This is a genomic window from Pontibacter sp. GD7, assembly GCF_058216375.1.
Window position 1 is genome coordinate 57672 of record NZ_JBYZMP010000005.1, and the last position, 114866, is coordinate 172537.

General features: G+C 46.8%; 107 protein-coding genes (1 of these 107 only partly in view). 46 read left to right on the forward strand and 61 right to left on the reverse strand.

The window, feature by feature from the left end:
- From nuoC to AC4BAP_RS09370, 4 genes are all read right to left on the reverse strand, one after another.
- A protein-coding gene (nuoC, locus tag AC4BAP_RS09355; protein WP_490582373.1) for an NADH-quinone oxidoreductase subunit C/D crosses the window boundary here: on the reverse strand, positions 1-988 show its 5' portion. Its footprint begins 761 nt before the window's first position; the window shows 988 of its 1749 coding nt (coding positions 1-988); it begins with the start codon at positions 986-988; its stop codon lies beyond the left edge, outside the window.
- 175 nt (positions 989-1163) lie between these two features.
- Complete coding sequence (locus tag AC4BAP_RS09360) at positions 1164-1802, reverse strand: NADH-quinone oxidoreductase subunit B (protein WP_490582374.1); 639 nt, start codon at positions 1800-1802, stop codon at positions 1164-1166.
- Positions 1803-2011: 209 nt separating this feature from the next.
- Positions 2012-2443, reverse strand: a complete 432-nt coding sequence (locus AC4BAP_RS09365) for an NADH-quinone oxidoreductase subunit A (RefSeq protein ID WP_490582375.1) — start codon at positions 2441-2443, stop codon at positions 2012-2014.
- 86 nt (positions 2444-2529) lie between these two features.
- Positions 2530-2964 carry a CBS domain-containing protein gene (locus AC4BAP_RS09370; protein ID WP_490582376.1) on the reverse strand — a complete coding sequence of 145 codons (435 nt, stop codon included), beginning with the start codon at positions 2962-2964 and terminating at the stop codon, positions 2530-2532.
- 237 nt (positions 2965-3201) lie between these two features.
- Here AC4BAP_RS09370 and AC4BAP_RS09375 point away from each other — a divergent pair, with 237 nt between their 5' ends.
- Positions 3202-4482: a hypothetical protein gene (locus AC4BAP_RS09375; RefSeq protein WP_490582377.1), complete on the forward strand. Its 1281-nt coding sequence runs from the start codon at positions 3202-3204 to the stop codon at positions 4480-4482.
- A 70-nt stretch (positions 4483-4552) separates the two neighbouring features.
- Here AC4BAP_RS09375 and AC4BAP_RS09380 read toward each other — a convergent pair whose 3' ends face one another.
- Positions 4553-9988, reverse strand: coding sequence for a PA14 domain-containing protein (locus tag AC4BAP_RS09380; protein ID WP_490582378.1), 5436 nt, complete (start codon positions 9986-9988; stop codon positions 4553-4555).
- A gap of 487 nt (positions 9989-10475) precedes the next feature.
- On the opposite strand from AC4BAP_RS09380, the gene AC4BAP_RS09385 reads away from it, so the two are divergent.
- The 5 genes from AC4BAP_RS09385 (at position 10476) to AC4BAP_RS09405 (ending at position 14496) form a co-directional block, all read left to right on the forward strand.
- Positions 10476-11399 carry a mechanosensitive ion channel family protein gene (locus AC4BAP_RS09385; protein ID WP_490582379.1) on the forward strand — a complete coding sequence of 308 codons (924 nt, stop codon included), beginning with the start codon at positions 10476-10478 and terminating at the stop codon, positions 11397-11399.
- 206 nt (positions 11400-11605) lie between these two features.
- A complete protein-coding gene (locus AC4BAP_RS09390) occupies positions 11606-12838 on the forward strand; it encodes a PAS domain-containing protein (protein WP_490582380.1) in 1233 nt (410 codons plus the stop codon).
- 94 nt (positions 12839-12932) lie between these two features.
- Positions 12933-13232, forward strand: a complete 300-nt coding sequence (locus AC4BAP_RS09395) for a histidine kinase (protein ID WP_490582381.1) — start codon at positions 12933-12935, stop codon at positions 13230-13232.
- 77 nt (positions 13233-13309) lie between these two features.
- Complete coding sequence (locus AC4BAP_RS09400; RefSeq protein WP_490582382.1) at positions 13310-14002, forward strand: CPBP family intramembrane glutamic endopeptidase; 693 nt, start codon at positions 13310-13312, stop codon at positions 14000-14002.
- Positions 14003-14058: 56 nt separating this feature from the next.
- Positions 14059-14496, forward strand: coding sequence for a nucleoside deaminase (locus AC4BAP_RS09405; protein WP_490582383.1), 438 nt, complete (start codon positions 14059-14061; stop codon positions 14494-14496).
- Positions 14497-14568: 72 nt separating this feature from the next.
- On the opposite strand, the gene AC4BAP_RS09410 is transcribed toward AC4BAP_RS09405, so the two are convergent.
- The 3 genes from AC4BAP_RS09410 to AC4BAP_RS09420 all read right to left on the reverse strand — a co-directional run bounded on the left by AC4BAP_RS09410 (position 14569) and on the right by AC4BAP_RS09420 (position 18757).
- Positions 14569-16002, reverse strand: coding sequence for a M48 family metalloprotease (locus AC4BAP_RS09410; protein WP_490582384.1), 1434 nt, complete (start codon positions 16000-16002; stop codon positions 14569-14571).
- Positions 16003-16179: 177 nt separating this feature from the next.
- On the reverse strand, positions 16180-16578 hold the full coding sequence (locus AC4BAP_RS09415; RefSeq protein ID WP_490582385.1) for a response regulator: 399 nt from the start codon (positions 16576-16578) through the stop codon (positions 16180-16182).
- The gene (locus tag AC4BAP_RS09420; protein WP_490582386.1) at positions 16571-18757 is read right to left on the reverse strand and encodes a PAS domain-containing sensor histidine kinase; all 2187 of its coding nucleotides are present in this window, start codon (positions 18755-18757) and stop codon (positions 16571-16573) included. Before AC4BAP_RS09420 ends, AC4BAP_RS09415 begins: the two co-directional genes overlap by 8 nt.
- A 368-nt stretch (positions 18758-19125) precedes the next feature.
- Here AC4BAP_RS09420 and AC4BAP_RS09425 point away from each other — a divergent pair, with 368 nt between their 5' ends.
- Together AC4BAP_RS09425 and AC4BAP_RS09430 are read left to right on the forward strand one after the other, a co-directional pair.
- The gene (locus AC4BAP_RS09425) at positions 19126-19701 is read left to right on the forward strand and encodes an AraC family transcriptional regulator (protein WP_490582387.1); all 576 of its coding nucleotides are present in this window, start codon (positions 19126-19128) and stop codon (positions 19699-19701) included.
- A 61-nt stretch (positions 19702-19762) separates the two neighbouring features.
- Positions 19763-20227, forward strand: a complete 465-nt coding sequence (locus AC4BAP_RS09430) for a DUF4268 domain-containing protein (RefSeq protein WP_490582388.1) — start codon at positions 19763-19765, stop codon at positions 20225-20227.
- 290 nt (positions 20228-20517) lie between these two features.
- Here AC4BAP_RS09430 and AC4BAP_RS09435 read toward each other — a convergent pair whose 3' ends face one another.
- The 7 genes from AC4BAP_RS09435 to AC4BAP_RS09465 form a co-directional block, all read right to left on the reverse strand.
- Complete coding sequence (locus tag AC4BAP_RS09435) at positions 20518-21708, reverse strand: NRAMP family divalent metal transporter (protein ID WP_490582389.1); 1191 nt, start codon at positions 21706-21708, stop codon at positions 20518-20520.
- A 2-nt stretch (positions 21709-21710) separates the two neighbouring features.
- Positions 21711-22472 (reverse strand): LamB/YcsF family protein, encoded by a 762-nt coding sequence (locus tag AC4BAP_RS09440; protein ID WP_490582390.1) that lies wholly within the window; start codon positions 22470-22472, stop codon positions 21711-21713.
- On the reverse strand, positions 22469-23482 hold the full coding sequence (locus AC4BAP_RS09445) for a 5-oxoprolinase subunit C family protein (protein WP_490582391.1): 1014 nt from the start codon (positions 23480-23482) through the stop codon (positions 22469-22471). The genes AC4BAP_RS09440 and AC4BAP_RS09445 overlap by 4 nt, the downstream gene beginning before the upstream one ends.
- Entirely contained in the window at positions 23472-24200 is a 729-nt protein-coding gene (gene pxpB / locus AC4BAP_RS09450; protein WP_490582392.1) for a 5-oxoprolinase subunit PxpB, read from the reverse strand. The genes AC4BAP_RS09445 and pxpB overlap by 11 nt, the downstream gene beginning before the upstream one ends.
- A 90-nt stretch (positions 24201-24290) precedes the next feature.
- Positions 24291-24917, reverse strand: a complete 627-nt coding sequence (locus tag AC4BAP_RS09455; RefSeq protein ID WP_490582393.1) for an HD domain-containing protein — start codon at positions 24915-24917, stop codon at positions 24291-24293.
- On the reverse strand, positions 24918-26270 hold the full coding sequence (locus tag AC4BAP_RS09460) for an energy transducer TonB (protein ID WP_490582394.1): 1353 nt from the start codon (positions 26268-26270) through the stop codon (positions 24918-24920).
- Positions 26257-26856: an RNA polymerase sigma factor gene (locus tag AC4BAP_RS09465; RefSeq protein WP_490582395.1), complete on the reverse strand. Its 600-nt coding sequence runs from the start codon at positions 26854-26856 to the stop codon at positions 26257-26259. Before AC4BAP_RS09465 ends, AC4BAP_RS09460 begins: the two co-directional genes overlap by 14 nt.
- 135 nt (positions 26857-26991) lie before the next feature.
- On the opposite strand from AC4BAP_RS09465, the gene AC4BAP_RS09470 reads away from it, so the two are divergent.
- Positions 26992-28854: a vWA domain-containing protein gene (locus AC4BAP_RS09470; RefSeq protein WP_490582396.1), complete on the forward strand. Its 1863-nt coding sequence runs from the start codon at positions 26992-26994 to the stop codon at positions 28852-28854.
- A gap of 186 nt (positions 28855-29040) precedes the next feature.
- Here the strand turns inward: AC4BAP_RS09470 and AC4BAP_RS09475 are convergent, their stop codons facing one another.
- On the reverse strand, positions 29041-30036 hold the full coding sequence (locus tag AC4BAP_RS09475) for an endonuclease/exonuclease/phosphatase family protein (protein WP_490582397.1): 996 nt from the start codon (positions 30034-30036) through the stop codon (positions 29041-29043).
- A gap of 217 nt (positions 30037-30253) precedes the next feature.
- Here AC4BAP_RS09475 and AC4BAP_RS09480 point away from each other — a divergent pair, with 217 nt between their 5' ends.
- Positions 30254-30535, forward strand: a complete 282-nt coding sequence (locus tag AC4BAP_RS09480) for a hypothetical protein (protein WP_490582398.1) — start codon at positions 30254-30256, stop codon at positions 30533-30535.
- A 2-nt stretch (positions 30536-30537) separates the two neighbouring features.
- On the opposite strand, the gene AC4BAP_RS09485 is transcribed toward AC4BAP_RS09480, so the two are convergent.
- Positions 30538-31086 (reverse strand): DinB family protein, encoded by a 549-nt coding sequence (locus AC4BAP_RS09485; protein ID WP_490582399.1) that lies wholly within the window; start codon positions 31084-31086, stop codon positions 30538-30540.
- Positions 31087-31328: 242 nt separating this feature from the next.
- Here AC4BAP_RS09485 and AC4BAP_RS09490 point away from each other — a divergent pair, with 242 nt between their 5' ends.
- Positions 31329-31751 carry a hypothetical protein gene (locus AC4BAP_RS09490; RefSeq protein ID WP_490582400.1) on the forward strand — a complete coding sequence of 141 codons (423 nt, stop codon included), beginning with the start codon at positions 31329-31331 and terminating at the stop codon, positions 31749-31751.
- A 46-nt stretch (positions 31752-31797) separates the two neighbouring features.
- On the opposite strand, the gene AC4BAP_RS09495 is transcribed toward AC4BAP_RS09490, so the two are convergent.
- From AC4BAP_RS09495 to AC4BAP_RS09505, 3 genes are all read right to left on the reverse strand, one after another.
- Positions 31798-32091 (reverse strand): hypothetical protein, encoded by a 294-nt coding sequence (locus AC4BAP_RS09495; protein ID WP_490582401.1) that lies wholly within the window; start codon positions 32089-32091, stop codon positions 31798-31800.
- Positions 32092-32240: 149 nt separating this feature from the next.
- Entirely contained in the window at positions 32241-32432 is a 192-nt protein-coding gene (locus tag AC4BAP_RS09500; protein ID WP_490582402.1) for a cold-shock protein, read from the reverse strand.
- Positions 32433-32826: 394 nt separating this feature from the next.
- Positions 32827-33003: a hypothetical protein gene (locus tag AC4BAP_RS09505; RefSeq protein WP_490582403.1), complete on the reverse strand. Its 177-nt coding sequence runs from the start codon at positions 33001-33003 to the stop codon at positions 32827-32829.
- Between the two features lie 300 nt (positions 33004-33303).
- On the opposite strand from AC4BAP_RS09505, the gene AC4BAP_RS09510 reads away from it, so the two are divergent.
- On the forward strand, positions 33304-33681 hold the full coding sequence (locus tag AC4BAP_RS09510) for a hypothetical protein (RefSeq protein WP_490582404.1): 378 nt from the start codon (positions 33304-33306) through the stop codon (positions 33679-33681).
- Positions 33682-34077: 396 nt separating this feature from the next.
- Here the strand turns inward: AC4BAP_RS09510 and AC4BAP_RS09515 are convergent, their stop codons facing one another.
- Together AC4BAP_RS09515 and AC4BAP_RS09520 are read right to left on the reverse strand one after the other, a co-directional pair.
- Positions 34078-34848, reverse strand: a complete 771-nt coding sequence (locus AC4BAP_RS09515) for a DoxX family membrane protein (protein ID WP_490582405.1) — start codon at positions 34846-34848, stop codon at positions 34078-34080.
- Positions 34849-35129: 281 nt separating this feature from the next.
- A complete protein-coding gene (locus tag AC4BAP_RS09520) occupies positions 35130-35552 on the reverse strand; it encodes an EamA family transporter (RefSeq protein WP_490582406.1) in 423 nt (140 codons plus the stop codon).
- 163 nt (positions 35553-35715) lie between these two features.
- Here AC4BAP_RS09520 and AC4BAP_RS09525 point away from each other — a divergent pair, with 163 nt between their 5' ends.
- The 3 genes from AC4BAP_RS09525 (at position 35716) to AC4BAP_RS09535 (ending at position 38782) form a co-directional block, all read left to right on the forward strand.
- Positions 35716-36465 carry a Mut7-C RNAse domain-containing protein gene (locus AC4BAP_RS09525; RefSeq protein WP_490582407.1) on the forward strand — a complete coding sequence of 250 codons (750 nt, stop codon included), beginning with the start codon at positions 35716-35718 and terminating at the stop codon, positions 36463-36465.
- 228 nt (positions 36466-36693) lie between these two features.
- Entirely contained in the window at positions 36694-37365 is a 672-nt protein-coding gene (locus tag AC4BAP_RS09530) for a response regulator transcription factor (RefSeq protein ID WP_490582408.1), read from the forward strand.
- 523 nt (positions 37366-37888) lie between these two features.
- The gene (locus AC4BAP_RS09535) at positions 37889-38782 is read left to right on the forward strand and encodes a cyanophycinase (protein WP_490582409.1); all 894 of its coding nucleotides are present in this window, start codon (positions 37889-37891) and stop codon (positions 38780-38782) included.
- On the opposite strand, the gene AC4BAP_RS09540 is transcribed toward AC4BAP_RS09535, so the two are convergent.
- On the reverse strand, positions 38783-39826 hold the full coding sequence (locus AC4BAP_RS09540; RefSeq protein WP_490582410.1) for an LLM class flavin-dependent oxidoreductase: 1044 nt from the start codon (positions 39824-39826) through the stop codon (positions 38783-38785).
- A 19-nt stretch (positions 39827-39845) separates the two neighbouring features.
- Between AC4BAP_RS09540 and AC4BAP_RS09545 the strand changes: the two genes are divergently transcribed.
- The gene (locus tag AC4BAP_RS09545; protein WP_490582411.1) at positions 39846-39971 is read left to right on the forward strand and encodes a hypothetical protein; all 126 of its coding nucleotides are present in this window, start codon (positions 39846-39848) and stop codon (positions 39969-39971) included.
- Here the strand turns inward: AC4BAP_RS09545 and AC4BAP_RS09550 are convergent.
- From AC4BAP_RS09550 to AC4BAP_RS09560, 3 genes are all read right to left on the reverse strand, one after another.
- Positions 39968-40540 carry a pseudouridine synthase gene (locus AC4BAP_RS09550; protein WP_490582412.1) on the reverse strand — a complete coding sequence of 191 codons (573 nt, stop codon included), beginning with the start codon at positions 40538-40540 and terminating at the stop codon, positions 39968-39970. The two genes, AC4BAP_RS09545 and AC4BAP_RS09550, sit on opposite strands and share 4 nt — an antisense overlap.
- Before the next feature lie 192 nt (positions 40541-40732).
- The gene (locus AC4BAP_RS09555) at positions 40733-41167 is read right to left on the reverse strand and encodes a hypothetical protein (protein WP_490582413.1); all 435 of its coding nucleotides are present in this window, start codon (positions 41165-41167) and stop codon (positions 40733-40735) included.
- Between the two features lie 105 nt (positions 41168-41272).
- Entirely contained in the window at positions 41273-41725 is a 453-nt protein-coding gene (locus AC4BAP_RS09560) for a hypothetical protein (RefSeq protein WP_490582414.1), read from the reverse strand.
- A 297-nt stretch (positions 41726-42022) separates the two neighbouring features.
- Between AC4BAP_RS09560 and AC4BAP_RS09565 the strand changes: the two genes are divergently transcribed.
- Positions 42023-42259, forward strand: coding sequence for a hypothetical protein (locus AC4BAP_RS09565; RefSeq protein ID WP_490582415.1), 237 nt, complete (start codon positions 42023-42025; stop codon positions 42257-42259).
- Positions 42260-42344: 85 nt separating this feature from the next.
- On the opposite strand, the gene AC4BAP_RS09570 is transcribed toward AC4BAP_RS09565, so the two are convergent.
- The 4 genes from AC4BAP_RS09570 to AC4BAP_RS09585 are packed head-to-tail and all read right to left on the reverse strand — an operon-like array spanning position 42345 to position 45876.
- Positions 42345-43850 (reverse strand): aminoacyl-histidine dipeptidase, encoded by a 1506-nt coding sequence (locus AC4BAP_RS09570; RefSeq protein WP_490582416.1) that lies wholly within the window; start codon positions 43848-43850, stop codon positions 42345-42347.
- Positions 43847-44383: a GNAT family N-acetyltransferase gene (locus AC4BAP_RS09575; RefSeq protein WP_490582417.1), complete on the reverse strand. Its 537-nt coding sequence runs from the start codon at positions 44381-44383 to the stop codon at positions 43847-43849. The genes AC4BAP_RS09570 and AC4BAP_RS09575 overlap by 4 nt, the downstream gene beginning before the upstream one ends.
- A 27-nt stretch (positions 44384-44410) precedes the next feature.
- Entirely contained in the window at positions 44411-44818 is a 408-nt protein-coding gene (locus tag AC4BAP_RS09580) for a hypothetical protein (protein ID WP_490582418.1), read from the reverse strand.
- A gap of 8 nt (positions 44819-44826) precedes the next feature.
- Entirely contained in the window at positions 44827-45876 is a 1050-nt protein-coding gene (locus tag AC4BAP_RS09585; protein ID WP_490582419.1) for a phosphatase PAP2 family protein, read from the reverse strand.
- A 202-nt stretch (positions 45877-46078) separates the two neighbouring features.
- Between AC4BAP_RS09585 and AC4BAP_RS09590 the strand changes: the two genes are divergently transcribed.
- Positions 46079-46684 carry a hypothetical protein gene (locus AC4BAP_RS09590; RefSeq protein WP_490582420.1) on the forward strand — a complete coding sequence of 202 codons (606 nt, stop codon included), beginning with the start codon at positions 46079-46081 and terminating at the stop codon, positions 46682-46684.
- A gap of 10 nt (positions 46685-46694) precedes the next feature.
- On the opposite strand, the gene AC4BAP_RS09595 is transcribed toward AC4BAP_RS09590, so the two are convergent.
- From AC4BAP_RS09595 to AC4BAP_RS09605, 3 genes are all read right to left on the reverse strand, one after another.
- A complete protein-coding gene (locus AC4BAP_RS09595; RefSeq protein ID WP_490582421.1) occupies positions 46695-47444 on the reverse strand; it encodes a DUF72 domain-containing protein in 750 nt (249 codons plus the stop codon).
- A gap of 34 nt (positions 47445-47478) precedes the next feature.
- Positions 47479-48111, reverse strand: coding sequence for a haloacid dehalogenase-like hydrolase (locus AC4BAP_RS09600; RefSeq protein WP_490582422.1), 633 nt, complete (start codon positions 48109-48111; stop codon positions 47479-47481).
- Positions 48112-48506: 395 nt separating this feature from the next.
- The gene (locus tag AC4BAP_RS09605) at positions 48507-50075 is read right to left on the reverse strand and encodes a protein adenylyltransferase SelO (RefSeq protein WP_490582423.1); all 1569 of its coding nucleotides are present in this window, start codon (positions 50073-50075) and stop codon (positions 48507-48509) included.
- A 155-nt stretch (positions 50076-50230) separates the two neighbouring features.
- On the opposite strand from AC4BAP_RS09605, the gene AC4BAP_RS09610 reads away from it, so the two are divergent.
- From AC4BAP_RS09610 to AC4BAP_RS09620, 3 genes are all read left to right on the forward strand, one after another.
- Positions 50231-51160, forward strand: coding sequence for a 2-hydroxyacid dehydrogenase (locus AC4BAP_RS09610; protein WP_490582424.1), 930 nt, complete (start codon positions 50231-50233; stop codon positions 51158-51160).
- 1 nt (position 51161) lies between these two features.
- Entirely contained in the window at positions 51162-51575 is a 414-nt protein-coding gene (locus tag AC4BAP_RS09615; protein WP_490582425.1) for a VOC family protein, read from the forward strand.
- A gap of 118 nt (positions 51576-51693) precedes the next feature.
- On the forward strand, positions 51694-51915 hold the full coding sequence (locus AC4BAP_RS09620; RefSeq protein ID WP_490582426.1) for a hypothetical protein: 222 nt from the start codon (positions 51694-51696) through the stop codon (positions 51913-51915).
- Between the two features lie 197 nt (positions 51916-52112).
- Here AC4BAP_RS09620 and AC4BAP_RS09625 read toward each other — a convergent pair whose 3' ends face one another.
- The gene (locus AC4BAP_RS09625) at positions 52113-52538 is read right to left on the reverse strand and encodes a hypothetical protein (RefSeq protein WP_490582427.1); all 426 of its coding nucleotides are present in this window, start codon (positions 52536-52538) and stop codon (positions 52113-52115) included.
- A gap of 110 nt (positions 52539-52648) precedes the next feature.
- On the opposite strand from AC4BAP_RS09625, the gene AC4BAP_RS09630 reads away from it, so the two are divergent.
- Together AC4BAP_RS09630 and tcmP are read left to right on the forward strand one after the other, a co-directional pair.
- On the forward strand, positions 52649-53218 hold the full coding sequence (locus AC4BAP_RS09630; RefSeq protein WP_490582428.1) for a DUF1543 domain-containing protein: 570 nt from the start codon (positions 52649-52651) through the stop codon (positions 53216-53218).
- 232 nt (positions 53219-53450) lie between these two features.
- Positions 53451-54578, forward strand: a complete 1128-nt coding sequence (tcmP, locus tag AC4BAP_RS09635; protein WP_490582429.1) for a three-Cys-motif partner protein TcmP — start codon at positions 53451-53453, stop codon at positions 54576-54578.
- 271 nt (positions 54579-54849) lie between these two features.
- On the opposite strand, the gene AC4BAP_RS09640 is transcribed toward tcmP, so the two are convergent.
- Positions 54850-55344, reverse strand: coding sequence for a VOC family protein (locus tag AC4BAP_RS09640; RefSeq protein WP_490582430.1), 495 nt, complete (start codon positions 55342-55344; stop codon positions 54850-54852).
- 23 nt (positions 55345-55367) lie between these two features.
- Entirely contained in the window at positions 55368-55751 is a 384-nt protein-coding gene (locus AC4BAP_RS09645; protein WP_490582431.1) for a spore germination protein GerW family protein, read from the reverse strand.
- A 320-nt stretch (positions 55752-56071) separates the two neighbouring features.
- On the opposite strand from AC4BAP_RS09645, the gene AC4BAP_RS09650 reads away from it, so the two are divergent.
- The gene (locus tag AC4BAP_RS09650) at positions 56072-56803 is read left to right on the forward strand and encodes a hypothetical protein (RefSeq protein ID WP_490582432.1); all 732 of its coding nucleotides are present in this window, start codon (positions 56072-56074) and stop codon (positions 56801-56803) included.
- 78 nt (positions 56804-56881) lie between these two features.
- Here the strand turns inward: AC4BAP_RS09650 and msrB are convergent, their stop codons facing one another.
- The 4 genes from msrB to AC4BAP_RS09670 form a co-directional block, all read right to left on the reverse strand.
- Positions 56882-57340, reverse strand: a complete 459-nt coding sequence (gene msrB / locus AC4BAP_RS09655) for a peptide-methionine (R)-S-oxide reductase MsrB (protein ID WP_490582433.1) — start codon at positions 57338-57340, stop codon at positions 56882-56884.
- A 96-nt stretch (positions 57341-57436) separates the two neighbouring features.
- Positions 57437-57688, reverse strand: a complete 252-nt coding sequence (locus AC4BAP_RS09660) for a hypothetical protein (RefSeq protein WP_490582434.1) — start codon at positions 57686-57688, stop codon at positions 57437-57439.
- A 497-nt stretch (positions 57689-58185) separates the two neighbouring features.
- Positions 58186-58941, reverse strand: coding sequence for an alpha/beta hydrolase (locus AC4BAP_RS09665; protein WP_490582435.1), 756 nt, complete (start codon positions 58939-58941; stop codon positions 58186-58188).
- A gap of 192 nt (positions 58942-59133) precedes the next feature.
- Positions 59134-60282: an MFS transporter gene (locus AC4BAP_RS09670; protein ID WP_490582436.1), complete on the reverse strand. Its 1149-nt coding sequence runs from the start codon at positions 60280-60282 to the stop codon at positions 59134-59136.
- A 279-nt stretch (positions 60283-60561) separates the two neighbouring features.
- On the opposite strand from AC4BAP_RS09670, the gene AC4BAP_RS09675 reads away from it, so the two are divergent.
- Together AC4BAP_RS09675 and AC4BAP_RS09680 are read left to right on the forward strand one after the other, a co-directional pair.
- Complete coding sequence (locus AC4BAP_RS09675; protein ID WP_490582437.1) at positions 60562-60822, forward strand: hypothetical protein; 261 nt, start codon at positions 60562-60564, stop codon at positions 60820-60822.
- Positions 60823-60919: 97 nt separating this feature from the next.
- Positions 60920-61132 (forward strand): DUF1059 domain-containing protein, encoded by a 213-nt coding sequence (locus AC4BAP_RS09680; protein WP_490582438.1) that lies wholly within the window; start codon positions 60920-60922, stop codon positions 61130-61132.
- Here AC4BAP_RS09680 and AC4BAP_RS09685 read toward each other — a convergent pair.
- The 4 genes from AC4BAP_RS09685 to AC4BAP_RS09700 form a co-directional block, all read right to left on the reverse strand.
- The gene (locus AC4BAP_RS09685; RefSeq protein WP_490582439.1) at positions 61110-61754 is read right to left on the reverse strand and encodes a c-type cytochrome; all 645 of its coding nucleotides are present in this window, start codon (positions 61752-61754) and stop codon (positions 61110-61112) included. The two genes, AC4BAP_RS09680 and AC4BAP_RS09685, sit on opposite strands and share 23 nt — an antisense overlap.
- A gap of 205 nt (positions 61755-61959) precedes the next feature.
- Entirely contained in the window at positions 61960-62694 is a 735-nt protein-coding gene (locus tag AC4BAP_RS09690; RefSeq protein ID WP_490582440.1) for a hypothetical protein, read from the reverse strand.
- 59 nt (positions 62695-62753) lie between these two features.
- Positions 62754-65360: a PAS domain-containing protein gene (locus AC4BAP_RS09695; protein WP_490582441.1), complete on the reverse strand. Its 2607-nt coding sequence runs from the start codon at positions 65358-65360 to the stop codon at positions 62754-62756.
- Positions 65361-65578: 218 nt separating this feature from the next.
- Entirely contained in the window at positions 65579-66364 is a 786-nt protein-coding gene (locus AC4BAP_RS09700; RefSeq protein ID WP_490582442.1) for a bestrophin-like domain, read from the reverse strand.
- 248 nt (positions 66365-66612) lie between these two features.
- Between AC4BAP_RS09700 and AC4BAP_RS09705 the strand changes: the two genes are divergently transcribed.
- Both AC4BAP_RS09705 and AC4BAP_RS09710 read left to right on the forward strand, forming a co-directional pair.
- A complete protein-coding gene (locus AC4BAP_RS09705) occupies positions 66613-67161 on the forward strand; it encodes a hypothetical protein (RefSeq protein ID WP_490582443.1) in 549 nt (182 codons plus the stop codon).
- A gap of 164 nt (positions 67162-67325) precedes the next feature.
- A complete protein-coding gene (locus AC4BAP_RS09710; RefSeq protein WP_490582444.1) occupies positions 67326-67865 on the forward strand; it encodes a hypothetical protein in 540 nt (179 codons plus the stop codon).
- Positions 67866-67961: 96 nt separating this feature from the next.
- On the opposite strand, the gene AC4BAP_RS09715 is transcribed toward AC4BAP_RS09710, so the two are convergent.
- The gene (locus tag AC4BAP_RS09715; protein ID WP_490582445.1) at positions 67962-68618 is read right to left on the reverse strand and encodes an EF-hand domain-containing protein; all 657 of its coding nucleotides are present in this window, start codon (positions 68616-68618) and stop codon (positions 67962-67964) included.
- A 161-nt stretch (positions 68619-68779) separates the two neighbouring features.
- The gene (locus tag AC4BAP_RS09720; RefSeq protein WP_490582446.1) at positions 68780-69184 is read right to left on the reverse strand and encodes a hypothetical protein; all 405 of its coding nucleotides are present in this window, start codon (positions 69182-69184) and stop codon (positions 68780-68782) included.
- 96 nt (positions 69185-69280) lie between these two features.
- Between AC4BAP_RS09720 and AC4BAP_RS09725 the strand changes: the two genes are divergently transcribed.
- Positions 69281-69667, forward strand: a complete 387-nt coding sequence (locus AC4BAP_RS09725) for a hypothetical protein (protein ID WP_490582447.1) — start codon at positions 69281-69283, stop codon at positions 69665-69667.
- A gap of 61 nt (positions 69668-69728) precedes the next feature.
- Here the strand turns inward: AC4BAP_RS09725 and AC4BAP_RS09730 are convergent, their stop codons facing one another.
- From AC4BAP_RS09730 to AC4BAP_RS09740, 3 genes are all read right to left on the reverse strand, one after another.
- A complete protein-coding gene (locus AC4BAP_RS09730; protein ID WP_490582448.1) occupies positions 69729-70211 on the reverse strand; it encodes a hypothetical protein in 483 nt (160 codons plus the stop codon).
- A gap of 461 nt (positions 70212-70672) precedes the next feature.
- On the reverse strand, positions 70673-71263 hold the full coding sequence (locus tag AC4BAP_RS09735; protein WP_490582449.1) for a hypothetical protein: 591 nt from the start codon (positions 71261-71263) through the stop codon (positions 70673-70675).
- On the reverse strand, positions 71260-72069 hold the full coding sequence (locus AC4BAP_RS09740) for a helix-turn-helix domain-containing protein (RefSeq protein ID WP_490582450.1): 810 nt from the start codon (positions 72067-72069) through the stop codon (positions 71260-71262). The genes AC4BAP_RS09735 and AC4BAP_RS09740 overlap by 4 nt, the downstream gene beginning before the upstream one ends.
- Positions 72070-72161: 92 nt before the next feature.
- On the opposite strand from AC4BAP_RS09740, the gene AC4BAP_RS09745 reads away from it, so the two are divergent.
- The 3 genes from AC4BAP_RS09745 (at position 72162) to AC4BAP_RS09755 (ending at position 79879) form a co-directional block, all read left to right on the forward strand.
- Positions 72162-73910 (forward strand): ABC transporter ATP-binding protein, encoded by a 1749-nt coding sequence (locus AC4BAP_RS09745; RefSeq protein ID WP_490582451.1) that lies wholly within the window; start codon positions 72162-72164, stop codon positions 73908-73910.
- 813 nt (positions 73911-74723) lie between these two features.
- Positions 74724-76538, forward strand: coding sequence for an ATP-binding protein (locus AC4BAP_RS09750; protein WP_490582452.1), 1815 nt, complete (start codon positions 74724-74726; stop codon positions 76536-76538).
- A gap of 1052 nt (positions 76539-77590) precedes the next feature.
- Entirely contained in the window at positions 77591-79879 is a 2289-nt protein-coding gene (locus AC4BAP_RS09755; RefSeq protein ID WP_490582453.1) for a pectate lyase family protein, read from the forward strand.
- 222 nt (positions 79880-80101) lie between these two features.
- Here the strand turns inward: AC4BAP_RS09755 and AC4BAP_RS09760 are convergent, their stop codons facing one another.
- Complete coding sequence (locus AC4BAP_RS09760) at positions 80102-81127, reverse strand: pentapeptide repeat-containing protein (RefSeq protein WP_490582454.1); 1026 nt, start codon at positions 81125-81127, stop codon at positions 80102-80104.
- A 243-nt stretch (positions 81128-81370) separates the two neighbouring features.
- Between AC4BAP_RS09760 and AC4BAP_RS09765 the strand changes: the two genes are divergently transcribed.
- Positions 81371-81724, forward strand: a complete 354-nt coding sequence (locus AC4BAP_RS09765; RefSeq protein ID WP_490582455.1) for a DUF3140 domain-containing protein — start codon at positions 81371-81373, stop codon at positions 81722-81724.
- A gap of 276 nt (positions 81725-82000) precedes the next feature.
- Here the strand turns inward: AC4BAP_RS09765 and AC4BAP_RS09770 are convergent, their stop codons facing one another.
- From AC4BAP_RS09770 to AC4BAP_RS09790, 5 genes are all read right to left on the reverse strand, one after another.
- Positions 82001-83062 (reverse strand): hypothetical protein, encoded by a 1062-nt coding sequence (locus tag AC4BAP_RS09770; RefSeq protein WP_490582456.1) that lies wholly within the window; start codon positions 83060-83062, stop codon positions 82001-82003.
- 421 nt (positions 83063-83483) lie between these two features.
- Positions 83484-84353, reverse strand: coding sequence for a DUF5694 domain-containing protein (locus tag AC4BAP_RS09775; protein WP_490582457.1), 870 nt, complete (start codon positions 84351-84353; stop codon positions 83484-83486).
- Positions 84354-84531: 178 nt separating this feature from the next.
- Positions 84532-85077 (reverse strand): REP-associated tyrosine transposase, encoded by a 546-nt coding sequence (locus AC4BAP_RS09780; RefSeq protein WP_490582458.1) that lies wholly within the window; start codon positions 85075-85077, stop codon positions 84532-84534.
- 197 nt (positions 85078-85274) lie between these two features.
- Positions 85275-86528, reverse strand: coding sequence for a hypothetical protein (locus AC4BAP_RS09785; protein WP_490582459.1), 1254 nt, complete (start codon positions 86526-86528; stop codon positions 85275-85277).
- Between the two features lie 715 nt (positions 86529-87243).
- Complete coding sequence (locus AC4BAP_RS09790) at positions 87244-90348, reverse strand: HD domain-containing protein (protein WP_490582460.1); 3105 nt, start codon at positions 90346-90348, stop codon at positions 87244-87246.
- 195 nt (positions 90349-90543) lie between these two features.
- Between AC4BAP_RS09790 and hrpB the strand changes: the two genes are divergently transcribed.
- Positions 90544-92985: an ATP-dependent helicase HrpB gene (gene hrpB / locus AC4BAP_RS09795; protein ID WP_490582461.1), complete on the forward strand. Its 2442-nt coding sequence runs from the start codon at positions 90544-90546 to the stop codon at positions 92983-92985.
- Between the two features lie 376 nt (positions 92986-93361).
- On the opposite strand, the gene AC4BAP_RS09800 is transcribed toward hrpB, so the two are convergent.
- The 4 genes from AC4BAP_RS09800 to AC4BAP_RS09815 form a co-directional block, all read right to left on the reverse strand.
- A complete protein-coding gene (locus tag AC4BAP_RS09800) occupies positions 93362-94804 on the reverse strand; it encodes an alanine/glycine:cation symporter family protein (protein ID WP_490582462.1) in 1443 nt (480 codons plus the stop codon).
- Between the two features lie 275 nt (positions 94805-95079).
- Entirely contained in the window at positions 95080-95592 is a 513-nt protein-coding gene (locus AC4BAP_RS09805) for an ExbD/TolR family protein (protein WP_490582463.1), read from the reverse strand.
- 768 nt (positions 95593-96360) lie between these two features.
- Positions 96361-97713 (reverse strand): sensor histidine kinase, encoded by a 1353-nt coding sequence (locus AC4BAP_RS09810; protein WP_490582464.1) that lies wholly within the window; start codon positions 97711-97713, stop codon positions 96361-96363.
- Positions 97703-99061 carry a sigma-54-dependent transcriptional regulator gene (locus AC4BAP_RS09815; RefSeq protein ID WP_490582465.1) on the reverse strand — a complete coding sequence of 453 codons (1359 nt, stop codon included), beginning with the start codon at positions 99059-99061 and terminating at the stop codon, positions 97703-97705. The genes AC4BAP_RS09810 and AC4BAP_RS09815 overlap by 11 nt, the downstream gene beginning before the upstream one ends.
- Before the next feature lie 275 nt (positions 99062-99336).
- On the opposite strand from AC4BAP_RS09815, the gene AC4BAP_RS09820 reads away from it, so the two are divergent.
- A complete protein-coding gene (locus tag AC4BAP_RS09820; protein ID WP_490582466.1) occupies positions 99337-101763 on the forward strand; it encodes an FtsX-like permease family protein in 2427 nt (808 codons plus the stop codon).
- Between the two features lie 176 nt (positions 101764-101939).
- On the opposite strand, the gene AC4BAP_RS09825 is transcribed toward AC4BAP_RS09820, so the two are convergent.
- Positions 101940-103796 carry a family 10 glycosylhydrolase gene (locus tag AC4BAP_RS09825; protein WP_490582467.1) on the reverse strand — a complete coding sequence of 619 codons (1857 nt, stop codon included), beginning with the start codon at positions 103794-103796 and terminating at the stop codon, positions 101940-101942.
- A gap of 155 nt (positions 103797-103951) precedes the next feature.
- Between AC4BAP_RS09825 and AC4BAP_RS09830 the strand changes: the two genes are divergently transcribed.
- From AC4BAP_RS09830 to AC4BAP_RS09870, 9 genes are all read left to right on the forward strand, one after another.
- Positions 103952-104623, forward strand: coding sequence for a YceI family protein (locus AC4BAP_RS09830; RefSeq protein WP_490582468.1), 672 nt, complete (start codon positions 103952-103954; stop codon positions 104621-104623).
- A gap of 132 nt (positions 104624-104755) precedes the next feature.
- Positions 104756-105565, forward strand: a complete 810-nt coding sequence (locus AC4BAP_RS09835) for a PepSY domain-containing protein (RefSeq protein WP_490582469.1) — start codon at positions 104756-104758, stop codon at positions 105563-105565.
- A gap of 166 nt (positions 105566-105731) precedes the next feature.
- A complete protein-coding gene (locus AC4BAP_RS09840) occupies positions 105732-106220 on the forward strand; it encodes a CsgE family curli-type amyloid fiber assembly protein (protein WP_490582470.1) in 489 nt (162 codons plus the stop codon).
- Between the two features lie 23 nt (positions 106221-106243).
- Positions 106244-106675, forward strand: a complete 432-nt coding sequence (locus tag AC4BAP_RS09845) for a curli production assembly/transport component CsgF (RefSeq protein ID WP_490582471.1) — start codon at positions 106244-106246, stop codon at positions 106673-106675.
- Between the two features lie 137 nt (positions 106676-106812).
- Positions 106813-108156: a CsgG/HfaB family protein gene (locus tag AC4BAP_RS09850; RefSeq protein WP_490582472.1), complete on the forward strand. Its 1344-nt coding sequence runs from the start codon at positions 106813-106815 to the stop codon at positions 108154-108156.
- A 307-nt stretch (positions 108157-108463) separates the two neighbouring features.
- Positions 108464-109378 (forward strand): hypothetical protein, encoded by a 915-nt coding sequence (locus tag AC4BAP_RS09855; protein ID WP_490582473.1) that lies wholly within the window; start codon positions 108464-108466, stop codon positions 109376-109378.
- 60 nt (positions 109379-109438) lie between these two features.
- Complete coding sequence (locus AC4BAP_RS09860; protein ID WP_490582474.1) at positions 109439-109999, forward strand: hypothetical protein; 561 nt, start codon at positions 109439-109441, stop codon at positions 109997-109999.
- 137 nt (positions 110000-110136) lie between these two features.
- A complete protein-coding gene (locus AC4BAP_RS09865; protein WP_490582475.1) occupies positions 110137-111633 on the forward strand; it encodes a carboxypeptidase-like regulatory domain-containing protein in 1497 nt (498 codons plus the stop codon).
- A 175-nt stretch (positions 111634-111808) separates the two neighbouring features.
- On the forward strand, positions 111809-112279 hold the full coding sequence (locus tag AC4BAP_RS09870; protein WP_490582476.1) for a DUF2911 domain-containing protein: 471 nt from the start codon (positions 111809-111811) through the stop codon (positions 112277-112279).
- A gap of 80 nt (positions 112280-112359) precedes the next feature.
- Here the strand turns inward: AC4BAP_RS09870 and AC4BAP_RS09875 are convergent, their stop codons facing one another.
- On the reverse strand, positions 112360-113373 hold the full coding sequence (locus AC4BAP_RS09875; RefSeq protein ID WP_490582477.1) for a potassium channel family protein: 1014 nt from the start codon (positions 113371-113373) through the stop codon (positions 112360-112362).
- Between the two features lie 682 nt (positions 113374-114055).
- Between AC4BAP_RS09875 and AC4BAP_RS09880 the strand changes: the two genes are divergently transcribed.
- Together AC4BAP_RS09880 and AC4BAP_RS09885 are read left to right on the forward strand one after the other, a co-directional pair.
- A complete protein-coding gene (locus tag AC4BAP_RS09880; protein ID WP_490582478.1) occupies positions 114056-114400 on the forward strand; it encodes a nuclear transport factor 2 family protein in 345 nt (114 codons plus the stop codon).
- Positions 114401-114473: 73 nt separating this feature from the next.
- Positions 114474-114857 (forward strand): heavy-metal-associated domain-containing protein, encoded by a 384-nt coding sequence (locus tag AC4BAP_RS09885; RefSeq protein WP_490582479.1) that lies wholly within the window; start codon positions 114474-114476, stop codon positions 114855-114857.
- Positions 114858-114866 lie beyond the last annotated feature (9 nt).

The following is a 114866-nucleotide window of genomic DNA, read 5'->3' on the forward strand; positions in this document are numbered from 1 at the left end:
AGATCTTTTCCCTGTCAGAGAACATGTAGAATACCGGGGAGAGCTGGCCAAGGTCCTGTGCAAAAGTGCCATACCACACCAGGTGACTGGCTATCCGGAAGAGTTCGCAAAGCATTACCCGGATCACTTTTACCCGGTCAGGTACCTCAATGCCAGCCAGTTTCTCTACTGACAGCAGGTAGGCCAGGTTGTTCATCACGCCGCCCAGGTAATCTACCCTGTCGGTGTAGGGTATGTAAGTATGCCAGGTCTGGCGTTCCCCCATTTTCTCAGCGCCCCTGTGGTGGAAACCAATGTCGGGTATGGCATCCACGATGTCTTCGCCGTCCAACTGAAGTATGATGCGCAAAACGCCGTGCGTGCCCGGGTGCTGTGGGCCAATATTCAGAAACATAAAGTCACTGTCGGCGCTTTGCTGCTCCAGGCCCCATTCTTCGGGCTTAAATTGTAGTGCAGCCTGTTCCAGGTCAACTTTTTCGTCATAAAGCTGGAAAGGTCCCATTTCTGTGGCCCTGGCCGGATGCTCTTTGCGGAGCGGGTGACCAACCCAGGTGCGGGGCATTAGTATGCGCGACAGGTGCGGGTGCCCGTCGAACTTGATGCCGAACATATCATAGATCTCACGCTCGTACCAGTTGGCATTGGCCCACAGTTCGGCTATACTTGGCGCTTTCGGAAATTCATCGGTAAGGGCCACCTTCAGCCTGATAAAGCGGTTGAGCTCGAACGAGAAGAGGTGGTAAACGAGTGTGAAGGTAGCGGCGGGGCTTCCGTTGCGCTTTTGGTGGGTGCGTTCATCAATAGCAGTCAGGTCGTAGAGCATTTTAAAAGGCTGCTGTATGCCTGTCTTCAGAAAACGCAGGGTTTCCTTCAGCTTGTCGCCGGGCAACCAGAGGGTGAGAATCTCGTCCCGTGTGTCCTGGTTCGTAAATATGTCTTCGCCGAACCGGGTTTGCAGTTCAGCTAAAATACTGCTATTATTTTCCATAAGGAGGAATGAAAAATGAACGCCTGTTTATCTTATATCATTTTATGCTACTTTTTATTCGTATCTCGTTATTCGTATCTCGAATCACGTATCAAGTATCACGATTAGCGAGTATAGAAATTGTAAACTATTTAAAGTGAGTTTGTTATACTTAACTTTTAAATCTTAACTATATTTAAACTTCATCCGGCGACCTGAAGTGCGTCATGGAATCTCGTCTTTCTTTCATGCGTTCTTTCACGTCAACTTTTTCCGGCTTTACTACACCCTGCTCACCAATTACCCAGCTTAGCGGCCTTCTTTCTTTGCCCACACTTTCGGCCAGCAGCGTCAGGCCGTGCATAAAGGCATCGGGTCGGGGAGGACAGCCTGGCACATATACATCCACTGGCAAGAACTTGTCAACGCCCTGCACCACACTGTAGATATCATACATGCCACCACTGTTGGCACAAGAGCCCATCGAGATAACCCACTTTGGCTCCATCATTTGCTCATGAAGCCTTTTTATGATTGGGGCCATTTTGATGAATACCGTTCCGGCAATGATCATCACGTCGGCCTCGCGGGGTGTGCCCCGTATTACTTCTGCACCAAAGCGGGCCACATCATACTTGGGCGTCATGCTGGTGGCCATCTCTACGAAGCAACACGACAAGCCAAAATGGAAAGGCCACATGGAGTTCTTGCGGCCCCAGGCCAGCAGGTCCTGCACCGTGGTGAGCATGATGCTTTGCTGCACAGCTTCCTCGTAAGATCCTGTCCCTTTCACCGTGTTTGCGGGTGCATCGGGTTTACTTAGCCACCATTTCATATTGTCGTAGTTAGTTATTCGTTGTTCGTTATTAGTTATTCGAAGTATAATTTATTGCCCCTCCTCGTAGGGTTAGGTTTACACTCTCTACTATTTTCAAATCGTTACTTCGACTATCTACTAATTCTTCTATTTATCTAAAGCAGTCTATCGTCAAACAGTACTTTGTCAATCAGTCCTTTAAAGTCGTGCTACGAACTACAGCCCACTCACTCAATAGGCTTATTAATCAACTTCCTGTATGCTTTTAAGATCTTTTTGCCGTCAGGTCCGAAGTCGAGTGCCCCGTTTCTCCATTCGTAGATAAGCACGACGATCAGGAGAGCAATGAAGACCACAACGCCCACATAGCCATACCAGCCCAGATCTCTGAATGCGATGGCCCAGGCAAGAATAAATACCGTTTCCACATCAAAAATGACGAATAGCATGGCTACCAGGTAAAATTGGGATGAGAAGCGTAGCCTGGCAGAACCTGCGCTCAGGATACCGCCTTCATAGGGTTGTCCGGTGGCACGTTCGTTATGGTGCTGCCCTAGCATGTATGACAGCCCCATGATTAGGACGACCAGGCTCAGCACTATAGCGCCATACACCAGCAAAGGCCACAAGACCACAGTGTTTTCTTCAGAAGCAAGCATACGCAACCACTCCACCTTTCGGCGGCATTTAAGTGATACAAACGTTTAGGTAAGTCACCCCCGGATCTGCAAAGCCCTTTTAGCCATCAGGTGCCGGAAATGTAATGCTCTAGGTTCTCTATGATGAACTTTTGTTCATTTATGATATACTTCACAATGTCACCGATCGAGATCAGGCCTACAAGCTTATCTTTTTCGAAGACAGGTAAATGACGTATGTACTTGTGAGTAACCAAACCCATGCATTCTTCCAGCGTTGTATCCGGTGTTACCGAAACCGGGTGTTCTGTCATTACCTCTTTAATGCGGGTTTCTTTGGATGCCTTTCCTTTCAGGATCACTTTGCGTGCGTAGTCACGCTCTGTAAAAATGCCGACAAACTGGTCATTCTCGTCTAACACAATCAATGCACCGACGTTTTTTTCAACCATTTCCTCCAGCGCACTGAAAACAGTATCCTCCGGATGAACAGCAAAAATGGCGTTTCCTTTAGCTTGTAAGATACTTCTGACTGTTCCCATGCTGACCTCCTGAAATTTTAAGGGTAAGAGATTGGATTTTTGCCTTTATACGGATGGTTTTTAAAAAAGGACAATAAAATCATAAAAATATACTTTTTTTATGCCTGGTGCTCCAGATTTATAAGTGAGAGAGCCTCAGGGGGATACCTTTTAAAATATAGCTGAAAGTAAAGCTTGTGTACCAAAACTGTTCTGAAGCAGCACAGTAAAATAAAATTATACTTTAATGTTTTTTATATGGATAAAAATAGTTTACCCCCTGGTTTTACCGATATGCTGGACTTTGGCCTGGTAGAAGCCTTGTTAGGAAGGCGTTCAAGACGATTTTTTATGGGTGCAGAGATACCGGACGGTGTGTTTGCTTATACTTCCAGGCATGAACCCGTGCCCCTGAGTGAGCTTGAAAAACTGTTGGTGGTAACAGCCTGTGCCGGCAACACAGGCTGGCACAACATGATATACAGGGCGCAGCGTTATGCACCGCATCTCTCAAACTATGCGGCAGCTGCAGGCGGACGCACCTTTCCGTCGGCGGCGGGTTTCCATACCAGTAAAACGTTTTTCACGGATGATGTTGGGGTTTACGTGCTGGATAACCGGGATGCGCCGGCCTCGGCAGAGCGTGCCCCTGACGGAAGTATGGACCTGGGCAGCGTGGTAGATGCACTGAAGCAACAAGTGCGAAAGTTACAGGATGGGAGGTTGCGTTTACCGTCTGAGGTGCCCTATGTGGAGGCGCACAATACCTGGGTGGCCAATAAGCCCGGTACATTGCTGGTAATTCCGGTGGCTGATCTGGCACAGCACGTGTTACTGGCTATTTGCTACATGCTCCAGAACGGGATGGTGCTAACCGACGACATAAACAAGCGGCCAATACCAGGTATAGACAAGTATAAAGATAAAGTGGACAACAGCAGCACCTGGCCCATTACGTTCGTGGACCAGCTGTCATTGGCCGAAGTAACCGTAGAGCTTGCCACCAGTTGCTATGCCGGTGCTTTGATGCTGCAGGCCATGGGGCTGGGTGGCTGGATGTACGATGGGCTTGATCTTTTTAGTGTGCTGGGTGCAAGCGGCAACCCCGAAGTTTCCGGACTCGGCTTCAGGTTTGATTCGAGTGCAAACTGGCCATACCCTAATCCCACCGGTTTGAAAGGCGTAATGGAAGGCTTTTGTCCACCGCATTACCCGGATATGCGTGCCGCCGTGGAGGCAGTTTATGAACGCAAGTTCGGCAAAGGAGGTCCATTTAACCCGGAAACGCCGGGCCCCTGGAGAGATTCTGGAAGAGTGAGAGGCTCCGCACAGGTGCACGAAGAATGGTTTAGAGAATGTGTGGCCCTGCAGGCACAGTATGTGTTCGATACGTTTGGAAAGTTTCCGGCAACCGTTCCGTCTATTTTCACGCTCATGTATCTGCAGGCACATCATCTGGACCTTGAATTTTACGATAAATTCTACAAAGACGGCGCCTATCTGCATACTCATGCCAACCACATGAAAAAGTGGCACTGATGCTTGCTGCTAAATAAGTATAATCAGCGCAGCTCATGCCTTGGCATAAGCTGCGCTACAGAGTTTTTGCCTAATCTTTCAAAATCTTGAAGTTATGCAGCCTGTTCTGTTCATCGGTAATCCTCAAAATGTATATCCCTTTTTTGAGTAATCTATCTATAGCCAAAGTATGGATTTTGCGGTCCTGGTCTGGGACAGAAGTTTTTACATAGATTTGTCTTCCAGTAAGATCATACAGTTCAAGCAGTTTAATACCTGACCCAACTACATTGCTCACAACGTTAATTTCCTGCCCAAACGGATTTGGATAAACCGAAAACGCATCTGTTAAAGTATTCGTGGCTGATGTTATACTTTGTGTCTGAGAGGCACTTAAGTACGGCGATAGCCTGCTTCCGGGTATGGGCCTCTCGAAGGTTCCGTCGGGCAGCTGCCAGCCCACGGCCAAGTTGTCGCCGCCGGCCTCCTCCTTGTGCAGGGCCTCGATGTAGTAGCGCTGGCCTGCCTGCAGGCTCACCTTCACCGACTGCTGGCTGGTGTACTTTGTCCACTCGCGGGGGTTGGTCCAGCCGTTGACCTGGGCGATCATGCGCTTGGCGGCCGGGTCCTGGGAGGTGCTCAGCAACAGGTCCGAGCCGTTGTCCCCCGCTATCCAGAAGGTGTACTCGCCCGTGGCCGGCGCCGTCACGTAGCCGCGGTAGCGGGCCCCGTAGTTGTCTGCCACGTTGCTGGGCCCCTCGAAGATGGTGGGCTCGCTCACGCTGGTTGGGGCGGTGCCCACGGGGATAGCGCCCGTGCCGTAGCCCGATACGTTGGCCCAAAACTCCCTGGTGATCCTGCCGGTGGTGGTAGGAGGGGGTGGTGTGCCATTTATTATACTTTGTATGCCACCCAACCATTTTATAGCCATTTTCTCTTCACCACTGGCATTAGGATGTACACCATCATATGTGTCAACTCCTGTCGTAGGATCGAACCCAACCGTATGGTCTACAAGTATAACCGGAGACTGTGAGGTGTTTAACTCCTGCACAAGACTGGGGATCGCATTATTCAGAGCATTTATATTGGCATGTGCCGTTGGCCCTACCACCTGGAGATATGCGGGTATCGCTTTAGCCATCAGTACCGCCACGTTCGGATTATCAAGCCTTAACAATCTTACAACCTCTCGCATTTCCGCAATGGTTTCTGTTACAGATTGGTTCTGAAACATATCATTGGTACCGAGGTGCATCAGCACAATATCAGGTGTATAACTTCCCAGCCATTGTGAGAGCTTACCAGCACTGGCTTGCCCGGATGCTCCATTAATGATCTCATCTGTTCTCCAGCCCCAATGTCCTTCATGGTCTCTGTCAAACGTTTTTCCATTATAAGCAGGCCAGGTCGGATTGCCATTATAGTTGCTATTTAAGCTTCCGATCAGGTCAAAGTTGTAGTTGGCATCTATCAATTTTTTCCAGAGCGGGTACCTGTAACTCTGTGTGGTACTGGAGGCCTGGGTTATAGAGTTTCCGAGCGGTAGGATACTGTATACTTTTGTGTTGGAGCTGGTAACAGTGATAGTTATAGAAGCGGATGTTGTAGCGCTTCCTGCATTATCAGTTGCCCTAGCGGTTAAAGAATAGGAAGCTGCCGTGCCGGGTGTCCAGTTTATACTATAAGGACTTGTTATATCTTCGCCAACTTTTGTCCCGTTTGCCAGAAACTCTACTTTGGTAATGCTACCGTCTGCATCAGAGGCAGAGGCACTGTAAGTTATGGTTTGGCCCAAAGTATAGCTGGAGCCATTGGATGGACTGCTAATAACCACTGTTGGTGGTTGATTAGTAGGCGGAGGTGTGGTTCCCCCCGAGAAGGGCGACAGCCTGCTTCCAGGTATGGGCCTCTCGAAGGTTCCGTCGGGCAGCTGCCAGCCCACGGCCAGGTTGTCGCCGCCGGCCTCCTCCTTGTGCAGGGCCTCGATGTAGTAGCGCTGCCCGGCCTGCAGGCTCACCTTCACCGACTGCTGAGTGGTGTACTTTGTCCACTCGCGGGGGTTGGTCCAGCCGTTGACCTGGGCGATCATGCGCTTGGCGGCCGGGTCCTGGGAGGTGCTCAGCAACAGGTCCGAGCCGTTGTCGCCGGCGATCCAGAAAGTGTACTCGCCCGTGGCCGGCGCCGTCACGTAGCCGCGGTAGCGGGCCCCGTAGTTGTCTGCCACGTTGCTGGGCCCCTCGAAGATGGCCGGCTCGCTCACGCTTGTCGGGGCGGTGCCCACGGGGATGGCGCCCGTGCCGTAGCCCGACACGTTGGCCCAGAACTCCCTGGTGATCTTGCCGGTGGTGGTAGGAGGGGGTGTGCTAGATAGTGTAAAAGTTGCCGTTACGCTCTTGTTGCTGTTCATGGTAAGGGAAAGCGGGTTTGTGCTGCCTGTCGCGTCGCCGGACCAGCCTGAAAAGACATAGCCTAATGCCGGTGTAGCGGTTAACTGCACTACTGTGCCGCTGGTATACGTTCCACTGTTGGGCGAAACTGTGCCAGACCCATTAACATTTACTGTTAAAGTATAGTTTACAGTAGGCGGAGGTGTGGTTCCCCCCGAGAAGGGCGACAGCCTGCTTCCGGGTATGGGCCTCTCGAAGGTTCCGTCGGGCAGCTGCCAGCCCACGGCCAGGTTGTCGCCGCCGGCCTCCTCCTTGTGCAGGGCCTCGATGTAGTAGCGCTGGCCTGCCTGCAGGCTCACCTTCACCGACTGCTGGGTGGTGTACTTTGTCCACTCGCGGGGGTTGGTCCAGCCGTTGACCTGGGCGATCATGCGCTTGGAGGCCGGGTCCTGGGAGGTGCTCAGCAACAGGTCCGAGCCGTTGTCCCCCGCTATCCAGAAGGTGTACTCGCCCGTGGCCGGCGCCGTCACGTAGCCGCGGTAGCGGGCCCCGTAGTTGTCTGCCACGTTGCTGGGCCCCTCGAAGATGGCCGGCTCGCTCACGCTGGTCGGGGCGGTGCCCACGGGGATGGCGCCCGTGCCGTAGCCGGTCACGTTGGCCCAGAACTCCCTGGTGATCTTGCCGGTGGTGGTACCACCTCCGCTTCCGGTCACTGTAATCGCTACAGGTGCCGATTCAACTGTATGATTATCTGTGTCAGTGCCAATAGCCTTGATTGAATAACTGCCTCCCGGCACATTAAACCAGGTGGCAGAGAATGGTGCAGCCGTTGCCTCCGCAATTTTTATAGTGCCCTGATAGTATGCTACTTTACTCCATGTGCGGGCCACCTCGGCAAAACTCACACTTAGATTAATATTAGAACCTGCTGTAAAAGTTTGGCCTGAAGTAGGGGAAGTCAGCGTGATAGGCTTTATCACACCACCGCTGCAATCCGGGTAAATGTCAACAAAGTCTGAACCTGACAGTCCTTCCGGATCTGTTACTTTCAGTGATATGCGGTAAAAGTATGTCTCCCCGTCGCAGCCAATCGGGGTTATGGTTGTAGAGGTTGTTGGGTTTGTGTCAATCGGCTCCGGGTGGGTATGTGTGTTATGGTGCAGCACTGTCTGCCACTCATACTTTAACAGGGAATTGGAACTTTCAGCATCAGATACGTTTGCCTGAAGTGGGTAAACCGTGTTTTGGGTCATGGGGTATTTCGTGCCATCAGCCGGACTGGTAATAGCGACAGTAGGCGGTGTGCCGTTAAGGGCAATGTTAAGGGTGGTAGTAGCTGAGGCTCCGCCGGAATCCGTTACTTTCAAAGTTACTTTATAAACCACCCTGCCGGAGGCTGTAAAAGTATGGCTCGGGTTTGCAGTTGTAGCATGTGCCGAACCATCGCCAAAGTCCCAATCATAAGTGAGCGGCTTGCCCTCCGGGTCAGAAGAGCCGCTTCCATTAAACTGTACAGTTAAAGGGCTTATTCCGAATAATTTATCTGCAGTTGCTACTGCAATTGGAGGACTATTGGTGGCATTATAGCTTACCTTGCGTAACTGGTAGGCATAATTTATATAGTATAACCCGCCGTATACCGGGTTTGTGGCCATGGCAACCACATGTGCGTTCTGGTTTATAAAATTAGAAACAGACTGTGGGGCATCGGTAGAACTAAATTTTGAATTTTTGATCCAGCCGTCCACGTAATCGCCGAAAAAGTAAGTGTTTTTATATTCTGCCGGAAAATCGTCTCCGGTATACCAGATACCACCTGTAACTGAACTCCCTGTAAACTGCGGACCTGTTACCGGTGAGTTTGACGAGCCAATTAAAGCCACATCCGGGTTTTCGCCATTAAAAATACCTGTTCTGGCTGCCGTTCCCTTTTCTTTGTGCCACCAGTCAAATACAGGTCGTTGGTGCACAAACAGTTTATAAGTTGTACCGGAGATTGGAACGTTGTAGTCGCAGGGGTTCCCAAAGTATGGTGTTGTGGATTTTAAGGGTTGTTTTATCAAGTCTCTGTAGTAGAAGTACTGTTGCGTACAGTTGCCTTGCCCATAGAGCGGGTTTGGTGGATCGTAAGTGTTAGGCACCTGCACATGATAGTACCACTCCTGTTGCGTTAGCCCTTCGTAAATGGGCCAACCAAAGTTCTGGCCGGCTTTGGTGATGACGTTGATCTCCTCCCAATTGTACCAGCCAACATCTCCAGCATAGATCACACCCGGAAAATTGGCACCCCCGGTACCGGGTTTTATCGAAAACCTGAAGACGTTGCGGAAGCCCAGCGCCCAGACCCTGGAAGCTGGCGATCGCGGTGCTGAGGAGTTATAGTATGGATTGGAAGGCAATCCGTTGCCAGTAGCGGGGTCTACACGCAATATTTTACCGTTAATGCAATTTACCTGCTGCGCCCTGAAAGCACCTATATTTTCTTTGCTGGTAATAATGCCATCCTGAATGGCCTGCGGTATGTACGTGTCATTGGGGTTTGCCGGATCATAGCCTTTGTCAACATAGCCTGCTGAGGCTCCGTCACCGATAGAAAGAAGCAGGGACCCGTCTTCGCCGAATACTACACTGCCTACCCCGTGTCCTGTATACAGTATTGGTAGTCCAGTAGATTTAGTCTCTCCGATCAGGATTTTCCTGCTTGCAGGGTCTACTGTGCGTTTACTGTCGGAGGTCCTGGCTGTATAGCGCGTAAGTCTGCCGATAGAGGCGCTGAAGTATTCGTTAGCGGACGGGTTATAACTGCCTGTTCCAAAGTATAACAAATGATGCCTGTCTACTGCATAGAGGGCATAAACATACCCGTTGCTTTCAAAATTAGGATCCAGGGCAAAGCCTAACAGTCCGTGGTCTTTCCAGTCGCCAACTTCTTCGCTTATATTCAGGAAAGGAGTGGTAAGTTTTTGGCCGTTTTCTACGAGCCATACTTTGCCGCCTTTTTCCCAAACATACATGCGGTTGCCATCTTTCGAGAAGGTAAGGCCAACAGCAGCGTTCCAGTTATCACCAATCTGCACGTCGCTAAAGCCTGTTGGCTGAGGGTAAGTTTTAAAACAGAAGGTAAGAGCAAGTGCCATGATAAGAGCAAGCTTGCCTTGTGTTCGCTTTCTGAAAAGTAAAAGCTTGCACAAAAAGGTAAACGATAATCTCATACTAGGTAGAAATAGGGTTACAATTACTAGGCGTGGGCGGGCGAAGGATAATGCCTTTAAAAAGGAGTAAATCAGTATCAGAAAACACTTTTACCTGTACAGGCAAAATAACGTGGAGTATTTTCTAAGCAAAAACCAGTGATAAACTATACTAAAATTACGTGTCCAAACTTTGATGAGTTTATACTATTTTGTTATACTGTTGTATAATTATACTTTGTAGGGTGTAGCTACCTGTATGAAGACTCTGCTAAAGAAAAGATACAATAATTTACCTGTACAGATGCGCCCAACCCAATAATTAGCAGCAGTCAACCTTCTTTTGAAGATTCTACCATACGGTGACAGACTGAGCTTTAGTAGGCATTAAGACGGAAACATCTAACACTTCTAATTCAGCGTAAGGCAGTGTATGCGCAAAATCACACACTGGCTTGAAGGAATTACGGGAGTTTCGGCAGATTTTTACGAACACCTGCTGCTCACACTGGCAGTGGTGCTGGGGCTGTGGCTGCTGAGCACCTTGATCCTGAGCATCGTTTTTAAACGCGAAAAAGACCTGCGCAAGCGCTACAAGTGGCGTAAATTCACCAACTACATCATCACCTTTATTGGCATCATACTTCTGGTAAACGTATGGTTCGGGGGCTTGCAGAGTATTGCTACTTTCCTGGGCCTGCTATCTGCCGGACTGGTGCTGGCCCTCCGGGAGCCGGTGCTTAACATGGCCGGCTGGGTGCTCATCATCTGGAAGCGGCCTTTCCGGATAGGTGACCGGATACAGATAGGGGAGTATTTTGGCGATGTGATCGACCTCCGGCTGTTCCAGTTTTCCATTAATGAGATAAGGGGCTGGGTAGATGCGGACCAGGCGACAGGCCGTGTGGTCAATATACCCAATGGCAGGCTGTTCACAGACCCGCAGGCCAACTATAACTATGGCTTTCCTTTTATCTGGAACGAGGTTTCGGTGGTGATAACGTTCGAGAGTAACTGGCACCGTGCCAAGGCCATACTTTCAGAGATCGTGGAGCGGCACAGCGAGAAACTGACGGAGCAGGCATTGCAACAGATCAAGAAACAGTCGCAGCGGCACCTCATCTTTTATGAAGACTTCAGCCCCAGGTTGTTCACAGACGTGCGGGAGAATGGCGTCCGGATTACCATGCGCTACATGTGCAGCCTAATGCGTAGAAGGCAAAGTACCAACAACATCTGGGAAGACGTACTCACGGCTTTTGCCAGCACGGACGATGTACATTTTGCGTACCCTACCACGCGCTTTTACCAGTACCACGAAGGGCAGGATATGCAACGTCCCAATGCCCCGCTTTAACGAACGTATACTTTTAAGGTGTTTAAGATCAGTGCTTTCCATTTTGCTCATCCAAAGTATAAATGCCTGTTAAATAGGTATAGGTAACAGATACGCTGTGACGGTACTGGTGTAATTAAAACAAAATGAAACCGGAGCAGTATGTTACAAACCAAGCAGTTTTGCTATCTTGTTGTGGCAAAGCCAGTATCCAAAACAAATTTTAGATGGATTTTCAGAAGATTTTCAACCTTGTTCCTGAGCCAATTGTAGTAGTCTCACCTAAATTTGAAATACTTGCAGCTACCGACACTTACCTAAAGGTAACCATGCGCTCGCGCGAGGAGTTGATTGGGCGGCATTTCCTGCAAACTTTCCCAGATAACCCTAATGCGGAGGAATCGAAAAATGAGCGTTTGCTGAGGCAGTCGCTGGAGAATGTGCTGCGCACCAAAAAAGTGGATTACCTGGATGTGCTGCGCTACGACATACCAAGGCCTGAGGCATTGGGAGGGGGCTTCGACATCAGGTACTGGGAGGCTTCGCACACACCCTTACTGAACGAAACCGGCGAAGTGGAGGCCATAGTGCAACGTACCAGCGACGTGACCGAGCGCGAAATGGCCAAGCTTGCCCTCTCCGAAAGCCAGGAAAAGTTCAGGTTTATGGCCGAGGCCATGCCTTTGCTCTTATTTACCCTGGATGAGAAAAACAGGCTGACTTACCTGAACAGCAGGTGGGAAAGATACACAGGCCATACTATAAAGGAATTGCTGCACAGTGGCATACTGCAGACGATACACCCCGAGGATGCCCCGCTTTTCGATAACAGGCTGCAGGAAGCATTGCTGCAAAGCAAGGAGCTACAGATCGAGATAAGGGTAAGAGCAAGGGAGGGAGTGTACCGCTGGCACCTGGCCCGTATTCTGCCACAACTCGATGAAGCCGGTAAACTGATGATGTGGGTAGGGGCTATTACGGATATACACAGTGCCCGGCAAATGGTGGAGGAGCTGCTGGAAGCCAACACCCAGATGGCGCAACTATCAGAGCATGTGCAAAAAGCCTACAACAAGGCGGAGGCGGAGCGCATGAAGTTCGAGCGTCTTTTCATGGAGTCCCCGGCGTTTTTCTGCATCCTGAGGGGACCGGAACATCGTTTCGAACTTATCAATGACAATTACCAGAAGCTGATTCCCGGAAAGCAAGTGCTAGACAGAACAGTGGCAGAAGCCATACCGGAGGTCGTAGAACAGGGCTATATCGATATCCTGGATAATGTATACCGGACCGGACAGTCATTTTCCGCAAACCGAACCCTCGTTAAACTCGACAGAAACAATACCGGTGAGCTGGAAGACGTTATGTTGACCTTTCAGTATCTGCCTTTATATAATGAGCATCATCAGGTAGATGGTATACTTGTGTTCGGGTATGAAGTATCAAACCCGGAAGCCTGATTTATTTTTAACCATTGCTTAACCTCTTGACTTTTATCTGCTTTAGATGAACAGCGTGCAGTTAGATATTCAGCAATTAAGGATTAAACATATCTTGTTTAAGTCCAGGCTGCGCTCTGTGCTGTTTGGCGGCGACTTTGATGAAAGTTTTTTCTCGGAGAGAGGCCCGGTTGATACGTGGTTTGTGGAGGTGGGCATGCCAAAGTACAGCCAGTTTGATCAGATAAAGGAGTTGTACAGGATACACAGAGAGCTCATCGCGCTGGCACGTCAGTTAATATCGCTGTACCAGAACAGCAGGATCGAGGAGGCACATGATGGGTTAAGGCTGGTTGATCAGAAATCGGAAAAGTTTTTAAGGCTGCTATCGATGGTAGAGCAACTCCCGGTGTAAGTTCGGGTGCCACCTGACCCCAAAAATAGCCCGAAAGCCTGCTTGTTTTCCAACCTTTAAAATGATTTTGTGTAGCTATGCTCGGGAACGTAATCATACTTGTTATCAGTGGCTTACTGCTCCGGATTGAGCGTAAACAGCTTATACAGGTGCTGGGTTTAACAAAACCAATGTACAGGTTGCTCCAGTTCGGCATCGGTTTTCTGGCTACAGCTTTGCTTGCCATACTTATAAGCAGTCTCTTTGCTTTGGTGGCCAATTTTGACTGGATACCTGCCAGCGGGTTTACGGGTTCATTTTTCCTCGATGGTCTTTACAGGGTATTTAACTCCGTGCTTTATGAAGAGCTGATCTTCAGGGGGTATCTGTTATACAAGGCAATAGCATACCTTGGAGAGCGCAAGGCTAATTTTCTGAGTGCAGCAGCCTTTGGTGTGTACCATTGGTTTTCTTTTAACATACTGGGCAATCCAATCTTGATGGGCTGGGTACTTTTCTATACTGGTGTCTGGGGGCTGATGTTTGCCTATTCCTATTCCAAAACACGTTCCATTGCCCTGCCTGTCGGCCTTCATCTTGGCTGGAACCTCGTAGACCAGTACATCTTCTCTGATGACCAGCTTAGTTTGTTTGAGCCCCTTACCAGTATCCATACCCGTAACTTAAGCTCCCTGGAAAGTATGCTGTACATCCATTTGCCAGTGCTGGCATTTGCCGTGATGGTGGTTGTGTTGCTTTCCAAATTTAAGAAGAAGTATAGTTTCGGCTAAAGTATAACCAAATTGCCTTACCGCTTGTACTATATCAAAAACACAGCAAAACAGGTATGGATAACTTTTTAGAGGCAGCTATAGCAGAAGCCAGAAAAGGGTATGAGGAGGGTGGTATTCCCATCGGCTCCGTTCTGGTACACAAAGGCAAAATTATTGGCAGGGGGCATAACAAGCGGGTGCAACAGGGAAGCGTGGTGCTTCACGGCGAAATGGATGCCCTGGAAAATGCCGGCCGGCAACCAGCCGCTGTTTATAAGGAGTGTACCATCTATACCACTTTGTCTCCGTGCGCCATGTGCTCAGGCACAATCCTGCTTTATGGCATACCCCGCGTGGTAATAGGGGAGAACCTGACCTTTATGGGCGAAGAGGAATACCTGCGGGCCAGAGGGGTAGAGGTGGAGGTGGTTAACAACGAGGAGTGCTACCAACTGATGCAACAGTTTATTAAGGAAAAACCAGAACTGTGGAACGAAGATATTGGCGTGTAAGACTTAACTCCACGACAAACAAAAAGGGACACCGGTTTAATGGGTGTCCCTTTTTGTTTGGCAAAGTATAAATCATTTCACCACCTTGATCAGGGTGCCGCGCTCTACACGGTCCTGTAGCTGCATGCCGTTCAATACAGCAAGTTCTTCCAGGCGTTTCTGGTCTTTGGCATAAGGTTGCAGTATTTGTTGCAGTGTGGTTGTCTGCGGTACTGTTACAATGTTGATGCGCTCTGGCTTCTTGTTGAGTTTAGCTGGGTCTGTCAGAGGCCTGAAGCTTTCCATGGTGTTGGTAAACAGTCGGGCATAGGAGTCGAAAGACTGGGCAGCAGTTATACCCATCAGGCTGTAAATTCTGCCTTCGTACTGTATCAGGTATGTTAAGGTACGGATGGTGCCCTGTTCCTGCTGCTGATCGGCGACTACAGCCAGGGCCGGCAAACCATTTACCGTTGTGTTACCAGACTGCACCGGCTTAAGGTTATACTTTTGCATGATCTGCTGCGCGGCTTCCTGCAAGGAGTTGCCGGGGGCCAGGGTCAGGTTCATCATGGCTTTTCCGTCTTTCGGGGCCATCTGGAAAACCTGCGGCGAGTTCATGTAGCTCCAGTTGGCAGGTATCGGGAACTGGAACTTCAGTTCCGGATGATAAAACACCTGGTTCTCTACAAATCCCTGTTTCGGGTCTTCGCCATAGATCATGCCGTCTATCATGCGCAGGTATGACTCGCGGCCTACATCCAGCACAGTGGCATTGAGTTTCTTCTGCCATTCGCCTGCCAACTGCTGCACCGTCATGTAGCGGTTTTCAGGGTTTGGGTGTGTAGATAAAAACTCTGGGATAGCTGAGCCGCCTTCTTCCTGTTTGCGCTGCAGCGTCAGGAAAAAGTCTGCCATTTCATCGGCGTCGTAGCCTATTTTGGTGGAGTACTCTACACCAAGCCTGTCTGATTCCCGTTCATCGTCGCGCCCAAATTTCAGGAACAACAAGCCAAGGCCCTGAGAAGCCATATCGCCGAACTGCGCCAGCTCGGGTGCGATAACCATGCCGGCTATCAGGCCCACCTGTGCCAGTATGGCCTTGCTTTGTTGCTGTGCGGAGTGGCGTGCTGCAATGTGGCCTATCTCGTGGCCGAGCACACCGGCAAACTGGGCCTCGTTGTTAAAGTGCGCCATTATGCCACGGGTAAAGTATACGTAGCCCCCCGGCACGGCAAACGCGTTGATCACTGGCGAGTCCAGGATCTTAAAATTATACTTGATATTGCTACGGTGTGAGATGGCTGCCATTTTCTGGCCTTTTTCATCAATGAAACGCTTTAACGCGGGGTCATCATAAAGCCCAAACTGTGCCACGATCTGAGGGTCTGCCTGCTGGCCGAGGGCCAGTTCCTGCGCCTCCGACATGAGGATCACTTCTTTCTTTCCTGTTACGGGGTTTTTAGAACAGGAACTACATATAGCCAAAGTGCCTGCCAGCAGGCAAGCGGAAATATACTTTTTCATAGTTGTGTGTTTGTTGTCTGAGTGGCAGCCCCAGACAGTGCGCCTGCCCGGGAATTGCCTTGATCATTTACTAAAACTAAAACGATTCAGCAAAGTATAGGTTACCTTGTTAGGCCTGGGCAAGCTTTGATACTGTGCCTTTTACAGGCTAACAGAATTGCAGTATTTGGGTACGGCTTATGAACGGTGGATAATTCGGGAAATGGAATAGTCATCCAGGGGCTTCTGTAAAAAGCCAGTCACCAGCTTATAGTTGCTCGCTTTCTCCACTTCATCCTCGCTAACAGAAGAGGTGAGAATGTATATCTGGCAAACCTTTATCAGTACATCCTCATAAGGCAGCAGCTCTTCAAGCAACTCCCAGCCACTTATGAAGGGCATGTTCAGATCCAGGAAAATAATATCTGGTATGCGTTCCGTGTCATTATTCTGTAATGCGGTCAGCAGTTCTTGCAGGGCATGCCTGGCACATTGGAAACCAACATACTTTCGGGCAAATTGCATGACATCCAGTATAGCCTCGGTCAGGAACAGGCTTATTTCGTCGTCATCAATAATGTGTACTTTGTTATACATGCTTAACCCCTAAAAGTAATGTAAATGTAGTGCCTTTTCCTGGTACACTTGACACAAGTATTTTTCCGCCCAGGGTTTCTAGCTGCGTTTTCACCAGAAACAAACCAATTCCTTTGCCTTTAATGGATGGGTGGAAACGTTTATATAATTTGAACAGTTGGTTCTCAACAACCTGCATGTCCATGCCCATGCCGTTGTCGGTAATGTTTACTTCGTAGCCGCGCGCATCGCGCTTTGCATTTATAGTAAGGTGCAGCGGCCTCTCCGGCGAACGGTATTTTATGGCATTGGAAATCAGGTTCTGAAACACACTGTACAAGTAAGCTTTGTTAGAGCTTAATACAAAAGTATGATCAACGTCCAGCGTTACAGTGGCGTCACACTCCCTGAGCTCATCCTGGAACGGCATGAGCACTTCCCTGAAAATGGCTAACAGGTTTACCGGCTCTCTTGGAATCGTTTTACCAGCGTCACGAACCGACAAGATCTTACTGATATCTTTGATCACGGTGTCGAGCTGAGATACAGAAGACTGCAGTTTTTCCAGGATAGAGGTAAACTGTGCCGTGCCTGCCGGCACCACATTTATAAGCCTTGTAAGGCCAAGAGCATTGGCCACGGGTGCCCTAAGGTTATGCGAAACCATGTAGGTGAACTGTTGCAGGTTCAGGTTTTGCTTGTACAAGCTGTCTGCCAGTTTTATAAGCTCTGATTCAGCTTTTTTCTTTTCCGTGATATCGGTTTGTATGGCAATGTAGTTCAGTAGCTTTCCCCTGGCGTCTTTAACCGGGGTAACATCCACTTTCACCCAGTAAGGTTCTCCTGTTTTGCGGTAATTCAAGATCTCGGCCGTAAAGGGTACCTCTTCCTTATACTTGGCCCTCATATACTGGCCCATGGCAGGATCAGTTTCCCTGCCCTGCAGCAGGTCGCCTGGAACCAGACCGGAGGCCTCCTCTCTTGTATAGCCGGTAAGTCTCGTAAAGCCATCGTTCACCCATTCAATCTTACAATCCGCATCCATTATCACGACGCCGTTTATGGTTTTGCTCGCCACCAGCGATAGTTTTTCCAGCTCTCTTTTTAATGAAGCCTGAGCCGTGATGTCTATAAAATGGATGGCAATGCCACCATCGAAAGGAAAGATACTATAGCTTAGTATGGCCTGATTGTAGGCATTGTAAGATTCTTCGAGGTACTCTGTTTTACCAGTGGCAGCCACCTTCAGGCAACTGTTGTAAAAGCCGGTTCCTACCAGTTCGGGGTACAGTTGCCAGATATTGGCTCCCTTGATCTGCTCGGCTGGCTTTTTTAAAAGATCGCAGTAGGCCTGGTTGGCAAAAGTATAATTCCAGTTGGCATCCAAAGCAAAGAATGGCTCTGTAACGCTTTCCAGTATTTTACGAAACTGCTCAGACTGGTATTTGATCTGCCGCTGGGCCGATACGGCATCTGTAATATCTTTTGCAATTCCCTGCACACCAATTACCCGTTTCCTTAAGTATACCGGCAACAGCGTTACCTGTACTATCTTGGTCAGTTGGGTCGCATCCACCACCTCAATATCCAGGCTCTGAGGCTGCCCGCCCAGGGTTTGATAAAACAGGTTGTTGAGCAGGTCTATATAGTTTTGCTGCACAAAGTCCGTGAAATGGGTGTGCAGCATGGTGTCTTCTGAATAACCCAGTATGCGGCAAAACTGCCTGTTCACAGATTGGAAATAGCCCTCTGCGTTAAGTGAAAAAACGGCATCGGGATGCTCCTCGAACAGCGACTTGTAATAAGCCTGGTGCAGGTCTTTCTGGGTGCGTTCCTCTATCGTTTCCGTAATATCGCGTGAGTTGGTGATGTAACCCCGGATGTTCTCATTCGACGTCTGGTTGGAAGCGGTGCATTCGAGCCATCTCCAGCCATTAAACTTGGACATATACCGGAAAGGGCCCACCTGCATCTTCTCACGGACTGCGATGTGCTGAAAAGCCTCCAAAACATCTGGCAAGTCATCGGGGTGTACAAGGTCGAATGCGCTTTTGCCTACCAGTTCCTCCGGCTTGTAACCAAGCCACTGTTCCATAGACTCCCCGATATACTTATACAAGCCCTCCTCATCTATAATAGTGAGCAGGTCGGTGCTGTTTACCAACAAATGCTTGTAAAAATCAGAGACTAACAGGCTCATAACAACTAAGTTATCAGGTTAAGATAATTGTATAAGTCTGTTTTTGGATTGCGCAAATAGTATATTAACTATAAGGCAAAGTAAGTATTAAAAGCGAGGCGATGTACACTCTACAATTTTAAGAGCGCAATAATTCGTTTAATTTAAATAAAATTTATGTTATTAACCTAGCGGCTAAAAGAAATAATGTATCAGAATAAAAGCCTTAAATTGTACTAATATAATGTGGAAGTTACCTGTTGGCATGAAGCAGTGCTATGTTACCGCCTTGTCCGGATTTTGAGCTGCCATTTTATACTTTTTAAAAAATCACTAACCAGATAAGATTCGTTGCATGGGTTGGTTACCTTTGCAGGAAAGCGCACGCTATGGGAACATTAAAGCTATACATTAAAAACATGGTCTGTGCCCGCTGCAACAGGGTAGTGGCCGAAGAGCTTCAGCAGCTTGGGTACCAGGTATTAAGTGTAAGTCTGGGTGAGGCTGAGATCAGCAGCCCGGACAACACATTTGATATGGAGCAGATAAAGGAAGTGCTGACCTCCAGCGGATTTGAATTGCTCGATGACCGCAAAACACAACTGATCGAGCAGATAAAACTGGCCATTATCGAGCTGGTGCATCGACAGGGGGAAGCAGACCTGCACATCAATACATCGGATTACCTGGCCGAAAAGATAGGGATGGAGTATAGTTACCTGAGTTCTCTCTTTTCCTCTCACGAAGGCATTACCATTGAGAAGTACCTGATCCTGCAACGCATAGAGCGCGTAAAGGAATTGCTGGTATACAACGAGCTTAGTCTGAAGGAGATCGCATTTAAACTAGGCTACAGCAGTGTGGCACATCTTTCCAATCAGTTTAAGAAAGTTACGGGCCTTACGCCAAGTTATTTTAAAGAAATAAAAGACAACAAGCGTAAAACCATAGATAAGGTACAATAACCTTCAATACTTTTAACCTATACTTTTTATTTGCCGGCAAAGGCCCGTAAATCTAAATACAATGTATACCCGAGAACAGGCATCACAACTAAGGCAGGCATTCTGGACGGCTTTCGGGCAGTATATTGCGCCGCATCCCTCGGCTGACGGTTATAAGATTAACTGGGCTAACTACAGAACCGGCCTGAAGCATGTTTACTTTCGGATGCACGCCGACAAGAAAATGGCCAGCATCGCCATCGAGATCACCCACCCGGACCCGGAAATACAGGAGTTGTTTTTTGAGCAGTTTCAGGAACTGCGAAACCTGCTGCACGAGTATGTGGGGGAGGAGTGGGAGTGGGAACTGCACACCACCAACAGCGAAGGCAGAGTCATCAGCAGGATTTATAAAGAGTTGCCTGGCGTAAGCGTGTTCAACCAAAATGACTGGCCCGACCTGATCTCCTTCTTCAAACCCCGCATCATCGCCCTAGACGATTTCTGGAGCGGCGCCAAGTATAGCTTTGATGAGCTAAGGGATTAGTTGGTTATTGGTTGTTCGTTATTCGTTGTTCGATTTTGTAGAGACGTATTTTTCGTTGATGGTTGTTCGATTTTGTAGAGACGCAATATTTTGCGTCTTGTCGGCAACAGCGCAGTATCGTCCGCTTCAGCAATTACTGAAAAGTATACCTCGATAGTATAAATTGCCCACCAGACCTCACAGCGTCTTTCAGACCTGTGAGCGTCTTGACGTTAAAGCCACCAAGACGCAAAATATTGCGTCTCTACATTTCCTAATAGCGAACAACCAACAACAAATAACCAAAAATATTATTCAAACAAAGTCGGGATTTGCTGTAGCAATGTATAGCCACCCATCCAGGCCATTACCAGCACAACCAGTACCCCGAACACGGTTAGCGTTATAGGGTGGCGGTAATTGCCAACAATGCGGCTATTGTGCGCTGCCATAAGTATGGTGCCCAGGGTTATCGGAAGTATAAGTCCATTCAGGGCACCGGCAAGTATAAGCAAGTGCACCGGCCTTCCGATAGTTACAAATATTGCCGTGGAGATGACGATGAACCCGATGATGAGCCAGTTCTCATACTTCTCGAAGGCGGGGCTGAAGGATTTGATAAAGGAAACAGAAGTATAAGCGGAGCCAATAACCGAAGTAATGGCCGCCGAGAGCATCACCACGCCAAATAATTTATACCCTATGTCACCGGCAGCCAGCTGAAATACAGAGGCAGGAGGATTTGCCTCGTCCAGTAGCAGGCCTTTACTTACCACACCCAACGCAGCCAGGAACAGAAACACCCTGATAATTGAAGCGATCGTGATGCCAGACACTGCGCTTTTAGTTACCTCCGGCAGGGCATTTTGCCCTTTTATACCTGCATCCAGAAGCCTGTGTCCGCCTGCAAAGGTAATGTAACCACCCACAGTGCCACCCACCAGCGTTATGATGGCCGTAAAGCTGATATCGTCTGGAAGTATGGATTTAACTGCAGCCTCGGCCAGAGGTGGGGCAGAGGTAATGGCCACGTACACCATGAGCAGAATGAGCAGTAAACCCATGGCCTGCGCAAATCTGTCCATTACCTTTTTAGCCTCCCGTACCAGGAAAACGGCCACAGAGAATGCGGCCGCAAGTATGGCCCCCTGCTCTGCACTGATACCAAACAGTACATTAAAGCCAAGTCCGGCACCACCCACATTGCCCACGTTAAAAGCGAAGCCGCCCAACACGATCAGCAGCGAGATGAACACGCCCAGCCCCGGCAGCACCATGCTGGCGATCTCCTGTGCGCGTTTTTCCGACACGGCAATTACACGCCAGACGTTTAGCTGTGCGCCTATATCCAGGATGATGGAGGCAAGTATGACAAAGCCAAAACTTGCGCCCAGGCTTTGGGTAAACACTGTGGTTTGGGTAAGAAAGCCGGGACCAACGGCAGAGGTAGCCATCAGGAAAGCCGCACCCAGCAACACTCCCCAGTTCTTGTTTTTGAGCATACTTAAAAAGCCTTAAGGGTGATTCCTTCTTCGTTTAATTTCTGATAGAGGTACCTGGCAAACTCCAGTGCGTGCGGACCATCCCCGTGTATGCAAATGGTATCGGCATTTATGGGTACCGCTGTGCCTTGCAGTGATGTTACACTGCCCTCTTTTACCATGCGGAGCACTTGCTGCAGCGCTTTTTCCTGGTCTGTGATCAGGGCACCGGGTTGTTTACGGGAGGTTAGGGTACCATCGTTCTGGTAGGTGCGGTCTGCAAACACTTCGCTGGCAGTTTTCAGCCCAGCCTTTTTCCCTGCTTTAATCAAAGCACTGCCTGCCAGTCCGTAAAGCACCGCCTCCGGGCAAACCTTTTGCACAGCCTTTGCGATAGCCTGCGCCAGATCGGGACGTACGGCAGCCATGTTGTAGAGCGCGCCGTGGGGTTTTACGTGGTGTAGCCTGGTGCCCTCTGCCTTGGCAATGGCCGCAAAGGCACCTGTCTGGTAAAGCACCATCGCGTATACTTCCTCTGCCGTCACGGCCATTTCCCGTCTGCCAAAGCCCACCAGGTCCGGTAGGCCGGGGTGTGCGCCAACTGCTACCCCATGCTGCAGGGCAAGTTTTACAGTGCGTTGCATCACCAGCGGGTCGCCGGCATGGTAGCCGCAGGCAATGTTGGCAGAGGTGATGTAGGGAAGTATGGCTTCGTCGTTGCCCAGGGTATAGGTACCGAAGCTTTCACCCATGTCGCAGTTAAGGTCTATGGAGATTTGGTTCATGTGGTATTGAGTTTAAGGCTGAGTGCGCCTTTTAATTGCTCTAGTTCAGCCTCCTGTGCTAAATAAAGGGCCTGAGCCTCTTTTAAGCTGACTTCTTTAAATTGAATATTCTGCCCCGGCCGTACCTGTGCCAGTTTCGGCAGGTCTGCGGTAATGACCTGCGCAATGCGCGGATAACCGCCGGTTGTCTGCCTGTCGGCCATAAGTATGATGGGCATACCTTTTGGGGGCACCTGCACAGTACCAGCCGTAACCGCACCCGATAGCAGGTCTTTTGGCTCTTTCAGTTGCAATACCTGGCCCAGCAGCCTGTAACCCATCCTGTCGGACTGGGGTGTAACCTGAAACTTGGTTTTCCAGAGGCCTTCCTGGCTTACCTGGGTAAAAAGCTCATACTCCAGGCCGGGCATGGCGCGTACCACGGGCTCGCCTTCATACACCATGTACGCCTGCGGCTCCAGGGTCCAGTTGGGCTGGGCAAACCAGTCGCCGATCGCCTCTTCGGACAGGCGGGCAGCAAGTGCTTTGGCGGTTTCTGGTAAGTTATTAGCTGCACTTAGGGTGTCACCAGCCTGCAATGCCCTGCCCTTGTAACCACCGAAGCCTGCACGCAGGTAAGTGGAGGCACTGCCAAGTACAAGCGGAACATCAAAGCCACCCGCCACCGAAATATAACTTCTGCAGCCTGCACGAGCGTTTTTCAGGGTAAGTGTGCTTCCGGCTCTCACAAGCAATGGCCGCCACATGCGCACCGGCTGCTCATTTATACTTGCCCCCATGTCGGCACCGGTAAGGGCAATCAACTGATCTTTTTCAAAGTATAGAACTGGGCCCTGCAGGGTTGCTTCCAGGGTGGCGGCATTCTCGGGGTTACTCACCAGCAAATTAGCGATTCGCATAGCCATGCTGTCCATCGCACCGCTCACGATCACGCCTTCCTGCTGGTAACCATACCTGCCAAGGTCCTGCACGGTGGTCAGCAGGCCGGGTTTAATCACTTTAATGCTCATGCTGTTTAGCCTGCTTTTTAAATTCATCTTCCGATATGGGCACAAACCTGACCTTATCACCTGCCCTGAGCAAGCTGGGCTGCGCTCTGTCGGGGTTGAACAGCTCCAGTGGCGTTTGGCCAATAAGCTGCCAGCCACCCGGCGTTTCGATAGGGTAGATGCCTGTTTGCTGACCGGCTATGCCCACAGAACCTTTAGGTATGGTTTTTCGGGGTTCATGTCTGCGTGGTGTGGCTATTCGATCATTCAGTCCGCCCAAATACGGAAAGCCTGGTGCAAAGCCCATCATGTGCACCAGGTAGGTTGTGCCGCTGTGCAAGGCAATCACTTCTTCAGGCGAGAGGTTGTTATACCCTGCTACCTCTTCCAGATCAGGGCCATATTCACCGCCGTAGCAAACAGGTATCTCCACCAGCCTGCCACCGTTACGTTTATGTTTTTTAGTTTCAGAAAGCACCTGTTGCAGTTGTGCCACCATGGCATCGTAGGGGTCGGTTTTACCTTTATTGCTTGTTACCCATGGGTCGTAATAAACGGTAAGGGTGGTATAGGCCGGAACATAAGCCTGCATACCTGCCAGCGGGTGCTGTTCCAGGTAATGCGCCACTGCCTGTATCTTGGCATGTATCTCCTCCGAAACCTCCTCTCCAAACTGCAGCACAATGGCATTGTCGCTGAGTGGCAGCAGTTGAATGGGCACAAGTTCTTTGCGGTTCATAGAGATATGATACAGAGTACAGTCAAACTTCTGTTCAAGCTAAGTAAAAATTCGGGTTTAATGAAGAGATGTCAAAGAAGATATACCGGCTTAATTTAGCAGGCGCATTTCTTTTTTGATGTTTTCCCGTGCATGTTGTTCCAAACGCTCCCGAAAGTATGTCGTCTGGTAAATGTATGGCTTTGCCAGAAAGTTTGCCAAAACGTTTATCCTGCCAGAGCGATACACCGCGTCAGGGTACATGCCATATTCCAGGCGTATTGCCTTGCGGTAGGTATCGTAGGTGGCCCAGTCTGAGCCAAGTATGGCCAGATCGAGGTCCAGTAAAAGGTTTACTATCGGATTTTGATGCTGCTGATGAAGTTGTGTAGCCAGAATTATCTCTTCAATAGCTGCAATCTGTTGAGTGGGCAAACCCAATATATTTAAGGCTTGAGCCGCATGCGCAGCGCTTCGGGCCTCGTTGTCATTCCGGGTGGGCTCATACACGATGTCGTGGTAAAATATGGCAAAGGACAACAGCGTGTAAGTATGAGCTTCTGGTTTATATTTGCTGGCTAAGTCCAGCATGTAAGCCAGGTAATCCAAAGTATGGTAATGCCTGTCAGTAGCGGTATAAGCTTGTTCCAGTTCCTGCCAAAGGCTGTTAATCAGTGCTGTGTCCGAAGTATACTTCTTGCAGAGCGTTTCCCAGGTCTGTTTAAGTTCTCTGCTCATTTAATTGCCTTCCGGACGAAAACGCACCGTTATTTTTACCTGCTGCTCCACCGGCTCGCCGTTGTTGGTGGCGGGTTTCCAGGCCGGACCTTCTTTTACAAGGCGCAGTGCCTCGGCATCGCAGGCGGTGCAAAGGCTTTTCAGTACCTTTAGGTTGCGCAGTGCCCCATCTGAAGAAACAGTTGCTTGTATAACCACGCGTCCCTTTTGCATGGCGGAAGTATAACGAATATTTTCTTCGAGGTATTTTTTATACGATTGCCTTGTAGCCACAGGCTTTGCCGAAATTACCTCACGGGCCTGTGATGCTCTCGCACCATAACCTGTAACCACCACCTCGCTTAAAGAGCGTGTGTCTTCTTTCAGATTTACAGTTATTTCTTGTGTATTGGCGTCTACGGCTTTTTCCTCGCGCTGGTAGCCGATATAACTAAAGGCCAGGGTAGCTTTTTCCTGGGGCAAACTCAAGGTGAAGTTGCCTTTGGCATCTGTTACTGCCCCGTTGGTAGTGCCTTTAATGGTTACGGCTACTCCAGGCAATGGCTGCCCTTCCGGGGAAAGTACCTGTCCCTGAAGCTGCTTTTGGCTTAATGGAGCACTTCCTTTCATTTGCACACTTGCTACCGATCCGCTTAATGCCTTTGCCACAGTTGTGGTTTCGGGTACCAGTAAGGTTCTTGCCTTGGCCACTTCGGGCCTGAGCGGAGCCGCTGCGGCGGGTGCACTGGCAATCACAGGCGCGTCAGCCAGCTGGATCGTAACATCTACCGGTTCTGTTTGTGGTGTCGCAGATATGGCAGCCTCTTCAGTGAGTTGGTTTACAGGAGGGGTCTTGCTTACACCCCCGCGAACAGCCGCTATCGTTTTGGGCCTCACCGTATAAGGTTTAAGCTCGGCTATACTTTCCATACTTTCTGCTGCCGCAGGTGCTGCCCCCGGCGTTATGGGTTCTTCGGAAGGAGGGGTTATTGTATCAGAAACGGCTATGCCACGATCATTTTTGCTGAGTTCAGTATAATTGTAATAAAACACAAGCAGGGTAGAGCACAGCACTAAAAGTATGGCAGCAGCTACGCGCCAGTCGGTAAGGTAAAGGGGGAGTGGTTTCCGCTTTTTCTTCTGTGCCCTGGCCGCAATACGCTTATTTATGCGCTGTACAGTTGCAGCTGTTTTGGATGGTTCCGAAACAGCCATTCCCTCCAGCACATCCGAGCACAGCTCACAATCCAGCAGGTGCCGCTCCAACTGGTGCTGCACCGCAGGCGGCAAGGCATCCTCCTGGTACTGCCTGAGCTGTTCCAGCGACGGGTGGTCGTCGGGTTGCCAAAGTATGGAGTGTTTATCTTGACGCATGGTGTTTTTCCAGGTAAAGTTTCAGGTTGCGCTTTCCATTCTGGATATAGCTTTTCACCTTGTTTAAATCACAGCCGGTAAGTGTGCTGATCTCTTTATAGCTTTTTTGCTGCAAGTAAAACAGTTCGATGCACTGCCGCTGTTCCGGGGGCAAGGCCAGCAAAGCCTGCTGCAGCGCCTCTTCAGACTTCTCAAGCTGTTCTGCCTCTGTTAGATGCATTGGCTGTGGCGTTTCCATAATCAAAGCACCGGAATCCTGCAGGCTTATTTTTCTGATCTTTTTCCCGGCACGCAGCTGCATCAGGCAAAAGTTGCGTGTGGTGCTGTGTAACCAGCTTTTAAAGTTATTCACTTCATGCTTAAGCAAAGCCTCGGCCACATGCTCAAAAAGCTGCATGGTGGCATCTTTGCTTTCATCCTCATCTTTCAGGTACTTCAGGCAAACGAGGTACACCATTTCGGAGTGGCGCTGGTACAGTTCGCCCAAATGATCCAGATGGCCTGTTTGCTGGTACAGGCGCAGCAATTCCTCGTCGCCGGGAGGCGGCTTTCCGTTGGAAAAGAGCTTGAGGAAAAATGGCAGCATTTAAGTTTGAGTTAGCAAGTATAAAAATCTAGTGGCAATCTCAGTTATCAGATAAATTAAAGAAAAAATATCCGAAGTTTTTATGGAATGTGTTTGAAAGCTGCATCCAAGGGGTAAACCAAAACACATTAAGCCATGAAAAAACTTATCTACCTGCTTTTGTCTCTGCTGTTTGTAGGGATGCAGGCAAACGCCCAGGGCCACATGATTTCCGGAACCGTTACTGACGCCACCAGCGGGCAGGCGTTGCCGGGTGTTACTGTGCAGCTAAAAGGAACCCTGTCCGGTACCAGCACCGACCAGCTTGGCAAGTATAGCATAAGTGTGCCCGATGATAAAAGTATACTTGTGTTCCGATACATCGGCTATGTCGAGCAGCAGGTTAAAGTTGGTAAAAAGCAGCAGCTGGATATCACCTTAGCCCCATCTACGCATTCCCTTACCGAAGTGGTAGTGACGGGGTATGGGACAAGAGGCCGGGTGGCTGGTGTAAATATAACCGGCAGACAGGCAAAGCAACAGATGAGCATGGCACCAACCATGGCCCACGAAGTTGTTATCCCGCCCACTGTTCACAACACCGAGAATTATTCTTACATCCAGGAGAGTACTTTTCTGGATCCAAGGCAAAACCCACTTTCTACTTTCTCCATTGATGTAGACAATGCCTCCTATAGTAATGTGCGCCGGTTCTTAAATCAGGGCCAAAGACCACCCGTGGATGCGGTCCGGATAGAGGAGATGGTAAACTACTTTAGCTACGACTATCCGCAGCCATCCGGCGATATCCCTTTTTCGGTTACCACAGAACTGTCGGAGTGCCCCTGGAACAAGGAGAACCAGTTGTTGCACATAGGTCTGCAGGGCAAAAACATCCCAACCGATAAGCTGCCTGCGGCCAACCTGGTTTTCCTGATAGATGTATCGGGTTCAATGGCATCGCCTGACAAGCTGCCTTTGGTTAAGGCTGGCTTTAAATTGCTGGTAGACCAGTTGCGACCACAAGACAGGGTGGCTATAGTGGTATATGCCGGGGCGGCCGGTTTGGTCTTGCCATCAACCCCCGGAAAAAACAAGTCGGATATTATGCGGGCTATCGAAAAGCTGGAAGCGGGAGGTTCTACGGCTGGGGGGGCTGGCATTGCACTTGCCTATAGAGTGGCTCAGGAGAATTTTGTGAAGGAAGGAAACAACCGGGTTATACTTGCCACAGACGGAGACTTTAATGTGGGGGTTAGCAGCGACAGCGAATTACAGCGGATGATAGAGGAGAAGCGTGAATCAGGTGTGTTTCTGACCGTGCTTGGCTTTGGAACCGGCAACCTGAAAGATTCCCGAATGGAGCAACTGGCAGATAAAGGCAACGGCAACTATGCCTACGTTGACAGTATACTGGAGGCTAAAAAGGTGTTTGTGAATGAGTTTGGCGGAACCCTGTTTACCATAGCCAAGGACGTTAAACTACAACTGGAGTTTAACCCGGCAAAAGTGAAAGCGTACAGGCTGATAGGCTATGAAAACCGAGCCCTGGCTGATGAAGACTTTAATGATGACAAAAAAGATGCAGGCGACCTGGGTTCCGGCCATACGGTAACAGCACTTTATGAGATAGTGCCCGTAGGGGCTGTGGCCAAAACCGGCACCGTGGATGAACTGAAATACCAGAAATCAGAGCTAAACCAAAAGGCGACCAACACCAACGAACTGCTAACGCTTAAACTGCGCTACAAAGACCCACAAGGCAACGAAAGCAAACTGATCACGAGTACTGTTACCAACCAATCCACCGCAGCCTCAAAGACCTCCGACAATTTCAGGTTCTCGGCTGCTGTGGCTGCCTGCGGCATGTTACTTCGAGACTCAAAGTATAAAGGCAACGCCTCTTACCCAATGGTGCTGGAATTGGCCGAAGGTGCCAGGGGGAAGGATGCAGAAGGTTACCGGATAGAGTTTATTAGGCTGGTAAAGTCTATGAACCTGTTGAGTGACAGAAGATAAAACTGATTTGAGGAGCCGGGAGCATACTTTTTGGGATAGGGAGTTGCCTGCAGTCATTAGCTGGCTAAGTACCACCATCTGGAAAAATTGTTCCCGGCATCCAACACGCTGCTTTATACTTTTGAAGTATAATCTGCATTAGTTCTGCTTTTATACTTCAGCTACCATATGGCTTATACTTTAAGCTTATTCTGGTGCTGCAAGTGTAAGCTCTGCCATTATAGGGAAGTGGTCCGAGCCGAATTTTGGCAGCTTTTGCAGATCAACCACACGAAAATCTTCAGATACGAAAATATGATCCAGGGGCCAGCGCATGATAAAGGATTTCGCATCAAACGAATTGTAAAGGCCTCTGCCAACGCGTATGTCGTTCAGCCTGCTTTCTGTGCCGAAAAGGCGCGATGTCCGGGACCAGGCCACATCGTTAAAGTCACCGGCCACGATCACTGGCAACTCGCGTTCTGTAACCATCTGCCCGACCTTTATCAGTTCCAGTTCTTTTTCGCCAACATTGTCGGGGTGCTCGCTGGGCTTGGGTGGTACGGGATGCACCGCGCGCAGCATAAACTCTCTTCCGTTTGGCAATGTTACCTTGCTATGGATCGAGGGCACATCTTTATGTTTTAAATGCATGACTTTGGTGTTCTCCAGCGGGTATTTAGAGAACAGCAACATGCCATATGTATTGTCCAGTGGCCGCAGCACATGGTGCGGGTATTTGCTTTGCAGCGAAGAAAGCTGCTCTTTCCACCAGGCATTCGTTTCCATGGCAATAATGATATCGGGGTCGGCTTCGTTCACTACATCCAGAAATGCCTGTGCTTTGTCATTTTTCATCCAAACGTTGGCCACCATCAGTTTAATAGAGCTTTCAGTTGCCATATCCTTTGCTGCAGAGGCAACTTCTTTTTTGGCCAAAAAAGTATACGGAACAATGTACGTCAGTTGGATGATCACTGATATAACCAGGCCTGAAACGAAAAGTATGGAGGGGTACTTCCAGTTGCGCTTCACAAACAGGAACAGGCCAAGGCAAATCAATAGTCCGATAAGTGTCTGCATCCTGGGGAAATCCAGTACCTTCAGAAACCAGAATCTCACATCGTAAATCAGGGAGAGTAGCGTTACAAGTATAAGCAGTGTACCGGCAATTAAAGCGAAGTAGTAAATAAACTTTTTCATGTATATTTTTTACGGTGATAACTGCTTTAGGTGTTTAGTGCCATGTCCGATAAACTATTGCGGGTAGTCACTTTCTTTAAAGGGCTTTAGCTTATGATCTTAATATAGGCTGAGTTCTTTGTTCCTGTGTATGAGCGTGTTGCGTTGTTTTTTTGTGCTTGATTATCAACTATATATGTAGGTGTGCGTAAAGAGAAGAAATCAATGTTTTACTACAATGGCGACATTAAAAAAAGCATTTGCCTATACCACAATTGTACTGTTATTCGCTGGCCTTACTTCCTGCTCTACTATAACTGGAGGTAACAAATACTCTGACGATCCTGCCATCAGGGCGCAGCGAGAACAGGTTGAGAGCCTGAAACGCGATCTGAAAGAAGCGGAACGCTACTCCGAAGAAGCCAGGCAAAGAGAAAAAGCAGCCCGCGACAGGTTAAAAGCTGCCGAACATGAGTTAAAGGCGTTGGAAGAGCAAGCTAAAAGGAGAAGCGAATATTAAGTTTATACTTGATTCCAGTAGCCAAGTAACCTCCTAAGCACTACGATTTCGCCAATGTGGTAAGCATTGTGGGTAGCAACCAGCATGGCTTCGCGGAGTAAAGTTTGCCCGGTGCCGTGTGGTATGGGGGCATACAGATCATTTTTTTCATCTTTTACCAGCGCAATCATTTTATCAAGGTCTTTCCGGAATTGCTGCAGTGCAGTATCTAGTGCTTCCTGGTTTGCCGGAGCCGTTTCAGAAGGCCAATAATCGTCTGGCCAGTTAGGTTCTTTATAGTTCGGGTTGCGGCAAAAGTCCAGAATGTCGTGTTGTGTGAAACGGAGGTGCTCCAGCAGTTGCCAAATAGTATAGGGCAGCTCTGTAACCTGCCCCAATGCCTCTTCCATAGTGATGTCCTGAAGCAATTCGGTGTGGGGCCGATACACATTGCTGCCCCGCATCATTTCAATCAGTTGCTCACGTAATTTCTTTTTCTCGTCATCCATAAAAGGAGATACGATAATACCGGAAAAAGATGCTGCGCCCTGGATAGGGATTAGCTTTGGCACTTCCGTTTTAGGCAATCGAAATACAAACGGCTTGAGCAATTGAGTTAAACTAACTAACTAAGGCAGAAGCTACCAAAACAGCATGAAGCCTGGCTCATTTATTCATGTCAAAATCCTGGTTATAGAGAAGAAAGACAATTTTGTCGAAATTTTACAGCGGTAAAAATCAATATTTTATAAACACCGTACAATATATTAAGATAAAGAGGGGACAGATTTCGTGCACGGTTTCTACAATATTTATGAAGACACTTGAATTAGTAACTACCTGGGATAAGCAACATGTAAAACTCTGCTTTGATTCTGATAAAAGGCTTGTGGTTGCAGAATGGAAAGGAGCAATTCCGAGCAAGCAGTTAAGGGATGCTACTGTCCAGAGCTGCGATTTTGTGCTGGAACATGATGTGGAGTTGCTGCTAAATGATTATACTTTGCTGCTTATTCCCAACCTCGAAGACCAGGTATGGGTGGCCAACCACGCAGCCGAACTGCTGCAGCACAGCAAGATCAGGAAAATTGCTAACCTAATGGCTCAGGACCTCTTCCAACAAATACCGTTGGAGGGTGTAAATGACTCTTTCTCAAATGTGCCTCTGCACTGTGAGTCAAGAGACTTTTTATCTGCCTCCGAAGCATTGCAGTGGTTGTTATCCGAAGCTCAATAATTGGTTTTGCTTCAGAGGTCTTTAATTAAGCATCCGTTTTATACTTCTACTTTTTAAGTTCTGGCAAACCTAAAGAATCCGGGTTGTACCTTCTCAGTTTGTTGAGCATGTACCTGAAAACATGGTAATGTTCATCAGCTTTTTTATTGTCCGGCAGGCTTTGTCTAAAATCCAGCGTGTCCATAAAGCTGTCCGTGTCATGATAAAGCAGGTACCTATAAACTTTCAGCATAAACATATAAGCGGCTTTCTTACCTACACATATTCCAAACTCCTTTTTTATCGCTTTCGAAACGGCTTTTTTCAGATCCGGCATGTTTTTATACTTTAAGTCTATCATGTGCAAGGTGTTGACTTAAAGCTTTTTAAACAATGATATTTGTCACTTATTAGACAGGTATGTTACTGAATATAAATAGGGAAGCCTATAAAAAGAAAGCGCCGTGTAAACCACACGGCGCTTTCTTTTTATAGGCACGACTGAAGCACTTAGGCTTGCCTAACATTAACGGCGTTCAGGCCCTTTCTACCTTCCTTCAGTTCATAAGTTACTCTGTCGTTTTCCTTAATCTCATCCACTAAACCTGTTACATGGACAAAATACTCCTGGTTTGTTTCTTCGTCTTTAATAAAGCCAAAACCTTTTTCGGAGTTAAAAAATTTTACTGTTCCGTTGTTCATAAATTTTTGAATTGTAATGACAAGTATACACTAAATCTAGTCAATTTGTTCATTATATTTTACAAAAAAGATATGTTTTTAAAAATATATGCTTTAAAATGCTTTTTATAAGCTTTTTATAAAACCACCTGAATGACTCCTAAAACCTGATCGCAACGCTTGATTTACATCAACCGCATACTCCATAGGCCCTAAGGAACATGCATCTTAAAATGCAGTAAGTATACAAATTATCATATTTTGAAAACCGTACCTGCAAGTATAAATGAAATAGCCCCTGCGTTGCAGAGGCTAAATTTTTCATAGTTTTAGGTATAGGGTAGTAGAGCAATATTTTTATATAAAACGCTTTAAGCGGTATTATCAGGGTTTTAAAACTTACGGTGCAGAGGTATCAGCCTTTAGGTAAAGTTGAGTAAGGTGTGGCTTTGTTGTGGAGTTCCTGCTTACAGGCTTTGGCATGTTCAGTTTGTTCACAGTTAGATACACGCTTTACCGCCAGCATCGTAACTGAAAGCAAAACAAGCATCACTAAAGCCGCCATTACAGATTTCATAGTTTTGGTTTGCATAGGTCCAGAGGTTTGGTGTGATAATGCCTTTACAATATAAATGCCATAAGTGTAAAGTGTTGATATGTAGATACTTGTGATTAGATGCAAGATGGAAAACTGTTTGAAACCGGACAGTAAAACGACGAACTGTATGATATCGGACAGTTACGAAACCAAGTATGGCTACACATATTTTATAATTGTTACAGTTTACCGTACTTGATTGACGTATAGTCTTATGACGGAGCTATTTAGGAAAGACTTATGACGGAGCACTTTGTATATCGGGTATTACGACCACATAAACTCATCTTTACCATGTTTACAGAACCGGTGTCGTTTGACGTTTACAAGGAGGCGATGCTAACGGTTTATACTATCATTAAAGAAGAAGGGCTGGAAAACTGGGTGATGGATTCTACGAAGAGCACCTTTACTTTGCAGGAACAGAAATGGTCTGTTGAACACCTTGGGCTTTTGCTGCAGGATACTGGCCTGAAGAAGGTGGCCATGATTAGAGATAACGACCCTATGCTACAGATTGCCGCTGAGTCGATGCGAAATAAGATTTACAGGATCTTTGGCACCGAAAAAGAACTACAGCATTTTGGTACAACAAAAGAGGCGCTTGAATTTATACTTTCAGAGAGAGATGCGGAGGAGGCATTACGGAACATCGATGCCGTTACGCACTAATGCCCACATAAACCTGCAACACTGGTGTTTACTGCATCATTTAAGTAAAACAGGCGTTTGGCTACTCTTCCCGGCTAATCATTTTAAGAAGCATGTTTAGCAACAAATGGGACCTCAGATCAACGCTGAACATTTCCAGAAATCGTTTTATCATGGCAGGGTGATTTAACGGGTGGCTAAAAAATGGCCTCAAAATAAGAGGTATCTGGTTCATTAAATTTTACTAAAAATAATATAAATAATATTATATTCCAATACTCATTTCTGAGTATTTTTTGTATAAGTCTTACCGCATCTTCTTAAAAATTAATCCTTTAAGTCTTTTTAGAGCGATATAGTATAAAATAGCTGATCAAATGGTTCAGTTTACGCTGGGTACCTAACTTCTGGATACAACTAGTTAACTGCGATGCTACCCGAAAGGTCAGGCTGTTTTGCCGGCTGCCTCCCTCTGATAACCCTCACAATAAGCATGGTTCCTTCCAGAGCAATCAGAAGTAGGAGGAAGGGGGTAAGCAGGGTATGCAGGTTGGCAAAAGTAACCACTGCCATTGCCAAAAACGGGACTGCAAGCAGCACCAGATCCAGTACATGAAACACCCTGACCCGGAGGATGCTGATGGCAAAACAAATAAAGATTAAAAGTGCGAAGCTGTTTGTAAGTATGGTGCTATACCTGGCTGCAACCATAATTGCCAGACTAAAAGCAAGGCCCGCCCAGCTGTATGCATCCTGTCCCAACCTGTCGGTAAGTGTTGGCTTATAGCTGTGGGTTGTATTTGGCTTAAAAAGGAACATGAATTTCTGACGCTCCAGGAACAGCAGGATAATGTTAAGGGCTAAAAATATGGCGTTGATGTAAGGTGTTCCTGTCCAGTTCATCGATACAGTTACGGCGAGGATGGCCACATTCATAGGTACCAGCATAAGGGCTCCCAACACACTAAAACGCTGCGACATGAGCAGGGAACCGCAAACTACCTGGCTTACTGCAACTACCTGTGCAAACAGCCCAAGGCCATGCTTTGCCAGCGTCTCCTCTAACCAGGGCGGGCCTATCAACTGCCCGAACTGCCCCTGTGTGAGTTTGCACACGCCTGCAGAAAAGAAAATGTAACCCAAAAAGAGCCTGATGAGCACTATAAAAATGTCTTTGTTCTTTGCCATAGTTCTACTTCTAGAAAAGGAATACGTTATGCTACTTCAGCTGCCTTTTTGTGCAAATTGTGCTAGGTAACCTGCCATTTGGCTGTGGAGCACAGGCTAACTATAACCAATGTGAGCCAGCCATCAAATGGCTATACTTAGCAGCCAGTTTTTACACAGAGCGGCTATAGTTTTAAAGTAGCATAATCTATGGCTTTCGTAAAATAAATTATACGAACAGGTAAATTTCAACTACATAAAGCGCTGAAAAATAATAACATCAGATACCCGGTGCCTTTCCTTTATTTCCAGATGAGGATAAGCGTACCTGCCAGTATGGTGCCCATGCCCAGCAGCAGTCGTGGCGTAAGCGGCTCTTTTAAGATAAAGTAGGAGAGAAGCACGGTTACTACAATACCGGCTCTGTCGATGGTGGCAACCACGGAGATGTTGGCAGTCTTGATGGCTTTAAAGTATAAGATCCAGTAAACGGCGGTACAGAGCCCGGCCATTACCAGCCAGAGCATGGTTCGGTTGTCAATGGCTGATACGCCCCTTAAAGCGCCGGCATACCATGCATTTGCCACCACCATGGCCAACAGTACGCTGGTTCTGATAACCAGGGCCACATGCTCATTCGTGCTTCCCATTCCCATCTTGGCAAATACCATTGCCACGCCACCCATAAGCATTGCCATAATAGCGTAAGACAGCCACTGTTCCATTTTGAAGTATTAATGTGTAACAGACTGCAATACTAAGCAAGTTTTTGGCTATTCGTGGTTATCTGTTCCTGTTTTTTGTGAGATAGCACAGAGCGGGGGTGGAGCTGTAAATACAACAGGCAAAACATTTAGCCGTTAGGTATAACTAAAGCTGTAAAGTATAATGCCACAAGCTGCTACTTTTATTTTTCATGGTACGCTTCAGGATTTTCTTCGTCCTGCGGTCCGGCAACGGCAACAACCAATTACTTATGCGTTTAAGGGAGCACCTGCGGTAAAAGATGCGATCGAGGCGTTGGGAGTACCCCACCCGGAAGCGGCTTTTATACTGCGTAATAATAGGCATTTGCAGTTCAAGGACAGGCTTTATGCCGGCGACGAAATCCATGTTCACCCTGTGACAACAGTGACCCAAGCCCCTGCACAAAATTCTCTGATACCACCACTCCCTGAGCCTGTCAGATTTATACTTGATGTGCACCTAGGCACACTGGCGAAGGCGCTACGCATGCTGGGTTTTGACACGCTGAATGAGAAAAACCTGAACGACAACCAGATAGCCAGGCTCGCAGAGGAAGAGAGCCGCATCGTACTAACCCGTGATATTGGTTTGCTAAAACACAGGATAATTGCGCATGGCTACTGGCTGCGGTCACAGCACACCACATCGCAACTGCAGGAAGTCATCAAACGGTATGGTCTATCAGGTATGTTCAGTCCTTTTAAAAGATGCCTGGCATGTAACACAATTATAAGCAGCGTGCCTAAAGAAAGTATACTGCACCGGATTCCTGCAAATACCCGCCTGTACTTTGATGAATTTTTCTATTGTACGGCATGTGACAGGGTTTACTGGAAAGGCTCTCACTATGAACATATGCTTTCAGCTATAAAGGCCCTACAAAGCATTTGAAGCACATTTAGCCATATAATTTTTTGTGATTTGTACTTATTTAGCCGGTATTTATACTTAAATAAAGTACAATTACTGCTTTTGTTCTTTGGTAAATGCAGAAACAATGTAGTTTTGAGTTCTTTTGGACGGGAAAATCGTAAAATACAGTATACGATGTGGGATAGTTTGTGAACAAGATGATGCTATTTTTCTGTGTGGAAACAACAATTAGAACGGACAAACCAAATGTTATCAAGTAACAAGATCAGGTTAATACTAACAGACGACCACAAGATCGTAAGGGAAGGCATTAGCTCTTTGTTAGAACGTAACGATGAAATTGAAATTGTAGGTCAGGCATCAAACGGACAGGAAACCCTGGAACTTCTGACCAGAACACCTGCCGATGTAGTGCTGATGGACGTGAACATGCCTGTGATGGATGGCTATGAAGCAACTACGAAGATCAGAGAGCTTTACCCAAACGTTAAGATAATAGCACTCTCTGTCATCAGCGATGAGTCGTGTATACACAGAATGTTGGAATGCGGGGCCTTAGGCTACCTGCTTAAAAGCACTGGTAAAGAAGAACTGTTTCATGCTATACGGCTCGTTTATAATGGAACGCCCTATATCAGTTCTGATGCTTCCATGAAATTGCTGAGCAAGATATTGAGTTCTAACTCAAACTCCGCTGCTACCAAAACTGAGGCTAACGGACGGCAGTTGCTCTCCAAACGTGAACTGGAAGTCTTGTCGCTTATTGCGGATGGTTACACAAACTCTGAAATTGCAGACATGTTGTTTACCAGCAAGCGCACTATCGAAACCCACCGGCAGAACATACTCGAAAAGACCAAGGCAAAGAATACGGCCAACCTTATAAAGTATGCGTTTCAGCATAAATTAATAGAGTAAATACCTACTAATTACAGGACTATCAAGGTTCTATAATTATATCTCACCTACAATTTTGCAGTTCAGATAAGTATTTATACTTATTTGGGCTGCAAATTTTCTTTTATACTTAAGCCTAGTAAGTATAAATCTGTATTTACACTAGATAAGCCTGTATTCTGGGGCAATTTTTCATACCGTTCTGTTTTAGATTCGTTCAAATAATTAACTGTTAAGTTACATTTGACAATAAGAAATCAGGAGAGGGCCATACCTAATTGGGTGCTGAGGATGGTCCTCTTACTGTTTTATAGCCACGCGGTTTTCTAAGTCATATCTCGTTACCCTTCTTCTCTTTCAGGCTCTGGTTGCCATAATTATACTCGCTACAGCTAGCAAAACGCTAATTAAGGGAAGCCATTATCTACGCTTTGTACATTTACTTTATACTGTATTGGTAGGTTATCGTATGTGTTATTGCTTTAACCGGCGGTTATAATTTACTCCGGTTTCTGGTGTTAATTGCAATAACAGAAGTAAAAGTATGGCTACTCATAAAACAACCGGCAAGCAAAAGATAACTACGCGAGCCCCCTTCCCAAAAGGACGCATACTGGCAATAGGAGGAAAAGAAAGTAAAGACAAAGACGATAAAACAGAAGACCAGCAACGCAACGTTGATTTTGAAAGCGAACAGATCCTGAAGTTCTTTAAAGAACAACTGCATGGTACCAATCCGCTGGTGGCGCTGTTGCCTACTGGTACCAATCTGCCGGATGCTGTTGCAAAAGAATATGTAAATGTTTTCTCTGATCTCGGGATAAAAAGGGTGGAGGTGCTTGACATACGCACGCGCCAGGATGCCGACAATGAAAACTACCTGAAGATCATAAAAGAGGCTGCAGGAATATACTTTTCGGGTGGCGACCAGTTGCGCCTTACCTCAATTCTGGGAGGCACGCGGTTGCTGCAGCTTATGAAAGAGCGCTATACTTTTGATGAGATACTGGTTGCCGGAACAAGTGCGGGAGCCACGGCCCTGTCCACACCCATGATCTACGAGGTAATGTCGAAGGGTGGGTTTATTAAAGGCGATGTGCGGGTTACAACCGGGCTGGAATTTCTGAAAGATATTGCAGTAGACACACACTTTATACAGCGGGGCAGGCTGGTGCGCATGGCGCAGTGCATCGTTACAAACCCGGGTTGCATTGGCCTAGGCCTGGAAGAAGACACCGCCGCTTACATTACCCAGGGCCGTGAGCTTACTGTGGTAGGGAGCGGACTTGTAACTATTGTGGAAGGGCACCACTTGCAAAGCACCAACATCTACGATATCGATGCGGGTGAGCCTTTCTCAGTCAGGGGCCTAACCATTCATTTATTAAGCGATGGGCAGAAGTATAGTTTCCCGACCTATGACCAGTTGCATGCCTGATTATTTGGAAGGTTCCGGCTTAACCTGCGGTTGCATCAGATCTGCCAGCAAGCTGTACGATCTTAGTCTTGCCTCATGCTCATAGATGTGGCCGGCCACCATGATCTCATCCACCTGTGTGTCATCCAGAAAAGCCTGTAGCTCTTCTTGTATGGTTTTGGGGCTGCCTGTAAACGTATAGCGTAGCATTTGTTGCACGGCGTATTGCTCTGATGCATCCCATACTCCTTCCATGCTTTTTACCGGTGGTTTTTGTCTGTTGGCTGTTCCCCGTATCACATTCAGGAAGGCCTGGTATAAAGTGGTGGCCAGGTATTCGGCCTCTTTATCCGTATCTGCTGCCACTACATTCACACAAGCCATCGAGTAAGGTTTCTGCAGCGTGTCAGAAGGGGTAAAGCTGTCGCGGTATACTTTAAGGGCTGCGTGCAGGGCAGCAGGGGCAAAGTGGCTGGCAAATGCGTAAGGCAGGCCCATAAGTCCGGCCAGGTGTGCGCCAAAGGTGCTGGAACCCAATATCCAGATCGGCACATTCGTGCCTTCGCCAGGCACAGCACGCACACGTGCCTCAGACTGTATGGGTCCAAGATAGCTTCGCAGTTCCTGCACATGCTTCGGAAAGTCTTCCACCGATTCAAGCAGGTCTCTTCTCAGGGCCCTTGCCGTTAGCTGGTCGGTGCCGGGTGCACGGCCCAGGCCCAGGTCTATTCTGCCGGGATAAAGGGTCTCGAGGGTGCCGAATTGTTCAGCTACAATTAATGGGGCATGATTTGGCAACATAATGCCACCGGAACCTACGCTTATGGAGGAGGTGCCGCCGGCAATGTATCCTATCAGCACAGAGGTGGCCGAGCTGGCGATGCCCTGCATGTTGTGGTGTTCTGCGAGCCAGTAGCGAGTGTAGCCTAGTTTCTCGACATGCCGTGCCAGGTCTAGGCTGTTTTCAAACGAATTGGCTATCGTTTTGCCCTCCAGTATGGGCACCAGGTCAAGTACGGAAAACTTAACATCAGACAGCTTTTTCTGCATAGTTGTATGGCTCATGTGGGTTCGGCATTTAGGTTTGGCAAAGCAAGTTCTGCAGGAGTACCTGAGTTTATACTTAACATTGGCCCTGATGTTATACTTTAATGCAAGTCAGGAGAGGAAGATGCCCCGCTGTACTATACTTGCAGAGCAGGTCAGCTAGTCCTGGAAAAGCTTGAAGTCTTCTACTTCCTGCACGCCACACAGCGGCAGATCGCCAAGATGCACATCTCCGACGCGCACCCTGATCAGGCGCAGGGTCGGAAAACCGACGGCAGCTGTCATTTTACGCACCTGCCTGAATTTACCTTCTGTAACGATGATGGAAACCCAGCTGGTAGGCCCGTGCCTGTCGTCGCGTATTTTCTTTGTGCGTGGAGCAAAGTCCGGGGCGGGTAGTAAACGGTGGGCTTTGCAAGGCAGTGTATTATACGTTTCCTTTCCATAGCTAATTTCTACACCAGCTTCCAGTAAGGCAACGGCTTCTTCCGTTATCAACCCGTCTACCTGCGCGTAATACTCCTTTTCTACGTCTTTGCGGCGTACCCTTTCACTCATTTTTCCGTCGGTTGTAAGCAGCAAAAGCCCTTCGCTGTCTTCATCCAATCGGCCAATAGACATGGTTCCCTCCGGAAAATCGAACAGCTCGCCGAGTAGTTTATTCTGCTTATGGTTGCTTACAAACTGGCAGATGTAGCCAAAGGGTTTATGAAGTATAAAATGCCTGTGCATGGGTAATCGGGAAATAAGGGCAGGAACTAAGCGGATGTTCCTGTTTAAAAATGTTAGGATACAAAGTTCAGACATTAACACTTAAAAGCCAAAGGCATGCGCAACAGAAGGTATAAATAGCACAGGTCGAGAAATAAAAAAGGGAAAGCTTTAGTCTGAAGCCTTCCCTTTTATGCATAAATTAATTTCTGCTTAGTTGCCTGGCCACGCGTGCCAAGGTATACGGCTAAGTATAAGTACCAGTGCAATACCATAGAAAATGGCGATGCTCTTGAAACCGTTGCCGGTACCTACCTGGCGCTTCGCTTTAGAGTAGCCAATTGTAATCAGCACTACGGCAAGGATCATCATAAGGGGGTGCTCCAGTACATACAGTCTGGCAACAGCGTTTTTCATGAAACCCTCATTAGCACTCTCGATGCCCAACGGCGATACAAAGTATAAAATGATACCAATTACCCACTGCAAGTGTGCTGGAATTAAACCCAGTAAACCCATTTTTCTGTCTTTGTCGGTAAAAGGTTTGTTGCCGAACCAGCCAGCCAGCGCCACAATAACGCTGATAAGTACTCCTGCAAGCACCAGGTATGCAAGGTAAGAGTGTAAATGCTGTAAACCTGTGTCCATGTTTTAGTTTGATTAGTGTCGGGTGTAAAGGTAAAAAGAATAGCTAAATTCTTGCTAGCACAATCTTTTACAGAATAAAATTATCTGAATGTCCCTGCAGACCGGTTAATGATGCGTTTCATCTTCAAACAACCACTCCAGCGCTTCATCAACACTGAAGAATGAATCAAACTGGGTACTTACCTGAATATCTTTCAAAAGCTTGATCGAGTCATATACCCGGCTAATGTCCATCATGGCGTAACTTTCCTTGGTGGTAACCCGGGCAAATTTCTTAATGGGTGTTGTTTTAAGGTATGGGGCAATGTCCTGCAACAGCCAGTTCTGGTCCGAAAACTCAAGGTAATGGATGGCACAGGCATCGCTAAGCCAGTACTCCACCTGGTACTCAAAAGTAAGATCTACCAGCTTTTGAAACAACGGCCGGAAAACCTCGCTTTTTGGGTGTTTTAGCCATGTAATATAAACAAGCTTTCTGTGCCTGTCTACCTCTGCCCGGACAAACTCATCCTCAAAAGTCAACTGTAGGTGTAGGTTAAACCTGGAAATTATATTCATCTTCCGTACTTAAATCTGTTCAAAGGTATTACTGCAAACCTGGACTTACAAACCATCCCTGGTGCTTGACTTTACTCTATTACAGTATATTATGCTGTTTAGGTTTAGCTTTTTTAGTGATAACCTTGCTATTTGGGTGTGCTAGCCAAGTATGAAATTATACTTTTACTGCTATTTAATGTGATTTAATTATTTAGTTTAATTCTAAATTTCTTTAGGGAGCGGTTTAGCCGTAACCTGCCGGTTGTGTTTGCAAGTATAGCATAATAGATAATGTTGAACTAAATCACTTATACTATGGAAGCAACATGCAATCATTGCACCCACTGGGAGCAGGATCCAAATAAAGTACAGTTACAAAGCAAAGATTTTGGTGTTTGTGACGAATTGACCGGGCAGCATGCTATGGAGCCATCTTATGTGTTGCCACTTATACATGAAGGCCGCGAAGACAAAAAACCACGTCAGTTTGAGATGATCACTGGCGCAAGCTTTGGCTGTAACCATTTCAGTGAGAGAAAACGCTGGGTTTAGATATATTGACCATAAACAAAGTAAGCCGCAATTCTGAAGAGAGTTGCGGCTTACTTTGTTTATGAACGGTAGGCACATGGCGCTTTCATACCTGTTCTATGGCATTCGTTAAGCTTGTATCAGTTTTATCCGGATGCAAAGTATAGCGTGGCTGTGCCAGAACCGCCAACAGCAGTTGCCAGAAACGCTGCACCGAACTGATCTGCACCCGTTCTTCCGGCGAGTGGGCACTCAGGATGGTAGGCCCCAATGAAACGATCTCCATATCGGGGTACTTGCCCTTGATGATGCCGCACTCAAGCCCCGCGTGTATGGCCGTAATGGTTGGTTGCTTGTTAAATAAACTGAAGTAGGTTTCGGCCACATGGCGCACCAACGGCGAATCGGGGTTATAAATCCAGCCGCTATAGCTGCCTGTTAGTTTTACACTTGCCCCTGCGGCAGTTAAAGCCCTCTCGATGGCCTGTGCCAGCTTTTCTTTTTCCATCTCTAACGAACTCCTGGTAAGGCATTGTAACGCATACTTACCGTTGCCAAGCTCTAAGACAGCCAGGTTGTTAGATGTTTGTACCAGGCCGGGGATTTCACTGCACAGGGCATACAGTCCGTCCGGAAGCCAGTTAATGATATGCAGCAGGCTTTTCTGGCTTTGTTTATCCATTACACCGGACGGCAACGCAACAGGCAGGCAGCTAATGCTTATAGCCGGGTCTTTTTTATGAAATACCCGCTTCATGTTTTCCGCCTGCAGTTCCACAGCCTCCAGAAACTCATACACATCACTTACCACCACCGTGGCCTTTGCCTCCCGTGGTATGGCATTGTGCAGGCCGCCTCCGCTTATCGAACTTATCCATACTTCGCTTTGCCTCGAAACAGCAGTAAGCAGCTTACAGAGTAATTTGATGGCGTTACCGTGCCCCAGGTGAATGTCCAGGCCAGAGTGCCCGCCAGCCAAGCCGGTAATGGTAATCTCAAACGCCAGGCCATGTGTCGGAGATCGGGTTTCTGTATAGGAGGCCTCAGCATGTATGGCTACCCGCCCAGCACAGCCAATGGTGAGGGTACCTTCTTCTTCCGTGTCCAGGTTCAGCATGGTCGGGGCAGTTAGCAGGTCCGGCTGTAGTTTCATTGCGCCGGTCATTCCTTTCTCTTCGCCTACTGTAAACAATGCCTGCAGGGGAGGGTGGGGGAGTTCTTCAGAAGTTAGTATGGCCAGCATGGCCGCCACCCCGATGCCATTGTCAGCACCAAGGGTTGTGCCGTTTGCCTTAACCCAATCTCCGTCAACTACCATCTCAATTCCCTGCCTGTCGAAATCGAAAACGGTGGCGGCATTTTTCTGGTGCACCATGTCCAGGTGTGCCTGCAGGGCAACAGGGGCATAGCCTTCCATGCCCTCCGACGCGAGTTTCAGCACCAATACATTTCCTGCATTATCTTGTATCGTTTTCAGGCCTTTGGCGGCGGCAACCTGAAGTATAAAATTGGCTGCGTTTTTTTCTTTGCCTGTTGCTCTGGGTATGGCGTTTAGCTGGCAGAAGTATGACCAGAGTTCCTGCGGCTCCAGGTTTAGGATTGATTGCCTCATACTTGCGCTGTGTGGCTTACGTGCATGGCAGGCTGCTCTACTCCGGTTATGTTGCTTCGCCTTTCCAGCAGGATGGTGTCGCGCCAGATGCCGTTTAGCGCTGCTATTTTTTCACGGTACCCGATCTCCCGGAAGCCATACTTTTTCTGAAGCTTTATACTTGCCAGATTCTCCGGGAAGGTAGAGGAATGCAGTGTCCAGATGCCGTTGGCTTCACTTTCTGGGATAAGTGCCTGCATCAGTTTATCGCCAATTCCCTGCCCACGGAAAGCTGCTGACACATAGATACTGAACTCAGCTACGCCACGATAACAGTACCGCACCGATACCGGCGACAATGCCACCCAACCAGCCACCTTTTCTCCAACAATGGCTACAAAACGGCTGTGCTGATGATGGCCCCGATCCCACTGCTCCCACGAAGGGACCTCTGTGTTAAAGGTGGCCTGTCCTGTGTCCAGCCCTTCTTTGTAAATTTCAAGCACCGCATCGGCATGGACCGGCAGCATGGAGATCACTTTTTTCTCGAGCATAAAGTATAAGTCATCGTTTAAGGTAGTTTACTGTAAATCTTTTTGCCAGGCTACAACGGTGCAGCAAGTTTTATGTGCAATAGTTAGCTTTTCTGAGAAAATGGCAGGGCGGCGCAGGTAGGTGGTTGCAAATACCAGTGCCAGCACAACCACCGGCTGGTAAAGGTATTCTGGCGCATGCAGGTCTGTGGCAATGGCACCCCCGAAATAACTGCACAAAAGTACAAAGCCAAGCCCGAGGGTGCGGGGATGCAGGTACAGCAAAAATGCCACTAGTTCTACCAAACCAAAAAGGCGGCCGTAATCTGCAATCCCCAGTACCTCAAACTTAACTGCAATGTAGGGTATAAATAATATTTTCGTAAGCATGCTAAAAGCCAGCAGGAAATAGGTAACAGCCTTGATAGCTGTTACCCATATACTTTTAATTTGCATAGCTGTTCTTACTTAGCTAAGGTTAATTTATTTGTAGCCATTGCTGTCTTTATTTCGGCCTTCATAGCCTCCAGGTCGGCTTTAAATGCTTTGCTTTTACGAAGCTGCGCCACAAACTGCTCTGCAAACGCGCGCCCTGCCTCCGAATCGGATGGATAATGCACGCCCCTGATCTCCCTTGAAAAAGCCATGTCATAAGCATTGCTCAGAAACTGGTCTTGATACTCCGGAAACATATAGGCCAACAGGTAAGCGTGCACATGCGAGGCAGAGGAATGGCCGCTTGGGTACGAGGCGTGGCCCGGTGCCTCCTGGTTTTGCAGGCGAGGCTCCAGGTGGTAAGGGCGTGCGCGGTTAAACTGGGCCTTCAGGGAAAAGAAATAATAGGTGGCATCCTGGATCACGTTTTGCAATACGCGGCTAGTAACCGGCAACTGTTCCGGGTTAAACCAGGGTCCCAGGTTGCGGCCCACATAAAACAGGCTGCTCACGTTCCGGCTAAAGTCCGGATCATGTGGGTTATTGGTGTATGGGTCGTAGTATACCATGGCCATGGTATCTGTCAGGGCTGCGTCTATGGCAGTGCGTTTGGCCTGTAGTTCCAGCAGGAAGTCAAGTTCTTTCCGGGTCTGCTCGGAACTGTTGGAAGGGTAGGGCTTTATCTTGAATGTCTGCACCGGCACCTGCAGGTAAACGGTTCTTAGTTTCAAGTAAGCTGCCCTGCGAAAATCCTTCTCCGGAAAACTTATACTTTCCAGGTCGCCGCCCATGGCTGTTGTGTTGCTGGCAGCAATGGTTTTGTAATGATCCGTGGCAGGCGACAATGTTTTATACTTTATACTTTTCTGCTGGCTTGTTTGTGCCAAACCAGTAAAAGTAGCCAGTAAAAGCAGTGAAACTGTGCAGACAACTTTCATGGTTGCCATGGGCTGCTCCTTGGTGCATTTTGTGCAAGAGCTGGCCTGCCGACTGATTTGTTTCTGTTTTGCTTCTGCTTCCTTGGCCTCCAGTTCTTTTAAAACCTGGGCCGGCGTAGCGTAAATGTAAATGGGTTCCATAGTATATTTTGTTAAGTAGATCGGGTATTGTTTGCCTGATGACGGGGAGGTGCCATAAAAGACGCAACGTTTGTCAGAAAAAAAATCAGGGCTTTGAAAATATCAGTTTAATAACTGAATAGCCGAGTTGCCTGGCAATGTAAACACCTGTGCGCTGCTGGCACGTATACTTGTTTGTTTCGTTTATCAAACCCACACTGTTATGGCTAAAGTATTTGTTCTCCTACTGATGTTGTTTTCATTTGTTGCTGCAAAAGCACAGTCGGTAATTCCTCCTGTTGATGTACAGATAAAAGCGGCTTTGCTTGCCGCCCCTGCCGATAAACGCGATGGCGCCGCCGTGTTGGGCTATAACCAGAAAGGGGAACTGGTAACCCTGCGAAAAGGAACAAACGAAATGATCTGCCTGGCAGACGATCCAAAACAGGAAGGGTTTTCGGCGGCTTGCTACCACCGCGACCTGGAGCCCTTTATGGCACGTGGCCGTGCATTGAAAAAAGAAGGAAAAGCTAAAAAGGAGATTTTTGATACCCGTGAGCGTGAAGTGAAAAGCGGCAAGTTGAAAATGCCAAAGCAACCAACCACACTCTTCGTATTTACAGCCCCTGACGAAAACTATGACCCAATGACTGGCAAGGTGGAGAATGGTTACCTACGCTACGTGGTTTACATACCGTATGCTACGGCTACCAGCACGGGACTACCGCTAAAGCCGGATGCCCCTGCCATGCCCTGGCTGATGGACCCCGGCACCCATGCGGCTCATATCATGATCACACCTGCACCTCCTGCTAAAGTCGATAAGTAGACTGTTCCTGCTATAGGTTAAGTATAAACTGTTTCAGTCGTTGTGCATCTGTTACTGCATTGCCTAGTACCGTATTGTTGAAGAAAACCCATACTTGCTTTTCAGCTTCAAGCCAGTCTTTAATCATGTAGGCGTAGCGCTCCAGCTTTTCATCGGAATAGGAAGAAGTATACATCTTTTCGTCGCCGTGCAGACGCAGGTAAATGGTGTTGGTTGTGCTTTGTTCGGTGCCCGGGAACCGTTTCCCGGCACTGGCCATCACGGCTGTAATATCGTAGTCCCGCATTAGTTCCAGCGACTCCTCTGAGAACCACGATGCATGCCGTGCCTCCAGGGCAAAAGTCTGTCTGCTATACTTCTCCCTTAAAGTTCTGTAAAATTCTTCTGCTATGAGCCTGTCGTGCCGGAAGCTGCCAGCGATTTGTACCAGCACAGGCCCGAGCCGTTCACCCATCAAACTGTACCTTGACATAACCTTCTCCAATGGCTCATCTATGTCCTGGAACCTGCGTTTGTGTGTGATCTCCTGGTGCAGTTTTGGAGCAAATTTAAAGTATGGTGGTGAAGTGTTAAGCCATTTCTCTATAGTCTTTACCATCGTAAAATGGTAAAAGCTGCTGTTGATTTCTGTTGCATTAAACTGGCTAGCGTAGTAGGAGAGGCGGTCAGAAGATTTAAGATCCACCGGGTAAAGTACTTCCTGCCAACGATAGCTCCAGCCCGAGGTGCCAATGAATAAATCAGGGTGTAAATCTACCATACTATAAAATCAATTGGGTTGCAGCTTTTATACTTCAGGATTCCACGTTTTTCTCGTAAGGTTTTATTTCACCGTCTTTTACCAGAAAAGCCTTCTCTGCCACATCCAGTATTTCTTCTTTGCTGTCGGAGTATGCTTCTACAACGTTGTAGGAGGTGCCTTTGTAATGTTCGTCCATGCGGCAAATCTTTTCTTCGTCTTTGCAGGCTTTGCCTATTACTTTATAGGTATTATTTTGATACTCCACCCTTGTTCCGGCAAAGCCATCAATTGGGAACATTTTAAAAAGTGGCTCCACATAGAGTTCCAGGCCGCCTGTGGCACAAAAAAGGTCCATCCCATTTTCCCGGGAAGCTGTGAAATGGTTTAACAGCTCATTGTTGAAATTGGCAGGAAACTCCCGCGCCCAAAATTCCCTGGCATAAGCCTGAACGGTAGCCGGTGGCAGGTTATCGAGGTAATTGAAGAAGTTTTCTTTAAATTCTGTTTTCCGGATCTGATGTAGCAGCAGCAAAAGTTTATAGTACAACATCTGTAGGTAATACTTTGCCTGCCGTGGCTGCTTGCCCACCACAAACTTGAAAAACTCATCTTTAGAGCTCTTGTTGTAAAACGTCTTGTTCAGGTCGAATACAAGTACTTTTATCTTATTATCTTCTTTAGCCATGATATGTAAAGTATAAATATGGCAGGCGTTGGATTTCCTGCGCATCTTACATACGGAGGAAGGAGAAAAAGAATAAATGATGGAAGTGCGGTAAAAGCAAAAGCGGAAGGTATAAATTGACTCACCTACCGCTTTTATTGATTATAGTTGCATTACCGTATCCAACCACCCCTGCTGATTTACCTCACCCCGACCCTCTCCTAAACAGGAGAGGGAGTTCTGGCACTACTTTGGCAGAATTATAAGCTCTGTAGCCACTGTTTAACCTCCCTTTACACAAGATCTTTACAAGATGACAAAGAGGAAAGGATTAAATTATTGTGAATGCAGTTGAAGCAGTAAGTATTAAAGCTCCCTCTCCTGTTTTTAGGAGAGGGCTGGGGTGAGGTAAAAACTTACGAACTACACGACAACATCGAACAGCCAGCTTTTTGCGTGGCCCACTCCGGCCTGAGCGCAAAGAACTCATCGTGTTTGTCTGAGTATGGCGATTTTATGGCCTGCTGCAATTTGTTAAACAGTTCATCCTTTCCTTGCTCCAGCTCTTCAATGGCCTGGTGTAACAGGTAATTCCGGAGTATGAAACGTGGGTTGTTGCGGCGCATCAGTTCCTGCGAGGCCTCGCGGGTGCAGCTGTTTGTCTTTAGCCGTTCCGTATACTTAAGCACGAAAGTATAAAGCTTTGCACTGTCCGCCTCAGCCAGCTCTTTGTACATACTTGGCTTAAAGTGTGCTGTTGCGGCAGTGGCATCGGCAATGTCTAAAGGCAGGTCTATCAGCAGCTGGTAAAAGATGGTCATGTCAGGTTTAAGTGCTGTTAGCAGTTCTTCCAGTTCCTTTATCAGCTTGATGTCTTCCTGTGTAACCTGGTCCATGCCAAGTTTCTTGCCCATCATGCCATAGTAATTGGTCCAGTAAACATGGCGGTAAGTTTCCAGGGCTGCAATAAGTGGCTTAGTGTCCGGGAACAAAGGAGCCAGCGCACCGGCCAGGCAACCCAGGTTCCAGTAGGCGATGGACGGCTGCTTGCCAAAGGCATAGCGTCTGCCCGGCAGGTCGGTAGTGTTCGGCGTAAAATCAGGGTCGTAATCATCCACAAAAGAATAAGGGCCGTAGTCGATGGTTAGGCCAAGTATAGACATGTTATCAGTGTTCATCACACCATGCACAAAGCCCACACGAATCCATTCCACCATCAGGTTTGCGGTTCGCTCCACTACTTCCTTAAACCATTCCAGTACCTTATCTTCGCCGGTAATGTGCGGGTAATACCGGGAGATGGTCCAATCTACCAGTTGCTTCAGGTTATCGGTCTCTTTCCGGGAGGCCAGTAGCTCAAAATTGCCGAAACGCAAAAAACTTGGGGCAACACGCATAACTACAGCTCCTGGCTCATAGGCAGGATTGCCATTGTAGAACATGTCGCGCAGCACCGGCTCACCGGTTGATACAAGGCTCAAGGCACGGGTAGTAGGCACGCCGAGGGAATACATCGCCTCACTCATCAGGTACTCCCTCACCGATGATCTTAAAACTGCTCTGCCGTCGGCGCGGCGGGAATAAGGCGTCTGGCCGGCTCCTTTCAGCTGCAGCTCCCAGCTTTGCCCGGGTGCAGTTTCCCACTCTCCGAGCGTGATGGCGCGGCCATCGCCTAATTGGCCTGCCCAGTTACCAAACTGGTGCCCGGCATAACAGGCAGCGTAAGGGTACATGCTTTCAGTAACACGATTTCCGCCCAATATGTCAGTTTCTTCCCGGGTTGCTGGTTTCTGAATGCCAAGTTTTTCGGCCAATTCCTCTGACCAGGCCAATAGCGTTACATTTTCAACGGGGGTAGGGGTGGCTTTACTGTACAGCACACCGGGTGTCTGGCGCGGTGTCAGATCGCCGCTGTCGTCGCCGGCAAAGGTGTTTACAAATTCTCTTTTATATTTTTTTGAGCTTAAGCTCTCGTCTTGTTTCACTTCTATATGCTTTTAATGTCACCTCTTAACAAGGAACCGGCAAGATAAGTTAATTTTTGGCGGGATAAACTGCATCAGATGTATTAGCTTGCAGCTTATAACTAATTCGTAGATTGCTTATACTTTAAAGCAGCTATCAAAAGAGCATACAACAAATGTCTATACTTTTAATCAGCCGGGGGCGCGATGTAAAGCCCTGGCTTGACTCAATTAAATCTGAAAGGCCGGACTTGGAGGTACGTATTTACCCCGATACAGGACCGAAAGAGGAGGTTACCTTCGCCATTGCCTGGAATCATCCGCCGGGTGCGTTCCTGGAATTTCCGAACCTGAAGTGCATTGCGTCTATGGGTGCAGGTGTAGATCATATTCTGAAAGATCCGGAATTGCCGGAGGATGTGGTTATTACGCGCGTTACTGACAAACACCTGACCAACGACATGGCCACTTATACCACGGCCGTGGTATTGAACTACATGCGTGGCTTTTCGGGATATAAGGCCGCGGAAAAGGAAAGCCAGTGGCAACCAAAGCCCTACCTGCGTCAGCGTGACGTAAGGGTTGGCGTGATGGGAATGGGCGTGCTGGGTGCAGAAGCCGCCGCGCAACTCAAGAAGCTGGGCTTTGCGGTGCAGGGCTGGGCCAAATCGCATAAGAACATCGAGGGCATACCGGTCTATGCAGGCACCGAAGAGCTGGACTACTTTCTGGCCACTTCAAATGTACTTATCTGCCTGCTGCCGCTTACCCCCCAAACGTCAAATATCCTCAGCAAAGTTAACCTTCAAAAATTACCGGAGGGCGCTTATGTGATAAATGTGGCCAGAGGTGAACACCTGGTAGAGGAAGACCTACTGGAAATGCTGGATACCGGGCATCTGGCAGGTGCCACACTGGATGTGTTCCGGACCGAGCCTCTACCGAAAGAGCACCCTTTCTGGGCGCACCCCAAAGTAGACGTAACCCCGCATATTGCCAGCGTTACAAACCCAGCCTCGGCGGCAAAGCAGATACTGGCAAACTACGACAGCCTTACTAAAGGCGAGCCGCTTATCAATGTTGTTTCACGAACCAAAGGATATTAACATGTACCCATTCCACTACGCTTTTAAAGTAAAAGACATCGAATCGACGCGTAAGTTCTATGTAGAAATACTGGGCTGTCGCGAGGGCCGAAGCACCGAGCACTGGATTGACTTCGATTTTTTCGGGCATCAGCTCTCGGCACATGTAAGCGACAACATTCCTGAGCTTGATTACTGTGGCAAGGTGGATGGCGTTAGCGTGCCTGTACCGCACTTCGGTTGCATCCTGAACTATGAGCAGTTTGATCAGCTGCAGGAAAACCTTACGAAACACAACGTGAAATTTGTGGTAAAGGCTCATACCCGTTACGAAGGACAGGTAGGCGAGCAGCGCACTATGTTCGTACTGGACCTGAGCAATAACCCGCTGGAGTTTAAAGCCTTCAAAAACCCAGACGAAGTATTTGCTTCTTAAGTATGAGTCATTTGCTTTTATACTTTGGTGCAGTTTCTAAACCCTAAGCCTTCTTTAAGACGTATGGGTTTTTATAAACGCACAAGAACTTATGGAATCAAGTAGCACGAACGAAACGATGAATACAATAGAGGGTTTAATTAAGGATCCTTCACGATTAGCGGATATTTTAAAAGACCCGGGCAGTCATGGAATAGACTTTTATAATGGCTTGTCTAACCGTCAGAAACAGTATGTGTTATTGGCTGCCGGAATAGGTCTGATAGGCTATGCTATTTATGTTGGGCGCCAATCAGATTATGATAATAGCGACGCAGAAGAAAGCTCAAATGCCAGCTAACTTTCGAAAGCTTAGCTCGTAAAAGAATAGTAGATAAATTTTTTGTTATCGCACAGACAGGCTAACCACCTGAATAAAGCTCGTAGGAGTTTTCGGAATTATTCCAGGTTTGTTCGAGAAGCAAAAAACAAAGACCTGCCTTAAGCTTTACTTAGGGCAGGTCTTTGTTTTTATAAGTAGCTTATACTTCCTGCAGGTTACTTTTTGCGGCCTCTCTTTGACACGCGTTCCTTGTGGCCTTTTCTTTTCAGTTCCTTAAACTCCTCATTCGATACCACTACAGTGTAATAGACAGAAGTAAGCACCACAATTCCCGCTTCTTCCACAAAAGAAGTGGTTAAGGAAAGCTGTTTATCAGAGTTTAAGACGTATACATCGTCCACTCTCTCATACACATTAAATTCGTAATCGCCTTCCGCTGGCTTGCTGTTGCTTGTCTGCGCCAGTCGGTCCCCGGTAATAATTATCGGCTCTTCCAACTCAACCTCGTAATCAAACGGCTGAAAGTACTTCCCGTCTTTTTTGTAGGTGATGTACTCGATCTTGTTGATGTATACTTCTATGCCAGCGTTTTTACTGTCGCGCTTTTGCTTAATATCGCTTATGTTGCCTGTTAGTCTCATGCAAGTATAGGTCAGGGACTTAAATTATACTTCAAAGTTACAACTAATCTTACAGTACCGCACAGCAAATTGGCAAAGTATAAACTGGTTTTAAAGTATAACTTTGCGCCATGCAACATCCAAAACTATTTATGTTGATGCTCGGGGGCAGACCTCCGGGGCGCAACACCGAACAGCATGACATGTTTTTCGGGATAGGAGAAACTATGAAAGACCTGGTGCCAGCCATAAAAGCATTCTGGCCGGAAGCGGTTGGCAACCTGCACGTGGATGCCTGGCGCGAGGTAAATTTTGTGAACGGGTATCAGATAGAAGTGGTCCCGAAAGGGCACAGCGATAATGCCGCAGATGAGAATGCCGGCAAGCTGTTTTTCCTGAATCTGGGCGGTTACAAACCCGGCGAATTTGATGAGTTCCATTACAAAATGTTGGTAGTGGCACCCGACATGGGTAAGGCCGCTGCCCAGGGCCGCAATTCTGCCTTCTACAAGCATACCGGCTTTAAAGGCGCTGCCTCACACATCGACGATAAGTTTGGCGTGGACGTGGACGACCTGCAAGAGGTAAAAGACATGCTGCCCGAAGAGGTGAAGCAACAGTACAGCCTTAAACTTACGCCTGCTACAACTACAGTGGAAGACGACATTTACCTGGGCTACTTTCAGCTGAACAAATTATAAGGCCTCTGGTTAATTGCTGTCAACCAGTGTTTAGAAGTTTTTTTTGCTTAAATAGAACAAGTATGGACAGGCTGAAGGTGGCCTGCATACTTGTTCTTTGCTTTTAAGCGGGATACAAAGCGTAACATTTATACTTTCATACCTATACTCTGGCTCAACTTTTATACTTCAATCAAAAATCGGGGTTAACTTTGTAGTTAGAGCAAGAGGATAAAAGACCGGAACGTTTACCATGTCTACAGTTGATACAAGCGATTTTTTTACGACACAGCCAGACACCGCAGAGATCAAATCCCAGATCTTAAATGATTTTTTCAAAGACTGGTGCACTGCCAATCTGCAGGGGCAACGCTACAAGTCGAACCATGCGCTGGCATTCATAGACCTGTACTCCGGCGACGGAAAGTATGAAAAGGGAAGCCCGGCTACACCGGTTAAGATCCTGAACAGTATTTTTGGGGCAACAGACAAGTTTAACCTGAACAAGATCGTCCGCACTTTCTTCACAGACGAAAAGCCCACGGTTACCCAAAAGCTCAAGGAAAACCTGGAGGCCCTGCCATACTTTGAGAACCTGATCTATAAGCCGGTAATACTTAACGAGCAGGTAAACTTTAGCCTGTTGGCCAAACTTCTGGGCACCGATACGCCCGCCCTGATGTACACCGACCCATTTGGATATGAGTTCTCTCAGCAGATGCTGTTGCAGTCCATAAAAAGGTGGGGCCTGGATGTGTTTATGCTGTTTAGTCCGTCTAAAATGCGCCCTGCCATACTTAATGCCACGGAAGGCGACCTGATTACGGACATCTTTGGTGCGGAGCGTATTGCTAAGATCAAAGAATTCTGCGATCGCTACCAGGATGCCTCGCAGCGCGAAGACTTTATGGTGGACAGCTTTGAGGAGATCTTCAAAGAGAAGGAGTATAAAACCTTCCGGTTCAAGATAAGTTTGCCTAAAAAGAACCAGACTAGCCATTATCTCTTTTTTGTTTCGAAAACCGATACGGCCTACATGAAAATGAAAGAGCTGATGCTTGCCTACAGCGACTTCCAGGAGGATGGCGTGCCGCTGTTCGGGGCAAACATCAAGCACCAGCTATCGCTGTTTCAGGAGCAGTACCGGTTCTCGGTTAAAAACCTGACCGCAGAATTGGCAAGCAAACCAGACTTCTACCACAACCTGCCCCTCGACAGCATTTACCGCCACCACAACATCGGCACCAACTATATCAGGGGCAATTACTTAGAGGCCTTCGAGACACTGCGCAAAGAGGGCATCGTGGAATCCATCAACCCGATCAGCAGAAAGCCCATGCGAAAAGTATCCTTCTCATCCATTATAGCTTATAAGGGGTGATTGCTGATTGTTGATTGTTGATTGTTGATTGCTGATTGTTGGTTGTTAATTTGGATAATCGGGAAGTAGCAGCCTTTACAATTATCAGTAAAATAAAAATCAATCTAATCAATCATTCTCATCCATTCAAGCTTACAAGGGATAGTTAAATTGTTGGATGGTTAAATTGTTGATTGTTGAAATGGGTAATCTTGATGTAGTAGCCTTTGCAATTAGCAGCAAAACTAAAATCAATCTAATCAATCCTAATCCCCTTAATCACCGGTCTTGATCACCGGTCCAGTTCCGATAACAGATCCTGCAGGTCCAGGGGGCGGGTGTACATGTGCAGGGAGCCGTCTTCGTGTTTGGGCCAATCTTCCTGTGGCCTGTCCCAGTAAAGCTCCACGCCATTTTGGTCCGGGTCTGATAAGTATAACGCTTCGGAAACACCGTGGTCTGACGCTCCGCTTAAGGGGTAGTTGGAGTCCAGCAGGCGTTTAAGAATGGCCGCCAGGTCTTTGCGGGTGGGGTAGAGGATGGCAGTATGAAACAGGCCGGTGCTACTTACCGGAGCCGGAGAGCCACCTTTACTATACCAGGTATTCAGGCCGATATGATGATGATAGCCTCCCGCCGAAATAAAGGCTGCATCTTTGCCATAAGTGGTGGTCAGTTCAAAACCTAGCAGGTCGCAGTAAAATTTAAGAGCACGGTTAAGGTCTGCTACTTTTAAGTGCACATGGCCAATGCGGGTCTGGGAAGGTATCGAGTATGAATTGCTCATAGATCGCGAGGGTAAAGCATAGTTTATTTTTTCTTCTTGTTACGTTTCTTTGCCTTTTTAGCCGGCTGCATTGCCCTGGTTATACTTTTTACAGTAAGGTATGCAAACAGTCCTCCGATGGCAATTGCTTTTATGATCGTTTGTGGGTCTTTTATGCTCCTGAAACGGGTTTCGCCCTGCTTCAATTCAATATAACCAACAGGAGTAACCCGCATGCCGCCACCGCCTCCCTCGCCTTCGTTGCCAGACCCGCCTCCAAATCCAAAGGCGGCCTTGGCTACAGGCACAATAGTTACGTCCCCGTTTACCACGGGCTTTCCATAAACGTGTGATGCGTCTGCTGTTGTGCTTAGTTTTTCTGCCAGGCTCTGCACGAGCGTTTCTTTGTTCTCAGTATTTTTTGCCATAACAAAGTATACGTAAGCATTTAAAAACCATAGCACTAACACCCTGAAAGTATAAATGCCAGCCTTTGCGAATTCCTTTTAAACATTATTAAAACTTTAAAGTTGATGCTTTTACCGCCATTGTTGGTGCTTTTCACCAATAATTAAAAGGCACTGGCTATCATACTTGCTGGTGATAACACGCAGCATGGATTTTAACAAACTCTAAACAGGCTCATTACTAAAACTCTGAAGTTGATGCTTTACGGAGTTTGAGATTACGTTCCAACAAGCCGAAAAAACAAACGTTTAACAAAGGATACAACAATCTAAATAACACCATGAATACAAACTTAAATAATGAGAACCGCAGGCGCAGAAGCGCTTACGCAGATTTTGATGAGCACGGAAACCCCCTGACCGGGAACACCGAGAGCTTGTCGCGTTACATACCGCAAAGCAGGTTTGGGTCGTTTGGCCGAAACGTAGAAGCCCCGCACTCGCAACAGGAAGGCCAGTATAACTCCCCTGCAGGCCGGGTAACCAACGCAACCCGGGCTACCGGTAACTTTAGCGAAGGTACCCCTTACGGAGAAGGTGGCAGCTATGAAGGTGGCGGCACGGGCTATGGCCGTTCAAGGTACGGTACAAGCAGAAGAGAAGGGCCTGGTTTCTCGCACCAGGAAGGTTACAGGCCGGAAAGCCGAAGGTACAGCGATAACGACTACGACAACTTCATAAACCGAAACTATGGTTACTTTGGCCGTAGCAGCGACGCTGGCTACATTAATGAAGGGCCAAACAGAAGCAGCGAACAGCCAGCCAATGTACAAAACCGCCGTTACGGTGACAGCTTTGGCGACACAGGCCGCGAAGGCAGGGGCTACGACAGAGGCTACGGCGGTTTCGGTAATACCGGTTACGGGGCTACCGGGTATAACATGCGGGATGAAGACCGCGAGCGAAGCTCTTTTATAAACAAGGGGCAAAATTTACCAAGCAGGAGCATTAGCGAAGCCGATGAAAGGCGCTACGGCCGGCGCAACCCGTACCGAAGAGAAACTGATTGGTAAATAGTATTGAAGATTAATGTTACAGCCACCGCCTAAAAACGGTGGCTGTTAATTTTTCTGTACTGGGGCACTAACTGATCATGACTCATCCTCTGGTTCCAATAAAATAAGGCTGGCAGAGTTAATGCAGTAGCGAAGCTTTGCAGGGGGCGGCCCGTCATGGAACACATGGCCCAAATGGCTGTCGCATACGTTGCATTGCACTTCAATTCTGTGCATGTGGTAGCTGTCGTCGAAAGTATACTTGATGGCGTTTTTGGCTGCGGGCTGTGTAAAGCTTGGCCACCCGGATATGGCGTGGTACTTCTCTGTAGAACGAAACAAGACGTTGCCACAACCAACACAAGTATAAACTCCCGGGGCATATAAACGGCAGTAGGCATTGCGGTAAGGTGGTTCCGTGTCTTTCTGGCGTGTAACCCTGAACTGCTCCGGACTCAGCCTCTCCCGCCATTCTTCTTCAGTTCTTTCTACGCTGTAGGGCGGTTCCGGATTTCCATACTTAGCATACTTTATCACGTCAATCCATCGCATCATGTGTTCTCAATTGTTTGGTTAAAACCATATCAAAGGCCTTGTTCATAAAAAAAGCCCGGCGTAAACCGGGCTTAGGTGTTGGCAAATCCAAAATGCTTATTTGTTTCTTTCCTGTTTCTTCTGCACCTCTGCCTTCTGGCTTAATGAGGTAATATCGTTTGTCTGGTTGTTGCGGAACTCTTTGTCAGAACTGTCAGCGCCACGGCTGGTTGTTCTGCGGTTTGCATGCGAGCCCTGCGGACTTTTGCTTTCTGGCGGTAAGTTCTTACCAATTTTAGAGCCGCTGTCTAAATTCTTGTTTTGGTCGGCATTGCTCTTGTTCTGAAAATCTTTCTTATTCGTAGTCATGTTTGTTTTCTTTAGGTTAAAAAAATCAGAGGTACTGTTTTGGGCAGTACCTGGTATATTTTACGCAGAAAAGATGGGTTCAGGTTGGAATACCAAAAAAGGTTAGATAAGCACAATAGCCCAAAGCATGCTATGAGAACACAAATTTACATTCGCTGTTATTCCTTCCGCGAGTTTTCAACTCGTGGCTTATTATATGGCAAGCTTTCAGCTTGCGTAGGTATGTAAAAGTATAAAAAAGCGACTCACGCAAGCTGAAAGCTTGCCCTCATGTACAACCACGAGTTGGAAACTCGCGGCAGTTAGAGCATTTTATACTTGTGACCAAAGCGTACCTCCGAGGAGGAGAACTTTGCTCGTGCATTTGATTCCCCTCTTGAGAGGGGTTAGGGGTGTGTTTACACCTATCCGGTTTATCATTTATCGCAACTTTTATTTTTTAATCAAACCACTAAATAGCTTCAAAGTATAAATTTTGAAGTATGACCAGCGCTGCCTTAGTATCTATTTTTGATCCGCAAGCACGCGCGAAGCTCCCGCTGAAACTCCGGGTTTTCGTTCATTCCATTGTGGCCCTGGCCGTTCAGCAGAATAAGTTTGTCGCCGGGTTTTAACAAGGGACGCAGCTTTTCCGAGGAGCCGCTGTAGATGATCTCATCCTGTGCCCCATGGAAAATGACAACGGGGGCCTTTACTTCTTTCAGAAATTGGTACGTCTCGAATTTATACTTGATCAGGAATGAAGGGATGAACGGGTAGAGGCTTTTCGCAAGGTCTTTTAAACTGTAGTATGGTGCCTGAAGCAACAGAAGCTTTGGGTTGTTTTCGGAAGCTATTTTGGTTGCCGCCGCCGTGCCAATGGAATAACCTGCCACAATTTTGCGGTCCTCGGGGTAACGACTTTTCAGGTGTGTGTAGGCTGCCTGAACATCGTCGTAAAATTGCTCTTCTCCGCTAATCTCGCCTTCGCTTTTGCCATAGCCACGGTAGTCAAGTATAAAAAAGTCGTAGCCCAGGCTGGTGTAAGTAGGGTAGGCCCAACCCCACGAGGCAACGGAGCCTGCATTGCCGTGCAGGTAAAACACTACTCCTTTAGGGGCATCTGTTGTAAATAAAAGGGCGTGTAGCCGTTTCCCGTCATTTGCAGGTATAAATATCTCCTCCGGAGTTGTGTCAAAGTTAAACTGATAATCTGGCGGCAACCTGTCCGGGAAAAAGATAAAGCTCTCCTGCTGTAAGGAAAAAACGGTCATGAGTAGAAAGTATAAAACTGCAAGCATACCCGCTGCCTTAAGTAAACTGCTGATCAACTGTATGTGTATAAAGCCTGACTAAAGTATACGTGCAAATTTGATGAGGAAGGTAAGTATACTTTAAGCTTACAAACGGCTACCCATGGATTGTGGATTATATAATCTCTGGTCTGCGTAATACCCACAATAGCTTTACGCAGGCAAGTTTCCTTTCTCCATCTTAAAGAAAGCCCTCGATACCGGCACCAGCATGACACCTGCCAGCGCAAACGCCACAAACGAAACCTTCAGGTTAAACAAATGCGCCAGGTAACCGATAAGCGGCGGACCGATCAGCATACCAACAATACCGAAAGTGGCGATAAGTGAAATGGCGATGCCCGGCGAGTACTTTTGGGAAGACCCGGCCAGCGAATACGTCATCGGGATAACGGCGGCGCATCCAAAGCCTACCAGCGAGAAGCCTACCATGGCTGGCCAGAAACTAGGTAAAAGTATGGACAAGGCAATGCCACCGAAGATCAGACCGGCACTCATAATGTAGGTATTGGCCATGCCCAGCCGATCGATGATCTTATCTGAAACAAAACGCGACAGTGCCATAAACGACATAAAGATCAGGTAGCCTGCCGTAAAGATGTCTTCTTTTACAACCTGCTCAAAGTAAATACCGCTCCAGTCGAACATGCCGCCCTCGCACACAGCCGCAAAGAACACGAGCAGCCCTAAGTATAAAATGAACGGATCTGGCTTACCGAAAGTAAGTTTATTGCCGGTTTCGGAGCGGTCGTTGCGTAGCAAGTGCTTATAAGAAAATGCAGCCACCAGCATGGTGATAACGGATACGGTTATCAGGTGTGGTACCATGGCCACATCCAGGGCAATAAGCAATGTAGTAAAGCCGATACCAGCAATCCCGCCTGTGCTCCAGAGGGCATGGAAAGAACCATTGATCTTGCGCTCATGCTGCCTTTGCAGGGTAATGGCCTGTGTATTTACCGAGATGTTAAAAATGCGCATACTCAGTGAGAACAGGAAAAGAGCAAACACCAGCAACAATGGACTTGAGGCTAAACCAATAAGGGATAAGCAGGCCGCATTCGCCAGAAATGCGAGCGTAAGCGGAGTGCGGGTTTCCATCTTAGCTACCAGCCATCCAGACAAGGGCAAGCCGATCAGCGAGCTGACAGGCATGGTGAGCAGTATGGTGCCGAGTTCAGCCTCGTTTAGCTGCAGCGCAGATTTTATAGTTGGAATTCTGGAGGCCCAGCTGGCAAAGTTAAACCCCGACAGAAAGAAAAATATACTAAGCGAAACACGCTGATGTTTTTGTATCTGCATGAAAATATAATAAAGCTGCAAAGATGCGCATTATTTTCCCTAAAAGGTATAAACTCTGTGTAATCTTTATGTTTGCACAATGGGGTAGAGGCTGCAATTAAGATGATGTAGCGTACCGATAAATTAGGGGAGACATCAACTAGGCAAAAAATAACCGCTGCTTTTATGTGTTTTAAGCTTTTAATTAAGGTTTTTATATGTAAATTTTAATAAGTATAATACAATTGTCGATTTCCTACGTAGTAGTATAAATTCTTCAACTTTTATACTTGGTCAACTATGAAATACGCGCTAATTCTGCAGTCAGAATTCCACCATCCTAACTTCTGGGTATGCTATGCCATTGCCGAAACACCTGATAACCTGAAGAAAAATCTTTGTTACGACCCAACTGTTCAACTACTCCTTCATAAAGGCTACTATAAAGGCAAGCCGCTAGAAGATATACAATTGCCAAGCTGTGCCTCTGGTAGCTTTGCACACTTTATAGTTTGTGAGCTGGAGGTACCTAAGGGGCTGGCGCTTCGTTACGAGTTATAGATCATTTGCATAAATAGCTTTTACAATTTACTGGTATCCTCAGGAAGTACCTTTGCAGGAAAGCACCGTCTGTATTATTCGTTATTCGTGAAGATCTATGAAAAGAATAGCATGCCGCGATGCCGGATTTAACTGTGATGCGGTACTAGAAGCCAACACCGAGCATGAGGTGCTGCAACTGGCCGGCAAGCACGCACAACAAACACACGGCGTGACCCTGACGCCGCTGGTGGCAGCGCAGATCCGCTCTATCATCAGAACCGACGAGGAACCAAGCCTGGAGTGCGCTACTGCGCAGCACTGGCCGTAACCGGCGGTGCTGGCGGCGGCACTACATTTTTTATAGGCTTCGTTGATTTAAGGTAAGCAAAGATCGCCTTCAGTTCTTCGTCGGTTAGGTTTTTATACATAGGCCATGGCATTGGAGGCAGCACTGTGCGTGCCGAGGCAATGCCTTTGTGCTTGCCCTCCCGTATGGAGGTAATGAAATTCTGCTCCTGCCAGTTTCCGATGCCGGTAGGGTCGGAGGTGAGGTTTGCCGCATACGAAATACCCCATGGGCCCACCCAGGCTGTAAACTGGTCGCTTACAGTCAGTCCCTTACGTTCCATATCGGCCCGGTTTACATCAGGGGGTGGCATCTGGGCGGGGTGCCCCGACAAAGCCAGCGCCATGTCTGGTTCCGGCCCGTTTTCTGTCATCACTTTGGGGGTGTGGCAATCGTGGCAGCCGATGCTAAGCACCAGGTGTTTGCCATGCTCGATCTGGCTTGCAAAGCCACCATGAGCCAGTTGTTGGTTCTGCTGTTGCATGGTGGTTTCACCGGTTGCAGCATCTCTTCCGGCATTCAGGTCGCGGTTTGCCTCATTGCATCCGGTAAAACCAAACAAAAGGATCGCAACCAGGCAGACTGAAAGTATAGGTCTTTTCATGTTGAGAAGTATAAGTTGTTTTAAAACAGGAAATTATATTTTATACTTCTGTTTGATGAAAAGAGTAAAGCAAGGGCTGATTATTGTGTATACAGACGCAGAATTATAGTGAACCAACTGGTAAGACAGGTAGATGCAGATAAGTATAAACATAAAGAAATAACGCGCAGATAATAATCCTCCGACCCCGGCTATACTTGCTGCGCTAATCCATTTCCCAGGTATCTTCGTCCCAGTGGTCATCTGGTTCAGATGTTGTTTCAGATATGCCTGCCGCCGTAAGCAGTGCTTCCGCTGCGTGCTGCCCGGCATCTTCAAAGATCAGTTCGCCTTTCTGCAGAAAACGGTTGGTGTCCAGCAGCACTTCGTAGATCGGGGTATGTACGTGCCTGGGTATCTTGTAAAGACGCGGGTCGTTCTTATCGAAAGGCGTGGTTACCTTTGAACTGTAAAGGTAGGGGATGAGTGTTTTTGAGCAGCTTATGGCAATGCGGTTAACGTTGTAGTACTCAAAATAATCCTGAAGCCGCCCGTTTATGTTCTCAAAAAACTCCACAGTTTCGCCTAACCTCACCCTGGAGCCAGCCCTGGATTTGCCTTTCGTTTTAAGGTATTTGATCTGGCTCTTTCCTTGTTTTTTCCGGACCATGTAGGACCTGAACACTTTGTGGTCCAGGTTGTGGCCGTCTTCGAAATACCCCAGGGCGCAGTTCCCCGACTGTATCAGCAATACCACATAGTTTACCTTATCTGTTGCAGGTAAAAGGTCCTGTTTTCGGATGGCAAGCGTGATGGGCAGCCTGAAGTATACCTGTTCATTCCCGGCGGTGTCGTAAAGTATGATCCGGTGCTTTTCCGGGTCATAAGTATACTTTGTCTGCGTTTGTTGCAGGGTTTGCAGCAACTTTTCCGACTGCTCTTTGTTCAGGAACCTGTTCATAGGGTAAAAGCGCGTTTGTAAAGTATAATTTTGCTAAACGCTGTGGTGATATCTGGTAACTAATCTAATTTTTTGAAATATACGGTAAAGGTAGACCCGGCACCCAGCTCGCTTTCTACCTCTATGTGGCCGTATGCATTTTCCACGATCTTTTTCACCATGTAAAGCCCGATGCCAGAGCCCTCCACGTGGTCGTGCAGGCGCCCGAACATCGAAAACAGTTTTTGCCTGCCCTGTGGGCTCATGCCAAGTCCGTTGTCCTGCACCTTAAGCACATGGTAATCGTCATCGGTATTGCAACTTATCCATACTTCCGGGTCACGGTCCGGGGACCTGTATTTTATTGCGTTGGATATGAGATTGTACACTACAGAGCGCAGGTTCTTACGAGAGAACTGTATAGCAGGGCAGGAGGCCACGTCAATATGCATTTTAGCGCCGGACTCTTCCAGCAGCGGGTTCAGGTCTAGCAGCACATCATTTATCACTTCTTCCGGGTTGATGGCTGCGGGTGGCTGGTTGTTTTCCTTTTGCAGCTTGGTTACTTCTGTCAGGTGCTCAATTGTGTTTTTAAATCGGCGTACGGAGTCATCTATCATTTTCAGTACTCTTTCCAACTCCGTCGATTTCAGGGTGTCTTTTGGGATGGCTTCGGTAAGTATCTTTATCAGGCCTTCAATGTTGTAAATAGGGGCTTTCAGGTCGTGGGAGGCGGTGTAGATAAAATTATCCAGGTCGATGTTGGTGCGCACGAGTTGCTCGTTGGTAAGCAGCAGTTCTTCATTTGTAAGGGCCAGCTGCTGTGAAAGTTCCTTTGCCTCCTGCTCTCTCGCTTCCATCTGTTTCCGGGCTTCAACCTGTTCGGTTACATCATTCACCAAAGTATAAAATCCGGCCACTACGCCATCTTTTATGTCGGGTATGTAACTCGTCTGGATATACTTTACAAAATCCTCGCGGTAGGGCATTCTGCTTTCAAAGCTTAGGCGTTCGCCGGCCAGGGCCCTGTCTATATATTTTTTAATACCGACATATGCTTTTTCACCAACCACTTCACGAACATGTCTGCCCAGCAGGTCTTCTATTTTCAGTGGAAACCATGATTCGTAAGCCTTGTTCGCAAAGCGATACTTTTCCTCCTTGTCCAGGTACCCGATCAGCACAGGCAGGGCATCGGTGATGAGTTGTAGCTGCTTGGCGCTTTGCTCTATCACCTGCCTCGATTTAACATGCTGGGTCACATCGTTTGCGAATACCAGTATACCGTTAATCCTGCCTTCCTCATCGTGGCGCGCCTGGTAGGTAAATGTAAAGTAAAAGTCCTCGCGGGGGCCGCCTTCGCTGCGCGATAGCATCAGGTGGTATTCTTTTCCCTCAAAGGGTTCTCCGGTATTGTACACATCCAAAAGTATGGCCGGGATGGGAGTGTTCTGAAGCTCCGGGAAGGCCTCTTCCAGCGTTTTACCAACCACGTCGCGCCCCGGGAATATCTGCCTGAAAGCCGGGTTTACCAGCTCGAACACCATGTCTTTTCCAGAGAGCATCAGAAATGGAGTAGGCGCTTTCATGAAGATGGTGTGTAAGAAGTTTCGCTGCCGCTCAATTTCCAGCTTCGATTTCTCCAGTTCTTTTGTTCTGTCAGCCACCCTTTGCTCCAGTTCCTGGTTCAGCTTCTGCAATTGCTGCTTTGCCCCTGATAGTGCTTCGTTGGCGGCTTTGGCATTGCTATTAGCCTCAGTAAGCTCCTGGTTCAAGTTTTGCAAGGCCAGTTCACGCTTCTCAACCTCCTGTCGGGCCACTACCTGCGCAGTTACCTCATAAGCGAAAAGCAGCACACCGTCAATCTCTTTATCAGTGTTGTAGGTAGCCTGGTAGATAAAGTTGTAATAATTATTCCCCAGCACACCGGTATCATAGTGGTCTACCTGCACCTTCATTTCATGGGCATAGATGGTTTCACCGGTTGTGTATACCTGGTCAAGTATAAGCGCGATGGGCTGGCTCTCCAACTCAGGCATGGCTTCGGAGATGGGTTTGCCGAGCAGCGGCCTGTTGCCTGCAAGTTGCTGGTATTCTTTGTTAACGAATTTAAACTTATGCTCGGGGCCCTCAAGCACACAGATCATGGCCGGTGCCTGCATAAACAGGTGCTGAAGGTTCAGGTTTTCCAGTTCAAGGCTATCCGGCACCTTGCCATTTCCTTTACCTGAATTGGTTTGTTGCCCTTCTTCTTTTTCCCGCTGCCCCAGCATCACCTGGCTGGTTACATCGGCTACCTGGTGTATGATGTAGGCAACCTGCTTTTTCTCGTCCAACACCGGTGAGTTGATGATGCTCCAGTACTTTTCCATAAATACGCCGGGCACCTCCGGATGTGGGATGTCGTAGCGGTGCATGGGCATGGTATGCGGCTTTTTATGCTCCAGAACACGGTTTAAGGATGCCTGAAGTGCGGATGTGGCCTCGGAGCCGGTAAGGGCAGGGTTGTCCGGGAACACCTCGAACATATAGCGGCCTTTAATGGTGTTCAGGTCTTTTTGAGTGACCGCCGCATAAGGTTGGTTGGCTGCAAGTATGGTAAGTTCCGGCGAGAGAAAAAGAAACGGCTCGGGCAGTGCTTCAAAGGCATGGAGTAACTCAGGGGAAAGGGTAGAAGTTGTTGTCATGTTTTAGTTGTTGATTATCCGGCCCCCTGCTCGTAAACCAACTGCGCTTTTCGTGCAGCGGCTTTTCCCCTGTTCCTGCTCTATGTTTCAAATTATTCTTCAATATTGGTTTTTTTAGGCAATTATGCAATTAAACCTTGGCGTGTGCATACTTGTACCCTGCATCTGCTAAGCACAGTTTTGTTTCAGATCCACGGGAAGTATAGCTAAACCATACCTCAGTCGTTTTTCAGGTTTTTCATACTTTCCTGGCTTACTTTAATAATGCCCCGTTTCGGCCTGTCGAGGTCTATGATGATGAAAACGACAAGGCAGATGAGGATGGTAAGCATAACCGCAGGTACGTGACTTCTCTGTTTGCCCAGGCCACTACCGTAGCCAATAAGTGCCCCCGACATGATAAACACCACAAAAAGCAAGAATAGGATCACTTCCGGTACATGCAGTTGCAGCAGCGCATTATACTCTCCGTGGGCGTCTATCATATTGTTCAGGGCGCTTACATAATAGCCGGTGGTCACTGGTCTTGGGTCAACTCGCGAGGCGGCCACTGCCTGAAACCAAATATCGTTTTGTGCCTCGCGGGTAGCGTCATCCAATACTTCCCGCTCCTGCACCATGTTGTAATCGGTGTTGCTTACCTGCAGGCGCAGGTTAACGTAATTCTGCAGCAGGGCATGCGAGATGGAGTCATAAGGTTCGGGCAGGAGCTGGGTACGCAGCAAGGCTGTGCCGATGGCATTGGCTTCGGTTATAACAGCCTGGCTTCGGTTGTTATAGCGCTGCAGGGCCATGTTAAATGTAAAGCCAAGAATAAGGGCCAGCAAACCCAGTGTGCCGGCCTGTATGGTGTTGGTCTGATTCTTTACATCTAAGTCCGTCCTGGCCTGGCGGTGATGTCCGAGTCTGTATCCCGCCTCATGTGCCAGCAGTATCAGGCAAAACAGGACGACGACAATTAAGATGCTGTTCAGGTCATACATGAGTTCTTTTGATGTGTCCATGGTACATCCGTTTTAATCGCACAAAACCTGAAATTTTGATGCGATAAAGTGTATACGCTTCAGGGCTTGTAAAGTGCTTGCATTTGGGCACAACTCAGTAGTATGGGGCGTAAGTAACCCTGCCGCTTTTGGGAAATTTGTAGCTGAATCGGCGCATAACAGATTATTTGCGTAGTACACAAAAAGGAGTGGCAGGCCTGAAAAACAGGCAGTAGAGTGATGATACGAACTGACAATCCACTTGCGTGATGAGACTAAGACTGCTTCTTATGCTGCTGCTTTGCTCCTGTGCCACACAGCGTCAGGCTGAAAAGTATTTTGATGCGCATACAGATGAACTGGCAAAGTACGTGGACGAGAACGAAGCTTACACCCGGAAACATGGAGCTGCCTATGCCGCAAAACATTTCCCGCCACGGTTCTATGCGCCTGCCACCCACCAGGCACCGCCACTAAGGGCAGAGCGGCTTAAACTGGACCATGCCCCTGGTACAGCCACAATACATACCAGATCATCAGAAACTGCAACTAAATTTTGCCCCACCTGCAGCGATGCCCAGCCAGTCCGAACAGTGTATGTACAGAACACAGTGGTGATCGATTCGCTGGAGCGGGAACTGAGCACGGAGCGCCTGGCAAACACAGCCCTGCGTAAAAGGTTGAAAGACACCACCACAGACCGTGACTACTGGCGTGAGATGAACCGTAAAAAGCGCTGGGCACTAGTGGCCATGGCAATCTTTGCAGCCCTCTATATCCTGTTTAAAGTGCTGGAGTCGCGTGTCAGGGAAACATGATCTGGTAACCCATCACGTTATACTTCGTCGTTAACAAATGCGCTTGTGCTCAGGCTGGCTCTTGTATCCGTTGTACTTCCATCAAGAGCAAATGTAAAAACTGTGAAGCGCACAAGCCGTTTACAAGTATAAAATCAATCGTTAATCAACATAAGTATAAAACTATGGACAGACGAGACAGACATGATTACGACAGGTACCAGGATTACGACAGGGACGACAGGCACTACCACAGCGCCCGTAACCTGACAGACCAGTTTGAGCGGGAATACCAGCAGGAGCGGGGCTACAGACACGATGACCGATATCCTTACAACCGTGAGCACAGCTACCACGAAGGCGACATGGGGGATATGTATGAGCGCATGCGCCGGGAAAGAAACAGCTTCAGAGGCGACTCCGGTTCTGGCAGCATGGGTAGAGGCAGCAGGTACCCGGAGGATTACAATGATGTGCGTAACCGCTACAGTAATTACCAGGACGATTACAGAAGCTACGCTGGCACGAACAGGGGAAACCGTGATTATGACAATGGCTACAAAAACTACAGCGGGCAATGGGCCGGAGATCGACAGGACTATCATCCGGGCTCGGGTGGCGACGATAGAAGATATCGCTATGAGGGCGCTAGTCGCTACCACAGAACAGAAGACAACTGGTATGGCTCCGGGCACCGCAGCGATGAACTGAACAGGTATTACTAAGCCAGAAGCACCTGCAACAAAAGGGCCGCTGCCAATCGCAGCGGCCCTTTTGGCTTATTAAAGTTAATCAGCTCTTCCGTAAAACAACACCGGGTATTAACCTTTCTCAGGCTTATACTTTTGGCTGTTCATTTTCTTGTTTTTATAGTATTTGTTATACTTCATCTTGTACTCAGCCTCATCCAGGGTGCCATCGTCGTCGGCCTCGGTCCAAAGTACCAGTATACCGTCTGCGTACTCCTTCTCATCCAGCATGTTGTCGTTGTTTTTATCCCAGGCATTAAACATGTCCATCTGCTCCATGCCCATGCTAAACTCTTCTTTCTTTATTTTCTTGTCGCCGTTTTTGTCCCAAGCCGACCAATTCCAGCGCTGGTCTTGGTTCAGGCCGAAGTCTTTAATGCCTACAGCCCACTCATTCGCGTCCAGCATGTTGTCGCCGTTCACATCCAGGGTATTGTAAAAAGCCATCGAGAATTCTTTCTTATCCAGCATGTTGTCATTGTTCATGTCCCATTCCTCAAACATATCGGTTTCGTTCAGGTCGAGGTAAAGCATGTTTTCTCTGGCCATGGCCTCATCACCGCCAAACATACCAGTTTCTTCGGTTCTTACACTCATGTCCTCGTCCATTACGGTTACTTCCTCCGATGCTGTAGGTTTATCCCCGGCACATGATATGAGGCTGAACATTACACCGTAACACAACCCCACTGTCATCAGTTTTCCCACTTTCACTACATTCTTTTTCATGATCTTCAAGTTTGGTTAAACATAGCTTGTCTTTAAGTTTTACGGCGCATGCGCTTAAACGGACAAAGGCGGCAATGGTATTACCAACAGATTTACAGGCTTTTAACTGTGGCAGTCTCTGCTTTTTTTGGGAAAATCGCCGTGCTTGGGAAGACAGCGTGTTAAAAAATATCCTCCAGCCAAACCCTCCTGGCCACACCAATCCCGACGCGGTTGCCACGGCCGCCGCCCCGCAAAAGTATGGCTACGTTCTGGCCCTGCCGCAACTCATTATAGCTGATGGAACGCCCCTGCTGGTCTACGATCTGGGTTGTGGGCAGCACCAGCACGTAGGCGCGGTCATAGGTAGAGTTGATGGATGGGGGAATACCCTCGACTTCCAGCACCACCTGTCCGTCGCTGTAGCGGTTGGCAATTATACTACCCCGTATATCCACCCGTTCTGGCGCCAAACTCCTTCTGTTTTCTGTGGTTGCATCTGCAGGTGCCTGGCTGCCCTGGCAAGCACTTAACCAGGTGGCACTTAGACAAATCAGCAGCATAATGTAATACTTGATTTTCTTCATAGTTGTATGTTATAGTTGACAGTAAGTAAATGGTAGGTAGCCAAGTCAGGGTTTAACGCCGTAAAAATTTAAAGTATAACGCAGGAGTAAATAAGTATGGGGATGAGCTGGGCAGGAGAGAGCGACATACACAAAGGGCAGCTGAGTGATGCGAAAAAGCTTGTGCTGGTAAAGGTATTGCACACGCTTATCTGGGTGTTTTTTAACGTGGTGATTTTCTACCTGCTGTATGCGGTGCTGGTAAACAGGATTGACAAATGGGTGTGGATCTGCCTTGGTTTTATACTATTGGAGGGGCTTATACTTTTGGTGTTCAAAAACGTGTGTCCGGTTACGGTGGTGGCCCGTAAGTATTCTACTTCCCAACGCGATAACTTCGATATTTATTTGCCAAACTGGCTGGCCAGGTATAACAAGCAGATCTATACTTCCATTGTGCTGGTAGCTGTGGTAATTCTGATCTATCGGCTACTGGCAGGGTAGGCTTTTACAAAGAAAAGGCCCGGCAAAAATACCGGGCCTCTGCTAAATCAAATATTGGTTCTTACTGTTTTCCCCGAACAAACTTCCAGGTGTAAACGCCTTTTTTGGAGGTCGTTTTTTGCTGGTCCGGCACCTCTTCCGGGAAACCGGCCCATGGTCTTTCCTCCACCCAAACCATGTTAGTTTCTGAAATAGATTTTACATGGTATTTGGTGGTCACACCGTTCTGCGTCAATTCGATATAGGTCTGATCGTTCTTATCGGGGAAGCTGTAGTTCCAAACGTCTTCAGTTGAACTTCCAGGCAGTGTAATGGTCAACTTTTTACCGTTGAAATTAAAGTATGCCTGGCGCTTTACAGAGTCTTCATACATCACGGCATCCTGGTCTGAGTAATAAACTCTTTTAACATCAGTGTTGGTCCAGTCGCCTCTCATGCTGGCATCTATCTCAGATACCGCCGGGATCACCTCTTCGCTGTCATCATCGTTGCAAGCGGTAAATATAAGGGCAAAACATAAAGGTAATAATAGTAACTTTTTCATGGAAAGTACAAATTAAGGTAAGTAAAGGATTTATACTTGTAGCATTCCTGTCATAGGCTGTATATAGTATTTAATGATTTATTAGCTCCTATAGTACGTGCCGCTTATAGCCGGGTTAGCGCGATTTCGCTAAAAAAAGTTAATCAATGGTAAAAGGCCTGTTAATCAGAATAAAAGGATTTTGCAGAATGGTTTTACCTTAGAGGAGGCTTAGTCATATTGTTGGATTTGAGAAAGTATTTTCCGGAACCTGCTTGGTCTCTTTTTCGCGCCATAGCGCCGCTCCTAAATGGAGCATCGCGGACATTTAGCGTGATAGTTTCGCCAGTTTCCTAAATATCCCCGTTTCGTTTCCAACAAAGTTTAAAATAGCCTTTCAGTCTTTTAAAAGGGATAAGGTGAAAAAGTATAAAGCAGCATGGATTGCCCTAGCACGGCCGCTTTATACTTCAGGCCAACGTTTACTTTACTTTATCTAATTTCATTTCAAAAAACTTGGTCCAGGTCTGGCCGTTGTCGGTGCTCATTTCCCCAATCTCTTCCCACTGTTTTTTGTCGTTCAGCCAGATGGTGTAGCGTATTCTGCGGCTTGGATTTCCGTTCATCTGCCATATAAATTTTTTGTCTGCTACGGTAACGTCTGCGTTTGTCTGGAAGCGGCCCTCAGCTGTGTAGGAGTGGAAAGTATAGTTGCCTTTGCCTGCATCGTAGGTGATCAGGGCCAGCGCATCGTGTATGGTCTGGTCACCGCTTTTACCCTGCCCCTCGATCTGCAGCAAAGTGTTGTCAAGTTTGTATTGCACCTGCTCAGTTTGCGTGAATGTGTGCTTCTGTCCCGGACCCATACTTATCCAGCCTTGTCCCTGCCATTTTCCGGTAATCCAGTCAAAAGTTTTCATTTTTTCCTGCACCGTAGCTTTGGGGGAGGCAGGTGCCTGGGCCAGTGCCAGACTGCTGATAAACAGGCAAAGTATAAACACAACGTTTTTCATGGCGTTTTTTATTTCAAAAGTATAAAATACACTACGGCTGGTCTTGTAAAAAACCGTCATTCTGTATTCTCCCGAACAGGCTTCACATTTATGTGCTCTATCTGGCTGATATGCTTGTAAAACTCCTCCGGTGTGCGTTTGGTAGCCTGGTGCAGGTCGTGGTTATAATGCGCCTGATCGAAATAGCCGGCCTCATGCACGGCATCGGAGATTGTCTTTTGGCCAAGGTGCACTTTGGCAATGGCGTGGCGCAGACGGCAGATCTTGGCTAGCTCTTTCATAGAAAGGTAAGTGCATCGTTTAAACCGTTTCTGCAATTGCCGTTCGCTCAGGCAGGCCTGTTTCAGCACCTCATGTATCGGTATGTTTCCCCCGGAGGCTAGTATAAGGCGCACAGCACGGTGTACTTCCTCATCAAATGGCACTGGCTTTTTCGATGCAAGTAGGCGCAGCAAATAAGCATCTACCTGGCTAAAATCTTTGAATTCTGTTGATAGCTGCTGTAGCAGCGGTTGCAGGTTAAGGTCTGGTAAGAAGTACTGAACAGGTATTTTCAGGTTTTTCATGTCCTGACCCTGCGTATCGAACAGTGCGCAGAACATGCCGGGCATAAAGCGTATGCCAAGGTATACCGTGTCGGGTTCCACCACGGTTTGTACCGCATCCGTGCTGGGCCCAACCACTAAGGCCATGCTTAATTGTTGGGGTTTGTTGTAAAGCAGCACAAGCGATACACAGCCATCCGCAGGTGCCACATGCTGTATTTCATGTTTCCCCAACACCTCAAACGGCGGCATTTTAAACAGCCAGTAATCAAGTATGTAAGGCGCCAACTCGGGGTGCGGGTTAATTTCCTGGTACAGCATCGGCTTCGGTGTTTTAAAGCAATATACTCTTTTACTCTTAAAAGGTGCATAGGTTAAAATTGCCTACCTTTAGGGCCTCAAACCACATCAGCATGTCAAAGTCTAAAAAGCTCCAGAACGTAAGCATCGGAGAGGTCTTTAAAACCATCATCTGGCCACGCAAAAAATACCTGAGCATCGGGTTGTTCCTCATCATTATTAGCCGCATAGCGGGCCTGGTGCTGCCGGGTGCCAGTAAATACCTGATAGATGACGTGATCCCGAACGGCGACAGTACCATGCTGAAGTGGCTGATCGGGGCAGTAGTGGTGGCAATTACCATACAGTCGGTTACCTCGTTTGCCCTGACACAGATACTCAGCGTAGAAGCCCAGCACCTTATTTCGCAACTGCGGGCCAAAGTGCAACGGCACATCATTCAGTTGCCAGTCCGCTTTTTCGACAACACCAAGACCGGTGTGCTGGTGTCGCGCATCATGACGGATGTAGAAGGAGTGCGGAACCTGGTAGGAACAGGCTTTGCGCAGATGATAGGAGGGGTGCTAACCTCTTTGATCTGCCTGGTGCTGCTCATTATCATCTCACCCCTCATGACGCTGTATGTGCTTTTCCCGGTGGCAATCTTCGGGTTGATCTCGCTTAAGGCTTTTGGCAAGATACGGCCAATTTTCAGGGAGCGTGGCGTGATCAATGCAGAGGTAACGGGCCGTTTGACTGAAACACTCGGAGGGGTGCGCGTGATCAAGGGATTTAATGCCGAGGAGCAGGAGATCAGGACCTTTGAAGATGGGGTGAACAGACTCTTCCTGAACGTGAAAAAGAGCCTGACTACCACAAGTATGGTTACTTCGGCGGCCACTCTTTTGCTCGGGCTGGCATCGGCGGGCATTATGGGCATTGGCGGCTACCTGATCATGAAGGGCGAGCTTACCTTCGGTGACTTCCTGGCCTTTACTTTATACCTGGGTTTTATGATCGCGCCCATACTGCAGATGAGCAACATAGGCAGCCAGTTGACAGAGGCCTTCGCCGGACTGGACCGCACGCAGGAGATCCTGAACACGCCACTGGAAGATGCCACTGGTAACCGTACCCTGCAACTCGGCCATATCCACGGCGACATTGTGTTTGATAAGGTTTCGTTTGCCTATGAAACAGGGAAAGATGTAGTAAAAGAGATCAGTTTTAGTGCGCCTGCCGGTTCGGTAACGGCGCTGGTAGGCACGTCTGGCTCCGGCAAAACTACCATTGCCGGCTTAGCGGCCTCTTTCCTCAACCCCGATAGTGGCACCATTACCGTAGACGGCCACGACCTGCAAACCATTACACTGCAAAGTTACCGCAGCCAGCTTGGCGTTGTGCTCCAGGATGATTTCCTGTTTGAGGGCACTATACGGCAGAACATACTTTTCCCGAGACCTGATGCCACGGAAGAGCAACTGATGCAGGCAGTGGAGGCAGCCCATGTGGAGGAATTTACCGACAGGTTTGAAGACGGACTGGACACATTGATAGGAGAACGCGGCGTAAAGCTTTCCGGAGGACAGCGGCAGCGCATTGCCATTGCCCGAGCCATACTTGCCAACCCGCGCATACTTATACTTGATGAGGCCACCTCCAACCTGGATACAGAAAGCGAAAGCCTGATACAAGCCAGTTTAAAGACCCTGATGCAGGGCCGTACCACCTTCGTTATCGCGCACCGCCTCAGCACCATCCGGCAGGCAGACCAGATACTGGTTATTGAGCAGGGCCGCATCGCAGAGCAAGGCAGGCACGAAGAACTACTGGAAAAGCAGGGGAGGTATTACCAACTTTATACTTACCAGGCCAGGATATAAGTATTAACAGTGTGTAAAGTAGAGTGCTGTTAAGTTAAGGGAATAATCTGATCGGTAATTAGTTAACTCATGTTGCGAGATACAACAATTGCTTGATTTCTGATATATGCAACTCACCCCTAACCCCGCCGAGGCTACTATTAGGACACAAATTTACATTCGCTGTTATTCCTGCCACGAGTTGAAAACTCGCGGTAGATAGAACATTTTAGACTTGTGTCCGAAGCGTAGCCCTTCTTGATAGGCGTGGCCGTTTCATTCTTCCAAAAACTGTATTTGTGTTGCAAACTGCTTTGCTCTTATCCTGCATTTTGGCCCTCTGGGCCAGTTGGATTGCAAATCCAACGATATATTAAGTCACGGAGCACAGATCCGCGCCAGCAAAAAAATAGAATGAAACGATTCTGGGGGCTGGGGGAGTTAGAATTCCCCTCTGGGGGTAGGGGCCCTCTTCAAAGAGAGGGGCGCAGGGGTGTGTTTACACCTGCCTGGTATATCCTATATCGCAACTTGAGTTACTCAAATAGAATATCCCGGAATTGGTTCGTGGCTGAGCTTTGCCAGAACCCTGAGTGTTACCGTGTCGCTTCCAACAATAGTATAAAAACATCCTCCAAAAGAAAGCTGCCTTTTACAAAACCTGTTAGTGCTTTTCAAGTATAGATTTTCTGGTTCCGTAATGGTTCAGGATAGTTTCTGCTGGAATTAAATTATATTTTACTAATATTGCCGAAAGCAGGATATACATGTATGATGTTAGCTGCTTTATACTTTCCGGTGCAATTACTTTTTTGTATCGGATTTGCTTAACATATGACCCTTAGAACGCAAATCTTTTTATACTTCCTTACGGTTACGGTAACTGCCGTGCTGGTAGTAAGCTTTTTCCATTACCGTATTGCCAAGCAAGCCAAGTTACAGGAGGTTTACAACCACATGGAGTCGCTTTCCGAAACTAAAAAGCTCCGGATGCGCGGCATAATCAGGTTAAAGAAGGAGCAGATCATTATGCTCCAGTTGCGAGAGAAAATGATCGAGAACCTGAACGAGTACCAGGTCACTAAGTCTTCGGCAAGCTTCCAGGCACTTAAGAGCACGATCAGGCAGATAAACTCCAGGATACCCTCTTTTCAGGAGATAAGCTTTTTAGCACTCGATGGCACGGTGCTGGTTTCTACTAATGAGGCAATGGTGGGGGAAAACCTGGCGGGGCAGGAAAGCTTTGAGCATGCTTTAAAAGGGGAGCTATGCCTGCACGACATTTACTTTGATACCGATAAGGCTCTGCATATTAACATGGGTGGTATTCTGCAGAATGGAGAGGGTAAAGCAGGGGTTATCGTTATCAAGTCGAATGCGGATGATGTTGCGTCGCTCATTAACGATTACACTGGCTTGGGTGAGACCGGGGAAACAGTACTCGCCAGAGAGTTAAACGGCAGGATATTTTTCATCACCTCCACCAGGTTTCATGATACAACCACAGATTCGCTTTTACTGGGGATGAATGTTTCTGTGCCGATGAAAGTGGCTTTAACTGGCAAGGAGCAGCTAATGAAAGATGCGCTGGACTACAGGAACGAACCGGTTATTGCCTCTACAAGATACCTGGATGAGGTTGGCTGGGGCATGGTAACCAAAATTGACCAGAAAGAGGCGCTTGCCCCACTTAATTACATCCTGTATCAGACCTTTTTGCTGGGGGTACTGTTGGTGGCGGCAGTAGCGCTGGTGGCGCATTACCTGGCCCGGCGCATTACAAAGCCTATACTTATGCTGCGCGATACCAGCCACGAAATTGCCAACAACAACCTCGAAAAGCGCATAAGTTACACCAGCCGGAATGAAGTTGGGCAGCTGGCCTATACGTTTAACCTGATGGCAGACAGGCTGGCGGCCTCACATAAAAAGCTGGAGCAGAAGATCGAGGAAAAGGAACGCATAAACGACTCCCTTAACCGCTTTGCCCATGTTCTGGCCCACGACCTGAAGTCGCCCCTTTTTGCCATAAACGCCCTGCTTGCCGCCCTGAACGAGGAACTGGAAAACCACCCGAACCAGGATGTGCAGCAAATGCTGAAAATGGCAGAGGGCAAGGCCGGTCACATGCTGGACCTGATAAACGGTATTCTGCAGTACTCCATTGCCAGCCTGGCCCAGGAAGAAAGCGAGCCGGTGCAGCTATCGGGGCTGGTACAGAACGTGTTTGAGCAATTGGAAGTGCCGGACCATATTCGCATAAGAATGGAATACCTGCCCGTGGTTATGGTGGAGCGTGTGCTTATTTTGCAGGTGTTCCAAAACCTGATCTCGAACGCCATCAAGTACATGGATAAGCCGGAGGGGCTTATTACAGTAGGCAGTACTGAAGGCGAGGATGGAATAACGTTTTATGTGCAGGATAACGGCCGCGGCATAGAGCAACGCAACTTTGATAAGATCTTCGATATCTTCAACAAAACACACAACATACCGGGCATCGACAGCTCGGGCATTGGCTTGTCTATTGTTAAAAAGATAGTGGAGAGCAAAGGTGGCCGTATATGGCTTACCTCCGAAGTAGGGGCCGGCACCACGTTCTATTTCACGCTGCCTCTGCAAGATCTCCAAACGCAGGTACCTGCATAGGTTATACTTTGCGCCTACCTTTCATAATTAACTCGAGTTGCGATATATGATAAAACAGGCAGGTGTAAACACACCCCTGCGCCCCTCTCAAGAGGGGATTCTCACAAAAGTGTAATTAAATTCCCCTCCTTGTTCAAGCTACGCTTAGGACACAAGTATAAAACGCTCTTTCTACCGCGAGTTTTCAACTCGTGGTTGTCCATGTGGGCAAGCTTTCAGCTTGCGTGAGTCGCTTTTTATACTTTTGCATACCTACGCAAGCTGAAAGCTTGCCTTATCATAAGCCACGAGTTGAAAACTCGCGGCAGGAATGACAGTTTATGTAAATTTGTGTAATTAATAGTAGCCTTAGAGGGTATAAAGTGGTGGTTTGACCAGGCAGTGTAAATTCCCCTCTTGAGAGGGGTAGGAGTGTGTCAATCGTTCGCAATTTACATTTCTGTTTTGGGGCTGGAGTAAATGCCGTCAATTTAAGGATTATACAAAGCTGCTTTGTAAAGCTGATTCGGACATCCTTGTTCCCTGGCAGTTTTACTTCCGGACAAAGATGTCCGAAAGAGCTTTTTCCTTAGACTGACAGCATTGGGGGGTAGGGCTAGGTTGCCCATATCAGTTATCAAATTACTGTTGTGCTCGCAACTGAGATTTAACAGCTATTTGCTCCGGCTAATGCTGCAAGTATACCAGCCGCAATTTCAGGCGGTAAACCTCTCAAATTCTTCCCATCTTGTTCCTGCACAGAATTACATACTAACTATTGTTTACTCACTTGCTGCGAATTTTCGTTAACAAGTATAATGCCCATCTCCAGCGAATAACATCTGCCCTGCCAGGATTATACCTGATGAGCAAAGTATAGATCGACTTCCTATTTACTCCAGTGACCACTCTACGTTCTTAAACGCCTTAAAGCCAGCGGTGTAAAATATTCGGTCAAAATGGTGTAACATTAAAAAAAATAATTTATACTTACTGCGCAATCGATTGCACAGGCAGCAAAGTATGAGGGGTCGTTCCTGATCGATTGATAAACCACTAAAACCTACTTTATCATGAAGAAACTATTTACCCTTATGCTAGTGCTGTTGCCGCTGTTTACCTGGGCACAGGCTTTAACTGTTTTAGAAGCAGGCGGATGGCTGGAATCGGCGTACGTGAAGTGGCAACCTGCTGCCAACGCTGAAAGTTACAATGTCTACTACAGCGGCGAAGGATTCACGGATCGCAAAATTGATGATCAACTGATACGGAGTTATGGCTCGTATTTTCGTGCTGATGTACTGGGGCTGAAGGCCGGGACTTATACTCTTAAAATTGTGCCCGTGACCTCAGGTACCGAAGGCTCGGCCACGGTAACTGGTTCGCTTACGGTACTGCCCCATGACCGCACCGGCTTTGCTTTCAGTAACGGACGGGTACCGGGTGCCTACAACGCCGATGGCACTGTAAAGAACAATGCCGTTATCCTGTACATCACTCAAAACACCAAGAATACCATTTCGATGGACGTGACAGGGGCCAATGCAAACCCTTGTGTGGGCCTGCAGAAAATACTGGACGGGTTTAAGAAAGGCAAGGATGCGCGTCCGCTTATCGTGCGCCTGGTAGGGCAGATCACGGACCTGGACTTCATGTATAACGGAGACATCGTGATCGAGAATAATAATTTTGCCTCCAGCTACATAACCCTGGAAGGAGTAGGTGACGATGCCGTGGCGGATGGCTGGGGCATTCGCATCAAGAATGCATCGAACATAGAGGTCCGTAACATTGGAACGATGAACTGCAACAGCGATGAAGGCGATAACATAGGCTTGCAGCAGGACAACGATTACATTTGGATACACAACGTGGATTTCTTTTACGGAGATGCCGGTAGCGATGCTGACCAGATAAAAGGCGACGGAGCCCTGGACGCCAAGAAATCTACGTATGTTACGTTCTCATATAACCACTTCTGGGATTCCGGCAAAGCGAACCTGGTTGGCCTGAGTGAAGGAACTACACAGGGTTTATACATTACTTACCATCACAACTGGTACGACCATTCAGACTCACGCCACCCGCGTGTGCGCTTTTACTCGGCACATGTGTACAACAACTACTACGACGGCATTGCAAAGTATGGGGTTGGCTCTACCATGGGGTCTTCTGTTTTTGTGGAAGGCAATTATTTCCGTAACTGCAAGTATCCTATACTTACCTCTATGCAAGGCTCGGATGCATACAGCGAAAGCAAGCAGGCAAACGACTATAACAATATGGCCACCTTCTCGAAAGAGGACGGGGGTACGATCAAGGCTTTCAACAATTTCATGACGGGGCAGCAGCGTTTCGTGCCGTATGGCGCTTCGGGCTTCCCTAATGCCACAGTGGATTTTGATGCGTACGTTGCCACAAGCAGAAATGAGACAATACCTGGCACCATCGTTTCAGCCTACGGAGCAAATACTTACAACAACTTCGATACAAACCCATCCATCATGTACACCTATACTCCCGACAGCCCCGAAGCGGCCAAGGAGAAGGTGATGCAGTATGCAGGGCGCGTAAACGGAGGCGATTTTAAATGGACGTTCAACAATGCGGTAGACGATGCTTCTTATGCTGTGATCCCTGCTTTAAAGGCGGCGCTGGTAAATTACAGAACCAGCCTTGTTTCGGTTCAGGGCGAAGCTGCACCGGCAACTGGCGGAGGCGGCTCAGGTTCAGGCACGGGTGGTGGAAGCGGCACAGGTAGTGGAACCTCTGAGGAAGGCATGGTGCACAATTTCACGCTGGCAGGTAAGGCAAGCCCGTTCTACACCATAAGCGGAAACCTGTCCGACACGAAAGGAACAGTGGTCTACAATGGCCTGACCTTAACGCAGTGCTTAAAGATAGAGTCGGCAACAGTTATTTCTTTTACCACGACCAAAGAAGCCACCTTAACGCTGGTGTTTAACGACGATTATACTGGTACAATTAAAGTGAACAATGTGAACTATACGGCAGGTGCTGGAAAAGTAACGCTTACCCTACCAGCCGGTGCTCACCAGATAACCAAAGGCGGTACGGCTAACCTGTTCTACATGAGCGCCGTGTATACCGGCACCGTGCTGAGCGTGGCAGATACTGAAAAAGTAACGATAATGGCCTATCCAAACCCGGCGGACAATGCAGTGATGGTGACATGGAAGAACCAGACAGAATTCTCTCTCTACAACGCCTCGGGCATGCTGCTTAAAAAAGGCATTACCAACCAGCTACTCGACCTGAAGGATATCAGATCAGGTTTATACTTTATCGTGATACAGGGAGAAAACGGACAAAGATGGACTGGCCGTCTGGTAAAGAGATAGTATAAAAGTTATCAGTACCATAGACCTCGCTTTAAAAGAAAAGGCCTCGCAGCATGCTCAGCTACTGCGAGGCCTTTTGAGTTAGGGAGTTAGGGAGTTAGAGAGGTAAATAAGACCTTGCAGCCTGCCATGACCTCGCAGCGAGGTCATACTGCATATCTTCTCAAACTCCCAAACTCCTAAACTCCCAAACTCTCAAACTCTCAAACTCTATCCCTCTTATCACCTCAGCCGTATTCCTGTTGTGTCTGCGTCTTGCAAAGCAGTCTTGTTCAGAAAGCGGTCGTTGCGGAGGTCTGCGCCGCGCAGGCTGGCGTTTTTAAGGTTTACGTCCCGTAGGTTGGCACCTCTCAGGTCGGCACTATCCAGCACCGCGTTTTCCAGGTTCGCGTTTATCAGAATGGCGTTTTGCAGATCGGCACCGCTAAAGTTGGCACCGCTAAGGTCCGCATTCACTAAAATGGCGAAGGTGAGCACAGCGCTTGTCAGGTCGGCATCGAACAATTTTACGCCCCGCATGTCGGCCAGCGACAGGTCGGCGCCTCTTAGCCTGGCCCCGTTCAGATCAGTACTATCCATTTTGGCAAACTGAAAGGTAGCCCCGCTCAGGTCGGCACCATGGAAAAAGGCATGGCTTAACTTTGCTTCACCCAGATCGGCGTATTTTAAACTGGCACCGTTTACAAAGGCCCCCCTGAAATTGGTAAAGGTCAGGTCGGCCCTGTCAAGTATGGCATTTCGAAGCCAGGCACCCGACAGGTCGGAGTTGGCAAGTTTTGCGGCTTTTAAATTGGTGCTATCCAGCACGGCTCTGTTCAGTTCGGAATTGGTGAGGGTGGTGTGGCTCAGGTTTGCCTTTCCCAGTTTCGCGTTCGAGAGGCCTGCACCGTATAAATTTGCCCCTTCTAGGTTTATCCCCTCAAAAAAGCCATACTCCCCGTTCAGGCCCCTCAGGTCAACGCCTTCCTGGCGCAAGTATAACAAAGCCTCCATGCGGCCACCGCCTTTCTCGTAAAGTATGGCCCAGTTCTCCCGGATAGAGGCGTGGCGGCGTGCGGGTGCCTCCATAAACCAGCCGATGATGGCTACCAATATGGCCAGCTTGCCCACATACTTCAGCAGCGTAAAAACAGCCAGGTGACTCATCCAGTACGAGAGCCAGTTCATGCCCCACTCCAGCCACAGAAAGGGAGCTTTAAAAACGGAACCGGTTACCGGCCTGGAAGGCTTCTGGATCTTTTTACTCATAGGGGAGAAGCAGGCTACAAGTATGTATACTTCCTGGGTGGGGTGTAGTTGCGATAGAAAGTATAATCAAACCTATACTAGTGTTTACAACCTTGCAGGTGCAAACTCATACTTACTTATTTTTAAGATGTAGGTGAGTATAAATGAATTGCCATAAGCTGAAGTGCACGGAGGTTGCCCAGAATCGTTGAACATTTACACCTGGCAAGTGGTAAGTATAGATCTAAACTTAAAATAAATGGCATGGCAGAAACAGACTTCGACAAGGAAGAACGCGAGCAGGTCTACCACGACTTTAATGAGGCCGTGAACAGGACACCCTCTGAACTTGAAAAGTGGCTGGATACCGACAAGTCTAAGGAGGTAGGGTATAAGGAGGCGGATGGAAGCGAATCTGTCGGACACGAGTCAGGAAGAAAGATCATCAGAATCAAGCAAAAGAAGAAAGATGATCTGACGGATTCAGACTATGCCCATATGCGCAAAGTAATAGGCTATGTGCACCGCCACACCGCCCAGCGCCCGTCCGGCAACATCGACGACACGCCCTGGCGCTACTCCCTCAAAAACTGGGGTCACGACCCGAAGAAGCACTAGTGAGTATGTGTAAATGTGACGATATCAGCGCTTAATATTCCTACTAAATTTCTATTGCACAGGTATTTATACTTGAAGGGGTTGTAAATTTCGGGCTGGACCTCCATTGATCTGCGTCTGGGACAGTCCAGCCCAGTAAAGTTTTAAAGCGATTCTGATGCAATCCACAGTGAAAATTCTCGGAGTGGCATGATAAAATAGAAGTAAACGACTCTATGTTTTAGGGTAAGTACACTAATTATTTCCAACTGCTAGATGAATAGTGCAGGCTGGCTGTTATTTATTCCTGGGTGTTACAAAATCCGAAATGCCTTTGGTGAAAACACCTGAAAGGGTAGTGAGGTACACTTTGTCCTTGAATTGAGACACAGAAGTAATAGAATGCCCCTGCACACCTGTATTATCTAATTCATAAACCTTACCCTCCCTAAAATTAATATAAAAGAGCTGATCGTTTTTGTAGCCAACCAGAAGAGTGTTGTTGACGGATGCGTAGTTTATTATCCGAAAACTATCGGTTACAGTACCGGTTCTAAACCAGTTTGTACCATTTGTTGAGCTATAAAGACCATCGGAGTTAATCGCAAAAAGTTCGTTGTTTAATTTAAACATTTTTAATACTCTTGTATCAAGCACTACTTTAGGTTCACCGTTTTCTGAAATGGTCCATAATTTATATGCATCTGATAAATAAAATTTATCATCGATTACCTTAAACATTGGAATGCTATTGGCATCGAACGATGGAAGATCAAGTATCTCGGTAGAAATGATTGTTAGTTTATCCGGGTTATTCTGAACTGCATCCTTGTCGACAGCATACTTTAAGCGTAGCACCCTTTGTCCCCATTGCCCTTTGGTGGTGCGGTATGGTATTAAACACACATTATTAGCCGAGATCATGATGCTTTCGCCTAACTCAGCGGGTATAAAGGTAAAGGACTGAAATGAAGGGTCAATTTCTTTCAGATTGATGTATACAGCAGTGTTAATGTTAGGGTAATGCGTTGGATACAAAGCAACGGATGTTTCAGAGGCAGCTACGGCAAATGCATTGGAAGAAATTGGGAATTTATAAGTTGCAGCATTTTTAAGCGCATGAACATTAGCTCTGGTAAAAGTGGTTGCTGAACCGGAAATTTTATGCAAAGCATTTAAGCCAAGTAGTATTAGCTGGTTATCATCGGCGTAAGAGTTTAACTGCATGCGCTGGTCCAGTGTAAATGCCTTTTCCTCTACCCAAATGGCGGGCTCAGCGGGTTTTACCGGCTCTTTCTTATCAGCACATGCGCTTAAAAACAAAACCGAAAAAAGGGCTACTAAGTAATGCTTCTTCATGGTGGAATAAAAAGTTTGTTTGTATTGTGGTAGTGCAGCCATTATAAATTGCGGCGGGCAAATATAGTTTGAAGTTCCTGCAAATTGCATTGCCAGGTAGGAATAAATTTTGATTTACCTTTCATTCAAAAATTGGTTGCCTAGTTACCAAACGCTAGCAGGTGCGGAGACCTGTCCCGAAGTATTTCGGGGACGCTGCGAGGTCTTAGCATCCATTCTGTTTTTCCTGCTTGTGCCCGGCAATTATTAGTCCCCCTTGGGGGTAGGGGCCCTCGAATAAGAAGGGGGTAGGGGGATGACTTACACCTGCGACCAAACTACACCCACGTACAAATCACACCCACGAACAAATAGACAGCAGAGGCTTGTGCTGGAAGTATAGCTGCTATACCTCCAGCACAAGCCTAAACAACACCACTGCCTACCTCAGTAATTTATACGCTGGCACCAATTCATGCATTGGAGAACTCTCTACCGCTTGCTGCAACGGTCCCAGGTGGCCTGCACCGTAGATAACCAAAATGCGGTCATTGGGACTTTCGGTGATGCGCTGGATGTTGCGGAAGATGCGCAGGTTGCGGTTAAACCAGGAGGCGCTGTACCAATCTACGCCAGTATAATCGTAGGGCTCTGCCTCATACTGGAAAGCCTCCCGGAAATAGTTTTCCAGTCCCTTGCGGATGGCCGCTGGCTGGTTCATCTCCCATATTTTCTGGTAGAGGGTTTGGGGTTGGCTGCCTGCCAGCTTTTGCTCGGCTTGGTGGCGGGCCTTTACCGTTGTCTGCATGTACTCCCAGAACTTCTCCATCTGCGCTGCTTTGTCTTCCCGAACCTCAAATTTTTTGCTGCCGGGCTTTTGGTAGGCGTCCAGGTTGCCCCAGGTATCGATGGCGTACACACGCGGGTGCCCCAGCTGTTTGGCCAGCCTGAAACCCAGCTGGTACTCCTCGTTCTTGCCCAGCTCATGGCGGCCCTCCAGGTATGCCTGGTACAGCGAGTCCAGGCGGGCCTGCTTCTCCGGTCTTACTTCAACGGCAATTTTTGTGGGTTTGAACTTCGCCATCTGGCTGGTGATGCGCGCTATGTCGCGCTGGCCCTGCGGGGAGGTAACGTCCAGTTGGTCGGCTTTTGCTGTGGTGATAATATCGGCATTGGGATAGGCGAAATGGAAGGTACCCAGCAACATGACCTGCGCCCGGCCTTCCCGGCCGCTTGCCTTTTTAAACTGTGCCAGGGCAGGCATAAGACAACTGCTTGCCAACAGTACTACAGCGAGTAATAGTTTTTTCATAGTTCGATAGGATTTGTTTTTGCTATAGATGGAAAGGAGGGGAGTTGGGTTGCCTGGGAGGTAGGATTTTATGGAGCGTAAATACTCCTTGGGCTAGTGTGAGCTTGTAGCTCGTACTTTTGCTTCAAACCAGATCTATCTTTCGCTGGTGCGAGCTTGCAACTCGTACCTCCATTGTTCAGGCAATATCCATCTCCAGCAAACCTTTGCCACCACTAAAGTCTATCGCGCTGCTATACTTCCAATGCTCCGGCTCCGACACAAAGCCAGCTTCTACAGGGTTTTTATGGATGTAGTCGATTTTCTGATCTATTACCGCAGCGCTCCACAGTTCGATGGGTTTGTTGTGCTGCTGCCAGAATTGCCGGTGCTTCACGTTGCTGTTCTTCAGTCCGGCCCGCTCCATCAGCCACAGCATCCATTCCTTCCGGCTCTCCTGGTTATGCTCGGCAATGGCTTTTTGCAGCTGTTTGGAAGTATAAGTTTTCAGCTCCTTCAGCAGCGTGCTCGGGTTGTTGGCCTTGGCCCGGAAGATAAGGTGCACGTGGCTGGGCATAATACACCAGGCATAGATCTCCATGCCTTTGTGCTTGCGGCAGTAGTCTAAGCTGTCGGTAAGCAGGGCAAAGTACTCCTCCCGCGTAAACACGTCTATCCAGTACACCACCGCAAAACTGACAAAGTATAGCCCCTCCTGGTTATGAAATTTATACTTCCGGCTCATGTGAAGCCTAAACTTATAAGAATAGCTTTCGGGTTTTAGTAGTATTGCGCTAGAATAATATAGCGCTAGTGAGAACTAATGCTAGTGCGAACTTGTAGCTCGTACTGTTACTTTTGAGAATGTGTAGCTGCATGGCATATTAATAGCAGCATAATTTATGTTTTAATAGCAGTCCCTGTTGTTATTGTAGCTTTATATCAAAACGTTTTCTCAATCTGTCGGTACTGTTTGATTTCCATCTTAAGACGTGACTCTTTATTACCCATAAAATTAAAGTAGTCCCGATGAGTATATCCTTTGACTTTTTTTGTCTGGACAGTTTTCAGTAGAAAGGCTGACAGATCTTTGCCCATCAGCAATTTTGACTGCTGTCCTTCTAAAAAGCTTTTAGGTTTGAATGATGTCTCTTCCGGAGACAAGTGCACAGTCCAATCCGCTTTGAAACTATCTGCTGCAGCAACCCAAAAAGTATTATAGGTAGATGGCAGGTCATCTTCAAATTTAATCTCAAAGTCATTAAGTCCTGATTTAATAACAGCAAAATCAGATTTAGACGCAAATCCCATGTCTGTTGGTATGCTTGTTCCTAAATTATTATAGACGTGTCGGTATCCACCAGCATCGGTATATACTAGTGTTGCATCAAACTCTTTTATGTGAGTGGAAGGATACTGTATATCATAGGAAGGAAGACTGGAGGTTCGTGTAGCTCTGTCAAGCAGCATACGTTTACTGTAATCACCTGCAGTTGTGTAGCCATACAAGTAGCTGCTGATCTGTGTTATGCCTGAAGGTTTATTAAAAGTATGTTTCAGGGTTGGACTGGCTTCTTTGAAGTCTACCTGCGTATTGTCAGAAGTGATTTCCGTGAATATAAATTTTTCTTGTTTAGGAAGAATCAAGTATGCTAGATCGGAAGGGGATAGCCTGCTGAATTGTTGTGTGTAGGAATATGGCACTATCCAATGCAGAGAGTATAATAATGTTTGTTTTGTCTGGAAAAGATAATTACTCTCGTACGGGATGTTGATGTACTGTATAGTCGCTAACGATGTCTGCTCATAAACTAAAGGGCTCAAGTAATCATCTATATCCCAGTTATTAAGATCTACCTGCACATAGGTCTTGATGGTGTATTTGCCTGTTGCAGGATTCAGAAAAAGAGTAGTTACATTAAACCTGGCATCATTTGATTTTACCTTTAGTGCATGTGATGACCTTGTTGCAATTAGGGTATCTAGCAAAACTTTTCCATCTTTTTGCGACACGATCAATTCAAATTCTTTAACCGAACTTGATGTTGTTTCAGGATTGTATCTGAAACTAGACGTGACAACCTTTGTTACAGGTTCGGGTGTTTTGTTAGCAGGCGCTGGCTCAGTTGTTTTGTCTTTATCACAAGCCAATAATGTACCTACCATTAGAAAAGCTATAGTTGCTTTTAATCGCATAAGTTTAAGTTTGCTTCTAAATTAATTTTTAAATTTAGTAAAATATTTCAGTCAAGCTATATTTTGTTACTTATGCTGGCGCGAGCTTGCAGCTCGTGCTCCGACACAAAGCCGGCTTCTACTGGGTTGTTATGGATGTAGTCGATTTTCTGATCTATTACCGTAGCGCTCCACAGCTCGATGGGTTTGTTGTGTTGCTGCCAGAAAGCCGGTGCTTTGCCGAAAGCTGTGGCTCAAAAGACCTCGCGGCGTCTTCACGACCCGCGAGCGTCTGTGGTAAAAGCTACTGCGCCGGGCATAAACATGTATAGCCACCGCCATTACGGAAGACGCTCGCGGGTTTGTAAAACGCCGCGAGGTCGGGGCGGCAACAGCGGGAAAAGACACCAGGCACAGATCTCCATGCCTTTGTTCCTGCGGCAATAGTCCAGGCTGTCGGTAAGCATGGCAATTACTCCTCCCGCGTAAACACGTCTATCCAGTACACCACCGCAAAGCTCACAAAGTACAGCCCTTCCTGGTTATGAAATTTATACTTCCGGCTCATGTAAGGCTTAAACTTTAAATAGCAGTTTGCAGGTTTAGGTATTTGTACGCTAATGCGAGTAAATGTGCTAGTGCGAGCTTGTAGCTCGTACTGGTACTTTTGCTGAATGTATAGCTGCGTGGAAAGGTAAAGGCACGAGCTGCAAGCTCGCGCCAGCGGGTAGAAACCCTAAGATGTAGTTTCCACTACAAAATCTTTTTCAGATAAATTTAAATCTTTAGAGGGCTTCAAGCCAGTAGGTAGTAACACACGTAGTCGATCTAAAATTTGATTGACTTCTTGTAATGTCAGTTTCGGATTATAATTTCTATTTCCCGCTATATTCATCAATTGAAGTGAATAATAATAAAAGTCTTGTTTTAGAATTTTATAGCAGCTAAAGTACCACTTTATGAGGGGGTGTGATATGTTAAATATACCATCAAATACTAACGTGTTTTCTGAACCAATATACTCCATAAATACAAGTGGACTAAAGTCGTAGTAGTCTTCTGGTAAATCTGCAGTTTTTTGGGTTAAAATTAATGTTGCATACGAGTTGTGTTCGGATTCTATATAAATTTTAAGTTTTACGTTAAAATTTTCTTGAATCATATATCTTATAAATCGATTGAGAAATGACCTGTGATTGAAGATACCATATATTTCAGGCTTTATAATTTCTGCATGAGTATCTGGGTTCTCCTTCAGTATGTTTATACTAACTAATTGTCTGTGCGATATACTAGAAATAAAAGCTTCATTGTCCCAATAAGATCGGCTTCCTTCATAAAATTTTGATTTTTTAATCTCTTGAGTAGAGAAGAAAGTATTGTAATCAATTCTACTAAAGTAATTGAATTTATTCTCAAGATTTAGACTATCTCGTTTAGTATCCCTTATATAGGAATTTAATATTTTAGTACTAAAATTAAGATTAGCTATAATTTCAAAATTTAGGCTCTTAATATCATTTCGTGATACAGATAAGTTAGGTAGCAGTTCATCTTGAAAATATATCAAACCAGTATACAAAAAGCTTGGATAACTGTCCGATGGGCTTTTATTGATACTAAAGAGTCTGCTATTAAGCTGAAATAGATTTTCATTGTCATGAATTACAATGCCATTATGGCTTAGGTATAAACCATATAATACTTTTTCAATCTCTTTGTAACGTGGTAGATTGAGAAAGTCGGGAGGTAATGAAAGCAAATTGAATACTTCACCTATTTCACACTCTAGCTTCTCTTCTTTATCAGTATTCGCCTGTCTAAATTTCTTTGTACACTTTAAATAAATTTTTTTATCCCTCTCTTCAAGTGATATATACTTTCCGTAATATTCAAATTCAGTGGTTACAAGATCTGGAGCGTTTACAGAAAGAAAAACTATTTGGCCTTTTAAGTTATGATTTATAGAATTTTTAGAAATGTCAATTGTTTTAATATCAATGGAGATTCCGCTTTGTAGCTCTATCTCGAATAAATCTTGCACCTGCTTTAAAAATTCAGGACCTACAAAGTGAGTAGAGTCTATTGCCCAAGGCTTTTCTAAAAGTTGATTAAAATCCCCTCCAACAAGTTTTCCATTGTATTTTATTGGAATTGGGGAACTCAAAACATAATCATTTAAAACTTTTTCGATATCAAATCCAAGGTATTCCTTATTTGGCATTAGCCTTACCGCTATAGATGTACCGGAAGCTGTCCTATAATCATATTCATCTCCATAAGGTGAAGGCATTTCTATAGGGTCATGCTTTGCGTTCTTAGATTGTAGAACAAAAAGACCATTCCTTCCTTCAACAGATATTCTAAAAGATTCACTAGGAGTAGCACTTGATGAGGAGCCGTAGAACTTAGTATTTATTTCTATTTTGTCACTTACAATAAAGCATGACAGTAGCCCAATTCCGAACCGACTAATTGGGACAAAATCAACAGAAGAATTTTCTTTGATTAATAGTTTTTCTAGTTTGAAACGATCTGAATTATAGTACGATTCTCCTTTTCTTAAAAGGTGATTTAAGATTATTTCTTCATTCATCCCACGACCATAGTCATCTATTCGAATCCACTTATAACCATGCTTATCAGTAAAATAGGTTACAGTAATTGCCTCAGGTTTATAAGTGTGACTAACAGCCTTTTCTAGAAATTCTCTATGTCGAGTTGTATCTATTGCATTTTGTAACAACTCTCTAATAAAGACAAATTCATCGTTATATAGACCTTCCCCTGTTAAAAGATCAAGTACCTTTTCTTCAGAGAGGGTAAAGTGATAATTGCCGGATTGATAATTGTCGCTTCTAATACCAGAAGTGTTTATATTCTCGGGTAATTTGAAATCAACCCATCTAGGCGAGCACAGTTTTAGTAACTTTAAACAGCTTTTCAGTTCATTCTCAATAACTTTGATAAAATCACGAATCCCATACTCAATTTTAGGGTGTGGAGGAGCTGCTTTAAATAAAAGCGTAGTTTGGTCATCATTTCTTAAGAACGAAAATCCATCAGAACATAAGTGCTTGTTCCACTCATCTGAACTTATAGATTCAGTATGAGTTTTAGGATTATCTAATTCCAAGTATTCATACACACTAAGTGGAGTTCTCGTATTATCAAAATCAAGAATATCAGCTAATCTTAGAAGAATAGCACAAAATTTAAGATCACATTCTCCGAGGAAATTAGTTTCAAATTTATCATCATCCTTTATATAGGATACACTCTCATTGTGACTTTCACAAACATAACCGAGTTTATCCTTGAAAGGGATTTGGCCCCATACTAAAGGATTTTGTCTATGAAATTTATTAAGATACACCCAAACTCTTCTTGCATGAGACCATCTGCAATACCACTCTATTAAATCCGGTGTAGCAATTTTATGATTTTCTTCAAATTTTAGCTTTGCCTTTATATTCTCATCAAGGAATATTTTAAAATCTTCTTCGTGCTGGACATTATCTATCTCAGTAACTTTAAACACCATTCCTACATCATGGTATACAGCACTAAGAATCAGAATAGCACATTCTAAAGCAGAAAGTTGTGTAATATTATCACCCAATAATTCTCCAATTATTCTTACAATATTCTGTTGATGACGAAGGTTGTGTAAAGTATATTTAGGGAATGCTTTTTTAAAATCGTCTAGTAAAGGGACAGTATATTCAATATGTTTTTTTACTAAGGTAATATTCTGTTCTTTCTCTTTTGAGACATTAACAAAATGTTTCCACAAACTTAGGTTTTCGAATGGGTGAAGAATTTCATTTGGGTTATTCACAATAGTGTCGCTTTATTATATATTTTAAAGAAGAATAAAATTAAAATATTTATTCTTCTTCTACCAATCTATGTTCTCTAATCTTAATCTGTTTTTGTAACTAATATAACTAAACTTTAAGGTTAAATTTGCTAAATGTATTTGTCCCATACATTTAAGTAAAGCTTGTTTATCCACTATAAATTTTGAGTCTCATTGCCCTTCAACCCATTTACCATAGACTTACCCGTTCGGGAAATTATACCCGCTGTTAGAGAACATCTTTCGGCACAGAACACCTTGATCGTAAACGCCCCTCCCGGAGCCGGTAAAAGCACCTTGCTGCCGCTGGCTATACTCGATGAGCCCTGGCTGAAAGATCAGAAGATCATCATGCTGGAGCCCCGGCGCCTGGCGGCCAAAACCATTGCCGAGCGCCTGGCGCAGCTGCTGGGCGAGGAGGTAGGCCAGACCGTCGGCTACCGCATCCGTTTCGAGACGCGCATCTCCGAGCAAACCCGCATCGAGGTCGTCACCGAAGGCATCCTCACCCGCATGATCCACAGCGACCGCGCGTTGTCTGGCATAGGTATCGTGATCTTCGACGAGTTCCATGAGCGCAGCATCCACGCCGATGTGGCCATGGCCCTGAGCCGGGAGGCGCAGCACACGCTTCGCCCGGACCTGCGCATTATGGTGATGTCGGCCACCCTGGATATGCCCCAGCTGACCAAACTGCTGCAGGCCCCGGTGGCGCAAAGTATGGGGCGGCAATACCCCATCGAAACCATTTACACCGGCGACGCCGACGACCGCATGCTGCCCGAAATGACGGCCAAAGTAGTGCAGCAGGCTGCCAAAGAGCAGGAAGGCGATATCCTCGTGTTCCTGCCTGGCGAAAACGACATCCGGAAGGTAGAAGAACTGCTCCGCAGGCAGCTGCGCGATTTTAAGATACACCCGCTGTTCGGTATGCTTCCCTTCGGCAAGCAATACGCCGCCATCATGCCCGACCGCCAGGGCAAACGCAAGATAGTGCTGGCGACAAGTATAGCCGAGACCAGCTTAACCATAGAAGGCATTTCGGTGGTGGTGGATACAGGCTTCGGCAAAACCTCCCGCTTCGATCCGAAGTCCGGTTTATCGCGCCTCGAAACGGTGCGCATCTCCAAAGACGCCGCCGACCAGCGAGCCGGCAGGGCAGGGCGTTTGGGTCCGGGCACGGCCTACCGCATGTGGAGCAAGACCACGCAGGAGCGCATGGCCCCGCACCGCACCCCCGAGATCATGGAAGCCGACCTGTCCAACCTGGTGCTCGATATGGCCCAGTGGGGCATTCTGGATATCCGTGGCCTTACCTGGCTGAACCCGCCACCGCGTGCTGCCCTGCAATACGCCACCGACATGCTGCACCAGCTGCAGGCGCTGGAGAACGGCCGCATTACGGAGCACGGCAAAAAGATGCACACGCTGCCATGCCACCCGCGCATCGCGCACATGCTGCTCAAAGCCGAAGAAACGGACCAGGTGGCGCTGGCAAGTGATATTGCGGCTATCCTGGAAGAGCGCGACCCGCTGGACCGCAACGCCGGCATCGACATCAATTTAAGAGTGGAAGCCCTGCGCCGATATAGAAAAGAGCAGGGGCAGGGCAAGCGTTTCGGGAAGATAGAGAAGATTGCCCGCTCGTACCGCCAGCTGTTTAACGTGGAGCCCGAGAACGGCACTTTTGACGAGTATGAAACTGGTGTGCTACTGGCGCATTGCTACCCCGAGCGTATCGCTTACGCCCGTCCCGGCAACAACGCCCAGTTCCAGCTGGCCAGCGGGCAGTATGCGTCCGCCGGCCACAGGGATGACCTGTCGCACGAGCCCTGGCTGTCCGTGGCACATATGCACGCCGGCACCGGCGATAACCCGGGCCGCATTTTCCTGGCCTCGCCGCTTAACCCCCGCGACCTGGCCCCGCTGTTAAAGCAGCAGGAAGTATACCATTGGGACGTGAACGACGGTGAGCTGACTGCCTCACTGGATACCCGCATCGGCAGCATTGTGCTGCAAAGCAAGCCGCTGCCACCACCCGACGAGAAGCACCGCGTACCGGCCATGTCGGAAGCCATAAAAGCAGAAGGCGAGCACCTGTTGGACTTCAACCACGAGCTAACGCAATGGCAAAACCGCGTGATGAGCCTCCGCAAATGGCGCCCCTCCGAGTTCTGGCCCGACGTAAGCACCAGCACCCTGCTCATGACCAACCTAGAGTGGCTCAAACCATACCTCTACGACATTGAGCACCCGGATGAGCTGATGGAACTGGAACTGCTGCCTATACTGGAAAAGAAGTACCTGAGCGAAGAGCAACGGGCAAGGCTGGAAGTACTGGCCCCGCAAAGTATAAAACTGCCGGATGGCACAAGTATAGAACTGGAGTATAAACCAAACGGAGAGCAACCCAAGCTGGAAATCCGCCTGCAGGATGTGCTGGGCTGGGAGGAAAGCCCTAAAGTAGATGAGGGAGAGATGACCGTGGAGCTGGCTTTGCTAACTCCTGAGCTGAAGCCGATCACGACTGTTTCTGATCTGGTAAGTTTCTGGAAAGGGAATTATCGGGTGATCAAACGGCAGCTTGAGGTGGTGTTTCCGGAGGTTGATTGGTAACCCCACCCCGGCCCTCCCCTAAAAACAGGGGAGGGAGTTTTTTAGACCTCGCAGCGTGCGCAGCTCCTGCGAGCGTCTAGTTGTCTGAATCAGGATTTACAGGATTAACAGATGGACAGGATTGTTCCTAACGATTGACATCCCCCTGCCCCCTTCAAAGGGGGACTTTTTCTGCTATCCTTCTTTTAGTCTTACTGCTTTGTCGCAGCAATATAAGTTTAGGTATCAATAATTTATTATAACTCGTCTTGAAGGTTTCCCTTCGAATGGGTTAGGGGTGGTTGGACCCGGTACTGCTGAACAATCCTGTCCATCTGTTAATCCTGCAAATCCTGATTCAGAAAAAAAGCAGAACCGTTTGGCTCTGCTTTATACTTTATACTTTCTGAAGCTCCTTTTCCTGTTCCCATTCCTCAGCGTTTGCAATACCAAGTTTCTGCGGATCAAACACAGGATCCAGGCCGGCATCTTTTTGGGCTTTGTAGTCTTTTAAAGCACGGAGGGCTGGTTTTCTTAGCAAAAGTATAGCCACTACGTTTAGCCAGGCCATTATACCCACACCAATATCACCCAGCATCCAGGCTGATTCGGCGGTTTTAACGGAGCCATAGAAAGTTGTGGCAAGAAGCAGGGCGCGCAGGGCCCAAAGCATCCAGCGGTTTCCTTTTTTGTTCAGGTAGCTCAGGTTGGTTTCGGCAATATAGTAGTAGGCCATGATGGTGGTAAAGGCAAAGAACAGCAACGAAATGGCCACAAAGCCACTGCCCAGTGAAGGGAAGTAGGTGTTAATGGCCTGTTGGGTATAGGCAGGTCCGAAGGCCACGCCGGGCAGGTTTTCCACTATAAAGCCACCTTCAGGGTTTACCACATTGTATTGCCCCGTGAACAGGATCATAAATGCCGTGGCAGTGCAAACAAAAAGCGTGTCTACATAAACCGAAAAAGCCTGCACCAGGCCCTGCTTGGCCGGGTGGCTAACTTCGGCTGCGGCTGCAGCGTGTGGGGCTGTACCCTGGCCGGCTTCGTTAGAGTAAATGCCACGCTTCACACCCCACGAGATCGCCATGCCAAACACACCGGCAAAAGCAGGCTCTATATCAAAGGCAGACCGGAATATAAGGCTGATTACTGAAGGTACTTCGGTGATGTTCATGAGTATGATCACGATGGCCATCAGGATATAGGCGCCTGCCATGAATGGTACCACCAGTTCGGCCACTCTGCCAATCCGCTTTACACCACCAAAAATGATAAGGGCCAGCAAAGCAGTTACAACGCCGCCCGTAACGGCAACCGGAACATCAAATGCTGTGTGTATACCGGAGGCGATGCTGTTACTCTGCACGCCTGGCAGTAAAAAAGCCATACTTAGCACAGTGGCCACGGCAAACACCACCGCATACCATTTTATGCCTAGGCCTTTCTCGATGTAGAACGCAGGTCCGCCACGGTATTCCCCATTCTTTACTTCTTTATAGATCTGTCCCAGCGTAGCTTCAACAAACGCGGATGCACTGCCCAGAAACGCGATCACCCACATCCAGAATACCGCACCGGGTCCACCCATGGCAATGGCTGTGGCCACACCCGCGATATTGCCGGTGCCCACACGTCCTGCAATGGCCACTGTAAAGGCCTGAAAAGAACTAATGCCTTTTTTCGATGATTCTCCTTTAAAGAGCAGGCGCACCATTTCGCGGAGGTAGCGCACCTGCAGAAACCTGGTTACGACAGAAAAGTAAATGCCTGCGCCAAGGCAAAGTATGATAAGGACATTGCTCCAGACGATGTCGTTAACCGAGCTGATAATGTTTTCCATGGTTATAAAATTGGTTGGCTTGATTTGCGGAATGAAACTTTAAGATAAGCTTATTTTTCCGGATTACGGCAACCTGAGCACGAGGCGTTTGAAGCAAGTATGAATATGAGGGCTACCTTACTTGTGTACACGATATTAGGACACAGGCTTTTAAACCTAAAAATGTACTGTTCAATGGGGGTATGATCCTGGTTGAATTTTGGAAAAAGGGAAGTCAGGTAAGCAAAGAGCAGGAGGCCCTGGAAGTATACTTTGCCGGGGCCTCCTGTTTAGCATCAGCGTGTTGCTAACAAAGCTTTGTCGGTGGCGTCAATGTTTACGAGGGCATACTTTTTAGTGTCGGTTATCTTAATTTCATCAAGCAGGTCCACCAGGTTATCGTACCGTGATGTTTCCAGGGGCTTTATCAGTACCACCGCTTTGGGGTTCTGCTTTACCTGGGCTGATAGCAGCACCTTACGGATGCCTCCGGCAGCATAATCAGTTTTGTGCACCTGTGGCTTGTCGCCGGCAAATCCGAAGTAATAGTATACTTTGTCCTGCTCACCCAGAATAATGGTCAGGGCATCGCTGGCTCTTACATGTGTCGGCTCTCCGGTTTCCTTCGGATCAGCTGGCATGTTAACCTCCATCGTCTGAAACTTACTGAAGGTGGTGGTCAGCATGAAAAAGGTCAAAAGCAGAAACGCGAGGTCTACCATCGGAGTCATGTCCAGGTGAAAAGGCATTCTTTTGGCTCTTCTTTTGCCGCCTTTAGCGGGTGCGTTGTTTTCTTGTAATTGTGCCATGGTTTTTAAGTTTTAGGTGATCGTTCTGTTTTGGGGTACTCCGGTTTATACTTTCACTTCAGATTTCATCATAGGCAATTCCGGGTTTTGGTTTGTTTTGATGTAAGATGCCGGAGGTCTTAAAATTCCATAAAGCAGGCAGAAAAATATTTTGGATACACCACAGGCCCACCGGGGAGAGGCTCGTCAGATGATTTGATTGAGAATGGTTAAACTCGTGCTACCAGGCTAGCGGCATGCGTAACTTAGGATTTCCACAGCCTTCAAGCCAGCGGTTTTCCAAAGGCAACACCCGATTTATACTTTTGACCTTGAAGGGAAGAAGCCATACTTGCACAGCTTTTAGGGTTCGCAGTAAGCCGACAGTATTATTGGGATTCTTAAAAGAGCACATAACCAGTTAGTTACAACCTGGCTTTTGGTTTAAAAAGTGGAATATTCCTGAATGCTATATTAGCTACGGCCCCTGTTAAGTTGCATTGATTTTGAAAAAAATAAAAAATATTTTTTCGCTTAAAAACCTTTAAATCAGCCTGATTTGCCATAATTACTGATTGTTCTGAAAAAAAATTGCATAAATTTTCAGAACAATCGTAACCATGCCCAGCGTGGCCCCGTATAAATGAATGGCTAAAAAGTTGAAAAGTTTAATTTTGCTAATTAACCTTTCAATATAAAACCGGACTTCTTGGCGGAAGTCCGGTTTTTTTTTGTGCTTATATAATCTTGACCTTTAGTTTAAGGTATACACTGAGACTAAGTTTATACTTACCCAAACCGTAGCGTAAAAATTGTTCCTTCTCCCTCTGCTGACTGTAATTGTATACTTCCCCGATGCAGCATCACAATCTGCTTACAAAGACTTAAACCTATCCCATTGCCTTGTTTTTTGGTACTGAAAAAAGGTATAAAAACTTTTTCCTGCACCTCTTTCGACATTCCTATTCCATTATCAGTTAATTTTAATACAGTTTTACCTTGATTATCCTTATAAGCTGAAAGTATGATTTGCGCTTGTTCGACTTCTTTTACCGCATCTATAGCATTAACCAAAAGGTTTATCAGCACCTGGTCTATCAGATTAGGGTCTGCTAGCAATTGCAGTTCAGGGTCACTTACAACTATTTCGAAAAGAATGTTTTTTTGATCCAGGGTAGGTTTCATCAAACGCTGCAGGTTGGCAAAAAGCTCTCTAATAAGTATAGTTTCCTTCTTGAGGCTGTTTATTCTGCTCAGATTTCTATAGGTTTCAGCAAAACGTAAAAGGCCCTCGCTTCTGCGTTTGATCGTTTCAACGCCGACTTCCAGGTCTTCAAAATTATTGGCATCAACACCGGTTAGCTCAGTTTCCTGCAATCTGTTTCTTAGTGTTTCTGCCAGCGAGGCTATCGGCGCAACGGAATTCATTATTTCGTGTGTCATCACATTCAGCAGTTTTTGCCATGCCTGTGATTCAGTTTCATCAATGGTCTCGTTTACATTCTGGAAAGCAACCAGTTTATACTTTTTACCTTCGTTTTGGAAGGCTGTTGCTGAAAGCAAAACTTTAAAAGCATTTTTGTCGAAAAGCGCAGTATTGGCAGTTGTAATTTTGCTATGCCCTGGCGTCAGGTTCAGCACTTCTTCATACAAATCGGCGTCGCGCTTGGCGAGGTAATGTACTGTATGCATGTAGGGGAGGTGCAGTAATTTCTTTAACGATTCGTTCATGAGCACTACTTCTCCGTTGTCAATCCTGTAAGAAAGTATACCGGTGTTTACCAGCTCCATTACTTTCTGCAGATTCTGAAACTGACTCTCTCGTTCTGTGCTAAGCGCTTTAAAAGTGGCGTTAATCTCATTAAAACCTTTTCTTAATGTCTCGAGTTGAGCTGGGGCATGTTTCTCGTTAAAAAACCGTGAAAAGTCGCGGTAATGTACCGACTCCACAAATCCGTTAAACTCATCCTGGGTTTGTCTTAAAAACCGAATCAGTTCATAAACCTGGTAGGCAATAAGGGGCAGTATAAAAACCAATAGCTCAGATATGTCAAAGAATATGATCAGGGCAGGAGTGCTTAATGTGAGCAGTAGCAGCACCACCCTCAGAACCAGCTTCAATTCAAAGGAATTAAATTTCATACTTCCCCAGTCGGCGGTATAATGCAGTGCGTGTGATGCCTAACTCTTTGGCAGCTTTTGTCATGTTGCCTCCATGCTTTTCCATTACCCGATGTATGGCTGCTTTCTCCAGTTCTTCCAGGTTTGTTTCTTCCTGCAGGATCTTGGTAACAGGAGCCGATTCGATGGGCGAGAATAAAATATCCTGAGCATCCAACTCATAGCCATCTGCCATAATTATGGCACGTTCTATGGTATATTGCAGTTCTCGTACATTGCCGGGGTAATGGTAACTTTTGAGTTTATCCATCGCCTGTTTAGATAACGATGGCTTTGATTTCATATACTTTTTGGCATAAAATTTCATAAAATGTGTAGCCAGAAGTATGATGTCGTTACCGCGCTTACGTAGCGGTGGCAATGTAATTTCCACAGTATTGATACGGTAAATAAGGTCTTTTCGGAAGCGGTTTTCATTTGCAAGTTCAGATAATGGCACGTTGGTAGCGCACAGTAGCCTTACATCTATATCAACAGGTTCGTTTGCTCCCAACCTCATCACCTGCCTGTTTTGCAAAACACTAAGTAATTTCGCCTGCTGGTGCAAGGATATATTTCCGACCTCATCCAGGAAAATGGTGCCTCCATTTGCGGCCTCAAATCTGCCTGCACGGTCTTCACGGGCATCGGTAAAAGCTCCTTTTTTGTGGCCAAACAGTTCACTCTCAAACAACGACTCCGTTAAGGCGCCTACATCTACTTTTATAAACGGTTTATCTGCCCGGGAAGAATTCTGATGAATCGCTTTGGCGATAAGTTCTTTACCAGTGCCATTTTCGCCAAGTATAAGTATGTTGGCATCGGTTGGCGCTACCTTCTTTATTTTCAGAAGTATATCCTGCATTGCCTCTGATTCACCTAGCAATTCACCGCCACTTACATGTGCAGCACCAGCCTTTTTACCAGTAGTATCACTGTTGGTTTTATGACTGAGGGCATCGGCTAAGGTGCTTAATAGCTTTTCGTTGTGCCATGGCTTAACTACAAAATCAAAAGCACCCTCTTTCAATGATTTTATGGCCAGGTCAATGTCGCCGTAGGCCGTGATCATGATTACAGCTATATCAGGCTTCAGCTCCTTGATGCTCTTCAACCAGAATAAACCCTCATTGCCCGTATTCAGCGCACTTTTATAGTTCATATCCAGCAATACAACATCGAATGTTTTACCCTTTAGTAAAGCTGGAATCTGTTCCGGATATTTCTCTGCAACAATTTCCTTCACCTGTGGCCTGAGTAATAAACGCACGGCTGTAAGTACGTCGGTATCGTCGTCAATTATCAGTACGGAAGCATTTTTTAACTTCATAGGGTATGGCAAGTTCTACTGCTTAAATAACTACAATTATGCCACTATTACAACTCACTGAATCAGAGTAGTAAACATTATTTGATATTGTCAAGGGCGTGCGAATTCGCACACTTTGCGGGCGAAAATGCACAGGTTAATATTATGGTTGGTTTGTTAAGTGGTTGATTTGTAGTGTTGTATGGTGTCTGGCATTTGGTATGTTTTAATCATTTGCAAGTATAAAACTATCAACTAAAGCACATCACATCATAGAACAGCTTATCTTTAAAACTATGCTAAGAAACTACTTGGTTATTGCCTACAGAAGCCTTTATAAAAATAGGGCTTTTACGCTAATTAATATTGCTGGCCTTACACTTGGACTTACCGCCTGTTTAATTATTGGGCTGTTTGTTTACGATGAATTACAATACGACAAATTTATACCGGAAGGTGAACGCATTTACCGGGTATACAACGATAGAACAGCTTCTGAAAATGGTGGGATAGTGCTGCCCGTGCCTCCCATGTTTGGTGCCACTTTAGGGGAGAGCATTCCGGAAGTAGATAAAGTAGTCAGAATACTAATGCTTCAATTTGAGGATAAAAACCTGGTAGAAGCTGGTGGCAAAAGCATTTATGAAAAAGGCCGTACTTTCGCAGATCCAGGCTTCTTCCAGATGTTTCAACTTGATTTTAAGTATGGCTCCCCAACTAAAGCGCTGGATGATCCTACATCAATTGTAATTTCAGATACATTTTCTGAACGGGTTTTTGGTAACGCTGACCCTGTTGAAAAAAAAATAATGGTTAATAAATTTCCTTACATAGTTAAGGGTGTGTTTTACAGCAATTCAAAATTTCATTTACCTGTAAATTTTGTTATTCCGTTGGCTGCCACGCAGATACCGGAAGAGCGTATGAAAAGCTGGGGATGGCAGCAGTTTTTTACTTATGTTAAGTTAAAAGATGGTGCCGACCCTACCAATGTTCAGAAAAAATTTGCAACGATAGTTGATAAGCAGATCGATCCTGAAAATAATAAACCTTATGGCTACAAACCAATCTTGCAGCCACTACACGAAGCACACCTTTACTCTGCCAGTTTTGAGCACGATCAAAGTATAAGAGGTAACATTACCTATATAAATGCACTCAGTATAATTGCAGCATTTATCCTATTAATTGCCTGTTTTAATTTTGTGAACCTGGCTACTGCCAAATCTATGAAACGCGCGAAAGAGGTGGGTGTAAGGAAAGCTTTAGGTGCAAGTCGTGGCCAGTTGGTGCTCCAGTTTCTTATCGAAACCATGCTGCTTACAATTATCAGTGTAATTTTTGCTGCCGCACTTACTTCTCTGTTATTGCCTTTGCTCAATTCGTTTACCGGTAAAGCGCTTCAATTCAATATTTTTACCGATCCGTCGCTTGTTGTATTGCTGTTTATACTTTCGGTAATAGTGGGGGTTCTGGCAGGGGCTTATCCGGCCTTTGTACTTTCAGGTTTTCAGCCGGTAAAGGTGCTTAAAAGCACTGTTGTAGCAGACAGTAAATTTGGCCGTATTCAATGGTTGCGCCATGGTTTAATTGTTGTGCAGTTCGCTCTATCGATCTTCCTTATTATTACAGCTTCCATTGTATTTAAACAGGTATCTTACCTGCATAACAAAGACCTGGGTTTCAACAAGAATCAGATCATGTTTTTCCAGATGCGCGGTACAGAGATGTTCAGTAATTATGAAACATTTAAAAATGAGTTAGATAAGGTACAAGGTGTAAAGGGTGTAAGTATAGGGTATGGTTTTCCGGGAGATGCAACAGCCGGAGATGGTATAATTGTTGAAAGGAACGGTGAACAGCAACATCAAAGAGTAACACAGTTGATGGTTGACTATGATTACGTAAACACCCTTGATGTAAAAGTAGTTGCTGGACGGGCATTTTCTAAAGAGTATGCAACTGATGCAGATCATGCCTTTATGATAAATGAAACTGCTGTTAAAGAATTGGGCTATGGTACAGCCGAGAAAGCCATTGGTAAACCTCTAAGATGGAAAGTATGGAATGATGTAAACCCGGATTCTCTGAAAGAAGGTAAAATTATTGGTGTGGTAAGGGATTTCCACTTCAAGAGTTTATATGAAAAAGTAGACCCAACTGTGTTGCAAATCTTTCCGGGGGCTTATTGGAAAGTAGCTGTTAAACTTGATGCTTCCAATATAGCGGGTACTATAGCGGATGTAAGTGCTGTCTGGAACAAATTTGCCCCGGATTATCCTATAGAGTACATTTTTATGGATGATAATTTTGATAAGATGTACCGATCCGAAGATAAGCTCAATACATTGCTTTGGATATTTACAGGTATCGCCATCTTTATTGCCTGCCTCGGCTTGTTTGGATTAGCTGCCTTTACTGCTGAACGCAGAAAGAAAGAGATTGGAATTCGTAAGGTTCTTGGTGCTGAAAATTCTACCATTGTTGTGCTACTTTCAAAAGAGTTTCTGGCACTGATTATAGTTGCGGCCCTGATAGCGTTCCCACTGGCCTGGTATGCCATGCAGGAATGGTTGCAGAATTTTGCTTACCGTATCGATATACCTTACTGGGTATTTATAATGGCAGGTTTTGCTGCATCCCTGATTGCTTTTGTTACGATCAGTTACCAGGCACTGAAGGCAGCTAGAACAAACCCAGTGCATAACCTGAGATTTGAATAAGAATGTTTCTGTAAGTTCAAATTAAACTCAGGATGCTTAAAAGTATAACAACAGCATTGTGACTAAGAAGAAATAGCGATTCTAAAGTATAAATAGTAACTGTTTAAACCAGTAACAAACAGGGCCCGGAAGTATAAATATTCTAACCCTGTTCATACAATTTCGATTGCAATACTTTACTTCAAAATCACACGCCTGGTGATCCTTTGCTTGTCTATGGTGATGATAAGCGCATATAAGCCGGCAGGTAGTTTGTCGCGGTTTATACTTATGGTGTGGTTGCCGGCCTCGTAGCGCTTAGGGGCGGTGCGGCTGCGCATCTTGCCATCCATCGAAACCAACTCCAGCTTAACCAGTGAGCTTTTTTTCAGGTTAACGTCTGCAAATACCACCCGGGCAGCCGGATTAGGGTATACTTTCAGCATGCTTTCCCGGGCCAGACTACGAACTGCGGTTACTCCGGCCACCGTTGCCGGGTTACTCAGGTTGCTTTCCTGGTTATCGCTGCCAAGTTCTGTTACCACCCAATACGACATGTGTGATGGCATCTCAGCGGCAGGCACTGTAAATGTTTCCGAGGAGGTAAGGGCACGCACCGCGCCTTCTGGCAGGTCGGCTATACTTTCGGGCAGCACAGGGGAAGTATAAAGCACGTAGCGCTTAAAAGTACCGGTATTTGACTCGTTTCGGTTCCAGGTAAATACATGGTCGCCGGTGGCCTCGTTTACTGTAACAGCAAGCCCTTCCGGGGCAGCCGGTGCAATTCCGCTTTTCCAGTCCATCGCCGGCACTGCCGCAGGGTATTTATAGGTCTGGGCCTTCAGCAAAGTATAAATGTTCAGTGCGTTGTCCTTCAGGTTTGTGGCCCGGTAAACAACATCACCTAGTGCATGTTTCTGGCGGTTTTGCCTGGTTATACTTATCTGGTTGGGCACTTCCTGTTCAGAGTAAGTTGTTTTGTACAGGGCATGGCCTGCATAAAGGTGCCGCGACGAAGTATAGGCTTTATCGGCCCACCACTCCAACAGTTTGCGGTAATCCTGTGAGCCGCCAATAGCCCAGTATAGTTGCGGACTAAGGTAATCGACATACCTGTTTTCGAGCCAGTTTAGCGCATCCGCATAAATGGCACTGTAAGCGTCCATGCCGGTGATGCCTGTTGGTGTACCATTTTTCCAGATGCCAAAAGGGCTTACGCCAAACCTGGCTGAAGGACGTGTCGCCTTCACAGCTTCATTTACCAGCCTGATCGTTTCGTTTACATTGTGCCTTCGCCAGTCGCCGATGTTGGTGAAACCAGAGCCATACTGCGCGTAGGTCTGCGCGTCTTCGTTACTGATGCCCGTAAAAGAACCCTCCGGGTATGGGTAGAAGTAATCATCGAAGTGTATCCCATCAACTGCATAGTTAGCAGCTATTTCCGATACGATAGAAGCAACATAAGCCCGCACTTCCGGCAAGCCGGGGTTCAGGATTTTCTTGCCAGTTGAAAAGCTCAGCAGCCACTCCGGTTTAGCCTTAGACACATGGTTGTTTGCATAAGCTATGGCGGCAGAAGTAGAAGAATTTACACGGTAAGGGTTTAGCCAGGCATGCAGCTCAAGCCCTCTTTTGTGCGCCTCCTCAATAGCAAAGGCCAGTGGGTCATAGCCTGGGTTTACACCTTGCTGCCCAGTCAGGAACCGGGACCAGGGCTCTTTGCTCGAATTGTAAAAAGCATCGCATTCCGTTCTTACCTGCAGGAACACAACGTTCAGGTTTGCCTCCTTTATCTTGTCGAAAAGGGTGCGCAGAGCGGCCTTCTGGCTTTCTGCGGATGCCCCCTGTTGTGGCCAGTCCAGGTTGCTTACGGTGGCAACCCATACACCCCTGAACTCCCTGTTTGGCAGCTCCTGCGCCGTGGCCTGGGTGAGGTTAACTATAAGTATAAACGCCAGAACAACGCGCATGACTTTGCTGCTGAACGCGTTGAAACTTAAGGAAATGGTTGCCATGTATACTTGCTGCTGTAAGCCGGGTAAAAGATGTGGCAAGTTAAAGAGAAAAACAGCAGCGTGTATAGCAGTATACTAATTTAAATATCTTTGACGTTTAAAACTTAATTTATACTTTTTGTGGTATAATTCGCTGAAGTATATTGACTTAACGTGTATATTTGAAGTATAACTGACCTCTAAATTCTGATAAGATGAAAATGCCTTTACTTTTAAGCACGGTTGCCATGGCGATGCTGCTTAACCCAACAGGTGCCACCACCACGGATGCCTTTGTAGCAACTGATACAACGGTAACAGCCCTGGAAGCCGGATTACGGGTAAATACAGAAAGCAGCACCCTGAAGTGGAATGCCAAAAAGTTTGGCGGGGAGCACTACGGTTCCATCAGGCTGGCAGAGGGAACCCTCCTTGTAAATGGGAGTAAGTTAACCGGCGGTAGTTTTACCATAGACATGACAAGTATTGTGGTGGAAGATATTACCCGTGCCGACTCAAACAAAAAGCTGACCGATCACCTGAAGTCTGATGACTTTTTCTCAGTTGACAAGTTCAACACCTCTACCTTTAAGATCACGAAGGCAACTCCAATCGCGAAAGCGAAGAAAGGGGAGCCTAACTATACTATAACCGGCGATCTGACAATCAAAGGCATCACGAAACCTATTACTTTTCCGGCAATTGTGAATGTATCCGGAAAAACAGCCGAAGCAGAGGCAAACATTGAAGTGGACCGTACAAAGTATGACATTAAATATCGATCTGGCCTGATGGGCACCGCTGCAGACAAGATCATCGACGATACGTTCACCATCAGTCTGAAGCTGAATGCCGGATCAATGATACAGCCGGTTAGCGGCAAGTAATCGCTTTTGCACAAAATTCTAGGGCCTCTCCAGTACAGGAGAGGCTTTTTTGTTTGATGCTATTGGCTGGCGTTAGATGATCGTGCAAAATGTGTTGGTACATACTTTATCTAATTTTTCTATCTTAGCTACATGAAGCTAAAATCAAAGCACTACTACATCCGTAAATCGCATCGTTACCTGGGCCTTGTGTTGGGGGTGCAATTTTTCTTCTGGACCATCGGAGGTCTATACTTTGCCTGGAACGATATTGACGAAGTACACGGCGATCATCTCCGTAAGTCGAGGCCTCAGTTCCCGGCTTCCATGACCTTGGCTTCGCCGCAGCAGGTACTGGAGCAGCTAAAGGTGAAGGGGCAGGTAGACTCGGTGCAGGCAATACAGCTCGTAGACATCAATGGTGTGCCAACTTACCAGGTGCGATATTTTTCCGGTGCCATGGACCATAGCCAGCATGCTGAAGGGGAGCATATGGCAGCCCCACCTACCAACCTGAAGGTGCAGCTGGCAAATGCCGCAACCGGAGAGCTGCTTTCGCCTTTGGGCGAGGAGGATGCCGTGAATGTGGCAAGATCACACATGGCTGACCCGATCAAGGTGGAGAAGGTGGAGTACCTGACAGAGGTGGGTTCGCACCACGAATACCGTGGCAAACCGTTGCCAGCCTATGCCGTTTCTTTCAGCCAGCCAGACAAGTGCACGGTGTACGTCTCTGCCGATATGGGCACTTTCCAGGCCATCAGGCACGACCAGTGGCGTATGTTCGACTTCCTCTGGATGCTGCACACCATGGACTACCAGGGCCGCGACAATTTTGGAAATATACTGTTGAAGATCTTCTCTGTATTTGGCCTGTTTACCATTATCTCAGGTTTTGTGCTGTATTACATGTCATCGCCTTCTGTAAGAAAGGTGAAGAAAAAAGTAGCAGCCAAGGCGTAGGGTTAATGACAACAGTATTTAAAAGTTGTCTACCAGGCTTTAATAATAGATAGATACTTGCCGTGAGGTAAAATATGCTTTAACAAACTAATGTTGTAACAATTTTTATAAAATAGGGTATAAGGGCTATATAATATTTATAAAATATAATGCTAGCCTAGTAAAAATGCGAAAGCAGTTATACCCTTATTTTCTTATTCTCCCTTTATGCTTTTGTGTTGGTACTTGCTATGCACAAAGCAATAAAGGAAATGCAGCCGCACAGGATACAACCCATCAGAAGGCCTACGAAGAGGCTAACCCCACCGAAACTGCTTTAAGGAAGTCCGTTGATTTCGAGATCGACGGACTTATCGTGGATGAATCTATCACTAAAATTGGCCGTGACTTTTATGAAATATTTCATCGGGGGTGGGAGACACCGCCAATGGCCAAGAACTACACAATTCTTATCAAAGAACTCCCTGCCCGGGGAAATGGCGCATTAATTCAGGTTAAGGTAAACGAAGACCTTGTGTTTGAGCAGCAGCTTCAGCCCCGATATGAGATTGTGGAAGACATGGCTGGCTACGCTACTGACATCGTTTACCAATATCTCATCGAGGTATTAGTACAGCAGCAGCTGGATGCTGATGGCACTATTGAACAATTCTGATCTAGTAATTCAATTGATTTTCTATGAACAATTTTCGAGTGATTTTTATGCTGGTGTTTGCGTTGTGCTTTTGTGGCGCAAGTAATGCCTTTACACAGGATCTGGTATATAAACCCAAAAATCCGGCCTTTGGCGGCGACACATTTAATTACCAGTGGCTCCAGAGCTCTGCGAGTGCACAAGATAAGTTAAAAGATCCTGAAGCCAGAAGATCTTCTGACTTACTTGATCGCGACCCACTAAAGGATTTTCAGGAAAGCCTGAATCGGCAGGTTTTGAATGAGCTATCCAGAAAGCTGATCGAATCACAGTTCGGGGAAAGAAACCTGGGGCCGGGCTCGTATACAGTTGGCAATTATCAGATAGAAATAACAGAAGGCCTGAGCGGTTTAGTAATGGTGTTGCTTGATCTGACTACTGGTAATAAGACAACTGTTACCATGCCTTATTACTAGTATAGGGGCCTTTTACTGCCATAGGAGATTTTGCGAAGTTATTACCTACCCTTATGATGAATACCTTTATCAACAACAAGTTATTACGTTTCTTGTTTTTATATTTCATGTTCGGCATATATGGCTGTGCGCCTTTTATGAAACAGCCGCTTCAAAGCTCGAGGGCTGCTTTAGGTGTTGCCGCCCCGGGTAATGAAAACCTGACAAAGCTGCCCCCACCCGAGGAGAAAATCGTAGCTGCAGTATATAAATTCAGAGATCAGACAGGGCAGTACAAGCCATCTGAAACCGGGGCTAGCTGGTCTACCGCCATTACACAGGGTACCACCACCATACTTTTGAAATCATTGGAAGAGTCTGGCTGGTTTACTCCCATAGAGCGTGAAAATCTTGGTAATTTATTAAATGAACGTAAGATCATCCGATCAACGAGGGCTGAGTATGAGGCACAAACAGGTATAAAACAACCGGGTTTGCCTTCGCTGTTGTTTGCAGGCATTATACTTGAAGGTGGCATTATCTCTTACGACGCAAACGTTATAACGGGAGGTGCAGGGTTGCGATATTTTGGGGCTGGTGGCGCAGGCCAATACCGCGAAGACAAGGTAACCGTATACTTGCGGGCCATATCTACCAGTACCGGAGAGGTTTTAAAAACGGTTTATACTTCCAAAACTATACTTTCGCAGTCGGTTGATTTTGGCCTTTTCAGGTTTGTGAAGTTTAAGCGTTTACTGGAGGCTGAAACTGGCTTTACGTATAATGAGCCTTCAGAAATGGCTGTGAAGGAAGCCATTGATAAGGCAGTGCAAAGCCTTATAATCGAAGGTATACAGGATGGGTACTGGTCATTAAAGAAACAGGATGATGTTAACAGCCCGGTGATAGCAAGCTACTATAAAGAGAAGCAGGAAACAGATAACAGTACGGTGCATGGCCAGATTGTAGCGGAACGACGGGGAAGATTGAGCCTGGGGGTGGGCGCTTCCGCGCTCATATATAAAGGCGACTATGCCAATTCTGCCATTAAACCCGGTGGTGATCTTGCCCTTAAGTTTGGTACCCCTCACAGTCTGGCTGTAGAGCTTCGGGTAGCGAATGGTAAACTCGGTACCAGTCAATATTTCGAACGTTATGTTGGTTTTACAGAAGTTAACTTTAATTACCTGGTTTATCCCAAGTTTAAGATGTCGCCATACTTGCAGGCTGGGGGGGGAGTCCTTTCTTCCGGCCTTACAATGATAGATGTCTTCCGACTGAATCAGAAGTCCACCGATGAAGTTACAAGTGGTTTATTACCTTATTTGAAGGTAGGTGTAGGTGCGGAAACACTAGTACTGCCAAGGCTAGGGATTGATTTCTCTTTTTCGAGTACTTACTTTTTGAATGATGAACTTGACGCTGTTAACAGAGGTCGTTTTAACGACTACTTCTGGTCAGGTAGAATTGGCCTTAATTATTATTTTGGCCTGTTCAAATAGTTCGAGTATAACTCTGGTATTAAGTTACCTCTAAAATTGACTGCATAATTAATTGTATAAATTTAATAAAATGCAATTTATTCGAATTGTACAAGCTAATTTTTAAATGAAACATAAATCAATCTAAAGTCGGTGTTAAAACACTGAAAAAGACATATAACTAACAAATAATTGTACTTAATTAGTTTTGAATAATTAAAATATATAACAAATCTAATTTGTAATGTAAAATTTTATGAAACCATGCTATGCATCACTTAGTATCATGTGGTGTAATTTAATTTCTAATTTTTAAAGTTTAGTTAGCATGAAAAACAAAATCATCCTATCCGCAGCGGCAATGTTCCTGGCCGGAACAGCTTTCGCTCAAAGTAACACGAGCACTGTGAACCAGACCTCCACACCTGGTGCAATTGGCAACACAGCCAATGTTCAGCAAGTTGGGCAAGAGAACAATTCGGTAGTTAATCAGCTTAATAAGGACAAATTTGCACCTGCTGTTAAAAATTCAGCATTTGTTTCCCAGACAGGTAAGTATAACCGCTCTAATGTGATGCAGGAAGCTGATGAAGGGCATGACTCTAGAGTAGTACAGGATGGCAACTATAACAAAGCAAATGTTAATGTTGTTAGAAACTATAACTCTACAAGTATTAAACAGGATGGCAATTATAATGAAGCATCTCAATCTGTTACTGCTTTAGGATTAGCTGGACCAGACATTAAAGGTGTACGCGCAGTAATTGACCAAGATGGGCTTCGAAATAAAGCATCACAACAAGCAGGTGAAGGAGGCAATGAAGTTTTAGGAGGTGGAAACTTTATGAAGGCTGAACAAATTGGAAATGATAACACTTCCAGACAATCTCTAAGAACTTCGCCTAGTCCTCAGTTCCAGGGTGCCAATAACTCAATGATTGTTAAACAAGATGGCAATGAAAACTTAGGAGTTCAGAATGTAACACCACTTGCTGGTGATGTAGGCCCTGATGACAACAGACTGCGTATTAACCAGGATGGAATGTACAACGTTGCACGTCAAAATGTAAGTGGTGATGGAAACTGGGCTACTATAATCCAGGATGGTAATTATAATAGAGCAATCCAGAATGTACAGGGTAATGATAACTGGGCACGAACCAAGCAGTCTGGTAATAACCACATGGATACAACAACTCAGATGGGTAATAATAATGTTTCAAATGTAATGCAATCCAACTAACAACTTTATGCTGCAACAGTTTATTGTACAAGCTGTTGCAGCTTTTTTATTATGAAAGCTATGATGAAAGTCCTGACTATATCTTTTCTTTTAAGCTTATGCTGTCTTAAGCTGTCGGCACAAGCTGAACAGGAAGAGCAGCTGTTACAGCATATCAGCAATGAGCATTTAAACCTAAATACCCAGCCCTTAGCTGTTGGCGCTAAAAACTACGTGAACACATTACAGCTTGGCAATGGAAATGAAGTAAAGGTGCAGCAGCAAAATACAGGCAAGCATCTGAATCAGGCAATTATTCAGCAAATAGGAGCAAGTAACCTGCTTCATCTTTCTCAGAAGGGAACACTTTTAAATAACCGCATACTACAACAAGGGGCAGGCTTTAATTCTTATACCGGACAAATAGAAGGAGAAAGCCTTTGGATTGACATCGTGCAGGACGGTCTAGGAAATAATATCAGGCAAACCGTAGTTGGCAACGATCTTACATACTACCTGTTGCAACGCGGCAATAATAACACCATCCAGCAGAAAGAAACGTCTCCGGATTCTAAACCATACAAAATAGAGCAGGAGGGCAACAGCATGTTCTTAAAAATAGAGCAGGGAAAAATATACTAAGCATTGAGCATTTTGTGAATCACCGATAACTGTATGCTTATACTTTATTGGAGAAACGCGACATGGCCATCTGTATTTATAAGCAGTAGCCTCTAAAGCTTTTTAACAGTAATATCCATCATCCTTATAATTTAATTATGCGATACACTTTTATATTAAGCTGCTGTCTCGCAGTAATTTCTCTTTTTATCACATCTTGCAATGAAGACCCGATTGAGCCACAGGGTTCCGGCACAATTACAGGGCTTGTACTTAGTGCGGAAACCGGCAATGCCATTCCTGCAGTAAGTATAACAACAAATCCGGCCACCACAGCTATGGTGTCGGATGCTGAAGGCAATTTTAAACTGGAAGGCATCTCTGATGGCGAGTACAACATAACCGCCAAAAAGACCGGGTATAAAACAGAGTCTGTTAGTGTGGCCGTTAAAAATGGAAAACTTACAAACGCCACGATCTTGCTGGAGAAAACCAAAGATGGGGAGGGAGCGCCACCCCCGGCCTCAAATCCATCGCCACAGCCCGACATGACCAACCTGCCTACAAGCATCATTTTAAAGTGGCAGGGGAAAAAGCCAGTCGGCAACGACACCATTACCTATGATGTGTATCTCTATGAATCAAACGCCTATGCAAAGCACATCTTATCTGAAAGTATAAAAGATACCAGCGTTACGGCTAAAGGACTAAAGTATAATACTACTTATTATTGGCAGGTTAATTCCAAAAATTCTAAAGGAGAAGTAACCAACGGCAATGTATGGAGCTTTAAAACCTGCAACTTACCGGAAACACGCTATCTGTTTTCACGCGAAGAGAATGGTAACTATGATATCTATAGTTCGGATGGCACTGCTGAAAATACTTTTCGGCTTACATCAGATTTTAGCCGTGAGTGGTGGGCTCGCCTGAATCCCCAGCGTGATGTTATTGCCTATGCTACTAATGCCGGCCTTGATCCGCAAATTTACACCATGAACAGAGATGGGTCTAACAAAAGAAAAGTTACTTCGCTGCCTGTAGTCGGGTATCATAACCAGGGTATCGGGTTTACGTGGTCGCCGGATGGCGGCAAGTTGCTGTATGCCAATTACGAAAACCTTTATACCATAAACCGCGATGGCTCCGGCCTGAAACTTATTGCCAAGGCTCCCGCTAACAGGCATTTCAGAACCGCAGACTGGACGGCACAGAGAAATAAAATAGTAGTACAGACCATTGGATCCAATATAAACGACTCTGAGATTTATATGATGAATGCCGATGGTTCTGGCAGAGAGTTGATAGTTGGAAACCTACCCGGACGTGTTGAGAATCCATCATTTTCTGTTGATGGCAGAAGTATTATTTACACGCATGATGCATCTGGTTTTGAAAATGCGGAAGGACGTCAACTCGATTCCAGGATCTACCTGAAACGTTTGGACGGGTCAGGCGTATTTGATCTTTCGGCTGGCAAACCCGCAGGTACCAACGATTTATATCCCCGATTTTCGCCGGATGGTGCAAAGGTCATATTTGTGAATACATCAAATGATGGCTTAGGCAAAGAGGAAGTATGGAGTGTAACAATTGCGGATGGAAAAAATAGGCAAAAGATTTTCGATAACGCTTGCATGCCCGAATGGAAGTAGCAGCCAAGGCGTAGTTTAACCCCATATAATCCATTAACCATCATGAAAAAAAGCTTTTATACTAGCAGGTATCTTTTCTGCAACTGCCATGTTTAGTTGCTCATAAGAAGCCAAAGAAACCGAAGAGCAGGAAGTTGTCGAAACCGAACTGGACGAAACGCAGCCCGAAGAGGCCGTGCAAGACACGATAAAAGGCAGCATTAAATCAGAGGCAACAGGCAAAATAGGTGAAGCAACGATTCGGGTAAACTACCATGCGCCTGGCGTGAAAGGGCGTGTGATCTGGGGTGGTTTGGTGCCTTACGGGCAAGTATGGGTAACGGGTGCGCACATGGCTACCAATCTCGAAACCGACAAAGACTTGTTGATAGGAGGAAAGGAACTGAAAGCCGGAAAGTATGCCTTGTTTACCATACCTGGCAAAGAAGAATGGACTGTTATCATCAACAAAAACTGGGAACAACACCTGGCCGATAACTATAAAGAGGCTGAGGATGTGTTGCGCATACAGGCTAAACCTGAGAAACTGGATAAGCCTCAGGAAAGACTAAAGTATGAGTTAGTAGAGCAGGAAGCCGGCGAAGGTGCCCTCCGTATACTTTGGGATAGAGTTGGCATAACGGTGCCTATTGTGGTAAAGAAGTAAACCATATCTGAAATACAAGTGATAAGGCAGTGGGTAAACTACTGCCTTATTTGCTTTTAGAGCCAGGTTACTTTAAGGGGTTATTCATGCCCAAATACCTGCTCCCAACTCCAGCCTTCCTTTTGTAAAAGCTTTGTGTAAAGCATGCGCTGTTTCTCATACTTTGGAGGCAAAGATTGTCCTTCAGGCTGCTGTAAAACTGGTATGCCTTGTTTTGCCAGGCCGCCTGTATGGAGTGTCGGTGTAGTTAGATCCGGGTCAAGTTTTTTCACAAAGTCTTTCAGCATGGTATGGTGATAGGCTTCAAAGGCCTTGCCCAGCATGTTTCTGTCAAGTTGGTTTAGGCTTGCTTCTTCTTTTACGGCATTCTCTAGTATGCAATAGGCCTCATAGAGTCTGGCCATAGATGGGGTAATGGATTGCTCTGGGTTGCTGTTGTGAAAGTAATGTATAATGGGGTAGGAGTGGTGATTCATAGTATGCTGTAACATCATCTGGCTGAGGTCCGAAATCTTGTCTGCCAGTTTAGAAAAGTCCTTGCCATTCCAGCTGTTTAGCAGAATTTGATGTGGCGAATTGCCTAGCCCGCTGATGTAAGTAGCAAGTGTGCTCTGAAGGCCGTTTGCAGAAAGCACCTGTACAAAGTATGTGATGGAGGCCGTGATAAATGCAAGTCCGGAGAAGGCGATGACATTGGTTATGATTCTCCAGGCATGGGTATAGGTTATGTAATCTCCGATTCCGAGTGTAGATACCACATACCCGGCATAGTAAAGCTTTTCCAAAGGTGAGGCCACTTCCAGGGTGCTGCTTTTCTTCACTGCATCCGGGTCTGAGAGCAGCATTAAAAAGTAGCCTCCCCAAAGTATTGTAACCCAGAACACCAGAATAGATACTAACACCGTAGGCCCTGCATACTGGAGCAGTTTAGAGTTTCCGTTTCTGCCTGACAGTAGGAACCATACTTTCCAGACAGCCTGGGCAATTTTATTAGTGATATAACCCCCACCCGTAGAGGACAGCGTGGTTTTAATTATGTCCAGTGCAACAAGGATGTAAAGCAGAATTCCCAGGATCAGGTAAAGTCCGTTCATAATTGTACTTTTTGTTCCTGTTCCCTAAACGGGCAGCGTGGGTAATTGTTAGATTTCCAGAAGTTCTGCTGGGCTAGCAATCCGGATTTGGTGGCTGGTTTATACTTTACCAACTGTTGTGCTTCGGGCAAAAGCTACATGCGGTTAGCAAGTTATACTTGTTTAGGCTAAGAATGATAAATGCTGATAAGGATGTTGGCTACCACATTAACTCCGGTAGAGAGTTTGGGCTAAGTTCTGTATTTGGTAAAACCAAAAAATAAGCCGACAAATATATTCTGATGAGCACCCCACGTATAATAAATAACTCAAGTTGCGCTATAGGATAACCAGGCAGGCGTAAACACACCCCTGAGAGTTACGCTCGCTAGCTCAAAACGCTCGCTCAGGCTAGTCTGCAAGTGTAAAATTACATGCACGAATAAAATTCCCCTCCTCGGAGTAGGGCCGTTTCATTCTAGTAGATTTTATAGTTATGGCGCGAGCGTCCTCGCTCGTGTCGGGCTATAGCTGGGCCTCCGGCCCAGTTGGATTGCAAATCCAACGGTATAACAAGTCACGGATCACAGATCCGCGCCAGCAAAAGGGGAATTACATGCACGAGCTAAATTCCCCTCCTCGGAGGGGTTAGGGGTGGGTTAATCGCAACTTGAGTTAAGTATACTTTAATAATCTACATACTATGCGCAAACCCAAAGAAATACTGGACGACCATTTAAACTTGTCAAAGCACGGCACTGTTGACGAAGATCTGGAAAGAAATTTTTCTGAAGACCTGGTGTTGCTAACCACTTTCGGGGTATTTAAAGGACATAAGGGTATGAAATTGCTTGCGAAGAGGCTCCGCGAAGAACTACCCTCTATGACTTTCAAGTATAAAAACATACTGGTAGAAGGGGAGGTGGCTTTCCTGGAATGGTCTGCCGACTCGGAGAATACCTATGTGGAGGATGGAGCCGACTCTTACGTGATCCGGGATGGGAAGATAGTAGCCCAGACGATCCATTATACACTCAGGCACAAGTAAGTAGGGTAGTAATTGGAGGTATAAATTAGTTTAATGTTTATCTTCGCCTCACATATTAACCTGGTTTAGAAAAATGAAGAAGAAAATATTTCTTTTCGCCTTAACAGCATTAATTGCTTCAGGTAGTCTGCAGGCTCAGGACGGCCCTAAGAAAAAGCAGAAAAAGCAAAACGTAAGCGAGGCTTCTTTCGAAGTAAATGGTGTTTGCGGCATGTGCCGTAACCGTGTAGAAAAAGCTGCTCAAAGTATAGAAGGGGTTCAGGCTGCTGTCTGGAACATGGACTCTAAAACCATGACCGTGAAGTTTAGTGCAGACAAAACTTCTGCTGCGGATGTACAGCAAAAGATTGCCGGCACCGGCCACGATACCGAACTGGTGAAGGCTACGGACGAAGCCTACAGCAACCTGCCAGGGTGCTGTAAGTATAAAAGAAAGCAACAAAAAGGCAGCCCGTAAGGCTGCCTT

Bases quoted from the DNA above. Each gene is read 5' to 3' on its own strand.
- AC4BAP_RS09380 (WP_490582378.1), bottom strand. From the start codon at position 9,988: ATGGCACTTGCTCTTACCTTCTGTTTTAAAACTTACCCTCAGCCAACA.
- AC4BAP_RS09805 (WP_490582463.1), bottom strand. From the start codon at position 95,592: ATGGCACAATTACAAGAAAACAACGCACCCGCTAAAGGCGGCAAAAGA.
- msrB (WP_490582433.1), bottom strand. From the start codon at position 57,340: ATGATGCGATGGATTGACGTGATAAAGTATGCTAAGTATGGAAATCCG.
- AC4BAP_RS09580 (WP_490582418.1), bottom strand. From the start codon at position 44,818: ATGCAAATTAAAAGTATATGGGTAACAGCTATCAAGGCTGTTACCTAT.
- AC4BAP_RS09375 (WP_490582377.1), top strand. From the start codon at position 3,202: ATGGATAAAAATAGTTTACCCCCTGGTTTTACCGATATGCTGGACTTT.
- AC4BAP_RS09760 (WP_490582454.1), bottom strand. From the start codon at position 81,127: ATGAGTAAAAAGATCCAGAAGCCTTCCAGGCCGGTAACCGGTTCCGTT.
- AC4BAP_RS09780 (WP_490582458.1), bottom strand. From the start codon at position 85,077: ATGAGCCGGAAGTATAAATTTCATAACCAGGAGGGGCTATACTTTGTC.
- AC4BAP_RS09675 (WP_490582437.1), top strand. From the start codon at position 60,562: ATGAAATACGCGCTAATTCTGCAGTCAGAATTCCACCATCCTAACTTC.
- AC4BAP_RS09650 (WP_490582432.1), top strand. From the start codon at position 56,072: ATGAATACAAACTTAAATAATGAGAACCGCAGGCGCAGAAGCGCTTAC.
- AC4BAP_RS09500 (WP_490582402.1), bottom strand. From the start codon at position 32,432: ATGAACAACGGAACAGTAAAATTTTTTAACTCCGAAAAAGGTTTTGGC.
- AC4BAP_RS09620 (WP_490582426.1), top strand. From the start codon at position 51,694: ATGAATACAATAGAGGGTTTAATTAAGGATCCTTCACGATTAGCGGAT.
- AC4BAP_RS09850 (WP_490582472.1), top strand. From the start codon at position 106,813: ATGAAACAGCCGCTTCAAAGCTCGAGGGCTGCTTTAGGTGTTGCCGCC.
- AC4BAP_RS09385 (WP_490582379.1), top strand. From the start codon at position 10,476: ATGCGCAAAATCACACACTGGCTTGAAGGAATTACGGGAGTTTCGGCA.
- AC4BAP_RS09755 (WP_490582453.1), top strand. From the start codon at position 77,591: ATGAAGAAACTATTTACCCTTATGCTAGTGCTGTTGCCGCTGTTTACC.
- AC4BAP_RS09525 (WP_490582407.1), top strand. From the start codon at position 35,716: ATGCCACAAGCTGCTACTTTTATTTTTCATGGTACGCTTCAGGATTTT.
- AC4BAP_RS09510 (WP_490582404.1), top strand. From the start codon at position 33,304: ATGTTTACAGAACCGGTGTCGTTTGACGTTTACAAGGAGGCGATGCTA.
- AC4BAP_RS09530 (WP_490582408.1), top strand. From the start codon at position 36,694: ATGTTATCAAGTAACAAGATCAGGTTAATACTAACAGACGACCACAAG.
- AC4BAP_RS09810 (WP_490582464.1), bottom strand. From the start codon at position 97,713: ATGAAATTTAATTCCTTTGAATTGAAGCTGGTTCTGAGGGTGGTGCTG.
- AC4BAP_RS09645 (WP_490582431.1), bottom strand. From the start codon at position 55,751: ATGGCAAAAAATACTGAGAACAAAGAAACGCTCGTGCAGAGCCTGGCA.
- AC4BAP_RS09445 (WP_490582391.1), bottom strand. From the start codon at position 23,482: ATGAGCATTAAAGTGATTAAACCCGGCCTGCTGACCACCGTGCAGGAC.
- AC4BAP_RS09610 (WP_490582424.1), top strand. From the start codon at position 50,231: ATGTCTATACTTTTAATCAGCCGGGGGCGCGATGTAAAGCCCTGGCTT.
- AC4BAP_RS09540 (WP_490582410.1), bottom strand. From the start codon at position 39,826: ATGAGCCATACAACTATGCAGAAAAAGCTGTCTGATGTTAAGTTTTCC.
- AC4BAP_RS09475 (WP_490582397.1), bottom strand. From the start codon at position 30,036: ATGAAAAAGTTTATTTACTACTTCGCTTTAATTGCCGGTACACTGCTT.
- AC4BAP_RS09695 (WP_490582441.1), bottom strand. From the start codon at position 65,360: ATGACAACAACTTCTACCCTTTCCCCTGAGTTACTCCATGCCTTTGAA.
- AC4BAP_RS09770 (WP_490582456.1), bottom strand. From the start codon at position 83,062: ATGAAGAAGCATTACTTAGTAGCCCTTTTTTCGGTTTTGTTTTTAAGC.
- AC4BAP_RS09800 (WP_490582462.1), bottom strand. From the start codon at position 94,804: ATGGAAAACATTATCAGCTCGGTTAACGACATCGTCTGGAGCAATGTC.
- AC4BAP_RS09860 (WP_490582474.1), top strand. From the start codon at position 109,439: ATGATGAAAGTCCTGACTATATCTTTTCTTTTAAGCTTATGCTGTCTT.
- AC4BAP_RS09830 (WP_490582468.1), top strand. From the start codon at position 103,952: ATGAAAATGCCTTTACTTTTAAGCACGGTTGCCATGGCGATGCTGCTT.
- AC4BAP_RS09665 (WP_490582435.1), bottom strand. From the start codon at position 58,941: ATGACCGTTTTTTCCTTACAGCAGGAGAGCTTTATCTTTTTCCCGGAC.
- AC4BAP_RS09575 (WP_490582417.1), bottom strand. From the start codon at position 44,383: ATGCTCGAGAAAAAAGTGATCTCCATGCTGCCGGTCCATGCCGATGCG.
- AC4BAP_RS09390 (WP_490582380.1), top strand. From the start codon at position 11,606: ATGGATTTTCAGAAGATTTTCAACCTTGTTCCTGAGCCAATTGTAGTA.
- AC4BAP_RS09585 (WP_490582419.1), bottom strand. From the start codon at position 45,876: ATGGAACCCATTTACATTTACGCTACGCCGGCCCAGGTTTTAAAAGAA.
- AC4BAP_RS09730 (WP_490582448.1), bottom strand. From the start codon at position 70,211: ATGAAAAAGTTACTATTATTACCTTTATGTTTTGCCCTTATATTTACC.
- AC4BAP_RS09705 (WP_490582443.1), top strand. From the start codon at position 66,613: ATGAGACTAAGACTGCTTCTTATGCTGCTGCTTTGCTCCTGTGCCACA.
- AC4BAP_RS09490 (WP_490582400.1), top strand. From the start codon at position 31,329: ATGAAGACACTTGAATTAGTAACTACCTGGGATAAGCAACATGTAAAA.
- AC4BAP_RS09465 (WP_490582395.1), bottom strand. From the start codon at position 26,856: ATGCTGCCATTTTTCCTCAAGCTCTTTTCCAACGGAAAGCCGCCTCCC.
- AC4BAP_RS09495 (WP_490582401.1), bottom strand. From the start codon at position 32,091: ATGATAGACTTAAAGTATAAAAACATGCCGGATCTGAAAAAAGCCGTT.
- AC4BAP_RS09590 (WP_490582420.1), top strand. From the start codon at position 46,079: ATGGCTAAAGTATTTGTTCTCCTACTGATGTTGTTTTCATTTGTTGCT.
- AC4BAP_RS09410 (WP_490582384.1), bottom strand. From the start codon at position 16,002: ATGAAAAAGTATATTTCCGCTTGCCTGCTGGCAGGCACTTTGGCTATA.
- AC4BAP_RS09745 (WP_490582451.1), top strand. From the start codon at position 72,162: ATGTCAAAGTCTAAAAAGCTCCAGAACGTAAGCATCGGAGAGGTCTTT.
- AC4BAP_RS09865 (WP_490582475.1), top strand. From the start codon at position 110,137: ATGCGATACACTTTTATATTAAGCTGCTGTCTCGCAGTAATTTCTCTT.
- AC4BAP_RS09720 (WP_490582446.1), bottom strand. From the start codon at position 69,184: ATGAAGAAAATCAAGTATTACATTATGCTGCTGATTTGTCTAAGTGCC.
- AC4BAP_RS09625 (WP_490582427.1), bottom strand. From the start codon at position 52,538: ATGAGACTAACAGGCAACATAAGCGATATTAAGCAAAAGCGCGACAGT.
- AC4BAP_RS09515 (WP_490582405.1), bottom strand. From the start codon at position 34,848: ATGGCAAAGAACAAAGACATTTTTATAGTGCTCATCAGGCTCTTTTTG.
- AC4BAP_RS09435 (WP_490582389.1), bottom strand. From the start codon at position 21,708: ATGCTCAAAAACAAGAACTGGGGAGTGTTGCTGGGTGCGGCTTTCCTG.
- AC4BAP_RS09405 (WP_490582383.1), top strand. From the start codon at position 14,059: ATGGATAACTTTTTAGAGGCAGCTATAGCAGAAGCCAGAAAAGGGTAT.
- AC4BAP_RS09740 (WP_490582450.1), bottom strand. From the start codon at position 72,069: ATGCTGTACCAGGAAATTAACCCGCACCCCGAGTTGGCGCCTTACATA.
- AC4BAP_RS09885 (WP_490582479.1), top strand. From the start codon at position 114,474: ATGAAGAAGAAAATATTTCTTTTCGCCTTAACAGCATTAATTGCTTCA.
- AC4BAP_RS09690 (WP_490582440.1), bottom strand. From the start codon at position 62,694: ATGAACAGGTTCCTGAACAAAGAGCAGTCGGAAAAGTTGCTGCAAACC.
- AC4BAP_RS09700 (WP_490582442.1), bottom strand. From the start codon at position 66,364: ATGGACACATCAAAAGAACTCATGTATGACCTGAACAGCATCTTAATT.
- AC4BAP_RS09430 (WP_490582388.1), top strand. From the start codon at position 19,763: ATGTATACCCGAGAACAGGCATCACAACTAAGGCAGGCATTCTGGACG.
- AC4BAP_RS09595 (WP_490582421.1), bottom strand. From the start codon at position 47,444: ATGGTAGATTTACACCCTGATTTATTCATTGGCACCTCGGGCTGGAGC.
- AC4BAP_RS09600 (WP_490582422.1), bottom strand. From the start codon at position 48,111: ATGGCTAAAGAAGATAATAAGATAAAAGTACTTGTATTCGACCTGAAC.
- AC4BAP_RS09750 (WP_490582452.1), top strand. From the start codon at position 74,724: ATGACCCTTAGAACGCAAATCTTTTTATACTTCCTTACGGTTACGGTA.
- AC4BAP_RS09855 (WP_490582473.1), top strand. From the start codon at position 108,464: ATGAAAAACAAAATCATCCTATCCGCAGCGGCAATGTTCCTGGCCGGA.
- AC4BAP_RS09470 (WP_490582396.1), top strand. From the start codon at position 26,992: ATGAAAAAACTTATCTACCTGCTTTTGTCTCTGCTGTTTGTAGGGATG.
- AC4BAP_RS09415 (WP_490582385.1), bottom strand. From the start codon at position 16,578: ATGTATAACAAAGTACACATTATTGATGACGACGAAATAAGCCTGTTC.
- AC4BAP_RS09815 (WP_490582465.1), bottom strand. From the start codon at position 99,061: ATGAAGTTAAAAAATGCTTCCGTACTGATAATTGACGACGATACCGAC.
- AC4BAP_RS09845 (WP_490582471.1), top strand. From the start codon at position 106,244: ATGAACAATTTTCGAGTGATTTTTATGCTGGTGTTTGCGTTGTGCTTT.
- AC4BAP_RS09565 (WP_490582415.1), top strand. From the start codon at position 42,023: ATGGAAGCAACATGCAATCATTGCACCCACTGGGAGCAGGATCCAAAT.
- AC4BAP_RS09425 (WP_490582387.1), top strand. From the start codon at position 19,126: ATGGGAACATTAAAGCTATACATTAAAAACATGGTCTGTGCCCGCTGC.
- AC4BAP_RS09555 (WP_490582413.1), bottom strand. From the start codon at position 41,167: ATGGACACAGGTTTACAGCATTTACACTCTTACCTTGCATACCTGGTG.
- AC4BAP_RS09735 (WP_490582449.1), bottom strand. From the start codon at position 71,263: ATGACGGTTTTTTACAAGACCAGCCGTAGTGTATTTTATACTTTTGAA.
- AC4BAP_RS09370 (WP_490582376.1), bottom strand. From the start codon at position 2,964: ATGGGAACAGTCAGAAGTATCTTACAAGCTAAAGGAAACGCCATTTTT.
- AC4BAP_RS09715 (WP_490582445.1), bottom strand. From the start codon at position 68,618: ATGAAAAAGAATGTAGTGAAAGTGGGAAAACTGATGACAGTGGGGTTG.
- AC4BAP_RS09440 (WP_490582390.1), bottom strand. From the start codon at position 22,472: ATGAACCAAATCTCCATAGACCTTAACTGCGACATGGGTGAAAGCTTC.
- AC4BAP_RS09630 (WP_490582428.1), top strand. From the start codon at position 52,649: ATGCAACATCCAAAACTATTTATGTTGATGCTCGGGGGCAGACCTCCG.
- AC4BAP_RS09685 (WP_490582439.1), bottom strand. From the start codon at position 61,754: ATGAAAAGACCTATACTTTCAGTCTGCCTGGTTGCGATCCTTTTGTTT.
- AC4BAP_RS09670 (WP_490582436.1), bottom strand. From the start codon at position 60,282: ATGCAGATACAAAAACATCAGCGTGTTTCGCTTAGTATATTTTTCTTT.
- AC4BAP_RS09725 (WP_490582447.1), top strand. From the start codon at position 69,281: ATGGGGATGAGCTGGGCAGGAGAGAGCGACATACACAAAGGGCAGCTG.
- AC4BAP_RS09535 (WP_490582409.1), top strand. From the start codon at position 37,889: ATGGCTACTCATAAAACAACCGGCAAGCAAAAGATAACTACGCGAGCC.
- AC4BAP_RS09560 (WP_490582414.1), bottom strand. From the start codon at position 41,725: ATGAATATAATTTCCAGGTTTAACCTACACCTACAGTTGACTTTTGAG.
- AC4BAP_RS09710 (WP_490582444.1), top strand. From the start codon at position 67,326: ATGGACAGACGAGACAGACATGATTACGACAGGTACCAGGATTACGAC.
- tcmP (WP_490582429.1), top strand. From the start codon at position 53,451: ATGTCTACAGTTGATACAAGCGATTTTTTTACGACACAGCCAGACACC.
- AC4BAP_RS09765 (WP_490582455.1), top strand. From the start codon at position 81,371: ATGGCAGAAACAGACTTCGACAAGGAAGAACGCGAGCAGGTCTACCAC.
- AC4BAP_RS09640 (WP_490582430.1), bottom strand. From the start codon at position 55,344: ATGAGCAATTCATACTCGATACCTTCCCAGACCCGCATTGGCCATGTG.
- AC4BAP_RS09365 (WP_490582375.1), bottom strand. From the start codon at position 2,443: ATGCTTGCTTCTGAAGAAAACACTGTGGTCTTGTGGCCTTTGCTGGTG.
- AC4BAP_RS09550 (WP_490582412.1), bottom strand. From the start codon at position 40,540: ATGCACAGGCATTTTATACTTCATAAACCCTTTGGCTACATCTGCCAG.
- AC4BAP_RS09875 (WP_490582477.1), bottom strand. From the start codon at position 113,373: ATGAACGGACTTTACCTGATCCTGGGAATTCTGCTTTACATCCTTGTT.
- AC4BAP_RS09880 (WP_490582478.1), top strand. From the start codon at position 114,056: ATGCGCAAACCCAAAGAAATACTGGACGACCATTTAAACTTGTCAAAG.
- AC4BAP_RS09785 (WP_490582459.1), bottom strand. From the start codon at position 86,528: ATGCGATTAAAAGCAACTATAGCTTTTCTAATGGTAGGTACATTATTG.
- AC4BAP_RS09505 (WP_490582403.1), bottom strand. From the start codon at position 33,003: ATGCAAACCAAAACTATGAAATCTGTAATGGCGGCTTTAGTGATGCTT.
- AC4BAP_RS09570 (WP_490582416.1), bottom strand. From the start codon at position 43,850: ATGAGGCAATCAATCCTAAACCTGGAGCCGCAGGAACTCTGGTCATAC.
- AC4BAP_RS09460 (WP_490582394.1), bottom strand. From the start codon at position 26,270: ATGCGTCAAGATAAACACTCCATACTTTGGCAACCCGACGACCACCCG.
- pxpB (WP_490582392.1), bottom strand. From the start codon at position 24,200: ATGAACCGCAAAGAACTTGTGCCCATTCAACTGCTGCCACTCAGCGAC.
- AC4BAP_RS09520 (WP_490582406.1), bottom strand. From the start codon at position 35,552: ATGGAACAGTGGCTGTCTTACGCTATTATGGCAATGCTTATGGGTGGC.
- AC4BAP_RS09400 (WP_490582382.1), top strand. From the start codon at position 13,310: ATGCTCGGGAACGTAATCATACTTGTTATCAGTGGCTTACTGCTCCGG.
- AC4BAP_RS09360 (WP_490582374.1), bottom strand. From the start codon at position 1,802: ATGAAATGGTGGCTAAGTAAACCCGATGCACCCGCAAACACGGTGAAA.
- AC4BAP_RS09680 (WP_490582438.1), top strand. From the start codon at position 60,920: ATGAAAAGAATAGCATGCCGCGATGCCGGATTTAACTGTGATGCGGTA.
- AC4BAP_RS09820 (WP_490582466.1), top strand. From the start codon at position 99,337: ATGCTAAGAAACTACTTGGTTATTGCCTACAGAAGCCTTTATAAAAAT.
- AC4BAP_RS09660 (WP_490582434.1), bottom strand. From the start codon at position 57,688: ATGACTACGAATAAGAAAGATTTTCAGAACAAGAGCAATGCCGACCAA.
- AC4BAP_RS09455 (WP_490582393.1), bottom strand. From the start codon at position 24,917: ATGAGCAGAGAACTTAAACAGACCTGGGAAACGCTCTGCAAGAAGTAT.
- AC4BAP_RS09420 (WP_490582386.1), bottom strand. From the start codon at position 18,757: ATGAGCCTGTTAGTCTCTGATTTTTACAAGCATTTGTTGGTAAACAGC.
- AC4BAP_RS09835 (WP_490582469.1), top strand. From the start codon at position 104,756: ATGAAGCTAAAATCAAAGCACTACTACATCCGTAAATCGCATCGTTAC.
- AC4BAP_RS09840 (WP_490582470.1), top strand. From the start codon at position 105,732: ATGCGAAAGCAGTTATACCCTTATTTTCTTATTCTCCCTTTATGCTTT.
- AC4BAP_RS09615 (WP_490582425.1), top strand. From the start codon at position 51,162: ATGTACCCATTCCACTACGCTTTTAAAGTAAAAGACATCGAATCGACG.
- AC4BAP_RS09775 (WP_490582457.1), bottom strand. From the start codon at position 84,353: ATGAAAAAACTATTACTCGCTGTAGTACTGTTGGCAAGCAGTTGTCTT.
- AC4BAP_RS09480 (WP_490582398.1), top strand. From the start codon at position 30,254: ATGGCGACATTAAAAAAAGCATTTGCCTATACCACAATTGTACTGTTA.